This window comes from Streptomyces sp. NBC_01803, assembly GCF_035917415.1.
Taxonomy (GTDB): Bacteria; Actinomycetota; Actinomycetes; order Streptomycetales; family Streptomycetaceae; genus Streptomyces.
The window spans coordinates 2,922,608-3,035,345 of the sequence record NZ_CP109073.1 but is presented as its reverse complement, the minus strand read 5'-3'; the positions used below and the strand labels follow the sequence as shown (position 1 = coordinate 3,035,345).

The following is a 112,738-nucleotide window of genomic DNA, read 5'->3' as shown; positions in this document are numbered from 1 at the left end:
CTTACCGGCCATGATCGACTCATCGCGGAGGGTGGCGCCCGGCGGCAGGATGGCGCCAATAAATGCCACCGTGAGTTGCCAGGGGGCGGAGATGCCGCTCACCGTTCTGGCATGAGAAGGATCTATCGCAACTCTTACTTTTATCGATGATCGGACGGGAAGGGCGGGTACCTCCCTGGCTGTTGGACTGTCCGACGAGGACGGGTGCACCGCCTGTCCTGCGGAACATGCGTGGAGCGTTCGATGCCGTATTCATTGAAGGGCAAACGCGTTCTCATCGTGGGAGGCGGCTCTGACATCGCTGCTGCCCTGGCCACTGATCTCCTCCAGGAGGGCGCACGGGTCACGCTCGCGGGCCGGAACATCGAGAAGACGGCCGCCGCGGCGAAGGCCGTCGGGGACGCCGTCCGGCCCATCGCACTCGACCTCTCGAACGAGGAGTCGATCCGGGCGGCCGCGGATCAGGTCAGGGCCGCCGGCGGGCTGGATCATCTCGTCAGCGTCGCCACGGAGCGAGGCAATGGGCCGGTCGCCTCCCTTGAGCGCCGCGCGCTGCTCGCGGCCTTCGATGCCAAGGTCGTGGGCCCGATCCTGCTGGCCAAGCACTTCGCCCGGTTGATCGCCGAGGAGGGGTCGCTGCTGTTCTTCTCGGGCCTGGCCGCGTGGCGGCCGTCGCCGGGACTCGTCGCGATGGCAGCCACCAACGGCAGCGTGAGCACACTTGCGTCCGCTCTCGCGGTCGAATTGGCGCCCACGCGTGTCAACGCCATCTCGCCCGGCGTGATCGACACCAGCAACTGGGACGCCGTGGTGCCCGACAAGCAGGAGCTGTTCCGACACGTCGCAGCCTCCGCGCCGGCGCGCCGTGTGGGGGATCCCTCCGACGTCTCGGCTGCCGCCTGCGCGTTGTTGATCAATCCGTACATCACCGGCGAGACCCTCCACGTCGACGGTGGAGCGCGCTGGTCCTGACCCGGCAACGCGACACAAGTGAAGAGCAGCAACAAAAGAAGGAGCACTCACCATGAGCAACATCAGCATCATCGGTCTGGGGCAGATGGCCCGCGTTCTCGCTGCCCGCGCGCTCGACGGCGCCAACACCGTCGAGGTCATCGGCCGTGACGCGGCCAAGGCCGCGGACGTGGCCGGCGCGCTCGGCCGCGGCGCCACGGCGGGAACAGTAGGCGCAGTCCCGGCCGGAGACATCGTCATCCTCGCCGTGCCCCACGGCAGCGCCGTGCCGCTCGTCAGCCTGTACGGGGACGCACTGGCCGGCAAGGTCATCGTCGACATCACGAACCCCTTCAACCCCAGTGCCACTGGGGTTGTCACCCCCGACGGCACCTCCGTCGCGCAGGAGGTTGCCAAGGCCGCCCCAGCGAGCGCCCACGTCGTCAAGGCGTTCAACACCGTCTTCGGCGATGTCCTGGCCCAGGGGCGCCCGCTGGACGTGTTCATCGCCGGTGACGACGCGCAGGCCAAGGCGAGCACGTCAGCGTTCATCGAGAGCATCGGACTCCGCCCGATGGACACCGGCGACCTGAAGATGGCGCAGTGGCTGGAGGGAGCCGGCGTGCTGATGATGGGCCTGGGACGCCATGGCGTGGGGAACTACAACTTCTCCCTCGGCGTCAACATCGCCGACTGAGATGTGCGCATCGTGAAGTTGCTGGTCACGGGTGTGGTATGCGGGCTGGGAGAGGTGCTCGTGCCGGTCGGTGGCGGGTGTCCATGGTGAAGATCGTCTGACCGGTCGGTCGGAGCCGTTCTCGGGTTCTGCTGCGCCTGGCGTGGTGCCGCTCCTACGATCCGTGACCGGGCCGGTACGCCGGGAGCGCGGGAGGGTGCGGGGATGCGGGAGCTGGAGCAGATCACGGCCCGCCGGGGCGAACTGGACGCACTGACCGAGGAGCTGACCAAACAGCTGCAGGAGGTCCAGGCGGAGCGGGAGGAGCTGGTGATCGCCGAGCGGGTCCTTCACCGGCCGGCCGAGCAGAACCGGGCCGCGGACGATGACGCTGCGGCCGTCGCCCCGAGGCCGGCCCGGGTGGCAGGCCAGGCGGTGCTGCTGATCCCGCACCGCGGCGAGAGTGGTGACGAGGCCGCGCTGCCCGCTGACTACCGCAAGATCCTGCAGGTCGTGCGGGCCGTCGGCGGGCCGGTGCAGGCCAGGAGTGTCGGTGAGGAGCTGGGCCTTCAGGTGGCGGTGCGCGGCAAGCTGGAGCCGCTGCGGGCGAAGTTGACCAAGCTCGCCGACCGCGGCTGGCTGCACAAACGAGGCGACGGGAAGTTCACGCCCGCCCGTAGCCGCGCAGGAGGAAGGGGCGCGGCCGGGCGTAACCGGCAGGCTCCCGGCGGCAGTTGAGGTTGGTGTAAAGAACAACCAGCACACCACCGAGGGCCCTGATGGCCTTGTCTGCACCGCCCGCCTGCCACTGTCGAGCGCCACTTTGAACTATCTCGCCGATCTGATACGCGGCCACTGCAAGAAGATCGGGTCGCGGTGGCGGGCCCTGCCCCTGGGAAGGATCGCGGGCCTGGTGCCGGCGGTGCTGCGCTGTGACCAGCGGCCGGGCGGCCCACCCCGGACGGACCTCGGAGGTCACCGCCTGCCGTCACGCAAACTCACCAGCAAGTTACGGGCGGCCGGGCTCGGCGCGATCGCCGACCTGGGATTAATCGGGCTCGACGACAGCGATCCCCACGCCGACCCGACGGTGATCACCGGCTACAAGGCCTCCAGGAACCGGCCGCTGACGCGCGGGCAGAAGCTGTCCAACAAGGCATTGGCGGCAGTACGGGCACCGGTCGAGCACGGGTTCGCCCACCTGAAGAACTGGCGCGTCCTCGGCAAGGTCCGCACCGACCCCACGTGGGCGACCGCTCTGGTCAGGGCGCTACTGGTCCTGACGAACTGCGAAATCGCCCGGTGACCGACGATCTTCGCCAAAGTCATCCGCCCACGACCAGCGCGAGCATCCCGAACCCCGCGCACACCAGACCCGCGACCAGCAACTTCACGATGCACAGTGCTCACTGTGGACAGGAACGGCGATGGGCGGTCAGGCTCGGACAGCGCCCCGAGTGGTGCGCGAGTGGTGCGCCGCGCCTGACTCCCTCCGACACCCGTCTCTGGGGGGCCGACACACACCGTGTCGGCCCCCCAGAGACGGGCCTACGGCCATGAAGACGGCGCCTCCGGGACAGATGAGGAGCCACCTCTAGTCACTCAACTCCCAATGAGCACAAAGGATTTAGTGTGTGTGGCCGCAACCCCGGCTGCGCCGCCCGCCCGATGCGAGTGTGGCGCAGGTCACTTGAAATCAATCTCACTACTTGAGGCCCCTGTCGAACTCGCAAGCGATTGCATCCTCGGTGTGCCGCCCGGGGGGCTTCGAGGACTCAAGTGGTGCGCAAGTAATGCGAGGGGCCTGAAGAGGGCTGGACAACAAACAAGCTCCAGGCCGCTGACCTGGAGCTTTGTCGTGGAGCGGGCGACGAGAATCGAACTCGCGCTCTGAGCTTGGGAATCACAGGGGCATTCCGCCAAATACGTGCAGGTCAGGCGGTATCCGCGCCGAGTCGGCCAACAGGAGGGGCAATACCACTGCTGCCCGCTGTTCCCTGCGAGACACCACCCTGACTGGTGTGAAAGTGGCGTGGGGGTGGCCGACTTCCTCCACGGATCGCAGTCGGCGCCCATCCGGTCAGTGTGCCCATCGCGCGGTTGAGGAGCACGGGCAGCGGAGTCGTCCGGTGGTCGGCCGTGTCGGTGGCGGGTCGAGGCAGGCGAGCGCGGAGGCGACGAGGGACTGGGTCCGGGGGCATCGCCCAGGGGCCCGATCCGCTACGTGGGTAGGTCCCTGAACTGGTGCTCCTCTGCCGGGGTAGGGATTTGAACCCACGGCCTCTTCGTCCCGAATGAGACCGGGGGAGATCGCGACCAGCCCCGAAGACGCTTGTGCTGGTGAGGGTGTCGGCTTTGAATGGCGCGGCGTGGTCTCCCGAGTGCTCGGGGAGCAGGCCGGCTCCCAGAGGGCTCCGACACGGACCCGGGCGAGGGCGGTTCAGCTCCCGCTCGTGTGGCTCTGGCGCACCCGGGTGTCCCCGGTGAAGGGGTTCGGTAGAGACTGCAGTATGCGGGCCGGGGCGAGTGGCTCTTGGGCAAGTGGCCCTCGACTGGGTCGCCTTGTCCTGACGCGGCGTCAGGCCTTCACCGCAGGCGGCGCGGCTGCCCGTGCCCGCCGCGCCGGGCAAGTGTCCGACGCACAGCCATGTCCGACGCGCGCGGTGTCGTCTTCGAGGCGGAGGAGGACGGCGAGCACACAGCCGTCGACGACCTCGAGTTCGAGCGCGTGGCGGCGCAGGCTGGAAAGCTGGGCGCTGCTGGTGCTGCGGCGGACGACGAGCGGCGAGTGGTCGCCGAGCGTCGCGAATGTGCGGCTCATCGGGGCCCGGCGCAGCCCGAGCCGCCAGGTCAGCCAGGTGTGCACGTTGACGCCGCTGCCGCGCAGGATGTCCCGGGTGACAGGGATCCGCACGCCCAGGACGTCGCCCTCGATGACCATCGAGTCGGGCTGGAGCGGTTCCTCCTCCTCGATGGGGCGGGCGCCGCGGGAGACGAGATCGACGAGGCCGTCAGGAGTCTCGCCCAGTTGATCGCTGACCAGGCACTGCTTCAGGCGCCACGGGGTGACCGGGTGCAGTTCCATCACCCGGGCGAAGAGTTGCGCCCGGGAAAGGGGGCCCGACTCGGTGACCACCGCGACCATTGCCTCCACCGCCGTGGCGTACGGGGAAGCGCGCAGGTGCGTCCACTCAGTCAGGGCCCAGGTGCCCTCAGGGCGGATCTGCTGGAACCGGTCGTCACGGCGCAGTGCCTCCCGCACCGCCGCGACGGTCGTCGCGGCCATCGGGTCGAGCAGTTCGTCGGGTCGGCATGGACGCCCGGCCTCCAGCAGCCACAGGTACGCGGCGTCGCGTCCCCGCGCCTTACGGCGGACCCAGTGCCCGTCGGGGCTCAAGGCCAGCCGCGACTCGGAGTGCTTCAGAAGCCAGGTCAGGGGGAGGCCCGCCGGCAGTCCGGCTTCGGCAGCCACCCGGCCGAGCTCGTCACCGCGGAAGGGCGCGGCGTCGACGAGTCGACGCAGAGCGCCGCCCAGCGCCCTGGGATCGACACTCCACCACCCGCGCAAGGGCCCTGCCCACGTCCGCGGCGCGTCCAGTCCGGCTGCGGCCAACAGCTCTTCCAGCGCCACGTGGTCGACGACCCCAAGCGCGGCGGCGAAGGCCTCTCGCGGGGCGGCCGGGCCCGCGCCCGCGGCGCGGGCCGTCTCCCGCCAGCCGCTCTGGATGATGTCCGCCATCCCCGCGAGCCGCTTCCGCGCCCCGTTCTGGAGCTGGCGCGCGCGCTCGCGGCTCAGCCCGAGCACAGCCCCGACCTCGTCCAAAGTCCGGCCCTCGGCCCGACCCGCGACGACCGCCCGCTCACGCTCGTCGAAGGCCCCGGCCTCCCACGCCCTGACCAGCCACTCACCCATCGACCACTCCTCCCCCATCGAATCCCCCTACATCTCGTTGAAGTAGACAACCCGCACGCCGAGGAACTCGGCCACACGCCGGTGCTCGTCCTTCTCCTCGGGCGACACGGGGGAACGGAACGGATCGACGACGCAGATCATCCAGGGCCACGTCTCCCCGGTGGACCGGTCGAGAATGGCCGGCCACACGAGGTGCTTGAGGTTCGCCGACGTACCGGCCACGAAGTGCCGCTCCTCCTCCTCAGTCCCCACCTCGCGGATTCTCGCGCGCATCGGCTTCTGCCGGGTGGTCCCTGGGACGACCTTCCAGCCGGGACCGAGGGTCGCCGCGACCATCTGCTCGAGCGTCGCGGCTGGCCGTGTCACGTACTTGGCGTACTTGCCCTCCCCTCGCCGCGCCCGCTCGTACTCCTTCATGGGGCAATCCTTGAGCCACGGGCGGATGTTCGCCCGCTGCCCCACGAAGTCGAGGAGGCGGCCGCCGATTTCGGGGTCTTCCGTCCACTCCCTGTACAGGCGGGTGCGGTCCGCGTCCTGGAGGTGCGGCCACTGGGCCTCATCGGCCTGGGCGTAAATCCGCGTGACTACGGCCTTCTCGACGGCGGGCGGGATCTTGTAGTCGGTCACAGAATTCCTTTCGGCAGAGGGAACTGGAGGCGGACCTCGTCCGCCGCGGTCTCGAGGTCGGCGGCGTCCTGGATCCACATGTCCATCAGGGAGCCGACCGTCTCGTCCTGGAACTCGATTCGGGAGACGTGCGGGAGTTCCAAGTGCTCTGTCTCCTCAGCCTCCAGCGTCCGGCGCAGGTTCAGCACCGCCGCGGCGCGACGGATGTCGGTCACGAAGTCGAGGACCTTCAGGGTCTTCTTGCCGGGGCTCAGACGCAGCCCCCGGCCGAGTTGCTGCACGAAGATCCTGCGGCTATGGGTGACTCGAAGGAAGGCAATCAGATTCACGTCGGGCACGTCGACGCCTTCGTTGAACACGTCAACGCAGGTGATCACCGGGACGCGGCCGAGACGGAACTCGTTGAGCAGGACGTCGCGGTGACGCTTCGGCAGACCGCTGTGAAGGTGAGAGGCGTTGGCCCATGCCGGATCCGAGACGGCGAGAAGGCCCGCCATGTGCTCGGCATGCTCGATTGTCTGGCAGAACACGATGGCGCGGGGTTCGGCTGTCTCCCGCCAGGCCGTCCGCAGGTGCTCGATGATCTCCTCGTCCCGCTGGGGGAGGAACAGGCGCCGGTTCAGATCCTTGATGGAGTAACCGTGACGGCTGATCTCTTGGACGGTGTCCCAGTCGACGCCGTCCGCGTACAGCTTGTAGTCGACGGCCGACAGGTAGCCCGCCGCCATGCCTTCGGCGATGCCCATCTTGAAGCTGGGGCGGCCGAAGCGGGCCGTGATGTCGAATTTGTCGCCACGCCAGGGGGTAGCGGTGACTCCAAAACGCCCCGCAGCCCCACACAGATCAAGGAGTTCCGCAAACCTGCCGGTCTCGGCCACGTGATGGGTCTCGTCGATCATGACGAGGTCGGGTTCGTAGCCCGTGCGCACGGCGGACAGCGCCGACTCCACGGTCGCGACGACAACGCCGTCAAGGGCCCGGGGCGACTTGCTCTCGCCGGTGAGAAGGCGGGTGGGCACATTCTTCGGGAGATGCCGCCACAGCGCTTTCTCCAACTGGCCGACCAGGTCGCGCATGTGTGCGACTACCAGGACGCAGGCGTCCGGACGCGCGACGAGGAGGTTACCGATGACCTCGCCGCCGACGACCGTCTTGCCCAGCCCCGTCGCCAGGACCAGCAGTGCCGTCCCTTCGGCGTCGAGGTCCCGCTGGATAGCGGTCACGGCCCGCTCCTGGTACGGCCGCAGGGCGTAGGGAGCGGGCACGCGGTCGGGCATCCCCTGGCCGATGGCGTCCAGGGTGGCCCCGTGCCACAAGATGATGTCGACGCCGATCCCCGCCAACGCCCGGCGCCGCGCCTCGGCCGACGCGGTGATGTCCGTGTTGGTCACCAGAACGGCCTTGTCGGCGCGGTAGTGGGTGCGGGCGCGCTCGAGGTCGTCGACACCCGCGTGGTCGGCCGCGCCGTGCGCCTTCCACTTGCTCTGGAACACCCACTGCTCACGGTCGCGAACCGCGAGCAGGTCGGCGCCGTGGTCGTGGGCGCCGTCGATGACGCGGACGTCCTGGAAGCCCAGGTGCCACAGGGTCCGCTCGAGCGCCTTGGTCAGTCCCTCCGGGCCGCCGTCGCGCAGTTCGGCGGCCGTCAGGAACACGGCGCTCACTCCTCACCCGCCAATTCGTCGCGCAGGAGGGCGATGCTCAAGCGAGCCCGCCGCATCTGCTGGGCGGTTGCCCCACCCGCGAATGTGCCGAGCGTCGCCACGTCCGCGAGGCAACCCGTGACCCGGGCCAGGCTCAGCGCCTTCCCGGACGGCGACGACACCCCGGCGTACGGGCCACGGAAGACGGCACCGTCCATGAACGACTCCGGCATCGCTTGGACGAGCCGGACCAGGGCCAGAGCGGGCATGTGGTGGACGAAACCGGAGTTCCGGCCGAGATGGCCGACGAGGCTGACACGTCCGGCGGCGATCATCTCCTCCTCGGTCGCGAACTGCTCCTCAGGCGTGAGGTGATCGTAGGCCGTGGCGTAACCGTCACTATGGTCGAGAGCCTCGGCCACACGCGCACGGATCTCCGCGAGGAGGTCGCGGGCCTCCGCGCCGACAGTGGTGCCGTCGAGCGCGCTGTCCTGCAGGGACTCGGCGCGGATCGCGGCGACGAGCTGGGACGGGCTCCAGTCGGAGCGCGCCCGCACCTTCAGGACGGCGGCCAGGTCGACCAGGAGGAGATCGGCGTAGTCCGCGCCGAACCGCCGGAACGCGGCGTGCTCGGGGTCGATGAGGGCGGTGAGCTCGTTGCCGGACCTCTGGTCGAGGAGGACCGGAACGTGCAACCCGTTGTCGTCGAGAAGCCGCTCATCCGACTTCAGCAGCAGGGTCCGCACCTTCACGTAGCCGAGCTCGGGGTGGCCGAACGACCGGTGCAGGTACGCGTGGGGCGTCGCCACGCTCTCGTAGCGAGCCAGGCGCTCGCTACGAGTCTCCTTCTTCTCTTTCACGGACACGGGGGCCGCCGGAGCGGAGGCGGTGGCCGCGATCTCCGGTCGAGCCATGCCGGAGGTGGGCATGTCGGTCGGGAACCCGAGCGCTTCCGCGACGGCCTTCTCGTCGGGCTGGGTCGGCACGCTGGCCGCCGTCCTCGCCTCCTTGCCCCGGTTCTTGATCTCCTCATGTCGTAGAACTTGCTGCCACCAGTGCTCGTCGGTCTGGAACTCCGGGTCACCGGCCTGGAACTTCCGGCCCCAGTCGCGGGTGGCAGCGTGGACCGGCTTGTGGCCGTCGCCGGGGACGAGGTAGCGCAGGCCCGCGTCGTTGCGGCGGAAACCCTTGAAGAGCAGGGCCAGCGGACTATCGTTCTCCGGGTAGCCGAGTTTGTGGGCGCGCTGGGGCTGAAGCGGCGCCGCGCCACGCAGCAGCTCCACGGTGGTAAGCCAGCTGCGGTCCCCGTATTCGAAGGCGTCCTTCTGATAGGTGACAGGGACGTGGTCGAGGTGGATCTCGCCGATGAGGCGACCGCCCTGGTGGGCGAGTTCGACCGGGTACTCGGGCTCCTCGTTCCCCGCGATCCCGTCGGGGTTGTTCCAAGTGAAGAGCCGCTTGTCCCAGCGCAGGATCTTCCGGCCATTGCGCAGGAAGTCGATCCCGTACTCGGTCTTGTCGAGGTAACGCTGGACGCCGAGCCAGCCGTGGATCCGGCGCTCGCGCACAGTTAGATTCCCGCCACCGCAGACGGAGCAGACCTCCCCCGAGCCGATCTGCCACTCTCCGCAGTCCTGGCAGGCGATCCCGTCCTGGAGCTTTTGGTCGATCTGGATGTAGGCGGGGATCCGCTCCTTGCCGTTGTAGAGCACGTAGCGGTCGTCGCCCCAGCGACAGTGGCGGACCGGCTTGACCCGGGTCCCGCCGACGTAGAGGTCGAAGGGGTGCTCGGCGAGGATCCACGAGTACACCGAGCCGAGGGTGTTGCGGAGCGCCGAACCGTTGCGGCGCAGCCACTCGGCACGCGTCCGGTGCAGGCGGTCGACGATGATCCTCGTGCCGTGTTGGGACGGGTCGCTCTTCGGCTCGGTGATGTCCTCCGCCTCGAAATCGTCTTTGATTCGGTCGAGGTCGATCTCGACGCCGATCCACTCCGTGTCGCCCGCGCGGGTCGTCAGGACACGGGTGCGCCGGCCGAGGCGGGCGGTCGAGATGTTGAAGCCCATTCCGAACAGGCCGAGCTTGTCGTGCATGTCGTTCCCGGACCAACCGGCACGCACCGCGCGCGCCAGCTGGTCGTACGACATGCCCCGCCCGGTGTCGCGGACCTCCAGGACCCCCTTCGGGGAAGACGGCAGGGTCACGCTGACCGTGAAGCCGTCGGGCCACTCCGTCCCCGAGCGGAGGATGTCGAGGAAGTTGTCGAAGGGGTTGTCGACGAGTTCGGCCACGCATTGCCACTCGTCGAAGTCGATCTCGCCCAGCATGCTCAACACGCGGGCGGAAGGCGTGATCTTCACTCCTGCGGAACCTCCTGGCGGTTTGGGACGCTGTCACGGTGGCCACGGCGTGCGTGGGCACGGCGACGCCACCGACTCTCATGAGCCGAGCGTTCGATTCCGAGAATAGAGGGGACCACTGACGATCCGGCCGAAGTTTGCGAACCCCGGCGAATCGTGTGGCTACCGGGACGGGGACGAAGGTGTTGAACTCTTGTGAACAGGGATGATCCGGTCACGGCTGATGGGAGGAGCGGGTGGCCGCTGCGGCCGCGGTCTTCTCACGCACCAGTCCGCGACGCGTTCTGCGGTGGCCTCATGGGCTCGTGTGCCCTGAACCACGGGATGCCCCAACCCCCTTGGGTGAAAATCCGGTCCGTCTCGGCGTCCCGGATCCGGTTGGCGGCGATCTTGTCCCGCCAGAAGGCGCTGTTAGTCGTCGCCGACAGCGGATGCTCTGGACATCCGTGCCAGAACAACCATCCACGAAGACCGCGACGCGGGCCCTGGTGAAGACGAGGTCGGCCGTCTGGCGCAGTGCCGGCACGGGCCCGCGAAGACGCGGTAGCGCGGACGCCGCCCGTGCGACAGCGGCCGGAGAGCCCCGGACCACACGGTAAACCGCCTCACTCGTCGTTGCACCCTGTGACCTGATCAGTGGTCGTCCGCTCTAGCGACGAGGTGCGCTGAGCCACGCTTTCGCCGGACTGCGTTCTCGATTCGAGCCGCTGCCTGGACGAGGTCGTCGTGCTCCCATACGCGGATGACTGTCCAGCCGGCCGCCGTCAGAGTCTCGTTGGTCTCCGTGTCCCTTGCTCTGTTGCCGTTGATCTTCTCCCGCCAGAAGTCCGCGTTCTTCGTGGCAGGCCGGTAGTGGTCCGGGCAGCCATGCCAGAAACAGCCGTCCACGAAGACCGCGATGCGGTCGCCGGGGAAGACGAGGTCGGCTTTGCGTCGGACCTCGGCGATTGGCCGGGTGTCGACTCGATATCGCATGCCGCGGCGATGGAGCAGGCTGCGGAGCAGCAGTTCCGGCCTGGTGTTCTTACCGCGGTTGCCGCGCATAGAGGCCCGCACCTCGATCGACGACGCCTTCGACTCGGGCGGTAGTGCTTCTTCCGCCAGAAGTCCCTTCGCCCGTGCTTGTCGCCACGCCTCAGTCAGATTCTGTTTGCGTGAGTCGGACTCGACCTCGCAGACGTACCTCTCCTCGGTCTTGCCGTCCTGTGACCAACGTAGATAGGCGCGAACTCGTCGTGTGCTCCGGTACAAGCGAAGTGCGATCGAGGCACGTGCGAGGCGCCCGTCACCTAGGTCGACGTTGCGGCGGCCGCGGCCGCCGGCGGCGCGGTCTTGCTCAACTGCCGGCGCGGCCGCGCCGGCTCGACGCTTATACGCGCGCTCCGGGGGCAGCTTGTCCTTCCAGTGGCCCCCAGCCCCTGTCTGCGGCATAGATCTAGTGTCCCGCCGCAGCCAGGGCGTCGGCGACAGCCTTGGCGAAAAACTCACCAAGGACGACCGGAACAGCGTTGCCCAACTGCCGCATTTGCTCGCCACGGGGGCCTGAGCCGTGCCATTCATCCGGGAACGTCATCACTCGGGCGGTCTCGCGCACGGTCATGTAGCGATGCAAGTAGGTCCAACCGTCCGGCGATGAAGCGTCGCGGATCCGCTCGTCCAACAGCATCACGGACTCGCCACCCGGCACGCCGTGAACGCCGGCCTTGACCGTCTTCGCGGGACGGTCCAGTTCGTTCGGGGTGTGCCCCTTGTAGATGCGGGCTCCAGGCCAGCCGATGTGGCCGACGACGCCAATCTCCCGACCAAAGTCGAACTTCTCGGTAAGTCGCTCTACGTTGACTTGGGGCAGCGCCGGGAGCTTCACATCTGTTCCGTATCCCTGAATCGCGTCACGCAACGTGCGCCACGGCTGGCAGTCGTCTTCCTTGATCATTTTGGGAAGACGCGCTCGTACTCGGTCGCGAACGTGGTCCGGCACGTTCGGATGACGCTTCCAGTAGGGCCCGTCCTCGTCACGCATGGATCGATACAAGGCCCACTCGGAGAATTTCTCCGTCTTCACGTACTTTTCGAAGGCGTCGATGTCCACGCCGAGATCGGCCCGAAAGGCCACGATGACGACGCGGTTGCGTACCTGCGGGACGCCGTAATTGGCGGCGTTGACCGGCATCATCACGACTTTGTAGCGATCCCGGTCACTGTCCTCATCGGACAGTTTGTCGAGAATGCGCGTCAGGTGGGCATTGTGGTCCTGCCACTTATCCTTATCGTCGCGCTTCTCAAATGGGAGGCGCAGCTCATTCTGGATGTATTGGAAGTACTCGGCGAATGACGGTCGCAGTAGCCCGCGGACGTTCTCGCAGATAACCGCCTTGGGTCGCATCTCTCGCACGGCCTTGAACATAGCGGGGAACATGTTGCGCCTGTCCTCGTCACCCTTGGCGACCCCGCCCGCGCTGAACGGCTGGCATGGAGGACCTCCAGCGAGGACGTCGACCTTCCCTTGGAGGGCGCTCAGGTCCAGGTCGGACACGTCCCCCGGGTAGAGAGGAGCGGGCTGCCCCGACTGTGGCGGCTTGGGGTTCTTCTCCGCGGTGCGCTCCAAGCCGTCGACGCCAAGGGTCTTCCGCGCACTCGCGATGAGCGTCTCGCAGGCCCGGCTGTCGAACTCGTTGAACAGGAGTGGGCGGAAGCCCGCTTGGTGGACCGCCATGGCAAGGCCACCTCCACCTGCGAACAGTTCAACGCTGGTCCGCAGCCTCGTCGCATCTTCAGGCAGGTCAACCATGGGGAAACCATACCGCGGAGTTGGTGATCACGGCGGGTTTCCACCCGGACGGGTCGCCTATGAGTGAGCAAGACCATAGGGTTCGTGGTGGCAACGCGACAGAAGGAGTCCAAGAGAATGACGCAGGCGGCCAGGTCAGACGGCCGTGGCATCTACCACGATGACTTCCGGTTGAGCATCACCAAGGCGCTTGGCGATCAACTGGCCCACGCGCTGACGCGCCTCCGCCGCGCCCCGCTCGCCGAGCAGTGCCTAGCCAGTCTCGACGAGCGCCCCGGCGTCTACCAGCTCTACCTTCACGGTGAGTTCGTCTATGTGGGCAAGGCTGATAAGTCCCTGCCCAGTCGACTGGCCAACCATCTGCGGAAGCTCTCGGGCCGGCGCAACATCGACCTTCGCGACGTTACATTCTCCTGCCTGTACGTAGATGAGGACTTCTCCGCCCTAGCACCCGAGCAGCTGCTCATAAGCCACCACAAGGAAATGGGCAACATACCTTGGAACAACAACGGGTTCGGTAATAAGGACCCGGGGCGTCAGCGTGACAGCACGGTCCTTAAAATAAACCACTTCGACGTTATCTTCCCGATCGACCTTGATCGTCGTGTCGAGGGTCTGAAGCCCGGGCAGATCGCGCTGAGCACCTTCCTCAAGGCGCTCAAGAACGGACTGCCATACAACTTCCGGTACGTCGAGCCGCCGCGCTCGAAGTCGATCTTCCTGGCTGTGCCGCAGGTCGGCCTGTCCGCCAACGAGGCGTTCCAATCGGTATCCGAGGCGCTTTCAGATGCCTGGCAGATCGCCGCTCTCATGGGGTATGTGATCATGTACCCGGACTCCCCGAACGAGTACAAGAGTGCCTGGCGGTACTACCGTTCTGGCGAGGTGGTCGAGACCGAGCCGGAGGCATCACCCGAGGCGATCACTTCAGGCTGATCTCCTCGATGCCGACGAGTGATCAGGAAACGCAGTAGTCGAATTAACCCCGGCGGGACTTCCCGCAGACCAATGCCGCTGAGATGATGTCTCATGTGGCTGTGTCGTCAGGTGCGGCATATTGCTCTTTGTGGGTGCTGATCTTTCGCGGCGGCGGCTGGTTCCCGACGGGTTATGGGATCTGGTCGCGGCGTTTCTGCCGTCGTTCACGCCGCGTTGCCAGGGCAGCGGTACGTCGCCGCCGGACGAGCGGGCGGTGTTCACCGCTGTGGTGTACGTGCTGACCAGCGGGTGTGCGTGGCGGCATCTGCCGCCGACATTCGGTGTCTCGTCGGCCACCGCGCACCCCGCCGGTTCACCGCCTGGACGGAAGCGGGTCTGTGGCGTCGGCTGCACCGGGCGGTGCTGGACGAACTCGGTAGGCGCGGCAAGTTGGACTGGACGTCGGTGATCGTCGATGCCGCCTCGGGCGTTAAGCGATGACAGTCGGCATTCCGGCGGCGAGGGTGGCCAAGGGGTAACCGATGAGGCCGAAGATCAGGACGACCAGCGCGATGGTGAGCAGGGAGGCCGCGAGGTGGCGGCGTACCTCGCCGGCTCGGCGTGCGAGGAAGAGGCGGAGCGTACGGCGGGGGCTCATCGTTGGGCTCCGTCGCAGCTCGGGCGCGGCAGGAACTTGACCGTAGCGAAGGGCCAAGGGGTATGGACGGTGGCTTCGAAAGACGCGGGGCCCTGGGGAAGGCGGAGGAGGACGCCGAGGAGGAGCTTGTGGGAGATGGCGAGGACGGGGCCTTGGCGCTGTTCGGTGAGGCCGCGTAGATAGTGAGCGCAGTGGGTGGCTCGGGTGTGGAGGGTGGTGAGGGACTCGCCGTCTTCGTAGGCGAGGTCGGGGTAGGTGGTGCGGTGGGTTCGCCAAGTGCGGTAGGCGGGTGGGTAGGTGTCGGGGGTGTGGCCGTGGACGGCGGTGGGGGCGTGCCATTCGGCAAGGAGGTCGGTGGTGGCGACGATGGGGAGTCCGGTGAGGGAGCGAAGGGCTTCCGCCGTCTGGCGGGCTCGGAGGAGCGGGCTGGTGACGATGCCGGTGATGCCGTCGGGTAGGGGGAGGGCATGGCGGATCTGGTCGTGGCCCTCGGGGGTGAGGGCGGCGTTGGGTGGGGCGTGGTAGCCGGGGCGGTGGCCTTCGTAGGCGGCGTGGCGCATGAGCCAGATGTCAGCCAAGGATCCAGCCTCCGTCCACGCGCAGGGTCTGGCCGGTGATGAACCCGGCGTCGTCGGAGGCGAGGAAGGCGACGACGGCTGCGATGTCGTCGGGGATTCCTCGGCGCTGTATGCACTGGCGGGCCAGTTGGCGGGCGGTCATGGCGACGGAGTCGTCGACGACGGCGTTCTCGGCGGACACCTGGATGGAGCCGGGCGCGACGCAGTTGGCGGTGATGCCGGCGGGGCCGAGTTCTCGGGCCAGGGCACGGGTGAGTCCTTCGAGGCCAGCCTTGGCGCTGATGTATCCGGCGAGGTCGTGGCGGCCCGCGACGGCCAGGACGGAGCCGATGGTGATGACGCGGCCGTGGCCTCGGGCGGTCATGGCGGGGGTAAGGGCTCGGGCGAGGAGGTAGTGGCTGGTGAGGTTGATGTCGAGGGCTTCGTGCCAGTCGGTGGGGGTCATGGTCGGCCAGGGGACGCGTGGGTAGGCGCCAGCGTTGCTGATCAGGATGTCGATCGGGCCGATGCGCGACGTGGCGCGGCGGCACAGGACTTCGAGGGCGTCGGCGTCTCGCAGGTCTGCTTCGAGGGGGATGGCGGTTCCGCCGTGGGTGGTGATGTCGGTGGTGAGGGTTTCGGCGGCCCGGTGGTCGTTGAGGTGGGTGAGTGCGATGGCCGCGCCCTGGGCCGCGATGCGGCGGCTGAGGGCCGAGCCGATGCCGCCGGTCGCGCCGGTGATGAGGGCGGTCCGTCCTGTCAGGAGGCTGGACATGCTGGCTCCGGGGCAAGGAAGAAGGACTCCGCGGAGAAGTCGCCGCTCATGACTTCCGCGAGTCGGATGATGAGGACCAGCCGGTCTGCGGGGGCGAGGTCGTCGAGGTTGTAGACGGCGAGGATGCGCATGGCCACGTAGGGGCGCAGGATGTCGGCGAGGTTCGTGTCGGGCCAGAGTTCGGCGGCGACGGGCTGGACGAGCCGGTGCCAGTAGGTGGCTGCCGCGAGGCGGCGGGGTTGGGAGAGCCGCAGGGTGTAGGAGACGGTGATCACGCGGTTGCCGATGTCGATACGCGCCTTGTGCAGTTCGGGGGTGTTGGCGGGCAGGCGGGTGAGGGTGGCGGGGTGGTCGGCGAAGGCTGCGGGGTTGTAGGTGGGGACGAGCCAGCCGCCGAGGGCGGTGGTGTACCAGAGGTAGTTGGCGAACTCGCCCGCGATGCTGTTCAGGCCGCCGGTGTCGAGGTCCAGCCAGGCGAGCGGGTGAGCCAGGTTGACGTCGGTGGGGTCTCCCTGGGTGATGGCGGCCCAGACCGGTTCGTTGGAGTGGAAGTGCCGCTTCAGGTCGGTGAGCGTCGCGGTCCAGTCGAGGTGAAGCTCGTCGCCGTTGATGTGGAGGGTGTAGCCCGCGAGTTGGGACAGGGGCAGGTGGTCGGTCCCGACGGTGAGGAGGGGATCGGTGTCCGCGTAGTAGTGGTCGAGGCGTCCGCCGGGGGCGGCGCGGTCCCAGTAGAGCTTGCGGATGATGTCGGTCGGGTCCGCCAGGCGCGCGGTGCTGAGGATGACGTGTCGGTAGTGGCTGGTGAGGTCGTCGAGGTAGCGCGTGAGGTCGGGGGTGGGCTGCTCGGTGTTGAGGAGGTCGAGGAGGAGGCCCCGGTCGCGTCCTGCCGGGAGCCGTTCGTAGACCACGAGGTGTCCGCCGGGGACGCGCAAGTGGGCATGGAGCGTGGGGACTCGGTAGTTGGCAGAGACTTGGCGGTGGCCTCGGATCTCTTCGCGGGCCTCGGCGGGGTGGCGGGTGTACTTCAAGAGGAGCGGACTGCCTGCGGCGTTCACGGGGAGCAGCAGATTGCGCGTGAAGCGCCGCAGGGGCCCGATCGACCAACGACGCCCGGTGGATGGCGTCATCGGACGCCTCCCAGGAGGAGTTCGGCACAGATGCTGGCCAGCCAGGCTGGGGCGACGGCGTCGAGGTGGCAGTCATCATCGGTGGGGGTGAGAGCGTCGCGTACCGGGCAGAGGTCGCCTTGGTGCATCTGGTGGGCGAAGACGGTGCTCACGGCATGGTGGTGGGGCAGGCCGGTGTTCCATTTGCTGTGGCTGTGGCGGGCGTGCAGGCCGATGACGTGCGGTCCTTCGCCTGTCTCGCCACGGGACAGGGCGGCGAGGTGGGTGAGGCCGGTGTCGTTGCCGATGACGAGGGAGCAATGCGGGAGCAGGTCGGCGAGGTCATTGACCGGGAGGCCGTCCAGGCGGAGGGACTGGAGTTGCGCGTTTGCGTCGGCGGCCGTAATGCGGGACCCGCTCGCATGGTGTCCGCCGATGAGGAGGAGCCGGACCTGGGCGTTGAGAATCTGTGCGAGGAGTTGGGCCACCTCGATGTAGCGCTGTGCGGTGTAGTCCTTGAGGTCGGGTCGGCTGGTGGCCGTGATGGCGGCCAGGGTGATGCCCTCGAACCAGCCGGTCGCTCGGAGACGCCGCACCAGCCAGTTCGGCCGGGCCACCAACTGCGGAGTGAAGGGCGGGTCTGTCGGCAGACGGACGCCGAGGCGGCGTTCGAGCGCCAGGTAGTAGCGGTTGGGGAGCGAGGTGTGTGCGATGCCGTCCGCGGACCAACAGGGCGGTGCCGCTGGATCGCACACCAGGCTGGTCGCGGCTTCAGCGCCTCGGGCCGCGATGCCCGCCCGGTCGCCGATGAGAAGGCGAGATCCTTCGGGCGCCGTGGATGGCACGGCTTGGGCGAGGAGACTCGTGCGGCGCACGAGGTCGGCGTGGGGACCTGAGGCGCGGACATTGACGGGTACGGCGTCCATCCGCTGAGCGAGCCAGTCGAGGGCCGCTCGTGCAGCGGACAGGGCGAGGAGGCTGTCGCCGAGCTTGCCGTGGAAGGCCAGCTCCACAGTGGTGGCGTGGCTCACGCCCTCGACGAGCGCGTCGGATGCGGGGAGCGGCAGGAGGGCGCCAGCGGGGAGGGTCGCGCGGTCGTAGCCGAGTGGTGTGCTGTGCACCTCGTGCTCGCCCGTCACGTGGGTTCCGGGGCGGAAGTGGGCCGTTGGCGCTGTGGTGGTCACCGTGAGGCTCCCACGTGAGCGAGGGAGACGAGCGGGAGGTCGAGTTCGGCGAGGCGGGCCCGTCCGCCGCGTTCGGTGTCCTCGACGAGGCATGCGGCTCCTACGGGGATGGCTCCCGCTTCGCGAAGACGGGTGGTCAGGTTGGCGAGCGTCCAGCCGGTGGTGATTTCGTCGTCGACCAGCAGGATGCGCTGACCGGCGGCGATGCCGTACGCGAAGACGTCGGTGCGCGTGGCATGCGGTTCGGTGAAGCGCACCTCGCCGTCCAGGGGGAGGTGCAGCTTCCACGCGATCTTGTACGGCAGTTCAGCGGCCGTGGCCAGTGAGACGGTGGGCAGGATGCCGCCGGCGTCCAGGCCCAGGAGGAAGTCGATGCCGTCCCGGATTCCGGGGATATCGCTGCGAGCGCGCTGCCACAGCTCGGCGCCCGCGGCGGCGAGTGCCGCGGGGCGGACAGCCTCCTCCACGCCGTCGAGCGAGTGGATGACGCGTTCGGGACGGCTGGAGGGACCAATGCTGAGGCGTTCGATGATCCGGGCAGAGAACCGCGGTGGTATGGCCAGGGTTTCGGGCATGGCGAGGCTCCTGTCGGTGGTGCGGTGAAAGGTGAAAGAGGATGCGGTCGCGTGCGGCGGAACGCGGGTCAGGCGGCTACGTCGTGGGCGTACCAGGCGAGGAGTTGGTCGGCCGCCGCGGTGATCGAGGGGAGGGCCTCGTGCGCCTTGTCCTCGCGCCAGGCGGCGGCGACTTCCGCGAGCGGGGGCACGGCCAGCTTCGGGAAGCCGGGCAGTGTGGCGGAGGCGGCGAGGATCCGGTCGGCGCCCGCGAGCCAGTTGCCGTGCTCGCGCAGGAGGAGTCGGCAGGCCAGGACGATGTGCTTGTACAGCTGCCGGAGCTTGTCCGGCTGGGCGTCGGCGCGCAGGCGGCGCAGGGCCAGGATGACTTGCGGCAGCTCGTGGACCGCGGCGAGGGCCAAATCGTGCCGATTGATGAACGGCAGTTCCAGTCCGGGGGAGGCGTAGAGGACGGGACTTCCCTCTTGGAGCTGGTGCAGGGCAAAGGCGACGCGCGGTGTGACGCGCCGGGCGCTCAGTTCGGCTGCCGTGGCCAGGGTGAGCCCGACAGACGCCGCGTTATTCAAGGCCTCCCGGTAGTGGGCGACCGCGGCGGACACGTCGTCGGTCGCCTGGGGGTCGGCGACGACGAGCAGGTCGAGGTCGGACCAGCCGGCGATCCAGGCGTGTTCACCCGGACTGCCGGTGAGGGCGACAAGGCCCACCGCGGGGCTGCACGGTTGCAGGGCGTCGACGAGGTCGGCGGTCGCGCCGGCGGCGGCCGCCGACAGGCCCAGGCCGTAGGGCGTGGCGGTGCGCAGGCCCGCGATTCCACCGGGACTGGCGATGCGGCGGAGCTGGGCGCGCAGCGCGATGACGCTGCCGGAGTTGTCGATGACGTGGTCGGCGAAGGCGGCGACGCGGTGGGCTCCCCGACTGATCTTGATCTCGTCCTTGGCGGCCACGGCTTGTGCCGGCGTGCCGGAGCGTCGTACGCGCTCGGCGAAGTCGGCGTCCAGGTACACGATCCGGAGGCGGTCGCCCATGAGCTGCTTGAGCTCGGCGATGGAGGCGTCGTCGTGGACCGACTCGATGGTGAACAGCCGCTGGTCGGCGTGCCCTTCGGCGAAGCGGTTCAGCTCGTCGAGGAGCAGCTCGGCCTGACGGCGGGCGGAGAGAGCGTACGGGTCGGCCAGGCCATGACGCTGTGCGGCCTGGCGGAAGAGATAGCCCATCTTGAGCCGCTGCGCTCCACAGGTGTGTTGAACGAACGCCGCGCTCGTGCTCTTGCCGCACTCGCTCAACCCGCCGAAGGCGATGACCCGTTCAAGGCGAGGGCTCGGCGTGACCTCCGTGGTGCCGGCGTCGGGACGGCCGTACAGCTTGTGGCGGGCGGCTGAGGGCAGTCGTACGCGTCCCGCTCGCACGTCGTTGACCAGGGCGTCGACGGCCGCACACAGCTCAGTGCGCTGGCGCAGGAGCACGGGCGTACGTCGACGGGCCAGGTCGTCGCACCGCGCGGAGCGCTCGTTGTGCCAGATCCGCAGGGTCAGCACCGAGAGGCGGTCCACGGTCGAGGCCAGCGTCTCGGTATGCGGGGGCGCGTTGAGATGCGGTGTCGGCGCGAGAGCGACGAGGATGTCGTCGGCTCGTTCGGCCAAGGCGTTCCGCTCGGCGTTGAGCTGGTCGATCTCCCGCTTGAGATCCGCCACCCGCAGCGTGGAGATGCTGGTGTCGCGCACCTGGTCCTCGGCGTCCCACAGGCGACCGTTGACCGTGTGCAGTCTGGTAACGGCGTCGTCCAGACGTCGCTGATCCTTCGCGCTCAGCGAGTCCGTTGCTCGGACCAGGCCGGGCGGGAGCACCAGCGGAGGCGGGTGATCGGGGGGCTTCACGGGCTGTTCCTTTCCGCGCGCTGTGAGGTCGGAAGGTAGGAGGAGAGGTGGCCGGCCACCGCCGCGTGGATATCGGCTGCCGATCGGCCTTCGCACAGGACGACCACGGGGTACGTCCCGCGTTCGGCCTGGAGCAGGAGGACTTGGTGCAGGAGACGCTGGTAGGCGGGATACACGCCGGTCCAGGGGCGGTTCTCCCGCGCGCTGGTGATCGCGTAGCTGCGGTCAGGGTCGCGGGATGGCAGCAGGAGCACCGAGGTCTCGTCCGGAGACGGCTGCTCGGCGAGTACCGTCACGCGATCCAGCGCCGCCGGTACGGTCAGGCCGTCCTTCAGCGCACACGTCGCGGCGGCGACGGCCAACAGCATCGGTCTGCCGCGATCCAGCAAGCCTGCCCGGCCAACCGCCTTGGCGGTGGCACGCTTGGTGTGGCCGGAGATCAGCATGCGCGTCAGCTCGGCGGTCGTGGACGTCTCGAACCACCACCGCGCGTAGCCCTCGCCCGCCACCCGATGCCAGGTCTCCGAATCATGTTCGTGTACCGAGCCCAGCGGCTGGAAGCGCGGCGACATCTCGGCGAGCCGACGAAGCTGGGTGGTCTTGCCGACATTGTCCGGCCCGTTGAGGCTGATGTACTCCGGGAGTCCGTCCACGACATTCAGTCCTTGCGGATCGGGGTGTCCAGGACGGAGCGGATCGCCTCGGTGTTCTCCGCCGCGAAGTCCGCCAGAGCCGGGGGCATCAGCTCGATGCTCCGAATGGCCTCCGCGGTGAAGGGGATGCGCACCACCGCGTAGCTCCCGCGCTCCGGCTTGGAGAACTCCGTGCCCGTGCGCGCCGCCAGGTCCATGGATTCCAGGCGGGCGGCGAAGACGTGCTGGACGCCGAGCCCGCCTTCCAACCGGTCGGTCACGAGATGGACCAGCTCGGCCCTGCCCACCGTTCCGCCGAGCTCCTCGAAGACCTCCCGTCGCAGGGCGTCCTCGACGCTCACGTCGTCGTCCTCGATACCGCCACCGACGGTCACCCAGTACGGGTCACGTCCGGGGCGGGTGCGCTTGATGAGGACGAGTTCCTCCCCGTCGAGGAGGATCGCTCGGGCGCTGCGCTTGATGATGTCGGTCATTCTTGGCCTCCTTGCCGCCTCAGTAGGGCTCTCACTCCGGGTGAGGGTCCGCTTTCTCGCCGTGCTGATCCAGCATGGGTCATGCCGCGCGCCGGGAGGATGTCCGGCCGCCGCACCAACGCTGTACCCCCGCCGAACTGGCCCGGCTACGCTGGGTGGTTCGGCTCGCGATCGGGCAGGGGGACCGGTGATGGTGACGGTGCGGCGGTGGACGGGGCGCGAGGCGCGGCTGCTCCGCGAGGCGCTGCGGATGACCTTGCGGGACTTCGCGTCGTATCTGGGCGTCAGCGATCGCGCCGTGTCCAAGTGGGAGGCCGGTGCCGACGGTTACGTGCCCCGCTCGGAGTCTCAGGCACTGCTGGACACCGCCCTGGCCCGTTCGTCGGATGACGTGCAAGCTCGCTTCGCCGCCGCGTTCGAAGGCCCCGCGAATGCCCCTCGGCCGACGGCTTCTGACGAACTGATCCTGGACTCGCACAAGTTCATCCCAGCGTTCATCGGTGCCGACAGTGCACAGGCGGTTATGGCCGACCATGGGCCGGGGTCGGCCGATTCGTGGCCGGAGACGACGTCGCTGCGCGTCGAACATCCCGACGCCGGCTCCTGCACGCTGCATATCGCGGGTTGCGGCACGGCGCTCTTCCACATCGTGCAGGAGCGGCGCCCGGAGTCCCTTACGGAGCTGGCGGTTTGGCGTTACCGCAGCTATGCGTCGGACCTGCCCTGGGCCGCCCGGACGCTGTGCGAGCTTCTGGGGAACGACCTACGACGCCCGCCCCCCGAGTACGTGCTCTCTCTACTGGCTCCGCTCCATCCCCTGGGTGGACCGCGAACTGCACACCGCGCTGCGCCTGTTGTCGACACCGTCCGTCCTGGTGGACCGGGGAGCGCCGGGAGGGCCGACCGGCCTGGACGAGTCCATCGAAAAGACGTTGCTCACCTCGGGGTTCGACCATCCGGACGTGGTGCCCTTCGGCGTCCGGGGCGTCTCCACCGGGTACGCGGGCTGGTCCGGCGTGGCCTATGCGGCTCAGGCGCCGGAACGCGCTCTCACCATCGATGAACTCGTCTCCTGCGAGGTGACCGTGCAGACTCTGTGGTGCTACTCCCGCCACATCCAGAAGCTGATCGAAGACGGCCGGGACCCAGCCGTGCCGGACCGGTACGGCTGGCGGTTCCTACGTGCCGCGTACTCTCGGCTTACAGCGGCGCGTCCTCAAGAGACGGCGCAGCACTGTTTGATGCGGGAGGCGATCGTGAAGACCAGCGGGCTGGCCGAACGGCTGCGGGAAGCGCAGCATGCTCTGCGCGAGACCACTGTCTGAGCGGCGCGACAAGGTGCCCCGAATTCAGGCGGAGACCGCGGTCCTCGTCGTGGTCGATGTGCAGAACGGCTTCGTGAACGAACACAGCGGGCATGTCGTCCCGGCCGTCGTGAACCTTGCGCGCGAGTGGATCGCCCTGCGCCGACCCGTGGTCTTCACCTGCTACCACAACTACCCGGACAGCCCCTACGAGCGTTTCTTCTCCTGGACCCGCCTGCAGGGCTCACCGGACACCGACTTGGTCCCCGCGCTGGCCGAACTTGCCGAAGCCGCCCACCCGGTCATCGACAAGACGGGCTACTCCTTCCTCAACCCGCAGGGGGAAGAACTGGTCGCCAAAGAGGGCTGGACGGATCTGATCTTCTGCGGGATCGCGACCGAGAGCTGCGTGCTGAAGTCCGCCGCCGACACGTTCGAGCGAGGACTCGCGCCCTGGATCGTCACCGACGCCTGCGCCAGTGACGCCGGACCTGCTGTCCACGACGCCGGGCTGCTTGTCGCCCGCCGCCTCATCGGCCGTGGCCAGCTCATCACCACCGACGCCCTCCTCACCTCCGATCAGGAGAACCCGCGTTGACCCCGGACCTGCTGATCATCGGCGGCGGCCCGGCCGGCTGCGCCGCCGCCATCACCGCGGCGGGCGTCGGCATGCGTTCCGTCCTGATCGAGCGAAAGGCGGTCCTGTGCCGGAAGCTGTACAGCATCCCGGCCCTGAACAACGTGCTCGGCGGCTTCCAGACGGGTCCGGACCTCGCCGCCGCCATCACCGCTGACCTCGCCGTGAACGCTCTGTGCCAGATCCGCACGGGCCTTGACGTCACCGCGATCGCCCCGGGCGATGAGGAGGTCACCGTCACGCTGAATGACGGCACCCGGCTCACCGCTCCCTACGCCGTGCTGGCCACCGGGGTCGCCCCACTCCAGCCCGCTGATGCGGACTGGATCGAAGCACCGGCCGGTCTCCGGCTGCCCCCGCTGTGGGAAGCCGACCCCGCCGAGGTCAAGGGCCGCACCTGGCTCATCGTCGGCGCCGACCGCCCTTTGGGTACCTTCTTGCGGGCCCATCCCGACCTCGACGTCACCCTCCTGGTCCCTCACCCCGCCACCGACGCCTACAAGGCGGAGGAAGTCGCCGCTGACCCCCGCGTCACCCTGCTCCCCACACCACGCCTGACCCTGACCAGCGCCCTGACCGCCGAGCCCGGCGGACTGCGCGGCGACGCCGCCTTCACCAACATCGGCAGCGCCCCGGCCCCACCCCCTGGCGTTGTCCGGGACGTGGACGGCTACTGCCCGCCCGACCTCCAGCACCCGGGCCTCATCGTCGCCGGAGACCTGCGCTTCGCCCAGTACCAGCGGATCATGACGGCCAGCGGTTCCGGCGCCGAAGCTGCCCTGCGCGCCTACTACACCACCCGTGGCGTCTCAGGTGCCAACTCCAGGCCGAGCAGTCCCGCCAGGCGCCCGACGTAGCCGGGATCGCCGTCGGCATGCACGGTGGTGATGCCCAGCGCGGTGGCCGGCGGGAGGTTGACCGCCTGATCGTCCACGAAGACGCACTCCTCGCCGCTCAGGCCCATGCGCTCCAACGTCAGCCGGTAGATCTCCGGATCCGGCTTGGCGATCCCCTCCCGCTCGGATATCACCGCGACGTCGAACAGCTCCCACACACCGACGTATTCATACGGGTCGTACGGATCCAGCCCGAAGCTGTTGGACAGCATCGCCACCGTCATCCCCGCCTCACGAGCCGCCCTCGCCACAGCGATCACCTCCTCCGCGCGCCGCACGCCGGCCCACACCCGGCCCATGAGGTTCTCGGACTCCGCCAAGCCGAGCGCTCGCGCTGTGTGCCGGTTCCACTCGGCCTGCGTCAACCGCCCCGCCTCCAGAGCGAGATACCGCTCACGCCCCTCCGGGTCAACCGCCAAGGCCCGGAGCCACGCGTCCGGCGCCAGCCCCTCCCCGACGCACCACTGCCCGATCGCTTCCCCGATGCCCGTCGCCAGTACCCCGGCGAAGTCCAGAATCAGCCCGCGATAACTCACGCCCGCTCCCTTCGCAGATCCGCCCTTCAGCAAACTAGCTACCTGGTGAACGGCGACCCGAGCGCCGCCCTCCCGCTCAACGCGGAAGGCATCGCCGCATGCCACCGCCTCCACCACACCGGTTCCCTGAGCGACGCCCGAGTGTGGATCACCAGCGGCTTCCAACGAACCCAGCAGACCGCCCTCCTCCTCGCAGGCGCCACCCGGGCCGAATTCCGAAGCGACCCCCGCCTCAACGAACTCGGCTACGGCGACTTCGAAGGCGGCTCCTTCCTCGACTACGCCACCTGGCTCGGACGACACGGCCCCTGGGCCCGCCCGCCGGGCTCCGCCGAGTCGCAGGGCGAAGCCTTCGCGCGAATGCTCGCCGGAGTCCAGGGCACGCTGACACGCCCCGGTCCACGCGCGTGATTGTCGCCCATGGCCTGCTGCTGTCGTCGCTCACCTGGGCACTGGCCGAACCACCCGGCACGCCCATCCCCCTGTTCTTCCCGGAAGCCGCTTGCCTGGACCCGCTGATCACCTCGGACGCCCGGCTGCACGGCCTCACGGGACGGCTCATCGATGACCTCAACCGGAGCCGAGCGGGCGCAGAGCCGACAGGGGGTGAGCGTAGGGAATCGCGTCGGGGAGGGATGCCCATCCTTGCTAACTTCGGTCCCCTACGGACCCCGCCCGAGGAGAGACCCCCTCATGCATGACGCGCGCGCTCTGATCGACATGGGAGACGAGGCGGTCCGCCGCCTCGCCCGTCGCGGCTACACCCTGGACCTCTCCTCCCTGGAGTCCCTCCAGTCCCGCCGCAACCAGAGCATCCGCATCGCCGATGAACTGCGCTCCGAGTCCAAGAGCGTCGCGGCCGAGGTCCAGAAGACGGCGAGGTCGGGCGGCGACACCTCCGCCCTCAAGGACCAGGCCCGCAAGCTCAAAGAACAGATCCGCGAGGCTGAGGCAGAGCAGGACCGGGTCCAGGAGGAGCTGACCCAGCTCCTGCTCACTATCCCGAATCTGCCCGCTGACGAGGCACCCGACGGTGACTCCGAGGACTTCGCCGTCGAGCAACGCCGCGTCGGCAACGCGCCCGCCTTCTCCTTCGAACCGAAGGACCACGTCGACCTCGGCGAAGCCATGGGCATCCTCGACTTCGGCCGGGCCACCAAGCTCTCCGGCCCCCGCTTCAGCGTCCTCCGCGGTGTCGGCGCCGCCCTCGAACGCGCCCTCGTGACGCTCTTCCTCGACCTGCACACCCGCCGCCACGGCTACACCGAGCACTCCGTGCCGTTCCTGGTCACCCGCAAGACCATGACCGGCACCGGCCAACTCCCCAAGTTCGAAGAGGACTTGTTCGCCACCGGTGTGGCCGATCGCGAGCTGTTCCTGATCCCCACCGCCGAGGTCCCCCTCACCAACCTCTACGCCGACGAGATCATCCCGCCCGCCGGCCTGCCCCTGGCCCTGACCGCGCAGACTCCCTGCTTCCGGTCCGAGGCCGGTTCGTACGGGCGCGACACCCGCGGGCTGATCCGCCAGCACCAGTTCTCCAAAGTCGAGATGGTCCGCATCTGCGCCCCCGGCGACTCCCGCGCCGAGATGGAGAAGATGGTCGGCCACGCCGAGGCGTGCCTGAAGGAACTCGACCTCGCCTACCGCGTCGTCACCCTCGCCGCCGGCGACACCGGTTTCTCCGCCCAGCTCACCTACGACATCGAGGTCTGGCTGCCCAGCCAGAGCACGTACCGCGAGATCTCCTCGGTCTCCGACTTCGGCACCTTCCAGGGCCGCCGGGCCGGCATCCGCACCCGCGACGAGCACAACAAGTCCACCCCGGCCGCCACCGTCAACGGCTCCGGCCTGCCCGTCGGCCGCACCCTGGCAGCCGTCCTCGAACAGCACCAGCAGCAGGACGGCTCGGTCCTGCTCCCGCAATCCCTCGTCCCCTACCTCGGCTTCCGCCGGATCACGGCGGACGGAGCGCCCTCGGAGGCATAAATGTTGGTCGGCGTGTGCGACTTCCCCAGCAGCTACGCATTCCCCCCGACCGGATACGGTGGGATCGAACGCTGGTTATGGGCAGTAGCCGTAGGAGCGCAAGCTGCAGGCGCCGACGTACACCTCCTCGGGCCGGCCTGGCGCGACGACCTCGGAGCGGGCTGGACCCGCAAGCCAGTACGCCTTGAGGACACCTTGCCGGGGTCGGCCGCCACCCGCGACCTCGCCGCCACCGGCTACGACCTGCTGGTCGTCGGCCACGAGTACCCCACACTGCCCGCCTGGCGCCGGATACGGGACAGGCTCGGCTGCGACGTGGCCACCTTCCAGCACAACCCCGACTTCCAGCACGCGCCGGATGCCTTCGACGGCAAACGGGACCGCCTGTACTGCTACTCGCCCGAGATGATCGAACGGTACGCGGCCCACCAACCCCGCGCTGAGCTCGCCGTCCACCTCGGCCTCGGCGAAGCCGAACCGCCCGCGATCAAGGGCGACGACCTCGTGTGGGTCGGCCGTATCGACGAACAGAAGGCCCCGCACCTGGCCCTCCGCGCCGCCGAACTCCTCGGCCGCCGGCCCGCGACACGAGCAGACGAGGAACGGCTGACCGCCTGGCCGAGGAGGTCTGCTCGGTCGAATTGGTGGAAGACCGGCAGCGCGAAGGCCCCTGCTGATGCAGTGTCGGGTGGAGCGGATCGAGCCGCCCGGCCGGATGGACCGCAACGTGCCCGTACATGCGGGGCGTGGGCAGCAGTCAGCCCCACCGTCATCGGTTAATGACGGTGCCCGCGAACGTGCGGGACGTGTGGGTAGGCGGGTTGGGCCCATTCCTGGGGGTCCCTGTGCCCGCGCGCGGCGTGGTTTCGACCAAGTGGCAAGAAGCGTGGTTGCTTGGTGCGCTCCGCGGCGCGGGGCGTGGTTCACCGGGGCGTCGCGATGCGCAACACCCTTTTATGGATGCTTGGATGACTTTCGTCGTGTACGTGGAGGCGTGGGTTACATGAAAGTGGCAGAAGGTTATGGGTTTCGCGGTGCCCCCGGTGCCCCGGGACGCGGCGCTGAGTTTTCATTTGTGATGGGTCGGTGACTCTCAGGTCAATCCGACGCGGGCCACCGGGTAGGGCTAATCACGCCGGGCTCCGGGCGCGGAGGGCGGCGCGCATGGCCCGGTAGGTGGTAGTCCCGGGAAGGTCGGGAGGGTTGTCAGGGGCCCCCGGGGCCGGTTCGGCCGGGCGCGCGAGGCTGGCGGCAAGGAAGTCCGTCGCGCCCTCGGGGGTGTTCGCCCAGCAGGTGTGGCATTGGCTACTGGCGGGCGGGTCGCCGGTGCCGGGGGTACCGCAGGTGCCGCAGCGCCACGTCGCCACGGGCACGGACCCGGGGGCGGCCGGGGCGGGCGTGGGGCGCGTGCCTTCGGTGCGGCTGGTGCGGCGCCTGGTCAGTGCCTCGGCACAGGCGCGGCACTCCTGCCCGGTGGACCACAGATGGCCGTCTTCGCAGTCGGGGTTGTGGCAGCCCCGGCGGGGCAGGGCGCGGCGGGTCGCCCAGGCGTACGAGTCGCGGACGGTGGCCAGGTCGGCGGTGGCGACGCGGAAGCGGACGCGGAGCGCCAGGCGTTCGATGTCGCCTCCCTCGGTGTCCAGGGTTCGGCCGATGGCGCGGGCGGTCTCCCGTTGCTGCCAGCGGGTCATCCGGCCGACCAGCGGGCCGAGTTCGGCCAGGACGTGGTGGACGCGGGGGGTGACGGTGAGCGGCGGTAGGCATGCCCGGGTGGTGCTGGAGCCGGCGAGGGTGGTCGTGTTCGGTTCCGCGCGAGGCGCGCCATCACCGGGGCCACCACGCGGCGCAGGTGCGGCTGCGGCGTGATCGTCGGCCTCGCGTGCGCGTGCGCGCGGTACGGACCTTTCCCCTTCGGGGGAACTGCAACCACCCACCACCTCGGCCTGTTCAACAGAGCTTGTTAGAAAGAGCTTGTTCTGTGTGCGCTCAGTACCGGGTTTGATGTGCGCTGAGTACCGGGTTTCGTGTGCGCTCAGTACCGGGTTTCCGGCAGTGCCGACGGGGTCGGGGAGGGTGAGCTGACCGGGTATGGCGTCCATCTCGGGCGCTTGGACGGTGGCGTTTTCGGGGGGCGTCTGGGCGTAGGGCCGGGGGCGCTCGGTGACCAGGTCCAGCGGCGTTGCCCGCCCGCGCACCGGGGCGTCGTGGATCAGGTAGCGGGGTGCCTTGCCCCGGCCGCCGCCGGGCTCGGCATGGGTGATCCAGCCGCGCGCCTCCAACTCGGCCACCGCCCGGCGGGACATCCGTTCGCCGATGCCGCATGCCTCGGCCAGGTCGGTGCCGGAGACGCGGCAGCCCTGAGGGTCGTTCTGGACGTCGCGCTGGAAGGACAGTTCCGCGTAGACGGTGAACGGGGCGCCGAGGATGGCCAGGTCGTCGCGGGCTGCCGCCGGGATCGCCACGGCGTCCTCTTCCTCGGCGACGGGCCGGGCCCACCGGGTACGGCGTTGCCCGGAAGTGTCGGTGACGCGCACGTCGCCGCCGGCCGTCAGGGCGGCCGTGGCGCGGGAGATGGCGGAGCGGTCCACGCCCAACTGCGCGGCGAGGGTGGCGTCCCAGGCGTAGCAGCCCTTGCCACTGCGGCCGTAGTCGGTGATTAGGGAGCCGGTCGCGGTCTGGATGGGGGTGTAGCGCGATAGCCAGGCGCGCGGGAAGCGCGTGACTTTGCGGCGTTCATTGCTGATTGGGCATTTTCGTGGCGTCTGTGCTGTATCGGCGCTGGAGCCGGTGCGTCGGGCTGCACTAGGATGCCAAACGGGTCGGGCGTGCATGCTCGTCTCCGCCGAGGCAGCCCAGCAGCGACACCTGGCGGCAACCGGGTAGTCTGGGGCCTCAGCTTCTGGGTATGGAGACCGCGGTCAACTTTGGCGAGGAGACGCGGTCTTCTGCTTTTGTGTGGCCCGGCGGGTTCTCCTGTCGGGCCACACGCCTGTCCGGGCTGAACTACCTGACGTGTTGTGACCGATGACGTCCCGCCGTGTTCACCGCTCGACCGGGTGGGCTGTCGTGCGGGCGGCGTAACGCTCCAGCTCCGAGCGGCGCAGGAGCACGCGTCCGCGCACCCGCTCCACGTGCAGCTCGCGCGCGTATTGCAGGTTCCGTACCTGGCGTTCCTTGATGCTGAGGTACGTCGCCGCCTCGGGGATGGTCAGCAGCGGGTCCTCTGCGGTGTCGTCGGCACGCCGTTCGGTCGCGCCGGTGTATCGGTCGAGTTCGGAGCGCCGGAAGCGCGCCAGTCGTCCGATCTTGGTGGCCTTGATGTCCCCGTACTGCCGGAGCGTCCAGACCGTCCGCAACGACACGTTGAGGTACGCGGCGGCCTCCTTGGCCGTCAGGAACGGGTCCGGGTTGACGTGCCGGGGGTCCGGGGAAACAGCGGTCGTGGTCATGTCCACGGGCCGCAGCAGCCGATGTTCAGGGCTGCGGTGAGGGCGTGGGGCCGGAATGGCTGCGCGGCTGCGCGGCCCGACTCCTTACGGTGTGGTCGCTGCCACCTGGCCCGCCCCGGCCAGGGGCGGGGCGGCCGTCAGGACGCAGGTGGTCAGGGCGCGGAGTGTCGGCGGGGGAGGCGGCGGGGGCGGGTGCCGGAGCAGCGCGGCGTAAGCCGCTTCTCGCTGCTTCTGGTCGGCGGGCTCCAGGAGTTCCTGGAGTGGCGTCCGGTCCAGCGCCGCCGCGTACAGCGTTCGCAGCAGCCGGGCCAGCATCAGGACGCCCCTGTCGTGTTCGAAGAACGCGTGGCGCAGGCGGCCTTCCAGAGCGTTGAGATCGGCGTACCGCAGCAGGAAGGCCGCGCGCAGGGTCTCCGGTCGGCGGGCCAGCCGGTCCGCCGTGCGGTGCCGGCGGCGGGTGAGGGCGGCCTGGAGCCGGTCCGCCGCGTCCGCCACGGCGCCCCAGTCGTCTTCCTGTTCCGGCTGCGTCGAGAGCGGGACGACCAACACCGTACCGGGGGCTTCGGTGTTGCTGCTCATGGTCACGCCCCCTTCCGCAGCGGGAGAACGTTGACGGGCGCCGCGAGGTGGTCGTCCAGGCCGGAGGTCAGGCGGCGGCGCCGTTCCTCGGAGGTGCGCCGGTACCGGCGGGCGGCCCGGTCGGTCTTGTGGTTGAGCTGGACGCGCACGTCGGCGTCCGAGGCGCCGCTGTCGAGCATGAACATCGCGGTGGCGCTGCGGAGATCCTGCCAGCGGACGTCGGGGCGGCCCACGGCGAGGCGGGCGCGGTGGAACATCTTCGAGCGCTGGGAGGCGCGTACGGGCCTGCCGGTGCGGGTGCCGAAGACCAGCGCGTCGGGGCCCGGCGGGACGTACTCGTCCAGGTGCTTGGCCAGGATGGCGGCCATGGCGGGGGTGATGGTCGTCCAGCGCGCGGTGCCCTCGGTCTTGGGGTCGTCGAATGTGATGCCCTCCTTGGGCAGTTCGACCAGGCCGACCGCGACGCGGACGCGCAGGTTCTCCAGATCGACGTCCCGCCTGCGCAGTGCCCAGACCTGTCCGGCCCGCAGCGCGGTGTACACGGCGAACCACAGCGCCGCCCGGTACCGGTCGGTGAACGCCGCGACCATGCCGTGTACTTCGCGCGGCTCGACCGGGGCGCGGGCCCGCTGGCCCGGGTCCGAGGCTCCTGCCAGCCGGCACGGGTTCACGGTGATCAGACCGTCCTTGCGGGCGGACTCCAGCACCGCGTGCAGCAGCCGGTACAGGCGGGCCACGGTGTCACGTCCGGCGTCCGCCGGCGGTTCCCGGCGCGGCGGGGTGGGACTTCCGGCGGTTTCCCAGGCGGCCAGCAGTTCCCGGGGCAGGCGCCCGGTGCGCGGCACGTCGTAGCCGGAGCGTTCGGCCCACCAACGGGCGGGGTGGCCCCGGTAGGTGGGGCCGCTGGCCCGTTCGGTCGCGGCGGCCCGTACGCCCTCGCCCATGACCTGGTACCAGTCGCGTACGCCGGGCGGGTGGACGCGGTTGAGGGGCATGGCGCCCAGGTGCACGCGGGTGCCGTCGCTGCTGGTGAACTCGGGGAGCAGCCACCGGTCGGCGTCGCGCCGGTACAGGGACCGTGTGCCCCGCTTCTTGATCCTTAGGTTGGTGGCGAGCCACTTGTCGTAGTACGCGCCGAGGGTGATGGTTCCCGCCTGGGGGTGCCAGACGCCCCGGAGCATGTCCGCCTGGACGGTGGCGAGCCACTGGTTGGCCGCGGTCTTGGTCTCGAAGGTGGTGGGCGCGGGTCGGCGGCGGCCGTCAGGGGCCAGGTAGGACGCCTGGTAGCGCCCGGACGGTAGCCTGCGGACATGGTCGAAGGCCCGGCGGCGTGGCATGGATTCCGACTCCTCCTCCCGGTGGCGACCGTCAGGGTCGCACGATGTATCACGGAGGTCGGCCGGACAATGGGAAAGCCAGCCTCCGTGGGAGCGGAAACTGGCTGTGACCTGCTGTTTCTCTGGAGCGGGCGACGAGAATCGAACTCGCGCTCTGAGCTTGGGAATCAACGTACGAAACGGCCGCAATATGCTCTCTGACCTGCACGAACGTCGCAGCGGCGGGGCTCTTCACATGCTCCGCCATCGCCGCTGTTGACCGCTGGTTCCCGTCCGTTCTGGCACGCATCTGGCATGGCGACTGCTTCGTCCCCTCTCTGTCAGTGGCTTCGCGACTCAGACCGCCATGCTCACACGCTCGCCGGTGGCTTGGCTGGCGCCGTCATAGGTGTCACGCAGAACCACTGGTGGGGCCCGCGCTCGATGACCTTCACCTCTTCGAGTGGACATTTTAGGTCGTCTCGCCGCAAAGTCTGTCGTCCCTGCGGCGTTCCGTAGGGGATGTTGGGGCATTCTCTGTTCCTGAGCCCTCGTCATGGGTACGCTAAGCATCGGGGTGATCACATGAGCGACTCACTGCGCCTCACACGACCGCCTGTTCATGAGGTGAGGTTGGCTCTGATGTTCCAAGAGTTGCCGAAGTTGCGAACCTTGGACTTGGCGCCTTTACGAGTCGAGTGGCGCGATGAATATCCGGAGCTGCAGGAATCAACACCACTGCCGCCTTGGCAGGCTTCTGAGAGGGAAGCGGTCGAGTTTGTAGGGTCGGGAGTGTCATGGCCGATGGGCCTCTGCTCTCTATCTACCGACCTGGGCGATAGGCGCATCAAATTCCAACAAGACCGTTTCATCCTGCACTGGACTTTTGGTGAGGGTCAGCAGTATCCCGGCTATCAATCCCTGCGGGCGGAACTGCTTGAAAAGTTTGACCAATTCTCCAAGCTCTCCCATGACGCATCGGGAACTATTCCGGAAGTGAAAAGGGCAGACGCTCGATACGTCAACCGTCTGTCTGGGATTTCTTCCCATGAGGCCATGACTGGTGTTTTGACAGGGTGGTCTGCGTCTTCGGCCTTCCCTTTCCGGGAGCCTGATTACTCTGGCTTCAGGGTTCACTACTTCGAATCCGAGTTGGATTCACGGGTAGAGGTACTTATTGGCGTAGATTCAATAGTTGCTGAGGATGCGAGCGGCGAACTTGCTGACAGCTCCTCGCTGCTCCTGGAGGCGGAGGCGCGTGTCGACATGGAGGATAACTTCGCAAGTCGACTCGATGCAGCCCATGACGTAATCACCAAGGCCTTTCTGGAGATCACGAGCACTCAGATGCGACGGGAATGGGGGGAGCCAGAATGACTGCCTTTAATGTGCACCAAAGGGCAGCGTTCGACAGCACAGGGCACAGCGCCGAGCGACCTGCCTCAGGGTTATGGATGATCCGCCGTGCGCGAAAGGTGACGCGGGAACAGCGCATCGTCGCGGACATAGAGAGGCGGAGCAAGCTCGAGCTGCAACTTTACGTGACAAGCAGGCTCCGCGAGTTGCGGACGCTGCCCCCGGGCTGGGACGGGGGCAGCAGGGGGCCCATCTCTCAACGTGTCACGCATGATGCTTATCGCATGCTTGACCGGATCTCGGACTTCCGTACCGTTTACCCCTTCATTACTCCGGCGGAAGAGGGTGCTGTCCTCCTCGAATGGAGGGCGGGTGTCGAAAGGCTCGAGATCGAGTTCCATCCCACAGAAAAGCCCTACGTTCGGCATGTGAGTGTGCTGGGTGACGTCCAAATGGACGGAGTGATTGGGCACGACGGCGTGAGCTACGATGACGTGCGGCGTGCCCTGTCTGCTCTCTCATCAAGGATTTGGGTTGCGAATCCGAGCTGGAAAAGGCTGTTCACTTAGACAGGCGGACCGGAGCAGGGGGAAGGGGAGTAATTGTCCTGGATGGATACGCCGATCCCGGACGACGAGGACATGTATCGCCGCATCCCGGATAAGCCGGACTTCTTGGCGCCCGACCTTTTGACGGGAGAAAGGGTGCCTACGCGCACAGCCTTTCAGTGGGATGACGATGGTATATCTGTATATCGAAGCTCGGTTCTCAGGGAGAATAGCTTAGGGCCTGATGCAACAATAAAAAGAGAGGGGCAGTTGGTCTACGCCTTTCCTGCGAGAGCTCCGCGTTCGTGTAAGGCGATCGTGGTTGCCGATCCAATCGTCGATGACCCTCCAGCAGGAATCGCTCACGCATTGATTCAGTGTGAAGTGCCCAAGCCCGATAGAATCAGGCGTCGGGAAATATCTGAGGTACTTGCCCAGGCGTCTCGAAGATGTTACCCCACATAGTTAAGGGGGAGGCAGAGTCGGCGGTGTGGGATTGAGCGGTGTCCAGTCGGGGTTGCGGTTGGGCATGGTCAGGGTTATTCATGGGGTAGCAGGACATGCCGTCCCGGCGTCCACTTTCGGGCGGAAGTGGCGGCTCAGGCGAAAAGTCGGGTTGCCGGAGGACTTCCGGTTGTATGACCTGCGGCATACCGGTCACATGCTCTCGACGGAGAGCGGGGCGACCTGAAGGACATGACGGTCTGTGCGGGGCAGTTCTCGGAGAAGGCCCGGTAATCTACCATCACCCCCAATCGCGAGCGACAGCGGGAGCTGGGGGCCGACATTGAGCCCGGTGCGGGCGCAGTGAAAAGACGCCCACCCATCGGGCATGCAACAAGCATGCGCGGGCTGAGACGGGCTACAGACACAACGGCCCAGGTTCGGGATTATCTCCTTGGCCTGGGCTTCGACGCTTGGAGTGGGTGAGGAGAATAGAACTCGCGCTCTCAGCTCGGGAATCACTGTATGAAGTGGCCTATGAATGACAGCTGAGTTGTGCGAACGTCGCCATGATTGCGGCGCCGGCGCACTGCGTCGTCCCTGCCGTTGCGCGTGGTTCCCCGCCCGTCCTGGCACGCATCACCGTACACGGGGGCGCGTCAGACACCGCTGCGACCTGTCACAGGAACCGTGGACGGGCCTCTCATGGCCCCGTGCCCTACGTGAGCGAACTACGGTTGCGGGATTGAGCGGTGGATCCTTGATCAGGCCTATACCGCCATGTCACCTATGACATGATGCACGGGTGGACTGGCGGCTACTCCTTGAGTACATCCGAGCTCTCATATGGCCAAGCATCGTGTTGGTGCTGGGCATCGTTTTCCGGAAGCAGCTTGCGGCATTAACGGGAAGGGTTGAATCCGTCGAAACTCCCTTGGGTGGCCTCACTTTCCAAAAACAGGCAGACGCTATCGCCGGAGAAGCGGCGGAAATTGAAGGCGAGATCGCCGCTGACATCGAGAGGGGCGCCGGGGAGCCGGTAATTTCCGAAGACGTTCAATCTGAAGGAAATGCCCCGGATGCTTCTCGGGATTCAGGCCGAGCAAGTAGAGAATTTGACGAGCTGCTCCCAATCGCTCAATCCGCCCCCATTGTTGCTGTTATGGGTGCATGGCGGGAGTTGGAGAACGCTCTTTCGGCGGCGCTGCCGATCTCCTCTATGCGCGCTCACCATGCCGACTCTATGCTTCTAGAGGCGGCGCGTACGGGCCTACTTCCGGACGACCTTGTGCGTAATGCTCACGACCTCAGGGAGTTGCGTAATCACGTTGCTCACGGCAGAGATGTGTACCTTACTGCAGAGGCGGCGATTTCCTATATTTTGGCTGCCCGTCGGGTTACGGAGGCGCTCGCTTTGGCCGGCTCTCCCCAGGCTAATGCGGCTCGATATGAGAAAGCGATCCACCGTTCACTTCTCCAGTGGGACTTTCCAGTGGCCCGAGAAGATGGTGATCGTGGATATGATTTTCGTGTTGGCGGCGAGAAGGGACTCGTTGGGGTCGAGGTGAAGTATCGTCGCCATAGGCAGTTCGGGCAAGCTGATCTTGAAATGGTGAGGGCCCGGTTTGAATCGTCAGTACTTCCCGTCGTGCTCGTCACCAATGCATCGCTCTCTCAGGCGGTGCTTTCCTTCAATTCGTCACCCTCTGAGCGGGGAAACACTTCTCTTTGCGAGATCGTTCAATGGCAGAATGCTGAACATGACGATGTATTGGTTCGTGCGCTACTGCGAGCGGGCGTTGAAATGTAGAGTTTAGGTCGGTGTTGAACCGTCATTTTTCTGATATGCCGTCTTCTGGATTTTAGGGTGATGGTTATCCAAGGTGCGGCTGGTCACCGTTCTCCAGGTAGTGTTCCAGCCTGAGTCGCTGCGTGTGGTGCATAGGGAGGTCGGTCAGCTCGTTCGGGGTGACGAAGCGGAGTTCGGTGGACTCCTCGGAGATCGCCAGTTCGCCGCCGATGATGCGGCCTGTGAAGCAGACGTTGAACTGGCGGCGGACCTCGCCGTCTGAGTACTCGATGATGTGGCGAGGGTCGGTGTAGGTGCCGACGAGTCCTGTGATCTCGATGTCCAGGCCCGTTTCTTCCTTTACCTCGCGGATGGCCGTGCCTGGAAGCGAGTCGGTCAGCTCCATGCCTCCGCCGGGCAGGGCCCACAGGTCGTTGTCCCGGCGGCGCTGAAGCAGGATGTGGCCCTGGTCGTTGGTGACGACGGCTGAGGCGGCGACGACCATGCTGTTGGGCTCGGGGGCATTGGGGTCGTCGTAGTACTCGGTTCGTGCCATGGGTTCAGTGTTCCTCGACGGGGGATGCGGTGGCCCAGACGGCGTTGAAGCTTTCGGCATAGGTGTCGAATATCCCGCCTGCGTCGCTGCGGCGGAGGTGCCACACCGGGGCGGCGTAGGCGTTCACGCCCCAGACGTGGGCGTTGACAAGCATCTGGTCGTCGCCGCGATAGAGGGAGTTGTAGAGCGTGGTGCCGTGGGTGCGGACTTCGATGCCCGGGATGCCGATGAGCGGGCGGTAGTGCATCAGGGCCAGTTGGCACCGGGACTCGATGCCGTGGCCGAAGCGCTCCTCTTCGCCGCGCTGCCGGACGTTCGGGCTGTCGGCGTCGCCGATGGCGATGCGGATCGTCGCGCCTGCGGCGGCGCGTTCACGGAGGAGGGCGTTGAGGCGGGGGTACGCCTCGTGCAGGAACACAGCCGCGTACACCAGTACGTCGATGTGTTCCCCGGCCTGGGCCAGCAGATCCACGAACGCCGTCGCGGGGATGTCGGCGCGCTGGTCGTAGAGCGCCACCAGCTCGGGGCTGACCGCTCGGGCGGGGCGCGCCTGGCGGAGGGCCGGCCATAGTGCGTGCACGTCTTCTCCTAGCGTCTCTGCTGCCAGCAGGGCCGTGGAACGGCGTGGAACACGGCCGAGGTTCACCCATCGTTCGACGGACTTGGGATCGACCTCGACCTTTGCCGCAAGCGTGGCGTGGGTCCAGCCGCCGGCTGCCATGACAGCTCGTAGCCTCTCGTTGGGCGTCACAGTCTCTCTCCGCATCTCAGGACGGCACTAGGGACGTTTTACCCGACGCGGGACGTCCCCAAGTGGTATTTGGCCGTAGTTCCAACGTCCCGTTCGGTGACGCCAGGATCACGCAGCGAAGTACCCCCGCGACCGCGGCGACGGTCCGGGGGCGTGGTCAACGCTGCGAAGGAGCGTCAACGTGAGGCAATGTATCGCCCGTGGCGTTGGTCCGGCCGTACATGCTGACCCCGGAGGAACGTCAGCAGCGGCGCGACGCGGAGCGGGCCGAACGTCTGCGGCGGGAACGGCGTCGGACGCTGTGGCTGGCCACTCACGGGATCGACATGGGGCCGCGCTGGATTCATGGCGTGGAGGTGCTGTCGTGACTGACAAGCAGACCCCAGAGATTGGCTCGCTGGCTCGTGATCTGTCGCGGGGTGCGGTCGGCCGTGTCGTGGGACGGCAGTTGAGCCGGGTTTGGCTGCGTCCGCTCGGTGGCGGCCCTGAATGGGACGTACCGGCGGACAAAGTGGTGAGCGTCCCGGACGGTCCGGTAGGTGAGGCGCGATGAGCCCCCGAGCGATCGTCCGTCATGCCGAATGGACCCTCACGGAGGAAATCGCGGACGGTACGCCCAGGCCGGTGTTCCGCGTCGCGTGCCTGGAGTGCGGCGCCCAGTTCGAGGCGGTGGACAACCAGCCGGAGCCCGTTGAGCTTTGGGCCCTGAAGCACACGGGCATGAACCCGGCTCACCGGCAGTTCAAGGTCGTCACCGAGTGGCGGTGGCGCGTCGTTCCGGCTCCGGACAACCCGCGCTTCGTGCTGGAACAGGCGGAGGAGAGCCCCGGCCAGTAGCCGACTTGAACAACAACCCCAGACGAAACCGGACCACCCCTTGGCCTGGCAGCTCGCGAGGTGGTCCGGAAGGGATTCCGCAGAACCCCGGTACCGATGGTATCGGGGCTGCGGTCGCGTGCTCGTGTCGCTCCCGGTGCCCGAGATCAATCGCCCCGGACCGAACAGAGGATGAGTGATGCGGCAGGAAACCCTTGTCCCCTCGAAACAGCAACCCCGGCAGGTGCGCGCCAGCGATGCGCTTCACCGCCTGGAGCGGCGTGCAGGGTCACCTGTACACCCCCCGGCGGTCACCCCTCAGCCCTGGCCTTTTTCGTCACGGCCCGCTGCTGGGATCGCGTCGCGCCGTTGGTGTTGTCCACCGGCCGGCCGTTGCGGACGGCGCCGCACGCGAAGCGCGCTCAGCCTCGGGGCATCGGACGGCGCGTGGTACGTCGGTGTCGTGTCACCGCTGGTAGATCCTGGCGCGTCTGGCTTGTCCGCTGCCGCGAGCGGCGCGAGCGGCCCGGTCGGCGCAAAGCGGGGCGGCAGACAGGAGCGAGCGGCGGCCGGGCCGCCGAGCCGCGCGGCCCGCTTTGCGGGCCGCCTTGATCAAGTAAGGAAACTCTGAACAGCGGCAGCACGGGCACACGGGTGCGTGGCTGTGTCGGGGACCGAGTGCTGAGCCGGGGCGGCGGCTGGCCGGGACCTGGCGAAAAAGTCGCCGAGCGCGGTCACAAACAGCCGCTGGACCGTCCTTGGTCTAGGTGCAGGCGCCCGAGCGGGAGCGAGAGGTGTGATGTGGACCATAGGCGGCCTTTCGGCTCCTGCGTCAGGCGAAATGGGGGAGTCAGCCGACCACATACCAGAAATCTCCGGGCGTACCAAACCGGAGGCGACGTGGTGAGGTGGCTCCGCGCCGAGCGTGGAAGGAAGCAGGATGACGGACGAGGCGAGCGTCACGGCGGATGGCATGAACGTGGAGGAGAGGGAGCTGATCGCCGCACGGGTCGAGGAGTTGGCGGCGAAGGTGGAGCGGCTGGAACGGCTGATCGCCGGACTGGTACTCCCGGGCGCTATTTCTTGCTCGACGGCCGAGGACGTTTCTCGTTGAGGCGCTCAAGTAGGGACATCATGTGGTCCACCCGTTCGGAGAGCTCGTCCAGGCGGGCCGACAACTGTTCGTACTCGGTGCTGCCCAACCGCCCTTCCCCGCTTGCGTTCCGGTCGGCGCCAAGGGGCCGGGCTTCCGAGGGGAGTGGGTCGGCCACGAAGTTCCCCCGGCCGGGCACTGAGTAGATCAGCCCTTCGTCGCGGAGCAGGCGAAGCGAGCTGCGGGCCGTCATGTTGGCGATCTCGTACTCGGCTTCCAGCTCTCGCGACGACGGAACCTTGTCCCCCGGTGCGAGCCGACCGCTGCGGATCATCTTCCGGATGGCATCCGCGACGAGCCGGTAGGGCGGCGCGCCCGAGTCCTGGGGAAGCTTCATGGCCGAAGGGTAGCCCGCCTAGCTGGCTCAGCGCAGCTAGGCGGGCGAGATCGCGCCGCCACTGAGCTAGGCCACACATCAGAGTTGACGAGCTAGCGCACCTAGTGCACTATCGGTCTTGAGGTGCGGCGACGTACCCCCCTGACTCAAGGAGAGAAGAACCATGGCTATGCACCCGATTCAGAAGGACATCTCCCAGTCCACGTTCCTGCTGGTCACCCCCGCTGCGCCGAAGATCAAGGACCCTCAGACCGGCGAGGTCGCGACCCACCGGGACACGGGAGAGACGCTCTACACGGTGGGCGTCGTCGAAATGCTGGACGGCCGGGCGGACGTCCTGAAGATCACCATTCCTCAGTCCGGCCTGGCTGAGGGGCTGGCGCAGAGCGCGGCCGTCCGGCCCGTGCGTCTGGTCGCGTTGCCATGGGCCCGGATCTTCAACGGCCAGCTCAGCGACGGCGTTGCCTACCGGGCCGATGCCTTGGAGGCGGCGCTGTGACCGGGTCGCAGACCGAACGCGCCTACCCAGTACGGCCGTTGGAGGGCGACGACGATTCGCGCTTCACGGTCGGGCTGCTGTTCGACGTGTGCCGTGTGATCGAGCGGCACGGCTACCCCTCGGTGGCACGCGGCGCCGACCTGGTCGAGCTGCAACTCGCCCTGTTCCGCTTCCTCTACGGCCCCAGCGAAAGGCAGACACAGGCATGACCGTCGCAGAGATCGCCGCATCCCTACCTGCGGTGCTGTGGGTGGGCATCGCCGTTCTGGCGGTAGTGTTCACCGCTCAGGCGGTGCGCTACGTGCGCGCCGACCCGATGACGCGCGTCAGCATCCGCCAGGCAGCTCGCATCCGGCGTGGCTGGGTCCGGCTGGCCCGAGCGCAGGGGCTTTCGGTGACGGACCGGGTGCCAACCGCCTGGTCTCAGATATCCGCAGGAGTGAACGGCGGGCAGGGCAGGACACCGGAACCGCGCGTGCTGGTGCCCAAGATCCGCGTCCGGCCCGACCGGTTCGGGGTGGAGGTGCGTGCCAAGACCCTTCCTCGGGTCGGGCTCGCCGACTTCCAGAAAGCGGCGCCCTACCTCGCGGACGCCTGGCGGTGCACCCGGGTGTCGGTCCTGCCGGACGGCCCGGGGGCGGTGCGCATCCGTGGTGTGCGGCATGATCCGCTCGCGACTCGCACCGAGCATGTGCCCTCGGGAGAGTCGCCTGCGGTGGTCAGCCGGTGGGCGCTGGGCCTGGACGAGTACGCCTCCGAGGTGGTGGTGAGCCTCGCCGAGGTTCCCGGTGTGACGGTGGCGGGTCTGCCTGGCTTCGGCAAGACGTCGTTGATCAACAAGCTGATCTGCGACCTGGCGCCGTCGCCTGCCGTGCAGTTCGCCGTCGCGGACGGCAAGGCATCGACGGCGGAGGAGGGCGACTACGCCGACGTGGCCGACCGGTTGTTCGCCTTCGTCGGCGACGACTTGGCGGCGGGCAACGAGCTGTTCAAGCGGCTCGTCGCGCTGCGTCGCTCCCGCTCGGCCGCGATCCGTTCGGCCCTCGGAGTGCGCAACATGTGGCACTGCGGACCGTGCCCTGCCTGGCCGTTGACGGTGCTGATCATCGATGAGGCACACACCTTCTTCCGCGAGCACAAGGGCAATGACCCCGCGACGAAGAAGCTGGCCGCGCTCGCCTCGGAGAACGCCCGGCTGGTCGAGGATCTGGTGAAGAAGGGCCGGTCCGTGGGCATCCTCGTCATCCTCGCCACGCAGAAGGCGACGGGAGACGCGATCCCCACGTTCATCCGCGACGTCTGCCCGGTCGGCCTGAGCTTCGCGCAGAAGACGATCGAAGCGGCCGTCGCGGCGCTGGGCGAGGACATCCGGAATTGGCCGGAAGCCAACCCCGTGACGTTGCAGGACCCGACGTATGTCGGCGTCGCCGTGATGACCGTGCAGGGCCGCGAGGGCTTCACCCGGGTCCGCACGCCGTACGTGGACGACACACACGCTGCTCGGATCGCCGCCGACACGGCGCACCTGACCCGCGATCCGGCCGAACTCCTCGCGGGCGCCGAGCCGCTCTCACCGACCGAGCCCGAAGACTGGGGCGGCCGTGGCACGGAAGCCGCCTGAGCACCCCGGCGCCGAGGCACCTGAGAAAGGAGGTGATGCCGGCATGGCCGAAGACCGCATGACGCGCCGGGTCGTGACCGTCGTGATGGCGCTGATCGCTGCCCTGGCGTTCGTCTTCTCCTTCGGCAACGTCTGGTCTCTGGCCCTGCGCCTCGGCGTTCCCCGGCCGGTTGCTCCGCTGATCGCCCCCATGGTGGACCTGTCCGTTCTCGGGCTCCTGGTCGCCCTGCGTCACCTGTCCCTGCACGGCGTCCCTGCGGCGCAACTGAGAGGCGCCCTCCGGCTGATGCACCTGTCCGGCCTGCTGACCCTGGCCCTGAACGTGGCCGAGCCCATCATCACCGGCCACTACGGGCGCGCCGCCCTGGACGCCGTGGCCCCGGTTCTCCTGCTGGGCTGGGCCCAGGTCGGGCCCCAACTGCTCCGCAGCTTCCGCGACATCAGCTCACCGGCTCCGGTGCCCGCACCACCGGTCGCCCCGCTTGCCGCCGCTGCCCCGGCGCCATCCTCCACAGCGGTGCCCGGCCCGCTGCTCGAAGCCGCCCGCCGCATCGCGGATAACCACCGTGCCGAGCACGGTGAACCCATCGCTCCCGCACAACTGCGTGCCCGGCTCGGCGTCTCGATGCCGCTGGCCGCCGCCGCACACGCTCAGCTCTCTGCCTGAGCCTCTTCCCACCACCTTGCCCCGGCCGGGGGCGGGCTCTCGCCTGCCAGCTTGACCGCCCCCGGCCGGGCGTCACACCGATCACTCGGAGGACACCTCAGCATGACACCCGCTGCCCCGAACCGGCCGCTGAGTCCCGCCGTGCGGGACCTGCTCGAACTGGCCGGACACAACGACTTCGACCGCGTGCGCGGCCGGATCGAGAACGTCTCCGGCTGCGCCCGGCCCGTCCAACTCGTCGGCCAAAGCCTCACCGTGGACGGCGCGACCGGCGAGGTTCTGCACGCCTTCAACACCGCCGAGGAACCGACCGGCCGACTCCTCGTCCCGTGCGGCAACCGTCGCGCCTCGCGCTGCCCCGCCTGCTCGCGCGTGTACGCGGCGGACACGTTCCACCTGATCCGCGCGGGACTTGTCGGCGGCAAGGCCGTTCCGGAGGCGGTGCGCACGCACCCGCGCGTGTTCGCCACGCTCACCGCCCCCTCGTTCGGCGCGGTCCACTCCCGGCCGACGACACCGACCGGCCGCCGACTGCCGTGCCGCTGCGGCGAATGGCACGCCTCGGACGATGCGGCGCTCGGCACACCGGTCCGGCCTGACAGCTACGACTACCCCGGGGCCGTGCTCTGGAACGCGCACGCCTCCGCACTGTGGGCGCGGTTCACGACCTACCTGCGTCGCGAAGTGGCCGCCCTGCTCGGCATGACGCAGAAGGCGCTCACGGCTGTGCTCCGGGTGTCCTTCGCCAAGGTCGCCGAGTACCAGCGGCGCGGCCTGGTCCACTTCCACGCGGTGATCCGTTTCGACGGACCGGAGGGTTCCGCCACACCTCCGCCACGGGACGCGACAGCCGACGTGCTGATCGTCGCCGTCCGCAACGCCGCACGCCGAGTGGAACTCACCCTCGACTCGGACGCGGTGGGGGAACGGGTGCTGCGGTGGGGCAAGCAGCTCGACGTACGCGAGATCGCGGGCTTCGGCGCCGGGGCCGAACTCACCGACAAGGCCGTTGCCGCCTACATCGCCAAGTACGCCACGAAGGGCGCGGAGTCCTCGGGAACCGTTGATCAACCGCTGTACTGCCGGGCCTGCGACGGACGGGGCCGTGTGGCCGACCTGGACTGCCGGCCGTGCGGCGGCACCGGTCAGCGGGAGCCCGTCGCCTTGCTCCCCGCGGAGCGGCATGCCCGGCAGATGATCCGGACCTGCTGGGAGCTGGGGCAGCTTCCGGAGTTCGCCGAACTCAAGCTCTGGAAGTGGGCGCACATGCTCGGGTTCCGTGGCCACTTCTCCACCAAGTCACGCCGCTACTCGACCACCCTCGGCGCACTCCGCGACGTTCGCCGTGCCTGGCGCCGCGATCAGGCTGCCGCTCGCCTCGGCCTGGTGGAGCGCGACGGCGGGAGCACGCTCGTCGTCGAGTCGTCGCTGTCCTACGCCGGGTCGGGCTACCGAGCGGGCGAGGAACTGCTCGCGGCCACGGTCCGCTACGAACGTGCCCTGGCGCGACAACTCGCTTGTGAGGGAGAACTCGGGTTCTCGACCGGGGGTGCGGCCCGATGAAGGACCGATACCTGAGCGTGGCCGAGGTGGCCGAGGTGCTGGGGACCACCGTGCGTTTCCCGCGTCGGCTGATCGCTGAACGCCGGATCACCTTCGTCAAGGTCGGGCGGCACGTCCGCATACCCGAGAGCGCGCTTGCCGCCTACGTCGACGCGAACACCGTCCGACCGGCCCAGCGGCGGCGGAACCGGTACGGAAGGGCTGCCTGACATGGCCAATGGGAAGGGGAAGCGCCGCCGTTTCGGAGCGATCCGGAAGTTGCCGTCCGGACGCTGGCAGGCGCGGTACCCGGGACCCGATGGCGTCATGCGTCCCGCTGATCGCACCTTCGAGACCTCGGGGGACGCGGATGACTGGCTGGCGGAGAAGCGAACCGAGCTGCGGCGTGGGGAGTGGCACGACCCCGACGCCGGGGCGGTCAACTTCGCCGAGTATGCCGTTCAGTGGGTCGATGAGCGGGACTTGGCCGCGACCACGGAGGAGCTGTACCGGCGGCTTCTGCGGCTGCATGTCCTGCCGACGTTCGGCGGGCTCGACCTGGACGAGATCACGCCGCCACGTGTCCGGACCTGGCGGGCCGAGCTGCTGAAAGCGACCGGGGCGACCACGGTCGCGAAGTGCTATCGGTTGCTGAAGGCCATCATGGAGACGGCCGTCGATGACGAGTTGATCCGCCGGAATCCCTGCCGCATCAAGGGGGCCGGAAAGGAGTCCGCTCCGGAACGGCCCGTCGCCACGGTGGCCCAGGTGGACGCGCTGGCTGATGCCATGGGGCCGCGCTGGCGGCTGATGGTCTATCTCGCCGCGTACGGTCCGGCCCGGCCGGAGGAACAGGCCGAGATGCGGCGGCCGGATGTCGATTTGGACGTGCCGGGCGTGTGGGTGCGGCGGGCCGCTCCCGAGCTGACGACCGGACGCAGGGTCGTGGGTGATACCAAATCGGCCGCCGGAAAGCGGCTCATCGCGCTTCCGGCCTTCATGGCGAAAGACCTGCGCCGGCATCTCGACTGGTACGCCGAAAAGGCACCGGACGGGTTGCTGTTCGTGGGGGAGAAGGGCAAGCCGTTCCGGCGGTCCACCTTCGGGCGGAAGTGGCGCAAGGCTCGGGTCAAGGTCGGACTGCCGGAAGACTTCCGTTTCTACGACCTGCGGCACACCGGACACACGCTCTCGACGCAGAGCGGGGCGACGCTGAAGGACACGATGGTCCGTGCGGGCCAGTCCTCGGAGAAGGCCGCGATGATCTACCAGCACTCGAACCACGAACGTCAGCGGGAGGTCGCGGCCGGGATCAACGCCCGGGTCGAGGCGCAGCGGGCAGCGGCCGGTGAATCTGGCACGGATCTGGCACGCGGGGGGTAAATCGGTCTAGACAACACAACGGCCCAGGTTCGGGATCATGTCCCTGACCTGGGCCTTAACCGTTGGAGCGGGCGACGAGAATCGAACTCGCGCTCTGAGCTTGGGAAGCTCATGTTCTACCATTAAACTACGCCCGCGAAGATCGACTGAGAGCCGACCGTCAGCCTCAGCTTACCGCATCTCCCATGTCCCCCGGTACGGCGGAGTGCCGGTGCCGGGGTGTGTCGGGTTCATCCCCTGATGTTGGCTTTCTTCATCAAGTCGCAGGGGAGAGGGAAGTGTTGGAGACCGCCACCGTCGTCCGCTGTGTCGAGGGGCACGTCTTTCGTGCCGGGCGGTTTCCCCTGGCGCGGCTCGGGGCGAGCGGATCGGGCGCTCGCGGTTGTTGCGGTGTCCGGGGTGTGGTCGGTTGCGGAGTGCCGTGCCGGTGTCAGACGCGGGTGCGGTGGAAGTTCAGGTAGGAGCGGGAGGCGGTCGGGCCGCGTTGGTCCTGGTAGCGGGAGCCGACTCCACTTGAGCCGTAGGGGCGTTCGGCCGGGGAGGTCAGGCGGAAGAGGCAGAGCTGGCCGATCTTCATGCCGGGCCAGAGCTTCATCGGGAGCGTCGCCACGTTGGACAGCTCCAGGGTGACGTGGCCGGTGAAGCCGGGGTCGATGAAGCCGGCCGTCGAGTGGGTGAGGAGGCCGAGGCGGCCCAGGGAGCTCTTGCCCTCCAGACGCGAGGCGATGTCGTCCGGGAGGCTGATCACCTCGTAGGTGGAGGCCAGCACGAACTCGCCCGGGTGGAGAATGAACGGCTCCTCGCCCGGCGGTTCGATCGTCCGAGTGAGGTCGGGCTGTTCGACCGAGGGGTCGATGTGAGGGTAGCGATGGTTCTCGAAGACCCGGAAGTAGCGGTCGAGCCGGACGTCGATGCTGGAGGGCTGCACCATCGTCGGGTCGTAGGGGTCGACCCGGATCCGCCCCGCGTCGATTTCGGTACGGATGTCCTTGTCTGACAGAAGCACGTCCTGAGGTTACCGGAGGTGGTTGTGTTCCTGAGGGTCGGTACGGCGCTGCTCACTGGACTGCTCGTCGGTGGGGGCGGGTCCGTCGCCTATGCGGAGTTGGCGGAGGCACAAGGGGAAAGGGAAGAGGCAGAGGAAAGGGAAGGGGCGGCCTACGCCGAGACGCGGCTCTTCTTCGGGACCGCGCGGCCGGGGGGCGGGGCCGAGGTCACCGAGGAGGAGTTCCGCGCGTTCGTCGCCGAGGTGATCACGCCACTCTTCCCGGACGGGCTCACCGTCCAGGAGGGGGACGGGCAGTGGCGCGACGAGCACGGGGTCATCGAACGGGAGCGGTCGTACGAGGTCGTGCTGTTCTACCCGGCCGGGGAGGCCCGGGAGCGGGGGGAGGGGGTGGAGGAGATCAGGGGGGAGTACGAGAAGAGGTTCGACCAGGGGTCCGTCGCCCGCGTCGACGACCGGGTCCGGGTCGACTTCTAGATCTTTCTGGATCTTTCTGGATCCTCCTGGATCCCTTCTAGATCGTGCCGAGCTTGACCAGCATCAGCAGGCCCAGGAGCTGGATGACCGAGGCGGCCAGGGCCCTGGGCCACGGGATCTCGTGGGAGCGGCTGACCATCATCGTGAACAGCACGCCCGCGAAGAGCCACGTGGCCCAGCCCAGCACCTGGACGACCGGGGCGGCGCCGCCCAGGAAGAGGGCCAGGGCCAGGCGTGGCACGTCCGTCAGCACCATGATCAGCATGGCCAGGCCGGCGGTCGGCGCCCACAGGCCGTTCCCGCCGAACTGGCGGGCCAGGTTGTGCGTCACCGTGCTCAGCACCAGCGCGCCCAGCACCATCGCCACGCCCGTGAACAGCAGGTACGGCGCCACCGTGGACGCCGTCGTGTCCAGGATCGACTCGCGGGCCTCGTCCAGGCCGAAGACCGCGACCATGCCGTAGAGGAACGTGACGATCAGCGCCGGCGCCCATATGGGGTAGTCGCGCATCCGCCAGAACGTCGGGCTCGGTCGGAACACGATCCCGGTCAGCAGCTCCTGCCACCGCAGCGGCGGGAGCTGCGGTGGCGCCGCGGCCTCGGGCTCCGGGGCTCCGCCGCCGCGGTAGTCCCCGGGGTGGGGATACGGCGGCGGAGCCTGATACGGCGGAGGGGCCTGGTAATACGGCGGCTGCTGGTCGCGCTTCCTTCTGAATCCGGCCACGCCTATGAACGTACCGTGTCCGGCTCTTCGACAGCAGCTTCGGGCGCCCGCTGTACAGAGTCGAGAAGAAGCTGTGCCACATCCACGACCCTCAGCTCCTCCTTGGCCTTGCCGTCGTTCTTCTTGCCGTTGACGGAGTCGGAGAGCATGACGAGGCAGAAGGGGCAGGCGGTGGAGACGATGTCGGGGTTGAGGGCGAGGGCCTCGTCCACGCGCTCCTCGTTGATGCGCTTGCCGATGCGCTCCTCCATCCACATCCGCGCGCCGCCGGCGCCGCAGCAGAAGCCGCGCTCCTTGTGGCGGTGCATCTCCTCGTTCCGCAGGCCGGGGACGCGGCCGATGATCTCGCGGGGCGGGGTGTAGACCTTGTTGTGGCGGCCCAGGTAGCACGGGTCGTGGTAGGTGATCAGGCCCTCGACCGGGGTGACGGGGATGAGCTTGCCGTCGTCGATCAGGGTCTGGAGCAGCTGCGTGTGGTGGATGACCTCGTAGTGGCCGCCGAGCTGCGGGTACTCCTTGGCGATGGTGTTGAAGCAGTGCGGGCAGGTCGCGACGATCCTCTTCTTGGACTTCTCGACCACCTTGCCCTCCTCCGCGTCCTCGCCGAAGGCCATGTTGAGCATCTCGACATTCTGCTGGCCGAGCTGCTGGAAGAGGAACTCGTTGCCCAGCCGCCGCGCCGAGTCACCGGTGCAGGACTCGTCGCCGCCCATGATCGCGAACTTCACGCCGGCGATGTGGAGCAGCTCCGCGAACGCCTTGGTGGTCTTCTTGGCACGGTCCTCCAGGGCGCCGGCGCAGCCGACCCAGTAGAGGTAGTCGACCTCGGTGAGGTCCTCGATGTCCTGGCCGACGATCGGCACGTCGAACTCGACCTCTTTGACCCACTCCAGGCGCTTCTTCTTCGCCAGGCCCCACGGGTTGCCCTTGCGCTCCAGGTTCTTGAGCATCGTGCCCGCCTCGCTCGGGAAGGCCGACTCGATCATCACCTGGTAGCGGCGCATGTCCACGATGTGGTCGACGTGCTCGATGTCCACCGGGCACTGCTCGACGCAGGCGCCGCAGGTGGTGCAGGACCACAGCACGTCCGGGTCGATGACGCCCTGCTCCTCGGCGGTGCCGATCAGCGGGCGCTCGGCCTCGGCCACCGCGGCGGCGGGCACGCCCTCCTTGTTCTCGCCGGCCAGCAGGTAGGGCGCCTTGGCGTGGGCGTGGTCGCGCAGCGACATGATCAGCAGCTTCGGCGACAGCGGCTTGCCGGTGTTCCAGGCGGGGCACTGCGACTGGCAGCGACCGCACTCGGTGCAGGTCGAGAAGTCCAGCAGGCCCTTCCAGGAGAAGTGCTCCACCTGGGAGACGCCGAACTGGTCGTCCTCGCCCGGATCCTCGAAGTCGATCGGCTTGCCGCCCGACGTCATCGGCAGCAGCGCGCCCAGCGAAGTGGCGCCGTCGGCGTTCCGCTTCAGCCAGATGTTGGGGAACGCCAGGAAGCGGTGCCAGGCGACACCCATGTCCGTGTTGAGCGCGACCGTGATGGCCCAGATCATCGTCGTGCCGAGCTTGATCATGGCGACGAGGTAGACCAGGGTCTGGAGGGTGTCGTGGCTCAGGCCGTCGAGCGCGGCGACCAGGGGGTAGGAGAGGAAGTATCCCGCCTCGTAGCCCTCCACGTGGTGGAGGGCGCCCTCCAGGCCGCGCAGCATTATGATCGCGGCGCCGATGGTCAGGATGACGTACTCGACGAAGTACGCCTGCCAGGTGGTCGAGCCCGCGAAGCGGGACTTGCGGCCGAGCCGGCGCGGGACGCTGAGCTGCCTGATCGTGATCAACGTCACGATGCCCAGGACGGTCATCGCGGCGATGAACTCGATGTACATCTCGTAGGGCACGAAGCCGCCGAGCACGGGCAGCGTCCAGTCGGCCTCGAAGAGCTGGCCGTACGCCTGGACGATCGTCAGGCCCAGGGTGAGGAAGCCGATGGCGACGAACCAGTGCGCTACGCCGATGATCCCCCACCTGTTCATGCGCGTGTGACCCAGGAATTCCTTGGTCAGTGTGACGCTGCGGGCGGTGGGATCGTCGGTTCGGGCACCCGCGGGCAATGACTGGCCGATGCGCAAGAAACGGACGATCTCCCCAACAGCCCTGCTGAACAGGGCGATGGCGATCGCGGTGAGCACCAGCGAGACGATGATCGCGGCGAGTTGCATGTCGGCTCCTCGGACCTGCGGGCGGGGGCAAGCAGGGCTAGCAACATAGCCCAGAGCCATCTTACTAGGCAGTAACTTGCCGGGTCGCCTTGGTCACGTCGGTTCGGTCACGTCGACTGGGTCACGTCGGTTCGGTCACGTCGAGGGTGCGCGGCCCGCCGCTTGACTTCAAGGCCCCTTGAAGTATGACGCTTCTTCCCAGTTGGCCGGTCCGTCACCGGCCACCCGAAGGATGAGGGGATCCGCCATGTCCGGTACCCGTACCAGCACCACTACCAGTCCCGTGCCCATGCCCGTGCCCACCACCGCGCTCGCCCGCACCGCCGCCCCGCTGCGGTTGGCCGTGATCGTCGGCAGCGTTCGCGCCGGCCGGTTCGGGCCGACCGTGGCCCGCTGGTTCGCGGAGCGGGCCGCCGGCCGCGGCGACATGACCGTGGACACCGTGGACCTCGCCGACGCCGGAACGCTGCCGCTGGAGATGTCGGCCCCGCCAGGCGGGGCCGACGAGGGGCCGGGGCTGACCGCGCGGCTGGCCGCGGCCGACGCCTTCGCCGTCGTCACCCCCGAGTACAACCACAGCTACCCGGCCGCGCTGAAGAACGTCATCGACTGGCACCACAAGGAGTGGCACGCCAAGCCGGTCGGGTTCGTCTCCTACGGCGGCGTCTCCGGCGGGCTGCGCGCGGTCGAGCACCTGCGCGGCGTCTTCGCGGAGCTGCACGCCGTCACCGTGCGGGACACGGTCAGCTTCCACTCGGCCTGGAGCGGGTTCGACGACGCGGGCCGGCCGCTCGACGCGGAGGGCAGCGGCGGCGCGGCCACGACGATGCTCGACCAGCTCGCCTGGTGGGGCGACGTATTGCGCGAGGCCCGCGCCGCCCGCCCCTACACGGCCTGAGGGTCCGGGGCCGGACGCGGGAGCCGGAGGCCGGACGCGGGGGCCGGCCGGACGCGCCGACCGGCGGGCCGACCGGCCCACGGCCGCGCGTCCGATCGGTGGAAGCCGTCGAACAATAAGCCCACATGCCTTATAACACCCGTTCCGGACCGCAGGATGGACCCCCACGAGCGAGCCGGAAAGGTGGGCTGCCATGGCTGTCCATATGACGCGCGGTCAGCGGGTGTGGTGGTGGCTGCTGCTGGCCTTCGGAGTGCTGCTGGCGATCACGGCGGGCACCGCCTTGTGGGCCTACCAGAGGCTGGACGGGAACATCGCGACCGACCGCGCCGCCGCCGAGGCGCTGGACGAGCACGCCGGCGAACGGCCGGCCGCCGTCGGCGAGGCGCGGGACATCCTGCTGATCGGCGACGACTGGGGCTCGGGCACGGGCAACGCCCGCTCCGACACCGTTCTGCTGCCGCACCTGTCCGGCGACGGCGAACGGGCCGAGGCGGTGAACGTGCCGCGCGACATCGTGGTGGACCTCCCCGCCTGCCGGACCGAGGACGGCGGCCGGAGCGAGGCCCGCACCGCCCAGTTCGACGGGGCCTACCAGTACGGCGGCGCGGCCTGCGCCATCCGCGCGTTCGAGCGGCTGACCGACATCCGGATCGACCACCACCTGGTGCTCGGCTTCGAGGGCTTCGCCGACATCATCGACGCGGTGGGCGGCGTCGAGGTCGAGCTGGCCCAGGACGAGCACGACCCCAACGTGGGCCACCACCTGTCCGCCGGGCGGCACGTCCTCGACGGCGAACAGGCCCTCGCCTACGTCCGCGCCCGGGTGTACGTCGGCGACGACAGCGATCTGCACCGGATCGTCCGGCAGCAGGAGTTCCTCGGGCTCCTTCACGACGAGCTGACGGACGGCGGGACCCTCGCCAACCCGGCCCGCCTCTACCCGGTGCTGGAGGCCGTGACCTCCGCGATCACCGGCGACTCCGGGCTCGACTCGCTCGACGAGCTGCGCCGTCTCGTCCAGGATGTCCAGGATGTCCAGGCGGTCCCGGACGGCGGACTGACGTTCCGCACCGTGCCCACGCTCCCGCACCCCACCCAGGACGACCGCCTCACCCTGGACCCCTCCGCCGCCGGCCGCCTCTTCGCCGCTCTGCGCCAGGACCGGCCGCTGCCGCCCCCGGACGAGCCGGAGCGGTAGGGCCGGAGCGGTAGGGCCGGAGTGGTGGGGCCGGAGTGGTGGGGCCTGAGCGGTCGAGGGTGGCATGAGGGCGGGGTGAGGGCGGCGGTCGTCGTCCCGGATGCGGGCCGCCTGGGGGCGTGCTGGCATGGAGAGATGAAGGTGACGATCGTGGGCGCGGGCGCCATGGCCCGTGGCATAGCGACCAGAGCGCTGGTCGGCGGGCACGGCGTCCGGCTGCTGGACCGGTCGGCCAAGAAGGCGGCCGACCTCGCCGACGAGCTGCGCCGGGCCGCCCCCGGCGGGGACGTCGAGCGGTCCGACGCGATAGCCGTGGAGGACGCCGACCTGGTGGTGCTCGCCGTGCCGTACCCGGCCGGCCGCGCGGTGGCGGCCGAGTACGGCACGGCGCTGGTCGGCTCGGTGCTGGTCGACATCTCCAACCCCGTCGACTTCGCCACCCTCGACTCCCTCACCGTGCCCGCGGGCACCTCGGCCGCCGAGCAGATCGCCGCCGAGGCGGCGCCCGGCGTCCCGGTGGTGAAGGCGTTCAACACCACTTTCGCCGCCACCCTGGTCGACGGACAGGTGGCGGGCCGGCCGCTGGACGTGCTGATCGCCGGCGACGACGAGGACGGCAAGCGCGCCGTCGCCGGGCTGGCGTCCTCGGGCGGGCTGCGCCCCCTTGACATCGGGCCCCTGCGCCGGGCCCGCGAGCTGGAGGGACTCCAGCTCCTGCACATGGCCGCCCAGGAGCGGCTCGGCCTGAACTGGTCGAGCGCCGTCGCGATCCTCCCCTGAGGCCGGGAGAGCGCCGTGTGGTCCCGCCGGACAGCCGTATGGGTGACCCTCGCGCCGCTCGCCGCCGTGCTGACCTGGAGCGCCCCGCCGCTGTCCGCGCCGCCCGTCACCGGGACGCCGCCCGCCGCCGGGCCCCGCCACCCCGCCGTCGAACGGACGGCCCCCGCACCCCGGATCATCAGCCGCGAGGTGTGGGGCGCGGACGAGAGCCTGCGCCGGGAGGCGGTGACCTACACGGGCGCGGCCCGCGCGGTCTTCGTGCACCACACCAACCACCCCGACGACTACGACTGCGCCGACGTCCCCGAGATGCTGCGCGCGATGCAGGCCGACCACGTGCTGGGCAAGGGCTGGGACGACCTGGGCTACAACTTCGTGGTCGACAAGTGTGGCCGGATCTATGAAGGCCGGGCCGGCGGCATGGACCGTTTCGTGATGGGCGCGCACACCAGCGGCTTCAACGCGGACAGCGTGGGCGTCGCGGCGCTCGGCGACTTCCCCGCGGGCACCGAGGTGCCGAGCCCGCTGGTGTCCGCCATCGCCGAGATCGCCGCCTGGAAGCTGCGCACCGGCACGGACCCGCGCGACCAGGTGCGGATGGTGTCCACCAACGACGCCGCCCGGGTACCGGAGGGCGAGCCGGCCGAGCTGGAGGTCATCTCCGGCCACCGCGACATCGTGCACACCCACTGTCCGGGGGACGCGCTCCACGACGAGCTGCCCACCATCCGCGCCGAGGCCGCCCGGCTGCGGATCGCCGGCCGGCACTGACCGGTGTCACCCCCTGCCGCCCTGGGCTGATGCCGCGATGGCCGCGCACGCTGCCGCTGCCGCTGCCGCTGCCGCTGCCGCTGCCGCTGCCGCTGCCGCTGCCGCCGTTGCTGCTGGTGACGGTGGCGCTGGCCGCGGAGCCGGTGTCGCCGCTGGGCCTGGGCCTGGGCCTGGGCGTCGGCGCTCCGCAGCCGCGTCCGGAGACCGTGGCGCCGCGGATGGGCGATCCGCTGCTCGGGAACACGGATGGCGTGATCCAGGCCCGGGACGGCGCGGGGGCGTTCCATCCGCTCGCCGACCGGGTGACGGGGCGGCTGGGCGCGGGGTGGCCAGGGGGGCCGCCGACGCCGGAGGGGCTGGTGGAGTATGGGTGGTGGGACGTGCGTGAGTTCGCCGCCGGGATCGGCGACGACGTGGCGCTGCTCGGCTTGAGCCTGGAGGGCGGATAAGAGTTGAGCCACACCCGCTCAGGACATTTGACGGAGGTCCACAGCTGCGGCACTCTTGAGTCAGTCGCACTCAAGCTAGTAGTTGGAGGATATCGAAATGGCACGTGCGGTCGGCATCGACCTGGGCACGACGAACTCCGTCGTCAGTGTTCTCGAAGGCGGTGAGCCCACCGTCATCACCAACGCCGAGGGCGCCAGGACCACGCCGTCCGTTGTGGCCTTCGCGAAGAACGGCGAGGTGCTGGTCGGCGAGGTGGCCAAGCGCCAGGCCGTCACCAACGTGGACCGGACGATCCGCTCGGTCAAGCGCCACATGGGCACCGACTGGAAGATCGGGCTGGACGGCAAGGACTTCAACCCCCAGCAGATCAGCGCCTTCATCCTGCAGAAGCTGAAGCGGGACGCCGAGGCGTATCTGGGCGAGAAGGTCACGGACGCGGTCATCACCGTCCCGGCGTACTTCAACGACCACGAGCGGCAGGCCACCAAGGAGGCCGGTGAGATCGCGGGGCTGAACGTGCTCCGCATCGTCAACGAGCCCACCGCCGCCGCCCTCGCCTACGGCCTGGAGAAGGACGACCAGACCATCCTGGTCTTCGACCTCGGTGGCGGCACCTTCGACGTCTCGTTGCTGGAGATCGGCGACGGCGTGGTCGAGGTCAAGGCGACCAACGGTGACAACCACCTCGGTGGTGACGACTGGGACCAGCGCGTCGTGGACCACCTGGTCCGCCAGTTCCAGAACGCGCACGGTGTGGACCTGGCCAAGGACAAGATGGCCCTCCAGCGGCTGCGCGAGTCCGCCGAGAAGGCGAAGATCGAGCTGTCCTCGTCCACCGAGACCACGATCAACCTGCCCTACATCACGGCGTCGGCCGAGGGCCCGCTGCACATGGACGAGAAGCTCACCCGGGCGCAGTTCCAGCAGCTCACCGCCGACCTGCTGGAGCGCTGCAAGACCCCGTTCCACAACGTGATCAAGGACGCCGGGATCCACCTGTCCGAGATCGACCACGTGGTCCTGGTCGGCGGCTCGACCCGGATGCCCGCCGTCGCGGAGCTGGTGCGCGAGCTGACCGGCGGCAAGGACGCCAACAAGGGCGTGAACCCGGACGAGGTCGTCGCCATCGGCGCCAGCCTCCAGGCCGGCGTGCTCAAGGGCGAGGTCAAGGACGTCCTGCTGCTCGACGTCACCCCGCTGTCCCTCGGCATCGAGACCAAGGGCGGCATCATGACCAAGCTGATCGAGCGCAACACCACGATCCCCACCAAGCGCTCCGAGATCTTCACCACGGCCGAGGACAACCAGCCGTCGGTGCAGATCCAGGTCTACCAGGGCGAGCGCGAGATCGCGGCGTACAACAAGAAGCTCGGGATGTTCGAGCTGACCGGCCTGCCCCCGGCGCCGCGCGGCGTCCCGCAGATCGAGGTCACCTTCGACATCGACGCCAACGGCATCATGCACGTCTCCGCCAAGGACCTCGGTACCGGCAAGGAGCAGCGGATGACCGTCACCGGCGGCTCCGCGCTGCCGAAGGACGACATCGAGCGGATGATGCGCGACGCCGAGCAGTACGCGGACGAGGACGCCCGTCGCCGGGAGGCCGCCGAGACGCGCAACCAGGCCGAGCAGCTCGTCTACTCCACGGAGAACTTCATCAAGGAGAACTCCGAGAAGGTCCCCAGCGAGGTGAAGACCGAGGTCGAGGCCGCCATCGCCGACCTGAAGGAGAAGCTGAAGGGCGAGGACACCGCGGCGATCCGCGAGGCGTCCGAGAAGGTCGCGGCCACCAGCCAGAAGCTGGGACAGGCGATGTACGCCGACGCCCAGGCGGCCCAGGCGGCCGGCGACTCCGCACCCGGCGGTACCGAGAGCGCCGCCCCCGGCGCCGATGAGGACGTCGTGGACGCCGAGATCGTGGACGACGACAAGCCGAAGGGCGGTGCGGCGTGACTCAGGACCCGCAGGGCTTCGACAAGGAGCCCGAGGTCCCCGACGCCGAGGCGACGACCCCCGAAGTGCCCGCCGAGTCTTCCGTCTCCGACGAGCTCGGCGGGGGCGCCGCCCCCTCCGGGGACGGCGCCGCCGAGTCGACGGCGTCGCAGGACCCCAAGGACGCGAAGGACCGCCAGGACATCGCTCTGACGGCCCAGCTCGACCAGGCCCGCTCGGCGCTGAGCGAGCGCACCCAGGATCTCCAGCGGCTCCAGGCGGAGTTCCAGAACTACCGCCGCCGGGTCGAGCGGGACCGGATCGCGGTCAAGGAGATGGCCGTGGCCAATCTCCTGACCGAGCTGCTGCCGGTGCTCGACGACATCGGCCGCGCCCGGGACCACGGGGAGTTGGTCGGCGGCTTCAAACAGGTCGCCGAGTCGCTGGAGACGGTCGCCGCGAAGATGGGGCTGATGCAGTTCGGCAAGGAGGGCGAGCCTTTTGACCCGATGGTGCACGAGGCCCTGATGCACAGCTACTCGCCGGATGTCACCGAGACGACGTGCGTGCAGATCCTCCAGCCTGGGTACCGCATCGGCGAGCGCACGATCCGGCCCGCCCGGGTCGGCGTCGCCGAGCCGCAGCCGGGCAAGCCGGCCGACCAGCAGGACGAGAGCGCATCCGAGAAGGACGACGGCGGTGGCCCGGACGAGGGCTGACGTGACGGGAGACCCGAGTCAGCGGAAGGAGGGGCGCCGGGGATGAGCACCAAGGACTTCATCGAGAAGGACTACTACAAGGTCCTCGGCGTTCCGAAGGACGCGACCGAGGCGGAGATCAAGAAGGCGTACCGCAAGCTCGCCCGGGAGAACCACCCGGACGCGAACAAGGGGGACGCCAGGGCCGAGGACCGCTTCAAGAGCGTCTCCGAGGCATATGACGTGCTCGGCGACGCCCGGCGGCGCAAGGAGTACGACGAGGCCCGCGCCCTCTTCGGGAACGGCGGTTTCCGGCCGGGGCCCGGCGCGGGCGGGCAGTTCAACTTCGACTTGGGTGATCTCTTCGGCGGCGGTGCGCAGCCCGGGGGGCCCGGCGGGCCCTCCGGGCCCGGCGCCCCCGGGGCCGGCGGCTTCGGTGGCGGTCTGGGGGACGTCTTCGGCGGCCTGTTCAACCGGCCGGGCCCGGGTGCGCGCACGCAGCCCCGGCGCGGCCAGGACATCGAGTCCGAGGTGACGCTCAGCTTCACCGAGGCGGTGGCCGGGGCGACCGTTCCGCTGCGGATGTCGTCCAGCGCGGCCTGCAAGGCGTGCTCCGGGACCGGCGACAAGAACGGCACGCCGCGGGTGTGCCCGACCTGCGTCGGCACCGGGCAGGTCAGCCGGGGCGGCGGGGGCGGCTTCTCGCTCACCGACCCCTGTGTGGACTGCCGGGGCCGGGGGCTGATCGCGCAGGACCCCTGCCCCGTGTGCCGGGGCAGCGGCCGGGCGACCAGCTCGCGCACCATGCAGGTCCGCATCCCGGCCGGCGTGGACGACGGGCAGCGCATCCGGCTGCGCGGCAAGGGCGCGCCGGGCGAGCGCGGCGGGCCCAACGGCGACCTGTACGTCGTGGTGCACGTCGACGAGCACCCGGTCTTCGGCCGTCGTGGCGACAATCTGACCATCGCCGTGCCGGTGACCTTTCCGGAGGCCGCGCTCGGTGCTGAGATCAGGGTGCCGACGCTGAGCGGCCCGCCCGTCACGCTCAAGCTGCCGCCGGGCACGCCCGGCGGACGCACGATGCGCGCGCGCGGCAAGGGCGCGGTCCGCAAGGACGGCACCCGGGGCGATCTGCTGGTCACCATCGAGGTGGCCGTGCCGCGCGAGCTGGGCGACGAGGCGCGGAAGGCCCTTGAGGAATACCGCGCCGCGGTGGAGGGCGAGGATCCTCGGGCAGGGCTGTTCGAGGCCGCGAAGGGAGAGTAACGAGAGATGGACGGCCGGAACGGACACAGCAACCCCTATGAACTGACCGACGAGTCTCCGGTGTACGTCATCTCGGTAGCGGCACAGCTCTCCGGACTGCACCCGCAGACGCTGCGCCAGTACGACCGGCTGGGCCTGGTCTCCCCGGACCGTACCGCCGGCCGCGGCCGGCGGTACTCGGCGCGGGACATCCGGCTGCTGCGCGAGGTGCAGCGGCTGTCCCAGGTCGAGGGCATCAACCTGGCCGGCATCAAGCGGATCATCGAGCTGGAGAAGCAGGTCGCAGCCCTCCAGGCCGCGGTGGCCGACCTCCAGCAGGCGGTGGAGGGCGCCGCCAGCGCGATGCGCCAGCGCGAGGCCCAGGTGCACGCCTCCTACCGCCGCGATCTGGTCCCGTACCAGGACGTCCGCCACTCGGCGGCGATCGTCGTCTGGCGTCCGGACCGCCGGGGCTGACCCCCGCGCGGGCCCGCGTTCACTCCCGGGTCCGGCCCAGGGCGCGGGCCAGCGGAGGCAGGAACGCGCAGCACAGGGCGGTGGCGAACAGCCAGCCACCCACGATGTCGGTCGGCCAGTGCACCCCCAGATAGACGCGGCTGACGCCGACCGCCACCGCCCACACGGCGGGAACGCCGATCGCCAGCGCGCGGGTGACGGTGCGGTGGCAGTAGGGCAGCAGCGCGGCGGCCAGGCCGATCGCGGTGAGCGCCGAGGTGGTGGCGTGGCCCGACGGCAGCGCGTCACCGTTGACGTGCCGCGTCCAGTCCTCGGCCGGCGGCCTGGCCCGGTCCACGGCGGTGACCAGGGCGTAGCGCAGCCACTGGGCCAGCACCAGCGCCCCCAGGCCCGCGAGCGCGCCCAGCCACCACCGGCGTGGTGCCGCCAGGGCGCCCGCGAGGGCGGCCAGCAGGTGCGGCAGGCCCCGGCTCCCGCTGTCGGTGATGACCGTGAAGACATCGACCCAGCCCGGTGTGCGGTGCTCCAGCGCCCAGTCGTGCGCGGCGGTGTCCACCCCGAACGGGCTGTCGCCCCGGAGAGTGACCACCGCGACCAGCACGGCCAGCAGGATGGCGGCGGCCGAGGCGGCGAGGTAGCGGCGCGGCGGCATGCTGAGCAACTCTAGCCGCAGCCCCCGCCGTCCCGGCGTCCCGGCCGCGCCGGGGTGGCGGTTACGCGGCGGACCACCTCAGCTCGACATCGCTCGCTCTCACATAGCCGACACGGTGGCCGAGCTGGATCTGGTGAAACGTCTCGCCGCGCACCACGGTGTGCGGAGCCGGGTCGAAGGTGACGGCCCGGTAGTACGCGCTGTCCGTGCGCGGGCCGACCACGTACTCCTGGTCCGCCGGGAGGTGGAGGACAGCGGCGAGACGGCGGCCCGGACCGGGATGTCCGCCTGATCGGCGGCGGCCTCGGCCAGGGTGCGCGAAGAGGCGGGCGACGCGGGCGCCGCCCGGCCGGGCCGGGGTTCGCCGCGCCGCGCCGGGCTGCCTGCCGTGCGGCACAGGTCCACACCGATGGCGAACTCCCTTGCTTCGCCGGATCTTTACCACCCTCATGGCCCTCGTCAACGCGGGCGCGCGCCACACTCGTTCGGCGGACGGTGACTGGACATGCCCGATCGGTGATCACAGGGTTGTCCCTATGCGAATCGCCCGACTGCCGATACCCGCCGCCGTCGCCGCCGTGCTGCTGGTGGTCGCCGCGCCGCCCGCCGTGGCCGCCGAGCCGTGGCGGGACGGCGCCATCCCTACCGTGGGCAAGCTGATCTGGGACGCGGGCGGCGGTCGGCTCGGGCTCTGTTCGGGGGCCGTCGTGGACGCCCCGAACGGCAGCGTGGTCGCCACCGCCGCGCACTGCGCGCGCACCCGCGAGCAGCCGGAGCCGCCGCCGGAGGTGTGGTTCGTGCCCGGCTACGACCATGCCCGGGACACCTGGCGCGAGGACGGCTGGCGGGTCGCGTCGTTCCACACGCCGGAGGGCTGGGACGTCGCCCGCGACACGGCCGAGATCCTGCCGCACGACTACGCCTTCCTCACCCTCGCCGAGAAGGACGGGCGCACGGTCCAGGAGGCGCACGGCGCCAACCGGCTCGCGTTCGAGCCCCTGAAGGAGGGGGAGTGGGTCGCCGCGCTGGGGTACCCGGCGGCGGCGCCGTACGACGGCGAGTCGCTGCGGTACTGCGCGGGCGGGACCGATGTGCTGACCGAGGGCGAGGCGCAGGAGCCGAACCTCGGTGGGCTGCTGCTGGACGACTGCGACATGACCGCCGGATCGAGCGGCGGGCCCTGGCTGCGGGACTACGACCGGGCCACCGAGTCGGGCACGCTGGTGGCCGTGATGTCGGTGGGCAGCGGCGAGGGACAGGTGGTCGGCCGGCCGTTCCCGGAGGCCGCGCGGGAGCTGCTCGCCGCGGCGGGGGCGTAGTCGGCCGGCGGATCGTCAGCGCGGTCACGAGCGGCGATATCAGGGCCGGAGAGCTCCACCGAAAGCGGCTTGAGTGGAATAGACTCAACTTATCGTACGTTGGATCTAGCAGGCTTAGCTTTTCAAGATCATATGCTCATGGAGGAGACGGCCCAGTGAACGCCGAGCTGACCAACAGGAGCCGGGACGCGATCAGCGCGGCCAACGACCGCGCCCTGACCGGCGGCCACCCCGACATCACCCCCGCGCACCTGCTGCTGGCCCTGCTCTCCGGCCAGGACAACGAGAACGTGCGGGACCTGCTCGCGGCCGTCGGCGCCGACCAGGCCGCGCTGCGCTCCGGCGCCGAGCGGCTGCTCGCGGCGCTGCCCAGCGTGCAGGGCGCGTCCGTCGCCAAGCCGCAGCCCGACCGCGAGCTGCTGGCCGTGCTCGCCGACGCCGCCCGGCGCGCCAAGGAGCTGGGCGACGCCTATGTCTCCACCGAGCACCTGCTGATCGGGCTGGCCGCCAAGGGCGGGCGGGCCGGCGATCTGCTCACCGGCCAGGGCGCCGCCGACCGCAAGCTGCTGGACGCCTTCCAGGCGAGCCGCGGCGAGCAGCGCGTCACCACGGCCGACCCCGAGGGCGTCTACAAGGCGCTGGAGAAGTTCGGCACGGACTTCACGGCGGCGGCCCGCGAGGGTCGGCTCGACCCGGTGATCGGCCGGGACCACGAGATCCGGCGCGTGGTGCAGGTGCTCTCCCGCCGCACCAAGAACAACCCCGTTCTCATCGGCGAGCCCGGCGTCGGCAAGACCGCCGTGGTGGAGGGCCTGGCCCAGCGCATCGTCAAGGGCGACGTTCCCGAGTCGCTGAAGAACAAGCGGCTCGTCTCGCTGGACCTCGGCGCCATGGTCGCCGGGGCGAAGTACCGGGGCGAGTTCGAGGAGCGGCTGAAGGCCGTGCTGGGCGAGATCAAGGACAGCGGCGGCCAGATCATCACGTTCATCGACGAGCTGCACACGGTCGTCGGCGCGGGCGCCGGCGGCGACTCGGCCATGGACGCGGGGAACATGCTCAAGCCCATGCTGGCCCGCGGCGAGCTGCGCATGGTCGGCGCGACGACGCTGGACGAGTACCGCGAGCGGATCGAGAAGGACGCCGCCCTGGAGCGCCGCTTCCAGCAGGTGCTGGTCGCCGAGCCCAGCGTCGAGGACACCATCGCGATCCTGCGCGGCCTCAAGGGCCGGTACGAGGCGCACCACAAGGTGCAGATCGCCGACGCCTCCCTGGTGGCCGCCGCGGCGCTCTCCGACCGGTACATCACCTCCCGCTTCCTGCCGGACAAGGCCATCGACCTGGTGGACGAGGCCGCCTCGCGGCTGCGGATGGAGATCGACTCCTCGCCCGTGGAGATCGACGAGCTCCAGCGCTCCGTCGACCGGCTGAAGATGGAGGAGATGGCGCTCGTCAACGAGTCCGACGCCTCCTCCCAGGAGCGGCTGGCCCGGCTGCGGCGCGAGCTGGCCGACCGTGAGGAGGAGCTGCGGGGCCTCACCGCCCGCTGGGAGAAGGAGAAGCAGAGCCTGAACCGGGTCGGTGAGCTGAAGGAGCGGCTGGACGAGCAGCGCGGCCTGGCCGAACGCGCCCAGCGCGACGGCGACTTCGAGACCGCCTCCAAGCTGCTCTACGGCGAGATCCCGGCCCTGGAGCGGGAGCTGGCCGCCGCCTCCGAGGCCGAGCAGGAGGCCGCGGCCACCACCATGGTCAAGGAGGAGGTCGGCCCGGACGACATCGCGGACGTGGTGTCCTCCTGGACCGGCATCCCGGCCGGGCGGCTGCTGGAGGGCGAGACCGAGAAGCTGCTGCGCATGGAGGAGGGGCTCGGCAAGCGGCTGATCGGCCAGACCGAGGCCGTGCGGGCCGTCTCGGACGCGGTGCGCCGCAGCCGGGCCGGCGTCGCGGACCCGGACCGGCCCACCGGCTCCTTCCTCTTCCTGGGCCCGACCGGCGTGGGCAAGACGGAGCTGGCCAAGGCGCTGGCGGACTTCCTCTTCGACGACGAGCGGGCCATGGTCCGCATCGACATGAGCGAGTATGGCGAGAAGCACTCGGTGGCCCGGCTCGTCGGCGCGCCCCCCGGCTATGTGGGGTACGAGGAGGGCGGCCAGCTCACCGAGGCGGTGCGGCGGCGCCCGTACACGGTGGTCCTGCTGGACGAGGTGGAGAAGGCGCACCACGAGGTCTTCGACATCCTGCTCCAGGTGCTGGACGACGGACGGCTGACGGACGGCCAGGGCCGGACGGTCGACTTCCGCAACACCATCCTCATCCTCACCTCCAACCTCGGCAGCCAGCACCTGGTTGACGCTCTCTCCTCGCCCGGCCTCGGGCAGGAGGGGCTCATGAAGGCCGCCGACCGGCGCGAGGAGGTGCTGGCGGCGGTGCGGGCCGCGTTCCGGCCCGAGTTCCTCAACCGGCTGGACGACATCGTGATCTTCGGCGCGCTCGGCGGCGAGGAGCTGGGCCGCATCGCGCGGCTCCAGATCGACTCGCTCCAACGGCGGCTGGCCGACCGGCGGCTCACCCTCGACGTCACCCAGCTCGCCCTCGGCTGGCTGGCCGACGAGGGGAACGACCCGGCGTACGGCGCCCGCCCGCTGCGGCGGCTGGTGCAGACCGCGATCGGGGACCCGCTGGCCCGGAAGATCCTCGGCGGCGAGGTGCGGGACGGCGACACCGTCCGGGTGGACGTGGCGCTGGACGGCGGGCTGACGATCGAGGCCGTGCGCCCGGCCTGACCCTGCCCCCCGGCTGTCCCGATCCCGATCCGATCCCATACCGGCTGCGGTCCGATGATGTGCCCGGAGCCGGTATGGGGGAGGATGGGGAAAGCCCGCAGTCGTAGGAAGGGACTCATCCCGTGTCTGTCGATCCGTCCGCGATCCCGAGCTTCGGAGGTCCGCCGGACAAGCAGAAGAGCGCGCCGCAGGCCAAGAAGCCCACCGGGCCCATCATGCCGAACCCGGACCTGATCAAGCAGCTCCTGGACCGGATGAAGGTGAAGTACGTCCTGGACAAGGAGGGCGACGTCGTCGCCCCCTGGAAGAACTTCCGGGTCTACTTCATGTTCCGCGGCGAGGAACGGCAGCGGATGCTGATCGTGCGGACGTTCTACAGCCACCCGCACAGCATCGACGACAAGCCGCGGCTGCTGGAGAGCGTCGACGAGTGGAACCACTCGTCCTTGTGGCCCAAGGTCTACACCCACACCCAGGACGACGGTGTCGTCCGGATGGTCGGGGACTTCCACTTGCTGCTCGGGGCCGGGGTCGCGTTCGACCACTTCGTGGCGAGCCTGGTGAGCTGGGTGCGCGCGGCCGGCGAGTTCGACAAGTGGATCGTGGAGCGCCTCGGCCTGGCCAAGGACGTCGAGGAGTCCGCGGACGCCGACGCGGACGGTGACAGCGGCGGGAGCGGGAACGCCGGGGCCCCGGGTGCCCCCGGGGAGGACGGCGCGTGATCATCGCGTTCTCCGTGACGCCCATCGGCACCGGCGAGGATGTGGGCGAGGAGGTCGCCGAGGCCGTGCGCGTGGTCCGCGCCAGCGGCCTGCCGCACCGCACCGACGCCATGTTCACCAGCCTTGAGGGCGAGTGGGACGAGGTCATGGACGTCGTCAAACGGGCGGTCGAGGCCGTGCGCGCCCGCTCCGGGCGGGTCAGCCTCGTCCTCAAGGCCGACCTGCGCGACGGTGTCACGGACGGCCTGACCGCCAAGGTCGAGCGGGTCGAGCGGCTGCTCGCAGCGTCTCCGGAAGCCGCCGCGCCGACCGGGCGAACCCACGAACCCGGTCCATCCGGTCCATCCGGTCCATCCGGTCCTTCCTGACCTTCTCCCCGCGTGGTCCTCTTGACCTCCTCCCAGCGCTCCTCCTGCCGGTCGGCCATCCGCCGCAGCATGTCCTCCCAGGGCGGCGTGCGGTTCCGTTGAGACAGCGGGAGACGGAGCCGGGGTCCCGATGCCGGCGGGCCGCGTAGCGGCGGACGCTGGCGCCCAGGCCCGTGACAGCTCGCGTAGGTTCGCGGCCAGGAGCCTTCTCGCCGGTGGCAGTGAGCTCTTCGGCGGAGCGAGAGGTCCCGGGATTCCCTCGTGAGCCGTGCCCTCCCCTTGGCGTCGGTGTGACGGAGCCGGGACCCATGAGTAGCACCGAAGGCCGGAGCGGGGGCGTGAAACGACCGATGCCGGGGAGACTGGCAACAAGGCAGTTGCCGTTGGCAGTTGCCGAGATGTCGCTCCGGGCCCCGCCCACCGTCGCGGGGCGGGCGGGACCCGGGGGGCGTCAGATGACGTCGGCCTCCTCCGCGAAGTGGCAGGCGACCGGGTGGTCCGAGCCACGGTTGATCAGGGCCGGCTCCTCGGTGGCGCAGATGTCCTGGGCCTTCCAGCAGCGGGTCCTGAAGCGGCAGCCGCTGGGCGGATCGAGGGGGCTGGGCACGTCGCCCGTGAGCACCGTCCGCCGCCGCCTGCGCTCCTTCCTCGGGTCGGCCAGCGGCGCCGCCGACAACAGCGCCTGGGTGTATGGGTGCTGCGGCCGTTCGTACACGTCCCGGCGGGTGCCGGTCTCCACCACCTTGCCGAGGTACATCACGGCGACCCGGTCGGAGATGTGCCGCACCACGGACAGATCGTGGGCGATGAACACGTAGGCGACGCCCAGCCGGTCCTGGAGGTCCTCCAGCAGGTTCACCACACCGGCCTGCACCGACACGTCGAGCGCGGAGACCGGCTCGTCCAGCACCAGCAGCTTGGGCTGGAGGGCCAGCGCACGGGCGATGCCGATGCGCTGGCGCTGGCCGCCGGAGAACTCGTGCGGGTAGCGGTTGCCGTGCTCCGGGCTCAGGCCGACCAGTTCGAGCAGCTCGGCCACCCGCGCCCTGCCGCCGTCACGCCAGACGCCCTGCACCTTCAGCGGCTCGGCGACGATGTCGTTCACCGGCAGCCGGGGGTTGAGCGAGGCGTACGGGTCCTGGAAGACCATGCCCGCCTTGCGCTGCACGGCCCGCAGCTGGGACGTGGACAGACCGGTGATCTCCTGGCTGTCGAAGGTGACCGAGCCCGAGGTGGGTGTGATGAGCTGGAGCACGGCCCGGCCGGTGGTGGACTTGCCGCAGCCCGACTCCCCGACCACGCCCAGCGTTTCGCCCTCGGCGACGGTGAACGAGACGCCGCTGACGGCCTGTACCTGGCCGACGACGCGCCGGATCAGGCCGCCGCCGCGCACGGGGAAGTTCACCACCAGATCGGTGACCCGCAGCAGCTCCTTCGACGTCGTCATGGTGGTCATCGGCCCTCCTCGGACTCGGTCGGCGCGGGTTCGGTCGGCGCGGGTTCGGCGGACGAGGACGCGCGGAAGAACGCGGTGGGGTCCTCGGCCGCCGCCAGCTCGTCGCTGTGGTGGCAGGCGGCCCGGTGACTCTCCGCCGCCTCGGTCAGCTCCGGCTCGGTCTCCCGGCACACACCGGTGGCCAGCGGGCAGCGCGGGGAGAACGGGCAGCCGGCCGGCAGGCTGATCAGCGACGGCGGGGTGCCGGCGATGGGCCGCAGGCGGGCGTCGCGCTCGCCCTCCAGGGACGGGATGGAGCCGAGCAGCCCGGCGGTGTACGGCATGCGCGGCTCGTAGAAGACCTGGTCGGTCTCGCCGATCTCCACCGGCTTGCCCGCGTACATCACGAGCGTGCGGTGGGCCATGCCCGCGATCACGCCGAGGTCGTGCGTGATCATCAGGATCGCCGCGTTGACCGCGTCCTTGACCTCCAGGAGCTTCTCCAGGATCTGCGCCTGAACGGTCACGTCCAGCGCGGTCGTCGGCTCGTCCGCGATGATCACGTCCGGGTCGTTGATGATGGCCATGGCGATCATCACGCGCTGCCGCATGCCGCCGGAGAATTCGTGCGGGTACGCCTTCAGCCGCCGGTCGGCCTGCGGGATGCCGACCAGGTCGAGCATCTCCCGGGCCCGCGCCAGCGCTTGCTTGCGCGGCACCAGATGGTGGGCGAGCACCGCCTCCGCCAGCTGGTCGCCGATCGTGCGCACCGGGTTCAGGGAGGTCATCGGGTCCTGGAAGATCATGGCGATCTTCCGGCCGCGCAGGTCGCGTTGCTCCTTGGGGCGCAGCGTCAGCAGGTCCTGGCCCCGGTAGCGGATGCTGCCCCGGATGCGGGCGTTCTTCGGCAGCAGGCCCATGACGGCCATGGAGGAGACCGACTTGCCGGAGCCCGACTCGCCGACGATGCCCAGCACTTCGCGGGCGTGGAGGGTGTAGTCGACGCCGCGCACGGCCTTGACGACGCCGTCGTCGGTGGGGAACTCGACGGTCAGATTCTCGACGGCGAGGATCTCCTCGTCCGACGGTGGCCGCGCGTCGGCCAGTGTCCTGGCCTCGTGGACCTCGTCGGCGGCCTCGGTCACCGCCGCCTCGACGGCCGGGACGGCGGGCGCGGTCGGGGGGTTCACAGGTGGGGTAAGGGAAGACATCAGTCACGCACCCGGGTCTGTCGGGGGTCGAAGGCGTCGCGCAGGCCGTCGCCGATGAAGTTCACCGAGAGGGCGATGACGATGATGAACGCGCCGGGCCAGTAGAACAGCCAGGGCCGGACGGTCAGCGCCGTGCGGTAGTCGGTGATGAGCCTGCCCAGCGAGGTGTCCGGCGGCTGCACCCCGAGGTTGAGGAAGGACAGTGAGGACTCCAGCAGCACCGCGCTGGCGATCATCAGCGTCGCGGAGACGATGATGATGCCCACGGTGTTGGGCAGGATGTGCTTGAAGATGATCCGGGCCGACGGGGTGCCGACCGAGCGGGCCGCCTCCACGAACTCCTTCTCCCGCAGCGCGAGCACCTCGCCGCGCACCAGCCGGGCGATCTGCGTCCACAGGCACAGGCCGAGGAAGAGGGCGAAGAGGAAGATGCCCTTGTCGGCGATGATCACGCCGATCAGCCCGGCCAGCAGCAGCGTCGGGACCGCGATCACCACGTCGGTGGTGCGCATCAGGACGGACTCGGTCCGGCCGCGGAAGTAGCCCGCGGTGGCGCCGATCACGGTGCCGACGAAGGTGGCGACCAGACCGACGATGATGGCGATCACCAGGGATATCTGGGTGCCGCGCATGGTGAGGGCGAAGTAGTCGCGGCCGATGTTGTCCTGGCCGAAGGGGTGTTCACCCAGGTGGACACCGCCGCCGCCGAGGAAGCCGGGCAGCACCGAGAGGGTGGGGTCGCCGCCGCCGGTGACGGCGCCGGTCGAGGTGGGGTCCTTGTCCCACCAGCCGGGGACCGGGCCGGCGCCGATGGAGCTGACCGCCAGCCCGACCACCAGGACGAGCAGGATCATGCCGGCCAGGGCGCCCCGGTGCCGGAAGAACCGGCGGCGGACGAGCTGTCCCTGGGAGCGGGCGACGATGGTGAGTCCCTGCGCGGCGTCGGATGTCGCGCCGGAGACGGCCGCCGGTGCCTTCCCGGCTCCGGCCGGTTGCGCGTTCTGCGTCATGGCCAAGTCTCCTTTACGACAGCCGGATGCGCGGGTCGAGGAAGGCGTAGGTGATGTCGGCGATCATGTTGAAGACGACGATCGCGCCGCCGGACACCAGGAAGAACGCCATGATCGGCATGGGGTCGCCCTGCTCGATGCCCGTGAACAGCAGGCGGCCCATGGCTGACCAGCCGAACACCTGCTCCGTCACCACGGCGCCGCCGACGATCGTGCCGATGTCGTAGGCCACCAGGGTCGTGATCGGGATCAGTCCGTTGCGCAGGACGTGCCGGGTGACGACCGCCCGTTCGCTGAGCCCTTTGGCCCGGCCGGTGCGCACGAAGTCCTGGTTCATCACTTCGAGCATGCTCGCGCGGGTGTAACGGGTGTAGGTGGCCAGGGAGATGAGCACCAGGGCCAGCGTCGGTAGCGCGAGGTGGCCGAACGAGTCCAGGCCGGTCTCCCAGAACGTCCCCTCGTAGTTGGGGGTCTTCGCGCCGATGGTGGAGACGGGTCGGCCGCCCACCGACTCGCTGTAGTCGTCGAAGGACTGGAGCATCCGGTCGGTGAAGATGACCGCGCCGCCGAACAGGCCGGTGAGGACGGCCGCCGGGATGGCGGAGCGGCGGTAGAGGTCACCGCCGAGATACCAGCCGAGCCCGAAGCAGATGGCGGCGGTCAGCGCCGCGAGTCCGAGCAGCGTGATCAGGTCGGGGTCGTCCAGCACCGGATCGAGGGCGAGCGAGGCGACGATGCCGAGCGCGGCGGCGATCAGCGCCGCCTGGAGCGGCGGTTTCCACGCCACGCCGCTGACCAGGGCGGTGAAGCCGACGGCGGCGGCGACGGCGGTGAGGCCGACGACGATCGGTCCGAGGCCCGGGTCGGCGAACCACTCGGTGGCCGACAGCGCGGCGAGCAGCACGGCCATGGCCGTGGCGGCGGAGGCGAACGCGGTGATCCGCGACCGCCGGTCGCCGACGACGAGCGAGCCGCAGAACAGACCGGCGAGCAGCGAGATCGCGCCGATGAACAGCGGGCTGATCTCGGGGTCGGTCAGCCAGTCGTTGAAGTCGATGGCGAGGAACTGCTTGAGCAGGGTGCCGACCCAGAACAGCGGCAGCGAGAAGCAGATGAAGGCGACGAAGGTGACGGTCTGGTCCAGCGCGGTGTACTGGCGCAGGGCCGATATCACTCCGATGGTGATGCCGACGACGACGGCGAGCACGGTGGCGCCGGTGATGAGCTGGATGGTGGCCGAGAAGGCGCTCTCCAGCATGGAGTTGACGTCCTGCCCCTGACGGTTGACGCCGAGGTCGCCCGAGAAGACGCCTCCGAGCCACCGGAAGTAGCGGACGATGAGCGGGTCGTCGAGGTGCATCCGCTCGGTGATGACGGCGATGGCGCTGTCGCGCGAGGTGTCGGGGAGCTGTCGCGCCTCGGCCAGGGGGTCTTTGACGTTCGTCGCCAGGAAGAAGACCACGACCGAGGAGGCGAGGAAGACCCAGACCGAGACGAAGAGCCGCCGCGCGATGAAGACGAGCATGCGCTGACTCCTGGAGTTCAGGGGATCGGGGGGCAGGGGCAGGGGCAGGGGCGGGGAACGGGGCGAGGTGGTGAGGGGCCGCGGCACATACGCGGCGGGGCCGGAGGGTCAGACCCCCCGGCCCCTTGAGATGTGGAGCGGTGGCGCGAGCCGGTCAGGGACCGGGCTGTCGCGTCAGCTCTTGCTCCACATGTCCGCGTTCCACACGATGCCGTTCTGCGAGGGGTTGGGGACGACGTTCTCCACCGTCTGACCCCAGGCGGTGATGCCCGGGTGCTGGTAGAGCGGGATCGTCACCATGTCCTCCCAGAGCAGCGCCTCGATCTGCGCGGTCAGCTCGACGGCCTCCGCCTGGTCCGAGGTGCGCAGGACCTGGTCGAGCAGATCGTCCATCTCCGGGTTGGAGTAGCAGCCGTTGTTGTTGCCCTTGCCCTCGGGGGTGCAGTCGGTCACGGTGCGGTAGGTGGAGTTCCAGCCGGACCGGTCCGGGGAGCCGGACCACGCGAACATGGCCACGTCGAAACGGTTCTGGGCGAGGGCGCCGTTGGTGTCGAAGAAGTCCATGGCGGGCTCGAACTCGACATCGAACCCGGCCTCTTCGCAGTTCGCCTCGATCAGCGCGCCGGCGTCCAGACGGCGTTGGTTCTCCAGCGTGCCGATGTGGATCGTGGTGCCGACCGCGTCCTCCTCCTCCAGGATCTCGCGGGCGCGGTCGATGTCCTGGACGCCGTACTCGGCGACGGTGTCGGCCGAGGCGTCCACGGCTTCCTGGAAGCCAGGGTCCCACGGGGCGACGTTGCGGACTTCCTTGACCGTCGCGTCCGGTACGACCGGCTGGATCAGGTTCTCCACGAGCTGCTCGCGCGGCACGCAGAGGGAGAACGCCTGCCGCAGCGCGAGCGAGTCGGCGAACGGACCGTCGTTGAAGTTGAAGTCGAGGTGCTCGTAGGTGTATTCCTCGCCCACCTCGGACTGGATGCCGGACGCCGAGGTGATCTGGTTGGCGAGGTCCACCGTGGGCTGCGGCTCGATGATGTCGACTTCGCCGTTCTGGAGGGCCTGGACCTGCTCCTCCTCCGCGACGGTGCGGATGACGAGGGTCTCGGCCGCCGGCGGTTCGCCCCACCACTTGTCGTTGTAGGACAGGGTGACGGACTGCTCCGGCTCGTAGCCGGTGATGACGTACGGGCCCGAGGACGGGATCAGCGACGGGTCGGGCAGCGATCCGGTGATCAGCCAGCCCTCGTTGTAGAAGGTCGCGGCCTCCTCCAGCGGCGCCGCGTCGTCGCCCTGGAGCGCGGTGAGGAACTCCTCGGGCGTCGCGAAGCCGCCCTGCTCGGCGACGACGTGCGCGGGGAGCATGGCGTTGTTGCCGTGGCCGGGGCCGGCCGTCACCCAGTCCGCGAAGGGCTTGTCGTAGACCAGGGTGAACGACTTGTCGCCGGGGGCGCACTCCGGCATGGCGGTGTCCTCGACGCCCTGCGTGCCGACGGCGGAGAAGATGCCGTCGAACGCGCCGCTCTGCACCGTCCACCAGAGCAGGACGTCGTCGCAGTCGATGGCGGTGCCGTCGGACCACACGGCCGCGTCGTCGATGGTGTACTCGACGGTCAGCGGGTCTTCGGACGTCTGCTCGAAGGTGCCGAAGTCCTCATTCGGTATGGGCTGCCCGTCCGAGTCGCCGAAGCTCCAGAAGCCGGAGATCACCTGCTCCATGACCTGCCCGTTCGCCACGGAGTTGGCGCCCGCCGTGGCGTTGTTGTAGCTCTGGAACGGCTGGGCCATGGCGTAGGTCACGGTGCCGGTGGGGCCGCCGCCGCCCTCGTTCGTCTCCTCGTCGCCGTCGTCGTCGCTGCTGCATGCCGAGAGCACGAGGGCTCCTCCCAGCACGACCGCGACGAGTTTCGACGTTCTGCCGAATCGGGTCATCAATGGGCCTTCCGCGGTTGGTGACTTGAGGTGTGAAGTTGCGGAGAGCTTCCTCACCATCACGCTCGCTAACAAGTGCGCAAGAGTGGCCGTTGTGCAGTCGAGATGTGAAGAACGCTGAGTCGTTATCGGGAGTTGGGTGGTTTTCAGGACCAATCGGGGTGAATTGAAAGGGTCTTCGCGCGTTGAACGGGCATAAGTGTTCGTAATGCGGTCGAGCGATTGGTGAACAAGTGACCCACACTGTCCCCGATGGGATGGATATCCGGCGAAGATAGGTAAAACCGCTGTGGGGGAGGCGTGTTACATGGTTCGGTATTCCCGTTGTCTCCGGAGGGGCGGTCCGCGCCACCCTCAACTGCGCGCACGCGGGAGCCGACCCATGCTCACCACTATCCACACCGCCTACACCGACACCCGGGCGAACGACCTCGCCTGGGCCCTGGGCCGGGAGCCGATGCCTTCGCTGGCCACCCTCGATCTCGAACTGGCGGATGCCCGTGTGCAGTTGCGGGTGCTGGGGGCTTCGCACCAGGTGTTGCTCGACTCCCGGGAGGGCAGCTGCTCCGAGACGGTCGCCTGCATGGCCGGCGGCAACACCCCGCTGCCGCTGGGGGTGTCGAAGCGGCTGGGGAACTTCGAGTACGAATTCGCCGCCCGGGTCGAGAGTCTGAGTGCCGGATCCTTCGCCGGCCGCGCGCAGGAGCTGCTCGCGCTGGTCGCCGACCATCCGCACGGCCTGGCCGGCCTCTTCCCGGGCGACCCCAACGCGTTCACCGCGCTGCTCGCCCAGCGCCGGGGCGGCCAGGTCCACTGGCGCACCTGGCACGCCTATCCGCGGGAACGGCGCCTCGTCGCGACGCGCACCAGGGTCAGCGGCACGCGGGAGCCCGAGAAGTCCACTCCTGTGGGTGACAGGGCGAACGCGAAGTGTGACGTAACGTTCGGTTCATGATCGAGACGCCGGAAGCCGAGCGCTCAGCGGTCGCGCACTCACCGGTCGTCGCGCTGCCCGTATCGGCCGGGATCGGCCGGTTCCTCGTGCTGGTCGCGGTCTTCGTCTGCGCCGCCTGCGGTCTGGTGTATGAGCTGGAGCTGATCGCCCTCGCCGACTATCTCGTCGGCGACACCGTCACGCACACCTCGATCGTGCTGTCCACGATGGTCTTCGCCATGGGCATCGGCTCGCTGGGCGCCAAGCGGCTGCGCCGCCGCGCCTCGGTCAACTTCGGGTTGCTGGAGGCCCTGCTGGCACTGATCGGCGGCTGCTCCGCGACCGTTCTCCACCTCAGCCTGCTGTGGTTCGGCGAGGCCCGGCCGATGCTGGTCGCCTTCTCGCTCGCCATGGGGGTGCTCATCGGCGCCGAGATGCCGCTGCTGATGACGCTCATCCAGCGCATCCGCGAGCAGGACGCGGGTCGGGCCGTGGCCGACCTCTCCGCGGCGGACTATGTGGGCGCCCTGCTCGGCGGGCTCGCCTTCCCCTTCCTCCTGCTGCCATTGCTCGGCCGGCTCAACGCGGCCCTGTGCACCGGCGTGGTCAACGCGCTGGCGGGCGCGGTGGTGGTGCTGTGGCTCTTCCGGGGGGACCTGTCCCCGCGCGCCAGGCGGCGCATCCTCCTGCTGAACGTGTGCGTGACCGCCGTGCTTCTGGCCTGCGTTCCCGCGGTGGGCCCGCTGGAGCGGGCCGCCGAGCGGGCCCTGATCCGGCCGGCGCCCGCCGAGGCGGTCGCCGCGGTGGCCGGGGGCGCGGGGACCGGCGGCGCGCCGGACAGGGGGGTGGCGCCGCGATTGGCGTTGACGGTCACACCAGTGCTATATGCGTCGCCGAGTGGGTAGGCTCCGCGCCATGGAGCACGAGGTCTTCCTGCCGTACGCCGTCACCACCGTGCGGAGCGCGCTCGCCGAGCCGGGGCTGGTGACTCGCTGCGTGCCCGGATTCCTGCCCGGCCCCGACGCCGACCCGGCCCGGCCGGAGGGCCGGCTGCGGGTGCGTATCGGCTCCTCCACCATCACGTACCGCGGCACGCTGACCCTCAGCGGGCGCGGCGAGGGCGTCACGGCGGAGGCCGAGGGCACCGAGGCGAGGGGCTCCGGCATGGTGAGCCTCATCCTCACCGCCGTGCCGCGCGCGGTCGAGGACGGCTCGGGCACCACGGTCGCGTTCAGCGCGGTGGTCGAGGGCAAGGGCCGCATCGGTGACTTCACGGCGGCGCAGCGGGAGGCGGCGGGCCGGCGTCTGCTGGACCGATTCGCCGAGGCGCTGGCCGAGGAGCTGACAAGCGCGCAGGCACCGCCCGCCGCCGTCGGCGGCATCGGCGAGCCCGACGACAACGAGCGGGTCATTCCCGGCATCCCCGCCGCGCCCGAGCCGGAGCCCGAGCCGGAGGCCGGCTTCCGCACCGCGCTGCCGGACATCGACATCCCGCCGCCCGCGCTCGACCCCGAGGAGGACGAGGAGCCGGCCGTGGCCGCCGCCGCGGGGCCCGAGCCGGAGGCGGACTTCGCGCGGCGCACGATGATCGGGCGCAGCGCGGAAGAGGTGGACCACGCGCCGCCGCGCGGCCGGTATGCCCCCGAGCCCGCCCCGGGCAGTGCCCCGGGTACGGCGGTCAGGCTCCGCTGGGCCGCGCCCGCCGCGGCCGTCGCCCTGGCCTCGGCCGTGCTGGCCGGCCGGGCCCTGCGCCGTCGCCGCTAGCGCGCACGTCCTGGGCTTTTCCGTTCATCCGCCTTTCCTCTCATTGGGCTTCCCGCTGATCGGATCGTTATCGTCGTGGGGTGACCACCCATGACACCGAGCGCGGCATCCGCCTGAGCGCGGCCGACACCGAGCTGGTCCTGCTTCCCGATCAGGGCGGCCGGATCGCGTCCCTGCGCGTCGCCGGCACCGAGCTGCTGCGCCAGGGCGAGGGGTTCGGCTCCTTCGTGATGGCTCCCTGGTGCGGGCGCACCGCGGCCGGCCGGTTCCGCAACGGCGGCATCTCCCACCAGCTCCCCGTCGACGCCGCCCCGCACGCCATCCACGGCACGGTGCGCCACCGGCGGTGGCGCACCGCGCGCGCCGACGCCCGCTCCGCCGCCCTGGTCTGCGACCTCACCGACCCCTGGCCCTACCCCGGCCGCGTCACCCAGACAGTGGAGCTGGCCGAGGACGGCACCGGCCTCACCCTCACGCTCGGCGTGGAGACCCACAGCTCCTCATTCCCCGCGCAGGCCGGCTGGCACCCCTGGTTCCGGCGCACCCTGAGTCCCGGCGGCCGGGGCGCCGCGCTCGCCTTCACCGCCGACTGGCAGGAGGAGCGGGGCGAGGACCACCTGCCCACCGGCCGCCGGATCACGCCCGTGCCGGGGCCCTGGGACGACTGCTTCGGCATGTCCGACGGCGTCGCCGTCACGCTCACCTGGCCGGACGAGCTGGAGGTGACGGTCAACAGCCGCAGTCCCTGGGTGGTGATCTACGACGAGATGGCCGAAGCCGTGTGTGTCGAGCCCCAGTCCGGCCCCCCCAACGGCCTCAACACCCATCCCCGCATGGTCACCCCGCTGGAGCCGCTGGAGATATCCACCACCTGGACCTGGCGCGGGCTGTCATAGGGTCGTGAGCCATGAGCGTGCGTGACGAACTGCTCCGGCAGATCAAGGACAAGGCCGTCGTCCACGGCAAGGTGACCCTCTCCTCCGGGCGCGAGGCCGACCGGTATGTGGACCTGCGCCGCATCACCCTCGACGGCGGCGCGGCGCCGCTGGTCGGCCAGGTGATGCTGGACCTGACGGCGGACCTCGACTACGAGGCCGTCGGCGGTCTCACTTTGGGGGCCGACCCGGTCGCCACCGCCATGCTGCACGCCGCCGCGGCGCGCGGCCGGACCCTCGACGCCTTCGTGGTGCGGAAGGCCGGCAAGGCCCACGGCCTTCAGCGGCGGATCGAGGGCCCGGATGTCGCCGGCCGCCGCGTCCTGGCGCTGGAGGACACCTCCACCACCGGCGGCTCGGTGCTGACGGCCGTCGAGGCGCTGCGCGAGGCGGGCGCCGAGGTGGTCGCCGTCGCCGTCATCGTGGAACGCGGCGCCGCCCCCGCCATCGAGAAGGCCGGACTGCCGTACTACCAGGCGTACACCCTGGACGACCTGACCTGACCGGCCGAGCTGCGCCCATCACGGTGGGTAGTTGTTTCACGTGAAACTGTCGCGCGCTGTCCCGGCCGTGACGGCCGTCTGGGAGGATATTCGAGCAGTCGAACGCAGTCCTCACCCCGAAGGAGCGGACAGATGCCCATCGCGACCCCCGAGGTCTACACCGAGATGCTCGACCGGGCCAAGGCAGGCAAGTTCGCCTACCCGGCCATCAACGTCACCTCGACGCAGACCCTGCACGCCGCACTGCGCGGCTTCGCCGAGGCGGAGAGCGACGGTATCGTGCAGATTTCCACCGGCGGCGCCGAGTTCCTCGGCGGCCAGTACAGCAAGGACATGGTCTCCGGCGCGACGGCGCTGGCCGAGTTCGCCCATGTGGTGGCCCAGAAGTACCCGGTCAACATCGCGCTGCACACCGACCACTGTCCCAAGGACAAGCTGGACGGCTATGTCCGCCCGCTGATCGCCCTCTCCCAGGAGCGCGTCGCCCGGGGTGAGAACCCGCTCTTCCAGTCGCACATGTGGGACGGCTCCGCCGAGACGCTGAAGCACAACCTGGAGATCGCGGAGGAGCTGCTCGCCCAGGCCGCCGCCGCCAAGATCATCCTGGAGGTCGAGATCACCCCGACCGGCGGCGAGGAGGACGGCGTCAGCCACGAGATCAACGACGAGCTGTACACCACCGTCGACGACGCCCTGCGCACCGCCGAGGCGCTGGGTCTGGGCGAGAAGGGCCGGTACCTGCTGGCCGCCTCCTTCGGCAACGTGCATGGCGTCTACAAGCCGGGCAACGTCGTCCTCCGCCCCGAGCTGCTGAAGGACCTGCAGGAGGGCGTCGCCGCCAAGTACGGCCGGTCGGCCCCGTTCGACTTCGTTTTCCACGGCGGCTCCGGCTCCAGCCGGGAGGAGATCGCCACCGCGCTCGGCAACGGCGTGGTGAAGATGAACCTGGACACCGACACCCAGTACGCCTTCACCCGGCCCATCGCGGACCACATGTTCCGCAACTACGACGGCGTGCTGAAGGTGGACGGCGAGGTCGGCAGCAAGAAGACCTACGACCCCCGGAGCTGGGGCAAGCTCGCCGAGACCGGCATGGCGGAGCGCGTCACCAGGGCGTGCGCCGACCTGCGCTCCACCGGCACCAAGCTGAAGTAACCCACCCGCCCGGGAGGACCGGGCCGCAGCGCGGGGGAGAGACGGCAGACTGGACACCATGGCCATTCACGAGAACCTCCTCGGGGGTCCGCCCCCGACCCACCTGCCCGACGACCCGGAGCCCCGCGAGCTGCTCGCGGCCGGCACCGCCCCCGGCGAGGTCGCGGCGAAGTACCCGGGGTCAAGCCTGGCCTGGGCGCAGCTCGCGGACGACGCCTTCGCGGAGGGCCGGACCGTCGAGTCCTACGCCTTCGCCCGCACGGGCTACCACCGCGGTCTGGACGCGCTGCGCCGCAGCGGCTGGCGCGGGCAGGGCCCGATCCCGTTCGAGCACGAGCCCAACCGCGGCTTCCTGCGCGCCCTGCACGCCCTGGCCCGGGCCGCTCAGGCCATCGGCGAGCAGGCGGAGTACGAGCGCTGCGCCCAGTTCCTGCGCGACAGCTCGCCCACCGCCGCCGACACGCTGTCCTAGAGCCGAGCCGCCGGACCACCGGACGACGGAAGGCGCCCCGCCGGTGCGGGGCGCCTTTCGCGTGCCCGGCCCTCCCCTGACGGGCGGAGCCGATCCGGGAGGAGACGACGATGGCACGACCGGTGCACGAGCCGCGCGACCGGGCCGGGGCGCTGGACGCCGCGGACGCGCCCGCCTCCTCGCTCGCGGCCTGGTCGTCGACTCCCGCCCCCGCCCCGCAGCCGCTCGGCGTCCTCCGGGGGGAAGAGCGCGTTGTCGTAGGGGGCGTCTCCGGTGCCCTCGTCCGCCGTCAGCCCGCCGGGCGGGACCGGCCCGAGCCCCGGCTCGGCCGCGGACCTGCCGCGCTTTCGGCTTCACGCGCTCCACACGTCGTTCGCCGACGCCGAGCGCGCCGCACGGGAGCTGGACGGCGCGCTCGCGGTCGACGAGCCGGGCGGGCGATGACGACGGCGTCCCGCCCGGGGCCGGGCGGGACGCCGTGGAGAGGGTCGGCCGTGACGCGGGCCGGACGCTACGGGCCGATCATCCCGGCCTCGGTGCCCTGCGACTGGCCGCTGGTGGAGGAGGTGAGCCGGGCGTAGGCGACGATGTTGGAGTCATAGCCGCCGTCCTGCGTCCACCGGCCGCCGCAGGTGATCAGCCGCAGTTGCGGGGTGTCCACCGAGCCGTAGACCCGCTCGTCGGGGAAGGCGGTCTTCGGGTACTGCTCCACCGAGTCGACGGTGAAGACGGCGGTCGAGCCGTCCGCCCGGTCGATCTCGATGTTCTCGCCGGGGCGCAGCGAGCCGAGGCCCGCGAAGGCGGCCGGTCCGTCGTAGGTGTCCAGGTGGCCGACGAGGATGGCGGCGCCGCGTTCGCCGGGGGCCACGCCGCCGGCGTACCAGGCGGCGCGTAGCGCGTCCTCCACGGAGGGCGAGGGCGGGCCGCCGTCGGGGGAGAGGTCGGCGCCGAAGACCTCGACATCGGTGGCCAGTTGCGGGATGCGGACCCGGGTCGGGGCGGACCTCGGCAGCGGTGCGGCCACCACGGAGGAAGGCTCGCCGGTCAGCGACTGGTCCAGGTCGGCCGTGGATCCCGCGTCGGGCGCGGACCCGGGCGCGTCAACCGCGCCGGGCCGGGAGACGCCTTCCGCGATGCTGCTGGACGCCTGGGCCTCGCTGACGCCGTCGGCGGGGTCCGGCCCGAAGATCCCGGCGAGCAGTCCCACGGTGACGGCGCTGGTCGCGGCCAGTGTCTCCAGCCGTCGGCAGCGGACCGACAGGCGCTGCTGCCGGGTCTGCGCGGCCGGGCGCACGACGGGCCGGGGCGGCCTGGCGGGCTTGGGACGGCGGCGCCGGACGAGTCGGTCGAGTCCGGCACGCCTGAGGAGCCGTGCCACGAGCAGGCCGACCTTGCCGACCTTGCCGACCTTGCCGACCTTGCCGGGCTTGCCGGGCCGGGTGGCCCGGTCCGGTGCGGCGGGATCACCGGGCTCGGCTGTCGCGGTCGTGGTCGCGGTGGCCGCCTCGGCGGTGGCGGTGCCCGTCGCCGGGCCCCGCGACGGGCCGAGCCGCACGGCGGCGCGGAGCGCGGCGACGACCCGCGCGCCGCGGGCCCGGCCCCTGGCCGCCAGCCGGGGCGCGGTACGCCGGTACCACTCGCCGAGGCGGTGCAGGGGCTGGACCAGGACCCGCAGGCGCTTGGCCTGCCCCCGCAGAAACGGTTTCAGCCGGGCGCGTCGCTTGACCGGCTTGGGCTGGCGCAGCCGCTCCTGCCGCCCGGACCGCCGCGGCCACTTCCGCCGCCCGGCCCGTTCCGGCTGCTTGACCCGCTCGGCACGCCTGGATCCCTTCGGCAGCCCGAGCCGGCCGGCGCCCGGAATCCGCCCGGCGCGGCCGAGCGGCCCGGACCGTTCGCCCGCCCCGGACTTCGGCGTCGGCGTCCGGTCGGCCGTCCGGCCCGGCCTGAGCGGCGCGGACCGCTTGCGCGGCCCCGGCCGCTCAGGCCGCAGGGGCCCCTTGGCCCGGGGCACCTTGGGCATCTTCGGCGTCTTGGGCGCCTTCGGAGCCCTCGGCGTCTTCGGTGCTTTCGGTGCTTTCGGTGCCTTGGGCGTCTTGGACCGCGCCGGCCGGTCGGCCCCCTTGGACCGCTTCAGCCGCCGGAGCCACGGGATCTTGGGCACGCCCGCCTCTCTCAGTAGTGGCCGCCGACGCGGCGGCGCCGGCTGAGGAAGGCGTAGCCGACCGTTCCGGCGATCGCGAGCCCGCCGCCGACGGCCAGCACCGTCGCCGCCGTGCTCCCGCCGCCCGCCCCGCCGACCGCGCCGCCGAAGCCGGCCGAGGCGCCACCGGTGGGTGTCGCGGTGTAGGTGAACGACGTGCTCAGCGTCACGCCGTCGGTGCACCGGACGGTGACCGTGTAGGTCCGGCCGACCGTGAGGCCGCTGGACCTGATCCGCCCGGTGCCGACCCACTGGTTGCCGCTCTGCTGGAGGGTGATGCTCTGTTGGAACGCGTCCGAGGTCGCCGGCCCGCTCGGTGAGCAGCTGGATCTGACGGTGACCGAGGTGTTGGCGCCGCCCGAGGTGGGCGAGATGGTCAGCGGGGCGGTGGCGGTCGGGGTGGAGGTGGCGGTGCTCTGGGCGGGATTGGCGCCGTCGTCGGCGAGAGTGACGCCGTCGCCGAGGCCGACGGCCACGGGGGCGCCGATGCCAAGGGCGAGCACGGCGGTGGCAGCGGCTGCGGTCAGCCGGCTGGCGCGGGGGTGCAAGGACTTCATGGACGGGTGACCTCCGGTCGTTCGCCGCACGCGAGGTGGCGTGACGGGTTGTCACCTATGCGAACAGTGGGTCATGGGAACCGCATCCGGAGTGCGTCCCAGCGGGTGGCTCGCTGCTCCATCGGGGCAGCGGAACGGCTCGGCCGCCCGCGGAAAGGCGGGCGGCCGGGCCGCTGCCCGCGCGCGGCTCGGCTCGGCGCGTGGCCTCCAGGTCGCGGCGCCGGAAGCCTGCCAGGCCGAGCCCCGATCGGCGCGGCGGCCGGCGCGGTCAGCACCAGCAGCGGCGTCCACTCCGGATCGGCGGCGGGCACCTGCGGCACATGGCCGATGAGGGAGACGCCACTGAGCGCCTCCGGCATGTCGGTCAGCTCGCCCAGGGAGACCACGACGAACGAGTACGCCGGAACGCCCCGGGCCGCCGCCGCGCGCGGGAACCAGCCGGAGATCGCCGCCCGCGACCCCGGCCGTGACCCACAGCGCGGGCGCGTGGGCGAGCGAGGCGCCGGCCGGCTTCGACACCGGGGCGCCGTCGTCGGCGGAGGCGGCGCCGGTAAGCCCGAAGCCGTGTCCGGCGGCCAGCATGATGAGCGTGCCGCCGGTCAGCGCGATCACCGGATGGCGCCGAGCCACCGGACGCGGGAGAGCTCCGGTGGCGAGCGGCGGCTCGGCCCGCGCGGCCGGCTGGCGGATGGCGGAGACCGAGGAGTTCACGCTGTCTCCGCTGACCGAGCTCCAGGGTGTCCTGGAGCGCTGGCGCGCTCACCGCGCCGTCGTCGGCGGAGGCGGCGCCGGTAAGCCCGAAGCGGAGTCCGGCGGCCAGCATGATGAGCGTGCCGCCGGTCAGCGCGATTACCGGATGGCGCTGAGCCACCGGACGCGGGAGAGCTCCGGTGGCGAGCGGCGGCTCGGCCCGCGCGGCCGGCTGGCGGATGGCGGAGACCGAGGAGTTCACGCTGTCTCCGCTGACCGAGCTCCAGGGCGTCCTGGAGCGCTGGCGCGCTCACCGCGCCGTCGTCGGCGGAGGCCCCACCGCGACCTGACGGCCGAGGACCGGCCTGATCACCGGGACCGATCAGCGCACTGGCACCGTCAGCCGCAGCGCGCCCGGCCGCACGGTCCAGGTCCGCGCCCGCGTCGGTCCCGAGTCCACCGCGTCCGCCCGGTAGCTGAACGCGGGCCCCGAGACCGTCACCGACAGCGCCCGCGCCCGCACGTCGCCCTGCCCGGTCGGCCCGGCGCTGACCACCACCTCGGCCAGTCCGTCGGTCGCCCGCACCGAGATCCCCGCCACCGGCCGGTCGCCGTCCGCCAGCACCCGCCCGTCCGCCTCCACCCGCAGCCGCTGCCGGGGCCGGTGCACGGTCCGCCACCACAGCGCCGTCGGCCCCGAGACGCGGGCGCGCGGCGCGGGGATGCCGAGCGCCCCCAGCACCACGCCGCCCGCGTCGTCCGTCAGCACGTCCACCCGCCGGACCGCGCCGCCGAGGATCGCGCGGGAGGCCATCACCGCGTCGGTCGGTACCCCCAGCGCCCGCGCCACCACCAGTGTCGGTCCCGGGCCGACCGGCACCAGGCCCAGCGGGCTGGTGCCCAACTCACCGCTGCGGAGCAGCAGCCCCACCGCGCGCAGCAGCGCCCCGTCGTCCCCGACGATCACCACCCGACGGCCGCCCTTGCGGGCCAACACCCGCTTCATCGCCTGTGGTTGGTCCAGCACGCACACCTTGACGTCACCCGCGGCCGACCCCGCGCACAGGACATCTCTGGCGATCCGCACCGATTCCCCGTCCGTCTGCCGAGCCGTCGGGTCGATGACGATGAGCACCTGATTGTTCGCCTCCCGGCTGCGTCTCCCGTAAGCTCTCTGTGCAAGAGCCCCTGTCGCGATTGCGCCAGGGGTTTTCGTCGATCCGGGGCAGCCCTTGCGTAGATGCCCCGCTCGAAAGGGGTGTACGCCTGTGCCCGCACTTGTGCTGCTCGGCGCTCAGTGGGGTGATGAAGGCAAAGGCAAGGCCACCGACCTGCTCGGTGGTTCGGTGGATTACGTGGTGCGCTACCAGGGCGGGAACAACGCCGGCCACACGGTGGTCGTCGGTGACCAGAAGTACGCGCTGCATCTGCTGCCCTCCGGAATCCTCTCCCCTGGCTGCGTCCCCGTGATCGGCAACGGCGTCGTCGTCGACCCCAAGGTGCTGCTCGCCGAGCTGAAGGGGCTCCAGGACCGGGGCGTGGACACCTCGCGGCTGCTGCTCAGCGGCAACGCGCACCTGATCACGTCGTACCACCAGACGCTGGACAAGGTGTCCGAGCGCTTCCTCGGCAAGCGGAAGATCGGCACCACCGGCCGCGGTATCGGCCCCACCTACGCCGATAAGATCAACCGGCAGGGCATCCGCGTGCAGGACCTGTTCGACGAATCGATCCTGCGGCAGAAGGTCGACGCCGCGCTCGACCACAAGAACCAGGTCCTCGCCAAGCTCTACAACCGCCGGGCGATCGCCCCCGAGCAGGTCGTGGACGAGCTGCTCGGGTACGCCGAGCAGCTGAAGGACCTGGTCCGCGACACCACGCTCGTGCTCAACCAGGCCTTGGACGAGGGCAAGGTCGTGCTGCTGGAGGGCGGGCAGGGCACCCTGCTCGATGTCGACCACGGCACCTATCCGTTCGTCACCTCCTCCAACCCGACCGCGGGCGGCGCCTGCACGGGCTCCGGCATCGGACCGACCCGGATCAACCGTGTGATCGGCATCCTGAAGGCGTACACCACGCGCGTCGGCGCCGGCCCGTTCCCCACCGAGCTGCACGACGCGGACGGCGAGGCGCTGCGCACCATCGGCGGCGAGTTCGGCGTGACCACCGGGCGCGACCGGCGCTGCGGCTGGTTCGACGCGGTGATCGCCCGCTACGCGACCCGGGTCAACGGGCTGACCGACTTCTTCCTCACCAAGCTCGACGTGCTCACCGGCTGGGAGCGCATCCCGGTCTGCGTCGCGTACGAGATCGACGGCCGGCGGGTGGAGGAGCTGCCCTACAGCCAGACGGACTTCCACCACGCCACACCTGTCTACGAGTACCTGCCGGGGTGGACGGAGAGCCTGGCCGGGGCCAGGTCCTTCGAGGACCTGCCGAAGAACGCGCAGGCGTACGTCCTCACCCTCCAGGACCTCTCCGGCGCGCCGATCTCCGCGATCGGCGTCGGCCCGGGGCGTGACGAGACGATCGAGATCACTCCGTTCGTGTAGCGGCGCCCCGCGAGCGAGCGCGCGCGTACGGAACGGGGAAGGGCGGGCCCGAGGTACCGGGCCCGCCCTCCGTGTTCCCTCGGTCAGTAGGCCTCGCGGTTCACCGTGAAGGAGTCACCGCCGTCCGTGGCGTACGGCGTGAAGGTGATGACCTCGGCCTTGTCGTCGGCCGGCTCCCACTCCAGGAGGTAGGAGGGCAGCGGGTCGCAGCTCCCCGACGTCACGCGGCCGGGGCCGACGAGGATGGACGCGGCATCCAGGCCGCCCGAGATCATCACGGACTCCCAGGTGCAGGAGCCGTCGGACCAGGTCAGGGCGAGCGAACCGGCGTAGCTGGTGGTCTCGGTCTCGATCGAGAAGCCCGAGCCGGTGTACGTCTGGCTGTGGATGTCGTACGGCATGCCGTCCGAGTCGCTCTGCATTCCGGCCGGCGCCAGCTCCGCGTGCCACTGGCCGGAGGTCCACACCAGCGTGCCGCCGTTCATCTCCAGCGTCTGGGCGGTGTACGGGTTGCACGTCGCGCCGTCGGGCGAGGTGGCGGTGATGCCGGTGCCGTTGATGGTCAGGCCGCCGTTGGAGGAGACGAGCTGCGCCTGCTCCTCGCACAGGACGTTGTCGAGCACGGTCCACTGGGTGGCCACCGTGTCGCCGCCGTATCCGCTGTCGAGCTCGATGCGCTGGAAGAAGCCGACCTCGTTGCCGTCCTCGTTCAGGACCGGGCCCTCCCAGGCGCCGATGTACTCGCTGCCGACCGTGGCGCTCGGGTCGATCTGCGGGTCACCGGTCGGCTGGTCGGTGGGCTGATCGGTCGGCTCGTCCGTGGGCTCGTCCGTCGGGCTGTCGGTCGGCTCGTCCGTCGGTTCGCCGGTGCGGTCGTCGGTGGGCTGGCCCGTCTCGGTGCCGTCGTCCCCCGCCTCGTCGTCCGAGTCGCCGCCGAAGGCGAAGACGGCGGCGCCCGCGGCGATCGCGAAGACCGCGACCGCGGCGACGATGATCAGGGCCAGGTTCTTCTTCTTGGGGGGACCGCCCGGGCCGCCGGGACCACCGGGGCCGCCAGGGCCACCCGGGTAGCCCGGCCCGTAGGGCCCGGACACCTCCGGCGACCCGACCTGCGGGTAGCCGTACCCCGGAGTGCCGGGCGCCTGCTGCGGATATCCGTAGCCGCCCGCTCCGGGGGGCGGGGGGGTGCCGTAGCCACCCGCGCCGGGCGGCGGCGGTGTGCCGTAGCCGGGCGGGGGAGCGGCGGAGGTCATCGTCGCCATCGCGTCCACGCCCGCGTTCGGCTGCGGGCTCGGCGGCGGGGTGCCCGGCACGCTGAACTGCGTCGGCGTCGGCGGCGCCATCGGCACCCCGGCCTGCGGCGGCGGAGGAGTGGGTATGGAGGTCGGGGGCAGCGGCGTCGGCGGCATGTGCGGCATGGCCGGGTGCGGCTTGGTCATCGGGATCGGCGGCGCCTGGAGCGGGTCCTCGGAGTCGAGCAGCTCGACGGCGTGCCGGCCCAGCTTCGCCACCAGCGCGCCGGGCAGCCACGGCTCGTCCTCGTCGTCGGCGGCCCGCGTCGCCGCCAGCAGCTCGTCCAGGCTGGGGCGGTCCGCCGGGTGCTGGGACAGGCAGCGCTCGATCAGCGGGCGGATGCCGTCCGGCACTTCGGTCAGGTCCTGCTGGCCCTGCACGATCCGCAGCATCAGGGCGGTCATCGCCGTGTTGGCGTCCCCGAACGGCGTCCGGCCGGTGGCCGCGAAGGTCAGCACCGAGCCGAGGCAGAAGATGTCGCTGGCGGCCGTCAGGACCTCGCCGCGGCACTGCTCGGGCGACATGAATCCGGGCGAGCCCACGGCCGCGCCGGTCCTCGTCAGGCCATCGCCGTTGCCCTCCAGGGCGCGGGCGATGCCGAAGTCGATGACGCGCGGCCCATCGATGGTGATCATCACATTGGATGGCTTCAGGTCCCGGTGCACCAGACCGGCCGCGTGAATGTCCTGCAACGCCCGGACCAGGCCGTTCGCCAGGATGCTCAGCGTGCGCTCCGGAAGGCGGCCGTACGTCTGGGCGATGACCTCGTGCAGCGAGGGACCCGCCACATAGCCGGTCGCCACCCAGGGTGTCTCGGCCTCGGTGTCACACCCGAGAACGGGGGCGGTCCAGTCGCCGCCGACCGCGCGGGCGGCCTCGACCTCCTGCTGGAAGCGCCGACGGAACTCGGGCTGCGCCGCGAGCTCTGGTTGGACCAGTTTGACGGCCACTGTGCGCCCGCGGTCGGAGCGGGCGAGATACACACTGCCCATTCCGCCGGCGCCCAATTTCCCCAGCAGCCTGTACTGGCCCACGCGTTGAGGATCTGTCGGCCCGAGCGGTTTCATGCTGTCTTACTCCTCTTCGCTCCGGTAAGCCCCATGAGAATACGGGCGCCCGTACACAATGAGGGGGACAGAGGCCGAACCGTAATCGGTTCCCGGTCTCGTCGTGAGGTTGGGGCCCGTGCTGTTTTGTGACCGGGGGCTTACCTAGTCGTTGCGATCGACCTCGGCCGGATCGGCTTCCAGGTCATCGAGCCACAGCAAGCGGATCGTGTCATCGTCGCCCTCCTCGCTCCACAGCCGGAAGCTCGCGTAGGCGCGGCATGGCTCATCCCCCGGGTTCTCGACGACGACATCGGGACCGAGGGTGATCTCCCGACCCTCGACCTTGACGAGGCGATTCTCCCAGACGCAGGTGGGCTCGCCGTCCACGGATCTCTCGTAGCGCAGGACGGAGTCGCCGATCGAGCCCTGGCTGATGGTGATGAGGTCCTCGATCTCCTCGTCATCGTCGTTCGTGCCCTCGTCGCGCCACTGGCCGACCAGCGTCTCCGGCACGTCGGTCGCGTCGCTGCGCTCGGCCGAGGCGAGCGTCGTGCTCTGGGAGCTGTACCGCCACTCCATCTCCTCGCCATCCTCGGACAGGCGCAGCGTCTGGACCGTGTCGTTGTCGCGGCAGGACTCGTCGGCCTGCTCCTCCGGGACCGCCCAGTCGGCCTGCTCGGTGAACGCCAGCTCGCCGCCGAACGATCCCAGCACCATGCGGTAGGCGCACAGCGTGGTCTCGGTGAGGGTCAGGGCGGTGCCGATGACGTCGCCCTCGTCGCCCTGGTGGATCTCGAAGCGCAGCTCCTTCACCTCGTCGTTCTCGTTGGTGTACTCGCCCTGCCAGGCGCCGAGATACGCCTCGTCGATGGTGGGGTCGTCCGAGCCGCCGCTCAGCTGCTGGGCGACGATCACACCGAGGACCGCCATCACCACCAGCAGGGCGACCGCCCCGAGCACGGCCGGTGCCCGGCGCGAGCGTCGCTGCGGCGGGAGTGGACCCGACGGGTAGGGCGAGGGGCCGTAACCGCCGAGGGAGTTCGGCATCGAGGGGGCCGGCGGCTGGTACGAGCCGTTCGGCTGCGAGTACGGCGAGGGTACGGGCGTGGGCCTCGGCTGCCGCGTGGCGTGCGGCGAGGGCCACGAGGCCGGCCCGGGGGGCGATGGCGCCGGCCGCGGGAGCGGGGTCGACGCGGTCGGCGGGAGCTGGGTGGCGGTCGCCTGGGGCGGGGGCGCCTTGACGGCCGGGGTGTCGGTGCGGCTCTCGGGGTTCTCCGAGTCGAGCAACTCGACGGCGTGCCGCCCGAGCTGGGCGATGAGCTCGCCGGGCAGCCAGGGCTCGCGCGAGCCGTCGTGCGTGGTGGCGCTCAGCAGCTCCTCCACCGAGGGGCGGCGCTCCGGCTCCTTGGCGAGGCAGTCGGCTATGAGCTGGCGCAGGCCCTCCGGGATGTCCGTGAGGTCCGGCGTCTCCTCGGCGATGCGGAACATGAGGATGTGGACGCCCGAGTCGAGCGTGCCGAACGGGGTGCGGCCGGTGGCGGTGTAGGCGAGCAGCGAGCCGAGGCAGAACACGTCGCTGGCGGGGGTCAGTCGCTGGCCGCGCACCTGCTCGGGGGACATGAAGCCGGGCGAGCCGACCGTGGCGCCGGTCCGGGTCAGCGCCTCGCCGGTCTGCTCCAGGGCACGCGCGATGCCGAAGTCGATGACGCGCGGTCCGTCGATGGTGACCAGCACGTTGGACGGCTTCAGGTCCCGGTGCACGAGGCCGGCGCCGTGGATGTCGCTCAGGGCGTGGGCCAGGCCGTTGGCCAGCAGGCGCACGCTGCGCTCGGGCAGCGGGCCGAAGTCGCGGCCGACCACCTCGTGCAGCGAGGGGCCGGCGATGTACCCGGTGGCGACCCAGGGCGTGGCGGCCTCGGTGTCGGCGTCGAGAACGGGCGCGGTCCACCGGCCCCCGACCTGGCGCGCCGCGGTGATCTCCAGCGCGAAACGGCGCCGGAAGTCCCGTTCCTGGGCCAGCTCGGACCTGATCGTCTTCACCGCCACGGTGCGACCGCGCTCGGAGCGGGCCAGGAAGACCTGTCCCATTCCCCCTTCCCCGAGCCTGGCGAGCAGCCGGTACTGTCCGATCCGGTGCGGGTCGTTTGGCATCAGCCGGTCCATATGGAGCAGCTCCCCCGATGTGTCGTTGGTTGCCTCACCGAGGATAGAGGTGAACGCCTCGGCAGCCTATGCGGGTCACCCGGCGCTCTCCCCGGTGGCCCCGGGCGCCGTCGCCCGCGGCGATCCGCGCGTGCCGCTCGACGGTGATCCGCCGGACCAGGAGAAACGCGGCCGGGGCCGCGGCCACGCTCAGCCCTCTCCGGTGATGGTCGGCACACCGGGGCTTGCGGTAGAGCGAGGCGGGCAGAGGAGCGCCCGCCACCCGTGGACCGGGGCCGCGGCCGGGGACGTGGGCGGGGACGTGGGCGGGGCCGTGGGCGGGGACGGCGAACGGCGCGAGACGCGCCCGACGTCGAGGGCGGGTGGGCGGGAGAGAAACGGGAGGCGACGGCGCGCCCGACTGTCAGGCGCCGTCCACCCCCGTGCCCGCGCCCCCCGCGCTCCGCTCACCGTCGAGCCGGTCCAGCGCCTCGGACAGCCGGGTCAGCGCGCCCAGCGTCTCGGCGAACTCCCGCTCCCCGCCCAGCGCTCGCGCCAGCCGGGTGGCGAACTCCGCGTGTCCCGGCCCGATCCGCCCGATCGCCGCGCGGCCCTCGGCGGTCGGGGTGAGCAGCTTGGCCCGGCGGTGGGCCGGGTTGGGCTCGTACGCCGCCAGACCGCGCTCCACCAGCAGGTCCGCGACGCGCTGCACGCTCTGCCGGGTGATGCCCATGACCCGCGCGATGCCCGCGACCGGCAGCGGCTCGGGCAGCACCGCGCCCAGCACCTGCCACCACGCGGCCGTCAGCCCGGCGGGCCGCGCCAGCCGCTCGGCCACGGACAGGAACTGCCCGTTGAGCCGGAAGACGGCGAGCGCGGTCCCGGACAGCAGGTCCTGGCGCGCGGCCGTGTCGTCGCTCATCCGGCCGCCACCACGATCTCGTACGCCGCCGCGTCCGAGTGCGCGAAGAGCCGGAACCAGGCGTCCAGCACCTCGGGCTCGAAGACGCCGAGCCGCGCGAAGATCTCCCGGGCGAACGCCTCCGGGTCGGTCGGCCCGGCCGTGATGACGTCGCGGTCGGTGACCGCGTCGGCCTCCTGGTAGCGCGCGCCGCCGGCGTACTCGCTGAGCGCCAACACCCGCGCCGCCGCGCCCGTGTGCGCGCGATCGTCCAACAGGCCCTCGCGCGCCAGCCCGACCGTCGCCCCGCAGATCGCGGCCACCGGCACCCCGGCGTTCACGAAATCGCGTGCGGCGCGGGCGAACGGCGCCAGCGCCGTCGCGTCCATCCACAGGTCCGCGCCCGGCAGGATCAGCAGCGCGCTGTCCTCGGGCCGCAGCTCGTCGATCGCGCGGTCCGGCAGCCAGCGCACGCCGCCGATGGTCGTGACCGGCTCGGTGCTCGGTCCCACGGTCACCACGCGGTACCCGCGCCTGGCCAGCTCGGCGACGGCGTGGCCGGTCTCCCAGTCGGCGAGCGTGTCGTAGACGGCGAGATGGACGGTGGTCTGCTGGGTGGTGCTCACGGTGGCCTCCCGGCGCCGATGACGATGACAGCATCCTGTCGTTAGGACAGCCTTCTGTCAATTTCGGAAAACGTAGGTAGGCTGTGCTGCCGTGATTCAACGCAGCACCTTGCGCGAGCAACTCGCCGACGCCCTGCGGGAAGAAATCCTGGCCGGGCGGCTCGCCCCCGGCGGGGAGTTCACCGTCCGGGAGATCGCCGAGCAGTACGGCGTCTCCGCGACGCCGGTGCGCGAAGCCCTGGTGGACCTGTCGGCGCAGGGGCTGCTTGAGGTGGAACAGCACCGCGGCTTCCGGATCAAACGGTTCTCGCTGGCCGACTTCCGCTACATGATCGAGGCCCAGACCCTCGTCAGCGACGGGATACTCCACCACAACCCGGCGTTAAGCCTGCGCGAGGCGGTCCCGGAGGCGTTCACATCCATCCGCCGCCGCGCCGCCGCCGCTCGCCAGGCCGCCCTCGCCGGCGACCTCGACATCCTCATCGCCTACGACCTCCGCTTCTGGCGCGAGCTCGACGGGCTGCTCGGCAACCCCCACATCGGCGAGTTCCTCGACCGACTGCGCGTCGCCTGCTGGGCGTTCACCGTGCCGCACCTGCGCCGCCAGACCGGGCTCGCCGGCCGGCTGTGGGCGGGCCACCTCGAACTGGCCGACGCCGTCGAGCGCCAGGACGCCGCCGAGACCGACCGCCTGCTGCGCGCCCACCGTTCCCACGCGCTGGCCCTGGCGACGCAACTGGCCGACTAGGCTGGCAATTGCCGAACGTCCGAGAGAGCGCGAGAGAGAGCCGCTTCGTGGCATGTGACCTGTGGCTGGTCCCCCTCGTCGATGTGCTGTGCCACAGCCCCGACAACCCCTTCGCGGAAGAGCTCGCCGAGTACGACCGGGCCCTGGCCGAGGCCGGACTGCCGCCGGTGCCGGTCCACGGCTATGTCCCCGGCACGTCGGGCGCCGTCGCCCCGGTCGCCGGCTTCGATTACGCCGCGCTGCACCTGCTCCGCCGGGCGTATCTCCTCCAATTGAGCGGACTGCCCGTGACGCCCGCCGATGAGCTGGACGGCGACTACCAGCAGTTGCTGGAGATGTTCGAGACGAGCGCCCAGCAGGCGCATCTGGTCTGGCACTTCGACCACGCGGGCGCCTATGTCCCGGTGGACTTCCCGCACCCGCTGGTCAACGAATCACTGCTGGCCGGCGGCGGCCCGCTGGGCTCCAGCCACGGGTTGCTGCGCGAACTGGAGCTGGTCGCCCCGGTGCTGGACATCGATCCCCGCAACCCCCCGCCGCCCCCGGCCCCGCCCACCCGCCCCACCCGCCTGGAAGAGCCGGCGGCCCAACCAGGCTACGGCGACGGCCCGTTCGCCCAGGAGCGCCATGTATGGCTCGGCCTGCACGCGGCGGCGACCCGCAGCCTGGCCCAGAGCTCGATGATCGTCTTCAGCTAGCGGCTCCCCGCCGGGCCCTCGCGCGGCCACGAGAGGCGGCGCGGCGCCCCCGGACTTGGTCCGGGCGGCGCCCCCGGCCGACCGACCAGGGGGCACGGGCGCGGGTCACGGCCCGGTGTCACGGGCGGGGCGGCTCGCCGGGGCGCTGGCGGGGCATGCTCGGACGCCTGGCGGGCTCGCCCGGGAAACGGTGCCGGCGCGGGTGGTCGCCCTCGGCGCCCTCCGCCGCGGCCGGCGCCCGTTCCGCCACCGGGACCGCGCCCGCGCGGAATTCCCGCATCCAGTCCGCCGTCTCCGCCCGCACCAGCTCGGTGACGTCCTCCGAGAACCGGCGCAGCACCGCCAGCCGGCGCTCGGCCGCCTCACCCGGCGGGCCGTCCGGCTCCCGTACGTCCTCCGCCACCCAGTCGTAGCGCAGTGCCGCCAGCCGCCGCCGCAGCGCCTGCGCGGTCGCCATGTCCCGCATCCACCCCGACGTCAGCCCGAGATAGCGGTCACCCGCCAGGCACACCGCCGCGCCCAGCAGCGCCAGCAGGCCCCAGCGCTCCAGCCCGGCCCCCAGCAGCGGCAGCGCCACGCCGCCCGCCGCGCCCGCCAGCGTTCCGCCGCGCAGCAGCCGGGCCGCACGCCGTTTCCACAGCCGGTCCGCGAGGTACCACTCGACGGTCCGCAGCGCCTCCGCCTCCGCGCAGGCGTAGAGCTGCGCCAGCCGCGCGCCGCCGCCGTCCACCGGCCCGGCGCCGCCGCCTCCTTCGGACTCCTCGTACCGCTCGAACCGATCAGGGTGCATAACGGTATTTCTTACCGTTTCCACCGCCACCGACGGTCGGCCCGTCCGCGCCCGTTGTCCCGCGCGGGCGCGGAAACCGGCGGGAACCGGCGGCCGGTCGGTCGTTCCGCGCCCCGCCTCCTCACCCAAAAGAGTGGGCCGCCGAGCGCCGCCGTTAGGCTGCCCCGCGTGAGGATTCTTGTCATCGGCGGCGGCGCCCGCGAACACGCCCTGTGCCACGCACTCTCCCGCGACCCGGCCGTCACGGAGCTGCACTGCGCCCCCGGCAACGCCGGGACCGCCGAGGTGGCGACCCGGCACGAGGTCGACGCGCTCGACGGCGCCGCCGTCGCCGGGCTGGCCGGCCGGCTCGGCGCCGACCTCGTCGTCGTCGGCCCGGAGGCCCCCCTGGTGGCGGGCGTCGCGGACGCGGTCCGCGCCGCCGGGATTCCGGTCTTCGGCCCGTCCGGCGAGGCCGCCCGCCTGGAGGGCAGCAAGGCGTTCGCCAAGGAGGTCATGGCCGCCGCGGGCGTGCCGACCGCCCGCTCGTACGTCTGCGTCACCCCCGAGGAGGCCGACGAGGCGCTGGACGCCTTCGGCCCGCCGTACGTGGTGAAGGACGACGGCCTCGCGGCGGGCAAGGGCGTCGTGGTGACCGACGACCTGGAGCACGCCCGCGCGCACGCCCGCGCGTGTGACCGGGTCGTCATCGAGGAATTCCTCGACGGGCCCGAGGTCTCCCTCTTCGCGGTCACCGACGGCGAGGCCGTCGTGCCGCTGACGCCCGCCCAGGACTTCAAGCGCGCCCACGACGCCGACGCCGGCCCCAACACCGGCGGCATGGGCGCGTACTCGCCGCTGCCCTGGGCCGACCCGAAGCTCACCGACGAGGTGATGGAGACCGTCCTGCGGCCCACCGTCGATGAGATGCGCCGGCGCGGCACGCCGTTCTCCGGGCTGCTCTACGCCGGGCTCGCGCTCACCTCGCGCGGCGTGCGGGTCGTGGAGTTCAACGCGAGGTTCGGCGACCCGGAGACCCAGGTCGTGCTGGCCCGGCTGCGCACGCCGCTGGCCGGTCTGCTGCGCGCGGCGGCCACCGGCGAGCTGGCGGCGTTCCCGCCGCTGCGCTGGAGCGACGGCGCGGCCGTCACGGTGGTGATCGCGGCCGAGGGGTACCCGCAGGCGCCGCGCGCCGGTGACCCGATCGAGGGGCTGGCGGAGGTCGCCGAACACGACGGCCCCGAGGCGTACGTGCTGCACGCCGGGACGGCGCTCGACGCCGGGGGCCGCGTCGTCAGCGCGGGCGGGCGGGTGCTGTCCGTGACCGCGACGGGACCCGACCTCGCGCAGGCCAGGGCGCTGGCCTACCGTTCCGTGGCGCGCCTGAGGCTGGCCGGCTCGCACCACCGCACGGACATCGCCGCCCAGGCGGCCGGCGCGGTTCCCTCCTCTGCCCAAAGCCCCACCATCGAGTGAGCGTGGGGCCGAGCGGCTGACGTGTCGGCCCCGCCCAACTATGGTGCGGCGAAGCGACTTCCGCCGCGTCACCCGGCCCGCCGCCCCGCCCTACGGCGTTCGGCTCATCGCGCATTGCGATGTCGGCGGCCGGTGCCACAGTGGGAGAGCCGCCGGTCTTCGGACCGCGCGGAGTGGGCACTCGTGGGGTTCGGCGAAGCGGAGGGCAGGGCATGGTGCAGCACGAAGCGTCGCGCGACCGCAGACACTCCGCGCAGGATCACGCGCTCGCGGTGCTCCGCGTGCGGAACAACGCGCTGGCCCTCGGCCTGCTGCCCACGGCCCTCGCCGTGGTGCTGTTCGCCGGCAGCGGCGGCCCGGCCGCCGTGCTGCGCTGGCCCGCGGCGGCCGTCGCGGTTCTCTGCGGCGCCGTCGCCACCGCGGCCGGACTGACGATCGCCCGCGCCCGGCCCGTCGTCACCCCGACGATCGAGCTCACCGAGCGCTCGGCGCCCGCCCTGCACGGACTGATACGAGAGCTGGCGGAGCGGCTCGACGTGCCGCCGCCGAGCGCCATCGCCCTCACCCCCGACTGCGACAGCTGGCTGGAGGAGCCCCCGGGCCCGCCGCCGCCGCGCCGCCCGGCCGGGGCGGTGGCCCCGGTGCTGGTCATCGGCTCGCCGTTCCTGTGGTGGATGCGCGTCGCGGAGCTGCGCGCCCTGCTCGCGCCCGTCGTCGCGGGCACCGGGCCCTCCGCGCACCCCGACATCGCCTCCGCCCGCCGCTGCCTGCGCGCCTGGGACGCCTGCATAGGTCTGGCCGCCGACGTCTCGCCGGTCCGCCATCCGCTGCTGGCCCTCTCCGGCCGCGTCGCCCGGGTGATGCTGCGTGCCGCGGCCGGGCACAGCGCCGAGATGGAGCGCGGCGTCGCCGCCGCCGCGTCCGTTCGCGCCCAGATCGTCGACCCCGGGCTGCGGATCGTCGCGCAGGAGCAGGTCGGCCTGGCGTACGCGGGCTGGGACCGGCTGCTGACCCGCGTGGCGCTCCCGGCCTGGCGTATCGGCCGCTGGCCCAGGCGGCTGGACGCGGGCGCCGTCGCCGCGCTCACCGAGCTGTCCCGCCGCGACCGGCTCGCCGAGGGGTACGCCGCGCGGCTCGCCGAGCGCCCCGCTTGCGACCTGCTGGAGGAGCCGGGCACCGTGGACGAGGCGATCTCCCTGCTCGCCGCGCGCCTCTTCCACGGTGTCCCGTCCGGGCCGGGCGCCGAGTGGGCCCCCATCGACTGGGCGGAGTATCCGGAGGAGGTCGTGGACCGGAAGTGGCGCGACCGCGCGGCCCGCCTGTTCGCCGTGCTGGATGTCGCCGAGACCCCCACGCTGGACCGTGCCCTGAAGGGCCTGGTGGACGCCGCGGCGGCCGTGGACGGCACGGACGCGCTGGCCGCCCGCCTCGGCGCCGACGCCGCCCGCGCCGAGGCCCCGCCCGCCCCGCAGCCGGCGAGCCCACCCGGCGATCTTGCCCCGATGCCGTTCCCGCTCCAGGCGCCGCGCAGCGACCGGGACCTGCTGGTGGAGCACGTGGCCGCCGCCGTCTGCTGCGCCGCCGCCGACATGTCGAACGCCGCCCCCGGGCTGGACTGGCTGGACGGCCCGGTCCTCCTCCTCGGCGGCCGGCGGCGCGAGGACCTGTCGGCGCCGGTGCACAGCCTGGTGGACGACGGCGACCCGGCGCCGCTGCTGGACTGGCTCTCGGACGCCGGGGTCCGCCCCGACAAGCCGGTGCGCCTGGTCTGACGGGCGAGGAGGCGCGCGCCGGGCACCGGCCCAACAGCCAAGACAGGCGAGACATTTCCCCTTCGAGGGGGCTCGACACGCTGCGCCCCCGGCGCCACTATCAGGCAATCACCTCCGGCTGATTCCTGCGACGAGCGGTGACTGTTCGCTTGCTATATGTGATGTGCTGGGTTCCGGCATTCACCGTCCGGAGGCGCAGGGATCCGGAGGCGCAGGGAGGGGAGCTTGAGAGAGAGCACGGAACGCGTCCGGCGTTGGGAGTCGGGCGGCGCGTTCACCCACACGGTCGCCGATCCGTTCGGGCAGGGGCCGCTGCCCTGGCTCCGGGCCGGCGAGGGCCACCTGTCCGGCAGCGGCCACGCCGTCCTGCCCGCCCAGGTCGCCCGGCACTCCGCCCACCGGCCGTCGGGGCCCCGCACCGCCGACGACGTCCAGTGCCAGATCAAGGGCTTCACGACGGACGGCGCCGTCGCCCCCGGCCGGCCGCTGGACTTCCGGGTGACAGCCGACCCGCCCGGCGAGTTCACCATCGACATCTACCGAATCGGCCATTTCGACAACGACGGCGCCCAGTTGCTCCTGCGCAGCCCCAAGCTGATGGGCATCCGCCAGCCGCCCCCGCTGATCGCCGGCCGCGCCGTCTCCTGCCACAACTGGTGGCTGTCCTGGCGCCTCCAGGTCCCCGTGGACTGGCGGCCGGGCGCCCATGTCGCCGTCCTCACCACGGCGGACGGCGAATTCCGTTCGCACATCCCGTTCACCGTCCGGGACGACCGCCCCGCGGACCTCCTGTTGGTGCTCCCCGACATCACCTGGCAGGCGTACAACCTCTTCCCCGAGGACGGCCGCGGCGGCGCCAGCCTCTACCACGCCTGGGACGGCGCCGGCCGGCTGCTCGGCGAGCGGGACGCCGCCGTCACCGTCTCGTTCGACCGCCCTTACGCCGGCTCCGGCCTGCCCCTGCACGCCGGGCACGCCTACGACTTCATCCGCTGGGCCGAGCGCTACGGATACGACCTCGCGTACACCACGGCCCGCGACCTGCACGCCGGGCGCGTCACCCCCTCCCGGTACCGGGGCCTGATCTTCTGCGGCCACGACGAGTACTGGTCGGCCCCCATGCGCCAGGCCGTCGAGGACGCCCGCGACGGCGGCACCTCCCTGGTCTTCCTCTCCGCCAACACCATGTACTGGCAGGTGTCGCTGGGCCCGCTGCCCTCCGGTGACGAGGACCGGCTGCTGAGCTGCCGCAAGCGCCAGGGCCCCGGCCGCGCCGTGCTCTGGCGCGAGCAGGGCCGCGCGGAGCAGCTCCTGCTCGGCATCCAGTACGCCGGCCAGGTCCCGCGCCCGCATCCGCTGATCGTGCGCAACGCCGGACACTGGCTGTGGGAGGCCACCGGCGCCCGGGAGGGCGACGAACTGCCGGGCCTCGTCGCGGGCGAGGCGGACCGTTACTTCCCGCGCACCCCGTTGCCCGACGCGCTCAGCCGCGTTCTGCTCGCCCACTCCCCGTACCGCGACGGGTCGGGCGCCCGCCGCCATCAGGAGACGTCGCTGTACCGGGCGCCGAGCGGAGCCTGGGTGTTCGCGTCGGGAACCTTCGCGTGGTCGCCCGCGCTGAGCCGCCCCGGGCACACGGACGCGCGTATCCAGCGCGCCACCGCGAACCTCCTGGACCGCATCTGCAAACGGGACTGACCGCGCCGCTCGCCCCCGCGACGAATCGGACACGGGCCTGCGTGACAATGGATCCGCGCGGCTCATCAACCCCAAGCTAGCCAGGAGGCGCTGTGCCAGGATTCGTTGAGAAGCCCGAGCCGGTGCTGGTGCCAGGACTTGTGCACCTGCACACCGGGAAGGTGCGCGATCTCTACCGGAACGAGGCGGGCGATCTCGTCATGGTCGCCAGCGACCGCGTGTCGGCCTACGACTGGGTGCTCGGCAGCGAGATCCCGGACAAGGGCCGGATCCTGACGAAACTCTCCCTGTGGTGGTTCGACCAGCTCGCCGATCTCGTGCCGAACCACCTGATCTCCGCCACCCCGCCCCCCGGGGCCCCCGCCGAGTGGGCGGGCCGCACCATGATCTGCCGCTCGCTGCGGATGATCCCGGTCGAGGCCGTCGCCCGCGGCTACCTGACCGGCTCGGGCCTTGAAGAGTACAACCGGGACCGCACGGTCTGCGGTCTCGCCCTCCCCGCGGGCCTGTCCGACGGCTCCGAGCTGCCCGGCCCGATCTTCACCCCCGCCACCAAGGCCGCCGTCGGCGCCCACGACGAGAACGTGAGCTATGAGGAGGTCGCCCGCCAGGTCGGCGCGGACATCGCCGCGAAGCTGCGCCAGACCACCATCGCCCTCTACGGCCGCGCCCGGACCATCGCCAGGGACCGCGGGCTCATCCTGGCCGACACCAAGTTCGAGTTCGGCCAGGCGGATGGCGCCGGTCCGGACGACCCGCTGGTCCTCGCCGACGAGGTGCTGACCCCGGACTCGTCCCGGTTCTGGCGCAAGGACGAATGGCAGCCGGGCAAGCAGCAGAAGCCCTACGACAAGCAGTACATCCGCGACTGGCTGACCTCCCCCGAAGCCACCTGGGACCGCACCGGCGACACCCCGCCCCCCGCCCTCCCCCAGGAAGTGGTGGACCAGACCCGGGCCCGCTACACGGAGGCGTACCACTTCCTGACCGGCCAGTCCTGGGACTGACCAGCCCCCCGCCGCGCCGAGCCCCACCCGCTTGGCGCGGCGTCCATCCACTGGCCCGGCGTTCCTTCGCCCGCCAGGAGAACGCCCCGCGGGACACCCTGACGGTGATCGCGGGCTCACGCGCGTTCGGCCCGGCCAGGGCCTCCTCCGACACCGACCGCCGCGGCGTCCTCGTCGCCCCGACCGAGGACCTTCGGGCGGCTTGGCCAAGCCGCCGCGGCATCCGGAGGACGCCGTCGAGACGGACCTCGTCACCCACGACCTGGCCGCCTTCGGCCGCCTCCCGCGGCGTCCGAACGGCTGTGTGCCGGAGCGGCTCCCGTCCCACCTGATGGTCGCGCCCCACCCGTGCACGCCGATCCGATCCCGTCGGCCCTTCTGACCGGCGATCCCGCCGTGCACAGCGACGACCTTGAGCGCCCGCGCGTACCCCAACGGGGCCTGCTCGCGCGGCTTCAGCCAGATCCGGGCGAGGAGGCGCCATGCTCGTCGAGCCACGGGCGTCGAAGGCGTCGGCGCTGTCGGGAAAGAGGATTCCCCCGTTCTTCGGACACGCCCGCGGTCCATCCCGCCCCACCCGTCGTTCGACAATGTGGTCGGATATCTCCCATGACCCCGGACCGCCCCCGCGCCAACATCGACCCGGTCTCCCACGAGCCGCTCATCCCCGATCCCGAGCTCGTGATCCGCGACCAGGACTGGTACGGCCACGACCTCTCCGGCCGCCGCTACGCGCACCACTCCTTCATCGACACCGACTGGACCGAGGTCACCGACGAGGGCGCGGTCTTCGAGCACTGCGCCTTCTCCGGCGTCCGCTTCAACGCCTCCCGCCACACCGCCGCGGCGTTCACCAACTGCACCTTCAAGCGCTGCGTCTTCTTCGACACCCACTTCACCGACTGCAAGCTGGTCGGCAGCCTCTTCCAGCAGTGCGCGTTCACCCTCTTCCGCGTCTCCCGGGGCGACTGGTCCTTCGTCGGCCTGCCCGGCGCCGACCTGCGCGAGGCGGTCTTCGACGGCGTGCGCATGCGCGAGGCGGACCTCACGGCCGCCCGCCTGGAGAAGGCCACGGTCACCGGCACGGACCTGTCCGGGGCGATGCTGCACAGCTCCAAGCTCACCGGTGCCGACCTGCGCGGCAGCGACCTGTCCAGCCTCGACCCGCTGACCGTCGAGTTGGCCGGCGCGAAGATCGGGCTGGACCAGGCGGTCGTCATCGCCACCGCCCTCGGCCTCGACGTCACGTAGCCGTGAACGCGGCCGAAGCGCGGCCGAAGCGCGAAGCGCGAACCGCACACGCCGAAGGGCCCGGTCCACAGGACCGGGCCCTTCGCACGGAGCGGACGACGAGATTCGAACTCGCGACCCTCACCTTGGCAAGGTGATGCTCTACCAACTGAGCCACGTCCGCATACGCGCCACCCGAAACCGGATGAGGCGATATCCACTCTACCCGATCCCCAAGTGTCCTCGGGACCTCAGGGACGAGCCAGTGGATGGAGCGGGTGACAGGAATCGCACACTGCGCCTCCCTCTTGGAAAGAGGGTGTTCTGCTACTGAACTACACCCGCGCGGCTCCCGGGACTTCGGCCTTTCGGCCCTGCCCCGCGGCGCGCTTCAGACTCTAGCCGATCACCGGGGGTTGATGGCAAGTCGGCTCAATGTGCGGGTGCGTGGGCCTCGTTGAAGGCGTCATAGACCTTCTTCGGGATGCGCCCGCGGGCCGGCACGCCCATGCCGTGCGAGCCCGCCCAGGCGCGGACGGTCCTGGGGTCGGGGGCCACCTCGGTGTGGTGGAAGGTCTTGCCGGACCGGGCGCGCTTGCGTCCGGCCTCCACGAAGGGGGCGAGAGCGGTCCGCAGTTTCTCCGCGTTGCGCGGACTGAGATCGATCTCGTATGTCTTTCCGTCGAGTCCGAAGGCAACCGTTTCCGATGCTTCACCGCCGTCGATGTCGTCGGCGAGGCTGACCACTACACGCTGTGCCACGGGTATCGGTCCTTCCTGGAGGCTCGCAACCGTGCGACGGCGCCGGGCACTGTCACCGGCGATTCGCCTGCCGCGATGCTGACGCTCCCACTAGTTCGCGACTATGGTTCTTTTATTCGTACGCGCTCAGGCAGGTTAATGCCAAGTGGAGAATTCCCCACCCGCGCGTCGTTCCCCCACTGCGGACCTTACTTTTTCTTGACGGTTTCTTGGAGGCGTTTTCTGCCCTCGATACCTTAACGTGACCGAATCCGGTCTTTCTACTCGCGTAGATTTCCGGGCCGGGTACGCTGAGGTCGTGCAGCGTCTCGCACAACACCACCGCACCACCACCGGGAGTACCAGTGGCTCGCGTCGTAGTCGACGTCATGCTCAAGCCGGAGATCCTCGACCCCCAGGGCCAGGCGGTGCAGCGCGCACTGCCCCGGCTCGGCTTTGACGGCGTCCGTGACGTCCGTCAGGGCAAACGGTTCGAGCTCGAGTTGGAGGGCCCGGTCGACGACGCCGTTCTCGACCGCGTCCGGGAGATGGCGAGGACCTTTCTCGCGAACACCGTGATCGAGGACTTCGATGTGCGGGTCGAGGTCATGGAGGGGGAGTCCCGGTGACTACTCGTGTGGGAGTCGTCACATTTCCCGGCTCGCTCGATGACCGCGACGCGCAACGCGCCGTAAAGCTCGCCGGAGCCGAACCCGTCGCGCTCTGGCATGGCGACAAATCGCTGCGACGAGTCGATGCCGTGATCTTGCCCGGCGGATTCTCCTATGGCGACTATCTCCGCTGCGGAGCCATCGCCCGTTTCTCTCCCGTGATGGAGACGATCATTGAAGAGGCACGGGCCGGGTTGCCCGTCCTTGGCATCTGCAATGGCTTCCAGGTCCTGTGTGAATCGCACCTTCTGCCGGGCGCGCTCTCCCGTAATGACCATCTGCACTTCATCTGTCGCGATCAGCGCCTGCGCGTCGAGAACGCCGACACCGCCTGGACGGGCGACTACGCGGTGGGCGACGAGATCACCATCCCGCTGAAGAACGGCGAGGGCGGCTACGTCGCGGACGAGCGCACCCTGGACGAGCTGGAGGCCGAAGGCCGCGTCGTCTTCCGCTACCTCGACGTCAACCCCAACGGCTCCCGCCGGGACATCGCCGGCATCACCAACGCCGCCGGGAACGTCGTCGGCCTCATGCCGCACCCCGAGCACGCCGTCGAGGCGCTGACCGGTCCGACGACCGACGGCCTCGGCTTCTTCACCTCCGTCACCACCTCGGTTCTCAGGAAGCTGGTCGCCTGATGTCCGATTCGTCCTCCGTCCTCGATACCGTCAAGCACGCCGCCGGCACCCCGCACTCCGCCCAGCCCTGGGCCGAGCTCGGCCTGAAGCCGGACGAGTACGAACGGGTCCGGGAGATCCTGGGCCGCCGCCCCACCGGAGCCGAGCTCGCCATGTACTCGGTGATGTGGTCCGAGCACTGCTCCTACAAGTCCAGCAAGGTCCACCTCGGCCAGTTCGGCGAGAAGGCCCCGGCCAGTGACGCGCTCCTCGTCGGCATCGGCGAGAACGCCGGCGTGGTCGATGTCGGCCAGGGCTACGCGGTGACGTTCAAGGTCGAGTCGCACAACCACCCCTCGTACATCGAGCCCTACCAGGGCGCGGCCACCGGCATCGGCGGCATCGTCCGCGACATCCTCGCCATGGGCGCCCGCCCGGTCGCCGTGATGGACCCGCTGCGCTTCGGCGCCGCCGACCACCCCGACACCCGCCGCGTCCTGCCCGGCGTGGTCGCCGGCATCGGCGGCTACGGGAACTGCCTGGGTCTGCCCAACATCGGCGGCGAGGTCGTCTTCGACGCCTGCTACCAGGGGAACCCGCTGGTCAACGCCCTGTGCGTGGGCGTCATGCGGCACGAGGACATCCACCTCGCCAAGGCGTCCGGCCCCGGGAACAAGGTCATCCTCTACGGCGCCCGCACCGGCGGCGACGGCATCGGCGGCGTTTCCGTCCTCGCCTCCGAGACCTTCGACGGGAGCGGCAAGCCCGCCAAGCGCCCGGCGGTCCAGGTCGGCGACCCCTTCCAGGAGAAGCTGCTCATCGAGTGCACCCTGGAGGTCTTCGCCGAGAAGCTGGTCGCCGGCATCCAGGACCTCGGCGGCGCGGGCCTGTCCTGCGCCACCTCCGAGCTGGCCTCGGCCGGCTCCGGCGGCATGCGCGTGGACCTCGACGCCGTCCCGCTGCGTGACTCCTCGCTCTCCCCCGAGGAGATCCTGATGAGCGAGTCGCAGGAGCGGATGTGCGCCATCGTGGAGCCGGACAAGGTGGACCGGTTCCTGGAGATCTGCGCCAAGTGGGACGTCCTCGCCACCGTGATCGGTGAGGTCACCGAGGGCGACCGGCTGGAGATCTTCTGGCACGGCGAGCAGATCGTGGACGTGCCGCCGCGCACCGTCGCTCACGAGGGTCCGGTCTACCACCGGCCCTACGCCCGGCCCGACTGGCAGGACGCCCTCCAGGCCGACGACCCGGCCCGGCTGCCGCGTCCGGCGGGCGGCGCCGAGTTGCGCGAGCAGGTGCTCCGGCTCGTCTCCTCGCCCAACCAGGCCGCCAAGACGTGGATCACCGCGCAGTACGACCGGTATGTACTGGGCAACACCGTGCTCGCACAGCCCGAGGACGGCGGCATGATCCGGGTGGACGAGGAGACGAACCTCGGCGTCGCCATCGCCACGGACGGCAACGGCCGGTACGCCAAGCTGGACCCGTACACCGGCGCCCAGCTCGCGCTGGCCGAGTCGTACCGCAACGTGGCCGCCACCGGCGCCCGCCCGCTCGCCGTCACCGACTGCCTGAACTTCGGCTCGCCCGAGGACCCGGCCGTCATGTGGCAGTTCGCCGAGACCACCCGGGGCCTGGCCGACGCCTGCCGGACGCTCGGCACCCCGGTCACCGGCGGAAACGTCTCTCTCTACAACCAGACGGGCGACACCGCCATCCACCCCACGCCCGTGGTCGGCGTGCTCGGCGTCATCGACGACGTCACGCGCCGCACCCCGATGGCGTTCGGGGAGGAGGGCCGGCTCATCTACCTGCTGGGTGACACGGCCGAGGAGTTCGGCGGCTCCGCGTGGTCGCAGGTGATCCACGACCACCTCGGCGGTCTGCCGCCGCGCGTCGACCTGGAACGGGAGCGGCTGCTGGCCGACATCCTGATCGCCGCCTCGCGCGACGGCATGATCGACGCCGCCCACGATCTGTCGGACGGCGGCCTGATCCAGGCGGTCGTGGAGTCCTGCCTGCGTGGCGGGAAGGGCGCCCGGCTCGTGGTGCCGGACGGCCTGGACGTGTTCACGTTCCTCTTCTCCGAGTCGGCCGGCCGCGCCGTGGTGGCCGTCCCGCGCGGCGAGGAGGTCCGTTTCACGGACATGTGCCGCGTCCGCGCCCTGCCGGCGGCCCGCGTCGGGGTGATCGACGGGGACGCCGTCATCGTGCAGGACGCTTTCACCATCGCTCTGGAAGAGCTGCGCGAAGCGCACGAGTGGGCGCTCCCGGAGCTCTTCGGCTGACCGCCCGCCCGATCAGCGCGCCCGCCCGATCAGCGGCGGCGGCTCACCGGGGCAACGGCTCACCGGCCCGGCTTGGTCTCGTAACGGGGACCGAGGTCGGGCTGGTCCGTCCGCTGGAGCTCGGTCGCGAGCCGGTGCACCGACACCAGGTCGTGCAGCAGCACCCGCGTCCGCTCCTCGGGCATCCCGGCCGTGCGGGCGATCTCCTGCGCGTACACGGCCTCGCCGCCGTGCCGCCGCTCCGCGTCGCCGAGGGCCTGGAAGACCTTCTCGTGCTCCGGGCCGTACTCGGGCCTGCCCCGGCCGGTGAACGTGCGCCCCACCGGGGGCTCGGGCCGGTCGGCCTCGCGGGCCGCCGCGACCTCCCGCTGCTCGCTGCGCTGCTTGCCGCGCTCCAGCGGCTCGGTCTTCTCGTCGTGCGTGAGCGAGGAGCGGTGCGAAACGTGGGTCCGCTGCTTCGACGCGCCGGTGGTCGTGCCCCGGCCGCTGGGCAGCTCGCCCACCCGCTCGGCCTCGCGCGCCCAGGCACGCCGCTGGTTCTCGTCGCCCTCGACCTTCTTGCGCACCATGTCACGCCCTCCTGTCGCGGTCGAGCTCTTCCTGAATCGGTGGCTTGGGCACGTCCCGCAGCTGCTCGGACTGCCCGTGCTTGCCGCCCTCGCGCGCCTGCTCGGCCCGCTGCGCCGGGCTGTGGCCCAGGTCGGAGTCGGCGGGCAGCCGCACGGAACGGGCCACCTCGGCCCGGTTCCCGTACTGCTCCGGCGGGATGCCGCGCAACGCCTTGACGGCGGGCTCGGAGGCGCCGGCCCGTTTCGCCTCCTGGATCAGCTCGTCCTTGCCGGCCGGGAAGTCGACGTTCTTCACGACGCGCAGGATCTCGCCGACGTCGGTGGAAGTCATGGGGATGTCCTCCTCATCGTCCTCATCGCTGATGTAGGCCCAGCAGCGTGCCGCTGGCCAGGGACCGGCCGTCCAGCCTCCGGTGCACCTCCGCCGCCGAGGCGCGCTCCGGGAGCTCGACGTGCTCGGGAAGCGCGTAGAGGCGGAAGAAGTAGCGGTGCGCGGGGTCGCCGACCGGGGGCCTGGGACCGTCCCAGCCCCGGCCGCCGAAGCCGTTGGTGTGGGGGATACCGCCCTGGGGCAGCTCGCCGCCGCGCACGCCCCCGCCGACCGGGTCGATACCGGTGACCAGCCAGTGCACGAAGGTGCCGGAGGGCGCGTCCGGGTCCTCGCAGAGCAGGACCAGCTCCTCGGTGCCGGGCGGGGGCCGCGACCAGTCCAGGGGTGGCGACAGGTTGCCGCCGTCCTTGGCGTAACGGTCGGGGATCGGTGCCTGATCGTTGAAAGCGCTACTGCGTAGGTTGATTCCAGCCATGTGGACGGAGTACCCACCGGGGCGGAGCCGATTCAGCTCCGGCGCGGCTCTCGGGCCAGGGGCCCCGGTCAGTGGCCGTGCTCGTCGCTCTCCAGCTCGTCGACGGCCTGGTAGATCCGGTTCTTCAGTGCCTCGGGCTCCGGCACCGCCCGCAGCGTCAGCAGCCCGTGCTCGGACGCCGACTGGACGCGCAGCGTGCCGTAGCCCATGATCCGCTGCCACAGGGTGGCCGTGAACGTCACGTCGTTCACCCGGCTCAGCGGGATGCTGGTGCCGGTCTTGGTCAGGAATCCCGAGCGCTTGTGCAGCCGCTTGGTGGTCAGGAAGTAGACCGTGGCCCGCCACTGGAGCAGTGGCACCAGCCACCGCCAGACCGCGACGACCAGCGCCGCCCCCAGCACCACCCACACGGCCGTCCCACCCCACGCCTCGTCGTCCGGCAGGGCCCGGATCAGGAGGGCGGCCGCGGCGACGGTCAGGCAGAGCTGGAGGAACTCGCCGACCATCGTGGTCCAGTGCTGCCGCGTCTCGTAGATCAGCTCTTCGTCCTCGGCCAGATGGTGGTCCGATATAGCCATGCGCGCATGGTGGCACAGCGCCCCGGGGCGGGTCGTCCGGACGATCCACTTGGTATGACCTTGTCACCTTCCGGGCGGGAAGGTTCGTCGTAAGCTCCCTCGTATGTCCGCAGTCCGAGGCAAACCCCGTGCCTACCATCCCGATCGGGTCCGCGACGCGCTGCTCGCCCAGGTCGAATTCGTACGGCTGGCCGCGCATGGGCTGACCCCCCAGCAGCGGGCGAAGCCGTCGGGGCTGCCGGGCTGGAATGTGTGTGCCCTGCTGGCCCACATCGCCGGCCAGATCGACGCCCTGCCCCGCCTCCTCGCCCAGCCCGCGCCGCCCGTCACCCGGCCGGAGACCGATCTCAACCGCTGGGCCGTCTCCACCGCCGTGATCGCGGACGACCTCGACAAGCGGACGCGGCAGGACGCCGAGGCCACGCCGGACCAGGTGGCCGCGATCGACGCCGCGGCGGAGGAGATGGAAGCCGTGCTGGAGACGGCCGTCCGGGACGACGTGCTGATCCCGCACCGCTTCGGCGCGATGCGCGCCCTGGACTTCACCGTCACCCGGATCGTGGAGCTGGTGGTGCACAGCGACGACCTGACGCGGGCCACCGCCGTCCCGGTCCGGCTCGACCGGCAGGCGCTCGCGATCACGGTCCGGGTGCTGGCCGACGCCCTGGCCGCCAAGGCGCCGGGTGCCTCGACCGAGGTGCGCGTCCCGCCGTTCGCCGCCGTCCAGTGCATGCCCGGCCCCCGGCACACCAGGGGAACGCCGCCGAACGTCGTGGAGACCGATCCCGTCACCTGGGTGCGGCTGGCCACCGGCCGGACCACCTGGAGCGCGGCCACCGCCGCCGGCCGGCTGCGGGCCGGCGGCGAGCGGGCCGCGGCCCTCGCGGCGGAGCTGCCCGTGCTCGGCTGACCGCACACCGTGGCTATGGGGCATCTCTCACCATCGCTGGTTCTCCGTGCCCCCCGGACCTGGCCTAGACTCGTGCACGTGCCACGTGGTGACGGTCTTCTCAGCCACGACCTCGACCCCGGCGAGAAGGGCCCGAGGGACGCGTGCGGCGTCTTCGGAGTCTGGGCTCCGGGCGAAGAGGTCGCCAAGCTCTCCTTCTTCGGACTCTACGCACTCCAACACCGGGGACAGGAGTCCGCGGGCATCGCTGTCAGCGACGGCTCCAAGATCCTGGTCTTCAAGGACATGGGCCTGGTGTCCCAGGTCTTCGACGAGACATCCCTCGGCGCTCTCCAGGGGCACATCGCCGTGGGCCATGCCCGCTATTCGACGACGGGCGCCTCCACCTGGGAGAACGCCCAGCCCACCTTCCGGGCCACCGGCCACGGCTCCATCGCCTTGGCCCACAACGGGAACCTGGTGAACACGGCCGAGCTCGCCGACTTCGTCGCCGCCTTGCCCGGCGGCCGGGGTCCGCGGCACCGTACCGCCGCCACCAACGACACCGACCTCGTCACCGCGCTGCTCGCCGGGCAGACGGACGAGAACGGCGCGCCGCTGACCGTCGAGGAGGCCGCGCCGAAGGTGCTGCCGCGCGTGCGCGGGGCCTTCAGCTTCGTCTTCATGGACGAGGACACGCTCTACGCCGCCCGCGACCCGCAGGGCATCCGCCCGCTGGTCCTCGGCCGACTGGAGCGCGGCTGGGTGGTCGCCTCCGAGACCGCCGCGCTCGACATCGTCGGCGCCTCCACGGTCCGCGAGATCGAGCCCGGCGAGATGATCGCGGTGGACGAGCGGGGACTGCGGTCCACACGGTTCGCGGAAGCGAAGCCGCGCGGCTGTGTCTTCGAGTATGTCTACCTGGCCCGGCCCGACACGGACATCGCCGGCCGCAACGTCTACCTCTCCCGCGCGGAGATGGGCCGCCGGCTCGCGGCCGAGGCGCCGGCCGACGCCGACCTGGTCATAGCGACCCCGGAGTCGGGCACCCCGGCCGCCATCGGATACGCGGAGGCCAGCGGCATCCCCTATGGCTCCGGCCTGGTGAAGAACGCCTACGTGGGCCGGACGTTCATCCAGCCCAGCCAGACCATCAGGCAGCTCGGCATCCGCCTCAAGCTGAACCCCCTGAAAGAGGTCATCCGCGGCAAGCGGCTGGTCGTCGTGGACGACTCGATCGTCCGGGGAAACACCCAGCGGGCCCTGGTCCGCATGCTGCGCGAGGCCGGCGCGGCCGAGGTGCACGTCCGGATCAGCTCGCCGCCGATCAAGTGGCCGTGCTTCTTCGGCATCGACTTCGCCACCCGCGCGGAGCTGATCGCCAACGGCCTGTCGGTCGAAGAGATCGGCACCTCGCTGGGCGCCGACTCGCTGGCCTACATCTCCCTGGACGCGATGGTCGAGGCCACCACGATCGCCAAGCCCAACCTGTGCCGGGCCTGCTTCGACGGCTCGTATCCGATGGAGCTGCCCGACCCGGCGGTGCTCGGCAAGGACGTGCTGGAGCAGCCGCGGGGCGGAGGCGAGCCCCGCGAGCCGCTGCCCCTGCTGTCCGGCCACCCCGGCGGCGCCGACGCGCTGCGCCGTCCGTAGAGCGCGCACGCGCGTTCACGAGCACGAGGAAGACCCGATGACCAAGAACGTGCCCGGAGCCAGCTACGCGGCGGCGGGCGTCGACATCGAGGCGGGCGACACCGCCGTCGAGCTGATGAAGGAGTGGGTCGGCAAGGCCCAGCGACCGGAGAGCGTGGGCGCCCTCGGCGGCTTCGCGGGCCTCTTCGACGCCTCGGCCCTGAAGGGGTACCGCCGCCCGCTGCTCGCCTCGGCCACCGACGGCGTCGGCACCAAGGTCGCGATCGCCCAGCGCATGGGCGTGCACGACACGATCGGCCACGACCTCGTCGCGATGGTCGTGGACGACCTGGTGGTCTGCGGGGCCGAGCCGCTGTTCATGACCGACTACATCTGCGTCGGCAAGGTTCACCCCGAGCGGGTCTCCGCGATCGTCAAGGGCATCGCGGAAGGCTGCGTGCTGGCGGGCTGTGCCCTGGTGGGCGGCGAGACCGCCGAGCACCCGGGACTGCTGGGCCCCGACGAGTACGACGTGGCGGGCGCCGGCACGGGCGTGGTCGAGGCGGACGAGCTGCTGGGCGCGGACCGCGTCCGGGCGGGCGACGCGGTGATCGCGATGGCCTCCTCCGGGCTTCACTCCAACGGGTACTCACTGGTCCGGCACGTCTTCTTCGACCGGGCCGGCTGGGCGCTGGACCGGGAGGTCCCGGAGCTGGGCGGGACGCTGGGCGAGGAGCTGCTGCGGCCCACCCGGATCTACTCCCTGGACTGCCTCGCGCTGGCCCGCGCGGTGGAGGTACACGCGTTCGCGCATGTGACGGGCGGCGGCCTGGCGGCCAACCTCGCCCGGGTGATCCCGGACGGCCTGCACGCGCGGATCGATCGCGCGACGTGGACCCCGCCGCCGGTCTTCGGCCTGGTCGGCGAGCTCGGCGGGGTGGCGCGCGAGGAGCTGGAGAAGACGCTGAACATGGGCGTCGGTATGGTCGCCGTGGTGCCCCGGCGGGCGGTCGACGCCACGCTGTCCACCTTGTCGGCCCGCGGGGTCCCCGCCTGGGTGGTGGGCGATATCACTCCGGCGGCCGACACCCTCGCCCCGGCGGCGGCCACCGTGACCGGAGACCACCCGCGCTGACGCGCGCGCCCGCCGGGCCGCACCGGTGATCCCGGCGCGGCCCGGTGGGCCGGGTCGGCGGGGCGGCCCGGCGGGCGCCTACGGGGCCCGTCCGGGCAGGTCAACGCACTGAACCCGGTCCGGCGGTCGCCGGACCGGGTCGGGTGCGACTGGTCGTCTCGCGCGCTCGGAGATGTGTATCAGGCACCACGCCGTTTCGAGGAAGCGTCGGGCGAGGACTCGTCCTCGTCGTCATCCTCCTCGTTGTACATCTCCGCGTACCGTGCGTACAGGTCGTCGTCCAGCTCATCGTCTTCCTCGAACCGCTCGCCGTTCGGCGGCGGCTCAGGTGTTGACGATGCACCCAGCTCTTCGGCCAGGCGAGAAAGGTCCGTCCCGCCGCTGTTGTACTTCAGCTGGCGGGCGACCTTAGTCTGCTTGGCCTTGGCCCGGCCGCGCCCCATTGGCTCGACCCCCTCAACGACGGGGCACGACGGCCCCGGAGTGTTGACATCCGTTCATGATCGAGAGCGAGCCCTCGATGAGAGCCCGATCCATCGGCCTTCAACCGTACCTGCTTATCCGGGCCTACGGTACGCCGTCCGCAGGACCGGGCCGCGCGCACGATGCCCGATGGACCTCTCTTTGCTGGTCAGCCGCGATTTTACCTTCTTTCGCGGCGCGACTCGCCCGCGGGGGGTGACATGTCTTACGTAAACGCGCGTTCAGCGGCCCCCCGCTTGGGCCATCCGGTGCTCGGCGATCCGGTCGGCGGCGACCGCCGGCGGCACGCCCTCGGTGTCGGCGCGCTCGAAGATCTCCAGCGTCGTGTCGTGGATCAGCGCGGCCTTTGCTTTCGCACGAGCGAAGTCGAAGCCGTGGAGCTCGTCGGCGACCTGGATCACGCCGCCCGAGTTCACCACGTAGTCCGGGGCGTAGAGGATGCCCCGGTCGGCGAGGTCCTTCTCGACGCCCGGGTGGTCGAGCTGGTTGTTGGCGGCGCCACAGACCACGCTCGCGGTCAGCAGCGGCACGGTGCGGTCGTTGAGTGCCCCGCCCAGCGCGCAGGGGGCGTAGAGGTCCAGCCCCTCGGTGGTGATCAGCTCCTCGATGCCGGCCGCGGCGGCGACGCCGGGGTGCACGGCCAGGACGCGGTCGACGGCCTCCCGGCTGACATCGGTGATCACCACCCGGGCGCCCGCCTCGATCAGGTGGTCGACCAGCAGGTGGCCGACCTTGCCGACGCCCGCCACCCCGACCGTCCGGCCGGCCAGGTCGGGTGAGCCCCAGCGGTGCGCGGCCGAGGCGCGCATGCCCTGGAAGACGCCGAAGGCGGTCAGCACGGAGGAGTCGCCCGCGCCGCCCTGCTCGGGCGAGCGGCCGGTGGTCCACCGGCACTCGCGGGCGACGACGTCCATATCCCGCACATACGTCCCGACGTCGCACGCGGTGACGTAGCGCCCGTCGAGCGCGGCCACGCAGCGCCCGTAGGCGAGCAGCAGCTCCTCGGTCTTGATCCGCTCGGGGTCCCCGATGATCACGGCCTTGCCGCCGCCGTGCGCGAGGCCGGCGAGGGCGTTCTTGTAGCTCATGCCCCGGGCGAGGTTGAGCGCGTCGCGCAGGGCCGCCTCCTCGGGCCTGGCGGCCCCGGCGTAGGCGTGGAATCGGGTGCCGCCGAGGGCCGGGCCCAGGGCGGTGGAGTGGATGGCGATCACTGCCTTCAGGCCCGTCGGCCGGTCCTGGAACAGCACGACCTGTTCGTGACCCCTCTGGTCCGAGTGGAACAGGGTGTCGAACAGGTCGGCCTCGGCAGGGCTGTCGACGCCGACAGCGGGACGTACGTCAGTCACGGTGGTGACTCCTGTATGTCGCGGCGGATGCCCTCGGCTGGTTGGGAGGGCATTGATGAGATGAGACTACGGCGATCACGGCCTGTGGGGTGCCGCGGGTCGGGGGGACTGACACGATCGGGAAGCCGGCGACGGTCGTCGGTGAGCAAGGGAGGGTGGCGTGGCGAAGGTTCCGTACGCGGCGTATCTCAGGGTCTACGAGCCGCTGGCGGCCTTTCCCGAGCCGGAGCGCTCGTACTGGGCGGAGTACGCCCGGCGTGACCGGCTGCCCACCGCGCAGGACGAGGTGCGTCACGCGATGGGCGGGCTGCTGGCCATGCCGCCGCGGGTCGCCCCGGCTCGGGAGAGCGCGGACGCCTTCGTGGCCGCGGTGGACGGTGTGGTGTGCGTGTGCCCGTGGCGGACGCGGCTGCGTTCCTGGCAGGCCCTGGGCGAGGTGGGGCACTGGCTGATGCCGGACTCGGTGCTGGACGCCGCGCTGCCGCCGGGCGTGCGGCGGCGGGCGGCGGCCGACTACGCCAGCTGGCGGGAGCGGAACCCGGACGCCAGGCCGTGGATCCGTTCGGCGCTGTGGCACGTGCCCGTGCGGTGGTTCGCGCTCTTCACGGACGAGGAGCGGATCTTCCGCAAGGCGGGGGAGGCGGCGGCGGAGGGTGGCCCGGTGGACGAGACGGCGGCCGGGCTGCTCTACCGGACGCCGATGGTGCAGGCGCGGCGGCGGGTGGCGCGCGGGCTGCGCACGGTCCGAGAGGCGATGCCGCAGGGGCCGTTGGTCGAGGCGCTCACCGATGTGGGGCGGTGGCTGGAGGAGTTCCACCCTCGGTCACTGGTCGAACTGGACTACGGGGGGCTGATCTATACGATTTCCCCGGACCAGCTCGCGGCCGATCACTCGGCGGCCGAGGTGACCGAGGGGCTCGCGGCGCTCGCGGCGGGCGACCTGGAGCGCGCGAGCAGGGTCTACGAGGAGCTCACCGATCGCTGGATGACGATCAGGGAGCGGCAGTTCGCCAACTGATCCGGGACTAATGCCCTAAGCGTGATGGAAGGCACTGTAAGGAACTCTTGCCTTCAAGTAGTCTCCTCGTGTCAAAATAGGACAAGGAGTCCGGAGGGGTTCCATTCTCGGCAGGGTCGATGGCGAGTCATCACGCGGTGACAGTCCGTTACGGGCGAGTGACTGTCCGTTCTGGCATAGTCCAGTGGGCTTCCGCCGAGGTTGAACACCTGAGAGGGCAATTCCATCGGTTTGGCCGACCCGGCTGGACGGATGGTGTAGTTGTAGTGCCGAGGACAAGCCGTTCGTCCTATAACCGACTCGACTCGCGCCTGCCATTTCGGGCAACGCGGGTCAAGGTGCAGAATTTAGAGGAAAGAACCGTGATGGTTCGGTTCTCCCGAGGAGGCCGCTCATGACCGCTCGCACCCCTGATGCCGAGCCGCTGCTGACCCCGGCTGAGGTTGCCACGATGTTCCGCGTAGACCCGAAAACGGTCACACGCTGGGCAAAGGCGGGCAAGCTCACGTCTATCCGCACGCTCGGCGGGCATCGCCGCTACCGCGAAGCGGAGGTGCGCGCGCTGCTCGCGGGCATCCCGCAGCAGCGCGGCGAGGCCTGAGCAGGACAGCACGACCCAGCAGCAGGACAGCACGACTCAGCACGACTCAGCATGACTCAGTACGAACCGGGCGTCCGGAGCCCCCACTCCGGGTCGCTTGGCTGTAGATCGCGTCGGACTCCGCCGGGTCCGACGCGATCTTTTTATGTGTCCGTGACGTTACGTACACCCAGTGCAATTGCACATATAAAATTGGCGGGTGTCTCTACGGGGTCGAACGAGCTCAGCGCGCAACGGAGTTAGGTGACACCCGTCACACTCTACTTGCCTTGATGGTAGTAATGATCTTGCGGTAGTAAGCCTCCCGGTGGGCCCTCCTCCGCCGTCTCCGCCGCTCTTACCCCTCACGCCTACCCAAACAGAAAGCCCGGACCCCTCATGGGGGATCCGGGCTGACGTACTTCTCCTGGGACGAGCGGTCCTGACGGGATTTGAACCCGCGGCCTCCACCTTGACAGGGTGGCGAGCACT

110 protein-coding genes, 4 tRNA genes and 4 pseudogenes (1 of these 118 only partly in view) are annotated in these 112,738 nt (G+C 70.5%); 66 read left to right on the top strand and 52 right to left on the bottom strand.

What is annotated here, in order from left to right; genetic code table 11:
• Positions 1-243: 243 nt before the first annotated feature.
• The 4 genes and pseudogenes from OIE51_RS13535 (at position 244) to OIE51_RS13515 (ending at position 2,933) form a co-directional block, all read left to right on the top strand.
• Positions 244-972, top strand: a complete 729-nt coding sequence (locus OIE51_RS13535) for an SDR family oxidoreductase (protein ID WP_326597903.1) — start codon at positions 244-246, stop codon at positions 970-972.
• Between the two features lie 40 nt (positions 973-1,012).
• Positions 1,013-1,648: pseudogene (locus OIE51_RS13530) on the top strand (NADPH-dependent F420 reductase); the annotation flags it as partial.
• A gap of 204 nt (positions 1,649-1,852) precedes the next feature.
• On the top strand, positions 1,853-2,365 hold the full coding sequence (locus OIE51_RS13525; protein ID WP_326597902.1) for a hypothetical protein: 513 nt from the start codon (positions 1,853-1,855) through the stop codon (positions 2,363-2,365).
• Between the two features lie 85 nt (positions 2,366-2,450).
• Positions 2,451-2,933 carry a transposase family protein gene (locus OIE51_RS13515; protein ID WP_442811918.1) on the top strand — a complete coding sequence of 161 codons (483 nt, stop codon included), beginning with the start codon at positions 2,451-2,453 and terminating at the stop codon, positions 2,931-2,933.
• 1,272 nt (positions 2,934-4,205) lie between these two features.
• Here the strand turns inward: OIE51_RS13515 and OIE51_RS13510 are convergent.
• The 6 genes from OIE51_RS13510 to OIE51_RS13485 form a co-directional block, all read right to left on the bottom strand.
• Positions 4,206-5,540: a sigma factor-like helix-turn-helix DNA-binding protein gene (locus OIE51_RS13510; RefSeq protein ID WP_326597901.1), complete on the bottom strand. Its 1,335-nt coding sequence runs from the start codon at positions 5,538-5,540 to the stop codon at positions 4,206-4,208.
• Positions 5,541-5,567: 27 nt separating this feature from the next.
• Positions 5,568-6,167: a hypothetical protein gene (locus OIE51_RS13505; RefSeq protein WP_326597900.1), complete on the bottom strand. Its 600-nt coding sequence runs from the start codon at positions 6,165-6,167 to the stop codon at positions 5,568-5,570.
• The gene (locus OIE51_RS13500) at positions 6,164-7,822 is read right to left on the bottom strand and encodes a DEAD/DEAH box helicase family protein (protein WP_326597899.1); all 1,659 of its coding nucleotides are present in this window, start codon (positions 7,820-7,822) and stop codon (positions 6,164-6,166) included. Before OIE51_RS13500 ends, OIE51_RS13505 begins: the two co-directional genes overlap by 4 nt.
• A gap of 5 nt (positions 7,823-7,827) precedes the next feature.
• Complete coding sequence (locus OIE51_RS13495; RefSeq protein WP_326597898.1) at positions 7,828-10,170, bottom strand: ATP-binding protein; 2,343 nt, start codon at positions 10,168-10,170, stop codon at positions 7,828-7,830.
• A gap of 633 nt (positions 10,171-10,803) precedes the next feature.
• Positions 10,804-11,601: a very short patch repair endonuclease gene (locus OIE51_RS13490; RefSeq protein ID WP_326597897.1), complete on the bottom strand. Its 798-nt coding sequence runs from the start codon at positions 11,599-11,601 to the stop codon at positions 10,804-10,806.
• Between the two features lie 4 nt (positions 11,602-11,605).
• Complete coding sequence (locus OIE51_RS13485) at positions 11,606-12,958, bottom strand: DNA cytosine methyltransferase (protein WP_326597896.1); 1,353 nt, start codon at positions 12,956-12,958, stop codon at positions 11,606-11,608.
• Between the two features lie 117 nt (positions 12,959-13,075).
• Here OIE51_RS13485 and OIE51_RS13480 point away from each other — a divergent pair, with 117 nt between their 5' ends.
• The gene (locus OIE51_RS13480) at positions 13,076-13,894 is read left to right on the top strand and encodes an Eco29kI family restriction endonuclease (RefSeq protein ID WP_326597895.1); all 819 of its coding nucleotides are present in this window, start codon (positions 13,076-13,078) and stop codon (positions 13,892-13,894) included.
• 130 nt (positions 13,895-14,024) lie between these two features.
• Positions 14,025-14,345: a transposase gene (locus OIE51_RS26955; RefSeq protein ID WP_442811917.1), complete on the top strand. Its 321-nt coding sequence runs from the start codon at positions 14,025-14,027 to the stop codon at positions 14,343-14,345.
• A 21-nt stretch (positions 14,346-14,366) separates the two neighbouring features.
• On the opposite strand, the gene OIE51_RS13475 is transcribed toward OIE51_RS26955, so the two are convergent.
• The 9 genes from OIE51_RS13475 to OIE51_RS13435 form a co-directional block, all read right to left on the bottom strand.
• On the bottom strand, positions 14,367-14,534 hold the full coding sequence (locus OIE51_RS13475) for a hypothetical protein (protein ID WP_326597894.1): 168 nt from the start codon (positions 14,532-14,534) through the stop codon (positions 14,367-14,369).
• Positions 14,531-15,112 carry a histidine phosphatase family protein gene (locus tag OIE51_RS13470; protein WP_326597893.1) on the bottom strand — a complete coding sequence of 194 codons (582 nt, stop codon included), beginning with the start codon at positions 15,110-15,112 and terminating at the stop codon, positions 14,531-14,533. The genes OIE51_RS13475 and OIE51_RS13470 overlap by 4 nt, the downstream gene beginning before the upstream one ends.
• Positions 15,105-15,866 (bottom strand): SDR family NAD(P)-dependent oxidoreductase, encoded by a 762-nt coding sequence (locus OIE51_RS13465; protein ID WP_326597892.1) that lies wholly within the window; start codon positions 15,864-15,866, stop codon positions 15,105-15,107. Before OIE51_RS13465 ends, OIE51_RS13470 begins: the two co-directional genes overlap by 8 nt.
• A complete protein-coding gene (locus tag OIE51_RS13460; RefSeq protein ID WP_326597891.1) occupies positions 15,851-16,993 on the bottom strand; it encodes a hypothetical protein in 1,143 nt (380 codons plus the stop codon). The genes OIE51_RS13465 and OIE51_RS13460 overlap by 16 nt, the downstream gene beginning before the upstream one ends.
• A complete protein-coding gene (locus OIE51_RS13455) occupies positions 16,990-18,156 on the bottom strand; it encodes a glycosyltransferase family 9 protein (protein WP_326597890.1) in 1,167 nt (388 codons plus the stop codon). Before OIE51_RS13455 ends, OIE51_RS13460 begins: the two co-directional genes overlap by 4 nt.
• On the bottom strand, positions 18,153-18,731 hold the full coding sequence (locus tag OIE51_RS13450) for a phosphoribosyltransferase (protein ID WP_326597889.1): 579 nt from the start codon (positions 18,729-18,731) through the stop codon (positions 18,153-18,155). Before OIE51_RS13450 ends, OIE51_RS13455 begins: the two co-directional genes overlap by 4 nt.
• Positions 18,732-18,799: 68 nt before the next feature.
• Entirely contained in the window at positions 18,800-20,605 is a 1,806-nt protein-coding gene (locus OIE51_RS13445; RefSeq protein ID WP_326597888.1) for a DUF4254 domain-containing protein, read from the bottom strand.
• Positions 20,602-21,258 carry a hypothetical protein gene (locus OIE51_RS13440; RefSeq protein WP_326597887.1) on the bottom strand — a complete coding sequence of 219 codons (657 nt, stop codon included), beginning with the start codon at positions 21,256-21,258 and terminating at the stop codon, positions 20,602-20,604. The genes OIE51_RS13445 and OIE51_RS13440 overlap by 4 nt, the downstream gene beginning before the upstream one ends.
• Positions 21,259-21,263: 5 nt before the next feature.
• Complete coding sequence (locus OIE51_RS13435) at positions 21,264-21,731, bottom strand: NUDIX hydrolase (RefSeq protein WP_326597886.1); 468 nt, start codon at positions 21,729-21,731, stop codon at positions 21,264-21,266.
• On the opposite strand from OIE51_RS13435, the pseudogene OIE51_RS26950 reads away from it, so the two are divergent.
• The 4 genes and pseudogenes from OIE51_RS26950 to OIE51_RS13420 form a co-directional block, all read left to right on the top strand.
• Positions 21,667-22,008, top strand: a pseudogene (locus tag OIE51_RS26950) (hypothetical protein); the annotation flags it as partial. The gene OIE51_RS13435 and the pseudogene OIE51_RS26950 overlap by 65 nt on opposite strands.
• Positions 22,009-22,552: 544 nt before the next feature.
• The gene (locus OIE51_RS13430) at positions 22,553-23,056 is read left to right on the top strand and encodes a hypothetical protein (RefSeq protein WP_326597885.1); all 504 of its coding nucleotides are present in this window, start codon (positions 22,553-22,555) and stop codon (positions 23,054-23,056) included.
• A 13-nt stretch (positions 23,057-23,069) separates the two neighbouring features.
• Complete coding sequence (locus OIE51_RS13425) at positions 23,070-23,633, top strand: isochorismatase family cysteine hydrolase (protein WP_326597884.1); 564 nt, start codon at positions 23,070-23,072, stop codon at positions 23,631-23,633.
• A complete protein-coding gene (locus OIE51_RS13420) occupies positions 23,630-24,529 on the top strand; it encodes an FAD-dependent oxidoreductase (RefSeq protein WP_326597883.1) in 900 nt (299 codons plus the stop codon). The genes OIE51_RS13425 and OIE51_RS13420 overlap by 4 nt, the downstream gene beginning before the upstream one ends.
• Here the strand turns inward: OIE51_RS13420 and OIE51_RS13415 are convergent.
• The gene (locus tag OIE51_RS13415; RefSeq protein WP_326597882.1) at positions 24,463-25,104 is read right to left on the bottom strand and encodes an HAD family hydrolase; all 642 of its coding nucleotides are present in this window, start codon (positions 25,102-25,104) and stop codon (positions 24,463-24,465) included. The genes OIE51_RS13420 and OIE51_RS13415 overlap by 67 nt on opposite strands.
• A 45-nt stretch (positions 25,105-25,149) precedes the next feature.
• On the opposite strand from OIE51_RS13415, the gene OIE51_RS13410 reads away from it, so the two are divergent.
• From OIE51_RS13410 to OIE51_RS13400, 3 genes are all read left to right on the top strand, one after another.
• Positions 25,150-25,515 carry a histidine phosphatase family protein gene (locus OIE51_RS13410; RefSeq protein ID WP_326597881.1) on the top strand — a complete coding sequence of 122 codons (366 nt, stop codon included), beginning with the start codon at positions 25,150-25,152 and terminating at the stop codon, positions 25,513-25,515.
• Positions 25,516-25,797: 282 nt separating this feature from the next.
• Positions 25,798-27,093 carry a serine--tRNA ligase gene (gene serS, locus OIE51_RS13405; protein WP_326597880.1) on the top strand — a complete coding sequence of 432 codons (1,296 nt, stop codon included), beginning with the start codon at positions 25,798-25,800 and terminating at the stop codon, positions 27,091-27,093.
• Between the two features lie 195 nt (positions 27,094-27,288).
• Entirely contained in the window at positions 27,289-27,873 is a 585-nt protein-coding gene (locus OIE51_RS13400) for a hypothetical protein (RefSeq protein ID WP_326597879.1), read from the top strand.
• 350 nt (positions 27,874-28,223) lie between these two features.
• Here the strand turns inward: OIE51_RS13400 and OIE51_RS13395 are convergent, their stop codons facing one another.
• From OIE51_RS13395 to OIE51_RS13380, 4 genes are all read right to left on the bottom strand, one after another.
• A complete protein-coding gene (locus OIE51_RS13395; protein WP_326597878.1) occupies positions 28,224-29,924 on the bottom strand; it encodes a hypothetical protein in 1,701 nt (566 codons plus the stop codon).
• Positions 29,925-30,134: 210 nt separating this feature from the next.
• The gene (locus OIE51_RS13390; protein ID WP_326600618.1) at positions 30,135-30,542 is read right to left on the bottom strand and encodes a helix-turn-helix domain-containing protein; all 408 of its coding nucleotides are present in this window, start codon (positions 30,540-30,542) and stop codon (positions 30,135-30,137) included.
• Positions 30,543-30,626: 84 nt separating this feature from the next.
• Positions 30,627-31,121 (bottom strand): hypothetical protein, encoded by a 495-nt coding sequence (locus OIE51_RS13385; RefSeq protein ID WP_326597877.1) that lies wholly within the window; start codon positions 31,119-31,121, stop codon positions 30,627-30,629.
• 2 nt (positions 31,122-31,123) lie between these two features.
• Positions 31,124-32,458 (bottom strand): tyrosine-type recombinase/integrase, encoded by a 1,335-nt coding sequence (locus OIE51_RS13380; protein WP_326597876.1) that lies wholly within the window; start codon positions 32,456-32,458, stop codon positions 31,124-31,126.
• 564 nt (positions 32,459-33,022) lie between these two features.
• Between OIE51_RS13380 and OIE51_RS13375 the strand changes: the two genes are divergently transcribed.
• From OIE51_RS13375 to OIE51_RS13360, 3 genes are all read left to right on the top strand, one after another.
• Positions 33,023-33,814: a TIGR04255 family protein gene (locus tag OIE51_RS13375; RefSeq protein ID WP_326597875.1), complete on the top strand. Its 792-nt coding sequence runs from the start codon at positions 33,023-33,025 to the stop codon at positions 33,812-33,814.
• A 77-nt stretch (positions 33,815-33,891) separates the two neighbouring features.
• On the top strand, positions 33,892-34,362 hold the full coding sequence (locus OIE51_RS13370) for a hypothetical protein (protein ID WP_326597874.1): 471 nt from the start codon (positions 33,892-33,894) through the stop codon (positions 34,360-34,362).
• 1,288 nt (positions 34,363-35,650) lie between these two features.
• Positions 35,651-36,595: a hypothetical protein gene (locus OIE51_RS13360; protein ID WP_326597873.1), complete on the top strand. Its 945-nt coding sequence runs from the start codon at positions 35,651-35,653 to the stop codon at positions 36,593-36,595.
• A 64-nt stretch (positions 36,596-36,659) separates the two neighbouring features.
• On the opposite strand, the gene OIE51_RS13355 is transcribed toward OIE51_RS13360, so the two are convergent.
• The gene (locus tag OIE51_RS13355) at positions 36,660-37,130 is read right to left on the bottom strand and encodes an NUDIX hydrolase (protein ID WP_326597872.1); all 471 of its coding nucleotides are present in this window, start codon (positions 37,128-37,130) and stop codon (positions 36,660-36,662) included.
• A gap of 4 nt (positions 37,131-37,134) precedes the next feature.
• Positions 37,135-37,851: an XRE family transcriptional regulator gene (locus OIE51_RS13350; RefSeq protein ID WP_326600616.1), complete on the bottom strand. Its 717-nt coding sequence runs from the start codon at positions 37,849-37,851 to the stop codon at positions 37,135-37,137.
• A 230-nt stretch (positions 37,852-38,081) separates the two neighbouring features.
• On the opposite strand from OIE51_RS13350, the gene OIE51_RS13345 reads away from it, so the two are divergent.
• From OIE51_RS13345 to OIE51_RS13335, 3 genes are all read left to right on the top strand, one after another.
• Positions 38,082-38,249: a hypothetical protein gene (locus tag OIE51_RS13345; RefSeq protein WP_326597871.1), complete on the top strand. Its 168-nt coding sequence runs from the start codon at positions 38,082-38,084 to the stop codon at positions 38,247-38,249.
• 181 nt (positions 38,250-38,430) lie between these two features.
• Entirely contained in the window at positions 38,431-38,718 is a 288-nt protein-coding gene (locus OIE51_RS13340) for a DUF7848 domain-containing protein (protein WP_326597870.1), read from the top strand.
• 919 nt (positions 38,719-39,637) lie between these two features.
• Positions 39,638-39,811 carry a hypothetical protein gene (locus tag OIE51_RS13335; protein WP_326597869.1) on the top strand — a complete coding sequence of 58 codons (174 nt, stop codon included), beginning with the start codon at positions 39,638-39,640 and terminating at the stop codon, positions 39,809-39,811.
• Here OIE51_RS13335 and OIE51_RS13330 read toward each other — a convergent pair.
• Positions 39,774-40,187, bottom strand: coding sequence for a GntR family transcriptional regulator (locus OIE51_RS13330; protein WP_326597868.1), 414 nt, complete (start codon positions 40,185-40,187; stop codon positions 39,774-39,776). The genes OIE51_RS13335 and OIE51_RS13330 overlap by 38 nt on opposite strands.
• Positions 40,188-40,350: 163 nt before the next feature.
• Between OIE51_RS13330 and OIE51_RS13325 the strand changes: the two genes are divergently transcribed.
• The 7 genes from OIE51_RS13325 (at position 40,351) to OIE51_RS13295 (ending at position 45,899) form a co-directional block, all read left to right on the top strand.
• Complete coding sequence (locus OIE51_RS13325) at positions 40,351-40,686, top strand: SCO3933 family regulatory protein (RefSeq protein WP_326597867.1); 336 nt, start codon at positions 40,351-40,353, stop codon at positions 40,684-40,686.
• The gene (locus OIE51_RS13320; protein WP_326597866.1) at positions 40,683-40,895 is read left to right on the top strand and encodes a hypothetical protein; all 213 of its coding nucleotides are present in this window, start codon (positions 40,683-40,685) and stop codon (positions 40,893-40,895) included. The genes OIE51_RS13325 and OIE51_RS13320 overlap by 4 nt, the downstream gene beginning before the upstream one ends.
• Positions 40,892-42,307, top strand: coding sequence for an FtsK/SpoIIIE domain-containing protein (locus OIE51_RS13315; protein WP_326597865.1), 1,416 nt, complete (start codon positions 40,892-40,894; stop codon positions 42,305-42,307). Before OIE51_RS13320 ends, OIE51_RS13315 begins: the two co-directional genes overlap by 4 nt.
• 43 nt (positions 42,308-42,350) lie before the next feature.
• Positions 42,351-42,974, top strand: coding sequence for a DUF2637 domain-containing protein (locus OIE51_RS13310; RefSeq protein WP_326597864.1), 624 nt, complete (start codon positions 42,351-42,353; stop codon positions 42,972-42,974).
• A 102-nt stretch (positions 42,975-43,076) separates the two neighbouring features.
• Complete coding sequence (locus OIE51_RS13305; RefSeq protein ID WP_326597863.1) at positions 43,077-44,537, top strand: replication initiator; 1,461 nt, start codon at positions 43,077-43,079, stop codon at positions 44,535-44,537.
• Entirely contained in the window at positions 44,534-44,746 is a 213-nt protein-coding gene (locus OIE51_RS13300; protein WP_326597862.1) for an excisionase family DNA-binding protein, read from the top strand. Before OIE51_RS13305 ends, OIE51_RS13300 begins: the two co-directional genes overlap by 4 nt.
• Position 44,747: 1 nt before the next feature.
• Positions 44,748-45,899, top strand: a complete 1,152-nt coding sequence (locus tag OIE51_RS13295) for a tyrosine-type recombinase/integrase (protein ID WP_326597861.1) — start codon at positions 44,748-44,750, stop codon at positions 45,897-45,899.
• A gap of 63 nt (positions 45,900-45,962) precedes the next feature.
• Here the strand turns inward: OIE51_RS13295 and OIE51_RS13290 are convergent.
• Both OIE51_RS13290 and dcd read right to left on the bottom strand, forming a co-directional pair.
• Positions 45,963-46,036 (bottom strand) — tRNA-Gly (locus OIE51_RS13290).
• 293 nt (positions 46,037-46,329) lie between these two features.
• A complete protein-coding gene (dcd, locus tag OIE51_RS13285; RefSeq protein WP_326597860.1) occupies positions 46,330-46,905 on the bottom strand; it encodes a dCTP deaminase in 576 nt (191 codons plus the stop codon).
• Between the two features lie 24 nt (positions 46,906-46,929).
• On the opposite strand from dcd, the gene OIE51_RS13280 reads away from it, so the two are divergent.
• Positions 46,930-47,382, top strand: coding sequence for a DUF3574 domain-containing protein (locus OIE51_RS13280; protein ID WP_442811916.1), 453 nt, complete (start codon positions 46,930-46,932; stop codon positions 47,380-47,382).
• 37 nt (positions 47,383-47,419) lie between these two features.
• Here the strand turns inward: OIE51_RS13280 and OIE51_RS13275 are convergent, their stop codons facing one another.
• Positions 47,420-48,106, bottom strand: coding sequence for a Yip1 family protein (locus OIE51_RS13275; protein ID WP_442811915.1), 687 nt, complete (start codon positions 48,104-48,106; stop codon positions 47,420-47,422).
• A gap of 2 nt (positions 48,107-48,108) precedes the next feature.
• Positions 48,109-50,316 (bottom strand): (Fe-S)-binding protein, encoded by a 2,208-nt coding sequence (locus OIE51_RS13270; RefSeq protein WP_326597859.1) that lies wholly within the window; start codon positions 50,314-50,316, stop codon positions 48,109-48,111.
• A 289-nt stretch (positions 50,317-50,605) separates the two neighbouring features.
• Here OIE51_RS13270 and OIE51_RS13265 point away from each other — a divergent pair, with 289 nt between their 5' ends.
• The 9 genes from OIE51_RS13265 to OIE51_RS13225 all read left to right on the top strand — a co-directional run bounded on the left by OIE51_RS13265 (position 50,606) and on the right by OIE51_RS13225 (position 58,768).
• A complete protein-coding gene (locus tag OIE51_RS13265) occupies positions 50,606-51,214 on the top strand; it encodes an NADPH-dependent FMN reductase (protein WP_326600614.1) in 609 nt (202 codons plus the stop codon).
• A gap of 193 nt (positions 51,215-51,407) precedes the next feature.
• On the top strand, positions 51,408-52,415 hold the full coding sequence (locus tag OIE51_RS13260) for an LCP family protein (protein WP_326597858.1): 1,008 nt from the start codon (positions 51,408-51,410) through the stop codon (positions 52,413-52,415).
• A 135-nt stretch (positions 52,416-52,550) separates the two neighbouring features.
• Entirely contained in the window at positions 52,551-53,195 is a 645-nt protein-coding gene (locus tag OIE51_RS13255) for an NADPH-dependent F420 reductase (protein WP_326597857.1), read from the top strand.
• A gap of 15 nt (positions 53,196-53,210) precedes the next feature.
• Positions 53,211-53,966 (top strand): peptidoglycan recognition protein family protein, encoded by a 756-nt coding sequence (locus OIE51_RS13250; RefSeq protein WP_442811914.1) that lies wholly within the window; start codon positions 53,211-53,213, stop codon positions 53,964-53,966.
• 29 nt (positions 53,967-53,995) lie between these two features.
• On the top strand, positions 53,996-54,415 hold the full coding sequence (locus OIE51_RS13245) for a hypothetical protein (RefSeq protein WP_326597855.1): 420 nt from the start codon (positions 53,996-53,998) through the stop codon (positions 54,413-54,415).
• 97 nt (positions 54,416-54,512) lie between these two features.
• Positions 54,513-56,369: a molecular chaperone DnaK gene (gene dnaK, locus OIE51_RS13240; protein ID WP_326597854.1), complete on the top strand. Its 1,857-nt coding sequence runs from the start codon at positions 54,513-54,515 to the stop codon at positions 56,367-56,369.
• Entirely contained in the window at positions 56,366-57,067 is a 702-nt protein-coding gene (gene grpE / locus OIE51_RS13235) for a nucleotide exchange factor GrpE (RefSeq protein ID WP_326597853.1), read from the top strand. Before dnaK ends, grpE begins: the two co-directional genes overlap by 4 nt.
• A 42-nt stretch (positions 57,068-57,109) precedes the next feature.
• Positions 57,110-58,312 carry a molecular chaperone DnaJ gene (dnaJ, locus tag OIE51_RS13230; protein WP_326597852.1) on the top strand — a complete coding sequence of 401 codons (1,203 nt, stop codon included), beginning with the start codon at positions 57,110-57,112 and terminating at the stop codon, positions 58,310-58,312.
• A gap of 6 nt (positions 58,313-58,318) precedes the next feature.
• Complete coding sequence (locus OIE51_RS13225) at positions 58,319-58,768, top strand: heat shock protein transcriptional repressor HspR (protein ID WP_326597851.1); 450 nt, start codon at positions 58,319-58,321, stop codon at positions 58,766-58,768.
• A 19-nt stretch (positions 58,769-58,787) separates the two neighbouring features.
• Here the strand turns inward: OIE51_RS13225 and OIE51_RS13220 are convergent, their stop codons facing one another.
• Both OIE51_RS13220 and OIE51_RS13215 read right to left on the bottom strand, forming a co-directional pair.
• Positions 58,788-59,420, bottom strand: a complete 633-nt coding sequence (locus OIE51_RS13220) for a phosphatase PAP2 family protein (protein WP_326597850.1) — start codon at positions 59,418-59,420, stop codon at positions 58,788-58,790.
• 61 nt (positions 59,421-59,481) lie between these two features.
• The gene (locus OIE51_RS13215) at positions 59,482-59,643 is read right to left on the bottom strand and encodes a hypothetical protein (protein ID WP_326597849.1); all 162 of its coding nucleotides are present in this window, start codon (positions 59,641-59,643) and stop codon (positions 59,482-59,484) included.
• Positions 59,644-59,956: 313 nt separating this feature from the next.
• Here OIE51_RS13215 and OIE51_RS13210 point away from each other — a divergent pair, with 313 nt between their 5' ends.
• The 4 genes and pseudogenes from OIE51_RS13210 to OIE51_RS13195 form a co-directional block, all read left to right on the top strand.
• Entirely contained in the window at positions 59,957-60,739 is a 783-nt protein-coding gene (locus OIE51_RS13210) for a trypsin-like serine peptidase (protein WP_326597848.1), read from the top strand.
• Between the two features lie 155 nt (positions 60,740-60,894).
• Entirely contained in the window at positions 60,895-63,519 is a 2,625-nt protein-coding gene (gene clpB / locus OIE51_RS13205; RefSeq protein ID WP_326597847.1) for an ATP-dependent chaperone ClpB, read from the top strand.
• 122 nt (positions 63,520-63,641) lie between these two features.
• Positions 63,642-64,241, top strand: coding sequence for a YbjN domain-containing protein (locus tag OIE51_RS13200; RefSeq protein ID WP_326597846.1), 600 nt, complete (start codon positions 63,642-63,644; stop codon positions 64,239-64,241).
• Positions 64,238-64,525, top strand: a pseudogene (locus tag OIE51_RS13195) (MTH1187 family thiamine-binding protein); the annotation flags it as partial. The gene OIE51_RS13200 and the pseudogene OIE51_RS13195, both read left to right, overlap by 4 nt.
• Before the next feature lie 535 nt (positions 64,526-65,060).
• Here OIE51_RS13195 and OIE51_RS13190 read toward each other — a convergent pair.
• The 5 genes from OIE51_RS13190 to OIE51_RS13170 all read right to left on the bottom strand — a co-directional run bounded on the left by OIE51_RS13190 (position 65,061) and on the right by OIE51_RS13170 (position 71,719).
• A complete protein-coding gene (locus OIE51_RS13190; protein WP_326597845.1) occupies positions 65,061-66,065 on the bottom strand; it encodes an ABC transporter ATP-binding protein in 1,005 nt (334 codons plus the stop codon).
• Positions 66,062-67,255, bottom strand: coding sequence for an ABC transporter ATP-binding protein (locus tag OIE51_RS13185; protein ID WP_442811913.1), 1,194 nt, complete (start codon positions 67,253-67,255; stop codon positions 66,062-66,064). The genes OIE51_RS13190 and OIE51_RS13185 overlap by 4 nt, the downstream gene beginning before the upstream one ends.
• On the bottom strand, positions 67,255-68,265 hold the full coding sequence (locus tag OIE51_RS13180; RefSeq protein ID WP_326597843.1) for an ABC transporter permease: 1,011 nt from the start codon (positions 68,263-68,265) through the stop codon (positions 67,255-67,257). The genes OIE51_RS13185 and OIE51_RS13180 overlap by 1 nt, the downstream gene beginning before the upstream one ends.
• 13 nt (positions 68,266-68,278) lie before the next feature.
• A complete protein-coding gene (locus tag OIE51_RS13175) occupies positions 68,279-69,790 on the bottom strand; it encodes an ABC transporter permease (protein WP_326597842.1) in 1,512 nt (503 codons plus the stop codon).
• Between the two features lie 174 nt (positions 69,791-69,964).
• Positions 69,965-71,719 (bottom strand): ABC transporter family substrate-binding protein, encoded by a 1,755-nt coding sequence (locus OIE51_RS13170; protein WP_326597841.1) that lies wholly within the window; start codon positions 71,717-71,719, stop codon positions 69,965-69,967.
• 382 nt (positions 71,720-72,101) lie between these two features.
• Between OIE51_RS13170 and OIE51_RS13165 the strand changes: the two genes are divergently transcribed.
• The 8 genes and pseudogenes from OIE51_RS13165 (at position 72,102) to OIE51_RS13130 (ending at position 77,926) form a co-directional block, all read left to right on the top strand.
• A complete protein-coding gene (locus OIE51_RS13165) occupies positions 72,102-72,674 on the top strand; it encodes a DUF2617 family protein (protein WP_326597840.1) in 573 nt (190 codons plus the stop codon).
• Positions 72,671-73,489: pseudogene (locus OIE51_RS13160) on the top strand (spermidine synthase); the annotation flags it as partial. The gene OIE51_RS13165 and the pseudogene OIE51_RS13160, both read left to right, overlap by 4 nt.
• 79 nt (positions 73,490-73,568) lie before the next feature.
• Complete coding sequence (locus OIE51_RS13155) at positions 73,569-74,417, top strand: carbon monoxide dehydrogenase subunit G (protein WP_326597839.1); 849 nt, start codon at positions 73,569-73,571, stop codon at positions 74,415-74,417.
• A gap of 80 nt (positions 74,418-74,497) precedes the next feature.
• Entirely contained in the window at positions 74,498-75,313 is an 816-nt protein-coding gene (locus OIE51_RS13150; protein WP_326597838.1) for an aldose epimerase family protein, read from the top strand.
• Positions 75,314-75,324: 11 nt separating this feature from the next.
• On the top strand, positions 75,325-75,855 hold the full coding sequence (pyrE, locus tag OIE51_RS13145; protein ID WP_326597837.1) for an orotate phosphoribosyltransferase: 531 nt from the start codon (positions 75,325-75,327) through the stop codon (positions 75,853-75,855).
• Positions 75,856-75,987: 132 nt separating this feature from the next.
• On the top strand, positions 75,988-77,010 hold the full coding sequence (gene fbaA / locus OIE51_RS13140; RefSeq protein ID WP_326597836.1) for a class II fructose-bisphosphate aldolase: 1,023 nt from the start codon (positions 75,988-75,990) through the stop codon (positions 77,008-77,010).
• Positions 77,011-77,068: 58 nt separating this feature from the next.
• A complete protein-coding gene (locus tag OIE51_RS13135) occupies positions 77,069-77,482 on the top strand; it encodes a DUF3151 domain-containing protein (protein WP_326597835.1) in 414 nt (137 codons plus the stop codon).
• Positions 77,483-77,755: 273 nt separating this feature from the next.
• The gene (locus OIE51_RS13130) at positions 77,756-77,926 is read left to right on the top strand and encodes a hypothetical protein (protein ID WP_326597834.1); all 171 of its coding nucleotides are present in this window, start codon (positions 77,756-77,758) and stop codon (positions 77,924-77,926) included.
• A gap of 67 nt (positions 77,927-77,993) precedes the next feature.
• On the opposite strand, the gene OIE51_RS13125 is transcribed toward OIE51_RS13130, so the two are convergent.
• Positions 77,994-79,502: a class F sortase gene (locus OIE51_RS13125; RefSeq protein WP_326597833.1), complete on the bottom strand. Its 1,509-nt coding sequence runs from the start codon at positions 79,500-79,502 to the stop codon at positions 77,994-77,996.
• Between the two features lie 152 nt (positions 79,503-79,654).
• Positions 79,655-80,239 carry a hypothetical protein gene (locus OIE51_RS13120; RefSeq protein WP_326597832.1) on the bottom strand — a complete coding sequence of 195 codons (585 nt, stop codon included), beginning with the start codon at positions 80,237-80,239 and terminating at the stop codon, positions 79,655-79,657.
• Between the two features lie 890 nt (positions 80,240-81,129).
• Here OIE51_RS13120 and OIE51_RS13115 point away from each other — a divergent pair.
• Positions 81,130-81,279, top strand: coding sequence for a hypothetical protein (locus tag OIE51_RS13115; RefSeq protein WP_326597831.1), 150 nt, complete (start codon positions 81,130-81,132; stop codon positions 81,277-81,279).
• A gap of 32 nt (positions 81,280-81,311) precedes the next feature.
• Here OIE51_RS13115 and OIE51_RS13110 read toward each other — a convergent pair whose 3' ends face one another.
• Positions 81,312-82,064 carry a diacylglycerol kinase family protein gene (locus OIE51_RS13110; RefSeq protein ID WP_326597830.1) on the bottom strand — a complete coding sequence of 251 codons (753 nt, stop codon included), beginning with the start codon at positions 82,062-82,064 and terminating at the stop codon, positions 81,312-81,314.
• Positions 82,065-82,197: 133 nt separating this feature from the next.
• On the opposite strand from OIE51_RS13110, the gene OIE51_RS13105 reads away from it, so the two are divergent.
• Positions 82,198-83,481 carry an adenylosuccinate synthase gene (locus tag OIE51_RS13105; protein ID WP_326597829.1) on the top strand — a complete coding sequence of 428 codons (1,284 nt, stop codon included), beginning with the start codon at positions 82,198-82,200 and terminating at the stop codon, positions 83,479-83,481.
• Between the two features lie 83 nt (positions 83,482-83,564).
• Here OIE51_RS13105 and OIE51_RS13100 read toward each other — a convergent pair whose 3' ends face one another.
• The 4 genes from OIE51_RS13100 to OIE51_RS13085 form a co-directional block, all read right to left on the bottom strand.
• A complete protein-coding gene (locus OIE51_RS13100) occupies positions 83,565-85,808 on the bottom strand; it encodes a protein kinase domain-containing protein (RefSeq protein WP_326597828.1) in 2,244 nt (747 codons plus the stop codon).
• A 177-nt stretch (positions 85,809-85,985) separates the two neighbouring features.
• The gene (locus tag OIE51_RS13095) at positions 85,986-87,986 is read right to left on the bottom strand and encodes a serine/threonine protein kinase (RefSeq protein WP_326597827.1); all 2,001 of its coding nucleotides are present in this window, start codon (positions 87,984-87,986) and stop codon (positions 85,986-85,988) included.
• 403 nt (positions 87,987-88,389) lie between these two features.
• Positions 88,390-88,887 carry a MarR family winged helix-turn-helix transcriptional regulator gene (locus OIE51_RS13090; RefSeq protein ID WP_326597826.1) on the bottom strand — a complete coding sequence of 166 codons (498 nt, stop codon included), beginning with the start codon at positions 88,885-88,887 and terminating at the stop codon, positions 88,390-88,392.
• On the bottom strand, positions 88,884-89,492 hold the full coding sequence (locus tag OIE51_RS13085; RefSeq protein ID WP_326597825.1) for a DJ-1/PfpI family protein: 609 nt from the start codon (positions 89,490-89,492) through the stop codon (positions 88,884-88,886). The genes OIE51_RS13090 and OIE51_RS13085 overlap by 4 nt, the downstream gene beginning before the upstream one ends.
• A 94-nt stretch (positions 89,493-89,586) precedes the next feature.
• Here OIE51_RS13085 and OIE51_RS13080 point away from each other — a divergent pair, with 94 nt between their 5' ends.
• Together OIE51_RS13080 and OIE51_RS13075 are read left to right on the top strand one after the other, a co-directional pair.
• Positions 89,587-90,240 (top strand): GntR family transcriptional regulator, encoded by a 654-nt coding sequence (locus OIE51_RS13080; RefSeq protein ID WP_326600613.1) that lies wholly within the window; start codon positions 89,587-89,589, stop codon positions 90,238-90,240.
• 47 nt (positions 90,241-90,287) lie between these two features.
• Positions 90,288-90,938 carry a hypothetical protein gene (locus tag OIE51_RS13075; RefSeq protein ID WP_326597824.1) on the top strand — a complete coding sequence of 217 codons (651 nt, stop codon included), beginning with the start codon at positions 90,288-90,290 and terminating at the stop codon, positions 90,936-90,938.
• Between the two features lie 118 nt (positions 90,939-91,056).
• On the opposite strand, the gene OIE51_RS13070 is transcribed toward OIE51_RS13075, so the two are convergent.
• Positions 91,057-91,728, bottom strand: coding sequence for an SLATT domain-containing protein (locus OIE51_RS13070; protein ID WP_326597823.1), 672 nt, complete (start codon positions 91,726-91,728; stop codon positions 91,057-91,059).
• 168 nt (positions 91,729-91,896) lie between these two features.
• On the opposite strand from OIE51_RS13070, the gene purD reads away from it, so the two are divergent.
• From purD to OIE51_RS13040, 6 genes are all read left to right on the top strand, one after another.
• Positions 91,897-93,183, top strand: coding sequence for a phosphoribosylamine--glycine ligase (gene purD / locus OIE51_RS13065; protein WP_326597822.1), 1,287 nt, complete (start codon positions 91,897-91,899; stop codon positions 93,181-93,183).
• Between the two features lie 212 nt (positions 93,184-93,395).
• The gene (locus OIE51_RS13060; protein ID WP_326597821.1) at positions 93,396-94,955 is read left to right on the top strand and encodes a hypothetical protein; all 1,560 of its coding nucleotides are present in this window, start codon (positions 93,396-93,398) and stop codon (positions 94,953-94,955) included.
• Positions 94,956-95,180: 225 nt separating this feature from the next.
• Positions 95,181-96,653: a N,N-dimethylformamidase beta subunit family domain-containing protein gene (locus OIE51_RS13055; protein WP_326597820.1), complete on the top strand. Its 1,473-nt coding sequence runs from the start codon at positions 95,181-95,183 to the stop codon at positions 96,651-96,653.
• A gap of 92 nt (positions 96,654-96,745) precedes the next feature.
• Positions 96,746-97,660, top strand: coding sequence for a phosphoribosylaminoimidazolesuccinocarboxamide synthase (locus OIE51_RS13050; RefSeq protein WP_326597819.1), 915 nt, complete (start codon positions 96,746-96,748; stop codon positions 97,658-97,660).
• A 202-nt stretch (positions 97,661-97,862) separates the two neighbouring features.
• Positions 97,863-98,042 carry a hypothetical protein gene (locus OIE51_RS13045; RefSeq protein WP_326597818.1) on the top strand — a complete coding sequence of 60 codons (180 nt, stop codon included), beginning with the start codon at positions 97,863-97,865 and terminating at the stop codon, positions 98,040-98,042.
• 227 nt (positions 98,043-98,269) lie between these two features.
• Positions 98,270-98,911, top strand: a complete 642-nt coding sequence (locus OIE51_RS13040) for a pentapeptide repeat-containing protein (protein WP_326597817.1) — start codon at positions 98,270-98,272, stop codon at positions 98,909-98,911.
• Between the two features lie 90 nt (positions 98,912-99,001).
• On the opposite strand, the gene OIE51_RS13035 is transcribed toward OIE51_RS13040, so the two are convergent.
• The 3 genes from OIE51_RS13035 to OIE51_RS13025 all read right to left on the bottom strand — a co-directional run bounded on the left by OIE51_RS13035 (position 99,002) and on the right by OIE51_RS13025 (position 99,652).
• A tRNA-Gly gene (locus OIE51_RS13035) sits at positions 99,002-99,074 on the bottom strand.
• Between the two features lie 86 nt (positions 99,075-99,160).
• Positions 99,161-99,235 (bottom strand) — tRNA-Gly (locus OIE51_RS13030).
• Between the two features lie 87 nt (positions 99,236-99,322).
• Entirely contained in the window at positions 99,323-99,652 is a 330-nt protein-coding gene (locus tag OIE51_RS13025; protein ID WP_326597816.1) for a histone-like nucleoid-structuring protein Lsr2, read from the bottom strand.
• A 344-nt stretch (positions 99,653-99,996) separates the two neighbouring features.
• Between OIE51_RS13025 and purS the strand changes: the two genes are divergently transcribed.
• From purS to purL, 3 genes are read left to right on the top strand one after another with little or no spacing between them, the layout of a single operon-like run.
• Positions 99,997-100,260 carry a phosphoribosylformylglycinamidine synthase subunit PurS gene (purS, locus tag OIE51_RS13020; protein ID WP_326597815.1) on the top strand — a complete coding sequence of 88 codons (264 nt, stop codon included), beginning with the start codon at positions 99,997-99,999 and terminating at the stop codon, positions 100,258-100,260.
• Positions 100,257-100,943: a phosphoribosylformylglycinamidine synthase subunit PurQ gene (purQ, locus tag OIE51_RS13015; protein ID WP_326597814.1), complete on the top strand. Its 687-nt coding sequence runs from the start codon at positions 100,257-100,259 to the stop codon at positions 100,941-100,943. The genes purS and purQ overlap by 4 nt, the downstream gene beginning before the upstream one ends.
• The gene (gene purL / locus OIE51_RS13010) at positions 100,943-103,210 is read left to right on the top strand and encodes a phosphoribosylformylglycinamidine synthase subunit PurL (protein WP_326597813.1); all 2,268 of its coding nucleotides are present in this window, start codon (positions 100,943-100,945) and stop codon (positions 103,208-103,210) included. The genes purQ and purL overlap by 1 nt, the downstream gene beginning before the upstream one ends.
• Positions 103,211-103,269: 59 nt before the next feature.
• Here purL and OIE51_RS13005 read toward each other — a convergent pair whose 3' ends face one another.
• The 4 genes from OIE51_RS13005 to OIE51_RS12990 form a co-directional block, all read right to left on the bottom strand.
• Positions 103,270-103,779: a hypothetical protein gene (locus OIE51_RS13005; protein WP_326597812.1), complete on the bottom strand. Its 510-nt coding sequence runs from the start codon at positions 103,777-103,779 to the stop codon at positions 103,270-103,272.
• A gap of 1 nt (position 103,780) precedes the next feature.
• The gene (locus tag OIE51_RS13000; RefSeq protein WP_326597811.1) at positions 103,781-104,110 is read right to left on the bottom strand and encodes a DUF2795 domain-containing protein; all 330 of its coding nucleotides are present in this window, start codon (positions 104,108-104,110) and stop codon (positions 103,781-103,783) included.
• Between the two features lie 22 nt (positions 104,111-104,132).
• Entirely contained in the window at positions 104,133-104,585 is a 453-nt protein-coding gene (locus OIE51_RS12995; RefSeq protein ID WP_326597810.1) for a YbhB/YbcL family Raf kinase inhibitor-like protein, read from the bottom strand.
• Between the two features lie 68 nt (positions 104,586-104,653).
• Positions 104,654-105,163, bottom strand: a complete 510-nt coding sequence (locus OIE51_RS12990) for a PH domain-containing protein (protein WP_326597809.1) — start codon at positions 105,161-105,163, stop codon at positions 104,654-104,656.
• A gap of 103 nt (positions 105,164-105,266) precedes the next feature.
• Between OIE51_RS12990 and OIE51_RS12985 the strand changes: the two genes are divergently transcribed.
• The 3 genes from OIE51_RS12985 (at position 105,267) to purM (ending at position 108,819) form a co-directional block, all read left to right on the top strand.
• Positions 105,267-106,073: a maleylpyruvate isomerase family mycothiol-dependent enzyme gene (locus OIE51_RS12985; RefSeq protein WP_326597808.1), complete on the top strand. Its 807-nt coding sequence runs from the start codon at positions 105,267-105,269 to the stop codon at positions 106,071-106,073.
• A 78-nt stretch (positions 106,074-106,151) separates the two neighbouring features.
• Positions 106,152-107,705, top strand: a complete 1,554-nt coding sequence (gene purF / locus OIE51_RS12980) for an amidophosphoribosyltransferase (protein WP_326597807.1) — start codon at positions 106,152-106,154, stop codon at positions 107,703-107,705.
• Between the two features lie 37 nt (positions 107,706-107,742).
• Positions 107,743-108,819 carry a phosphoribosylformylglycinamidine cyclo-ligase gene (gene purM / locus OIE51_RS12975; protein ID WP_326597806.1) on the top strand — a complete coding sequence of 359 codons (1,077 nt, stop codon included), beginning with the start codon at positions 107,743-107,745 and terminating at the stop codon, positions 108,817-108,819.
• 179 nt (positions 108,820-108,998) lie between these two features.
• Here the strand turns inward: purM and OIE51_RS12970 are convergent, their stop codons facing one another.
• Positions 108,999-109,262 (bottom strand): DUF3073 domain-containing protein, encoded by a 264-nt coding sequence (locus tag OIE51_RS12970; RefSeq protein WP_326597805.1) that lies wholly within the window; start codon positions 109,260-109,262, stop codon positions 108,999-109,001.
• Between the two features lie 261 nt (positions 109,263-109,523).
• Positions 109,524-110,648 (bottom strand): Leu/Phe/Val dehydrogenase, encoded by a 1,125-nt coding sequence (locus tag OIE51_RS12965; protein ID WP_326597804.1) that lies wholly within the window; start codon positions 110,646-110,648, stop codon positions 109,524-109,526.
• 160 nt (positions 110,649-110,808) lie between these two features.
• On the opposite strand from OIE51_RS12965, the gene OIE51_RS12960 reads away from it, so the two are divergent.
• Complete coding sequence (locus OIE51_RS12960) at positions 110,809-111,666, top strand: hypothetical protein (RefSeq protein ID WP_326597803.1); 858 nt, start codon at positions 110,809-110,811, stop codon at positions 111,664-111,666.
• Between the two features lie 394 nt (positions 111,667-112,060).
• Positions 112,061-112,267 carry a developmental transcriptional regulator BldC gene (bldC, locus tag OIE51_RS12955; RefSeq protein WP_019431930.1) on the top strand — a complete coding sequence of 69 codons (207 nt, stop codon included), beginning with the start codon at positions 112,061-112,063 and terminating at the stop codon, positions 112,265-112,267.
• Between the two features lie 416 nt (positions 112,268-112,683).
• Here bldC and OIE51_RS12950 read toward each other — a convergent pair.
• Positions 112,684-112,738 (bottom strand) — tRNA-Asp (locus tag OIE51_RS12950); it runs 20 nt beyond the window's last position.

Coding starts and splice junctions, on each gene's coding strand:
- OIE51_RS13450 (WP_326597889.1), bottom strand. CDS start 18,731: ATGCCCGAAACCCTGGCCATACCACCGCGGTTCTCTGCCCGGATCATC.
- OIE51_RS13270 (WP_326597859.1), bottom strand. CDS start 50,316: ATGCAACTCGCCGCGATCATCGTCTCGCTGGTGCTCACCGCGATCGCC.
- OIE51_RS13460 (WP_326597891.1), bottom strand. CDS start 16,993: ATGACGCCATCCACCGGGCGTCGTTGGTCGATCGGGCCCCTGCGGCGC.
- OIE51_RS13475 (WP_326597894.1), bottom strand. CDS start 14,534: ATGAGCCCCCGCCGTACGCTCCGCCTCTTCCTCGCACGCCGAGCCGGC.
- OIE51_RS13265 (WP_326600614.1), top strand. CDS start 50,606: ATGCCCGTGCCCACCACCGCGCTCGCCCGCACCGCCGCCCCGCTGCGG.
- OIE51_RS13210 (WP_326597848.1), top strand. CDS start 59,957: ATGCGAATCGCCCGACTGCCGATACCCGCCGCCGTCGCCGCCGTGCTG.
- OIE51_RS13000 (WP_326597811.1), bottom strand. CDS start 104,110: ATGACTTCCACCGACGTCGGCGAGATCCTGCGCGTCGTGAAGAACGTC.
- OIE51_RS13535 (WP_326597903.1), top strand. CDS start 244: ATGCCGTATTCATTGAAGGGCAAACGCGTTCTCATCGTGGGAGGCGGC.
- fbaA (WP_326597836.1), top strand. CDS start 75,988: ATGCCCATCGCGACCCCCGAGGTCTACACCGAGATGCTCGACCGGGCC.
- OIE51_RS13330 (WP_326597868.1), bottom strand. CDS start 40,187: ATGAAGCTTCCCCAGGACTCGGGCGCGCCGCCCTACCGGCTCGTCGCG.
- OIE51_RS13325 (WP_326597867.1), top strand. CDS start 40,351: ATGGCTATGCACCCGATTCAGAAGGACATCTCCCAGTCCACGTTCCTG.
- OIE51_RS13245 (WP_326597855.1), top strand. CDS start 53,996: ATGCCGCGATGGCCGCGCACGCTGCCGCTGCCGCTGCCGCTGCCGCTG.
- OIE51_RS13260 (WP_326597858.1), top strand. CDS start 51,408: ATGGCTGTCCATATGACGCGCGGTCAGCGGGTGTGGTGGTGGCTGCTG.
- OIE51_RS13370 (WP_326597874.1), top strand. CDS start 33,892: ATGATCCGCCGTGCGCGAAAGGTGACGCGGGAACAGCGCATCGTCGCG.
- serS (WP_326597880.1), top strand. CDS start 25,798: ATGCATGACGCGCGCGCTCTGATCGACATGGGAGACGAGGCGGTCCGC.
- OIE51_RS13525 (WP_326597902.1), top strand. CDS start 1,853: ATGCGGGAGCTGGAGCAGATCACGGCCCGCCGGGGCGAACTGGACGCA.
- OIE51_RS13040 (WP_326597817.1), top strand. CDS start 98,270: ATGACCCCGGACCGCCCCCGCGCCAACATCGACCCGGTCTCCCACGAG.
- dnaK (WP_326597854.1), top strand. CDS start 54,513: ATGGCACGTGCGGTCGGCATCGACCTGGGCACGACGAACTCCGTCGTC.
- OIE51_RS12990 (WP_326597809.1), bottom strand. CDS start 105,163: ATGGCTATATCGGACCACCATCTGGCCGAGGACGAAGAGCTGATCTAC.
- OIE51_RS13180 (WP_326597843.1), bottom strand. CDS start 68,265: ATGACGCAGAACGCGCAACCGGCCGGAGCCGGGAAGGCACCGGCGGCC.
- OIE51_RS13125 (WP_326597833.1), bottom strand. CDS start 79,502: ATGCCCAAGGTGCCCCGGGCCAAGGGGCCCCTGCGGCCTGAGCGGCCG.
- OIE51_RS13095 (WP_326597827.1), bottom strand. CDS start 87,986: ATGGACCGGCTGATGCCAAACGACCCGCACCGGATCGGACAGTACCGG.
- OIE51_RS13480 (WP_326597895.1), top strand. CDS start 13,076: ATGACGCAGGCGGCCAGGTCAGACGGCCGTGGCATCTACCACGATGAC.
- OIE51_RS13255 (WP_326597857.1), top strand. CDS start 52,551: ATGAAGGTGACGATCGTGGGCGCGGGCGCCATGGCCCGTGGCATAGCG.
- OIE51_RS13135 (WP_326597835.1), top strand. CDS start 77,069: ATGGCCATTCACGAGAACCTCCTCGGGGGTCCGCCCCCGACCCACCTG.
- OIE51_RS13380 (WP_326597876.1), bottom strand. CDS start 32,458: ATGCCACGCCGCCGGGCCTTCGACCATGTCCGCAGGCTACCGTCCGGG.
- OIE51_RS13120 (WP_326597832.1), bottom strand. CDS start 80,239: ATGAAGTCCTTGCACCCCCGCGCCAGCCGGCTGACCGCAGCCGCTGCC.
- dnaJ (WP_326597852.1), top strand. CDS start 57,110: ATGAGCACCAAGGACTTCATCGAGAAGGACTACTACAAGGTCCTCGGC.
- OIE51_RS13485 (WP_326597896.1), bottom strand. CDS start 12,958: ATGGTTGACCTGCCTGAAGATGCGACGAGGCTGCGGACCAGCGTTGAA.
- OIE51_RS13225 (WP_326597851.1), top strand. CDS start 58,319: ATGGACGGCCGGAACGGACACAGCAACCCCTATGAACTGACCGACGAG.
- OIE51_RS13220 (WP_326597850.1), bottom strand. CDS start 59,420: ATGCCGCCGCGCCGCTACCTCGCCGCCTCGGCCGCCGCCATCCTGCTG.
- OIE51_RS13295 (WP_326597861.1), top strand. CDS start 44,748: ATGGCCAATGGGAAGGGGAAGCGCCGCCGTTTCGGAGCGATCCGGAAG.
- OIE51_RS13465 (WP_326597892.1), bottom strand. CDS start 15,866: ATGTCCAGCCTCCTGACAGGACGGACCGCCCTCATCACCGGCGCGACC.
- OIE51_RS13165 (WP_326597840.1), top strand. CDS start 72,102: ATGCTCACCACTATCCACACCGCCTACACCGACACCCGGGCGAACGAC.
- OIE51_RS12995 (WP_326597810.1), bottom strand. CDS start 104,585: ATGGCTGGAATCAACCTACGCAGTAGCGCTTTCAACGATCAGGCACCG.
- OIE51_RS13175 (WP_326597842.1), bottom strand. CDS start 69,790: ATGCTCGTCTTCATCGCGCGGCGGCTCTTCGTCTCGGTCTGGGTCTTC.
- OIE51_RS13510 (WP_326597901.1), bottom strand. CDS start 5,540: ATGGGTGAGTGGCTGGTCAGGGCGTGGGAGGCCGGGGCCTTCGACGAG.
- OIE51_RS13060 (WP_326597821.1), top strand. CDS start 93,396: ATGGTGCAGCACGAAGCGTCGCGCGACCGCAGACACTCCGCGCAGGAT.
- OIE51_RS13170 (WP_326597841.1), bottom strand. CDS start 71,719: ATGACCCGATTCGGCAGAACGTCGAAACTCGTCGCGGTCGTGCTGGGA.
- OIE51_RS13335 (WP_326597869.1), top strand. CDS start 39,638: ATGACGGACGAGGCGAGCGTCACGGCGGATGGCATGAACGTGGAGGAG.
- purL (WP_326597813.1), top strand. CDS start 100,943: ATGTCCGATTCGTCCTCCGTCCTCGATACCGTCAAGCACGCCGCCGGC.
- bldC (WP_019431930.1), top strand. CDS start 112,061: ATGACCGCTCGCACCCCTGATGCCGAGCCGCTGCTGACCCCGGCTGAG.
- OIE51_RS13185 (WP_442811913.1), bottom strand. CDS start 67,255: ATGTCTTCCCTTACCCCACCTGTGAACCCCCCGACCGCGCCCGCCGTC.
- OIE51_RS13385 (WP_326597877.1), bottom strand. CDS start 31,121: ATGAGCAGCAACACCGAAGCCCCCGGTACGGTGTTGGTCGTCCCGCTC.
- OIE51_RS13005 (WP_326597812.1), bottom strand. CDS start 103,779: ATGGTGCGCAAGAAGGTCGAGGGCGACGAGAACCAGCGGCGTGCCTGG.
- OIE51_RS13350 (WP_326600616.1), bottom strand. CDS start 37,851: ATGGCAGCCGGCGGCTGGACCCACGCCACGCTTGCGGCAAAGGTCGAG.
- OIE51_RS13395 (WP_326597878.1), bottom strand. CDS start 29,924: ATGCACGCCCGACCCGTTTGGCATCCTAGTGCAGCCCGACGCACCGGC.
- OIE51_RS13300 (WP_326597862.1), top strand. CDS start 44,534: ATGAAGGACCGATACCTGAGCGTGGCCGAGGTGGCCGAGGTGCTGGGG.
- OIE51_RS13305 (WP_326597863.1), top strand. CDS start 43,077: ATGACACCCGCTGCCCCGAACCGGCCGCTGAGTCCCGCCGTGCGGGAC.
- OIE51_RS13390 (WP_326600618.1), bottom strand. CDS start 30,542: ATGACCACGACCGCTGTTTCCCCGGACCCCCGGCACGTCAACCCGGAC.
- OIE51_RS12985 (WP_326597808.1), top strand. CDS start 105,267: ATGTCCGCAGTCCGAGGCAAACCCCGTGCCTACCATCCCGATCGGGTC.
- OIE51_RS13070 (WP_326597823.1), bottom strand. CDS start 91,728: ATGCACCCTGATCGGTTCGAGCGGTACGAGGAGTCCGAAGGAGGCGGC.
- OIE51_RS13190 (WP_326597845.1), bottom strand. CDS start 66,065: ATGACCACCATGACGACGTCGAAGGAGCTGCTGCGGGTCACCGATCTG.
- OIE51_RS13355 (WP_326597872.1), bottom strand. CDS start 37,130: ATGGCACGAACCGAGTACTACGACGACCCCAATGCCCCCGAGCCCAAC.
- OIE51_RS13435 (WP_326597886.1), bottom strand. CDS start 21,731: ATGACCGACATCATCAAGCGCAGCGCCCGAGCGATCCTCCTCGACGGG.
- OIE51_RS13315 (WP_326597865.1), top strand. CDS start 40,892: ATGACCGTCGCAGAGATCGCCGCATCCCTACCTGCGGTGCTGTGGGTG.
- OIE51_RS13090 (WP_326597826.1), bottom strand. CDS start 88,887: ATGAGCGACGACACGGCCGCGCGCCAGGACCTGCTGTCCGGGACCGCG.
- OIE51_RS13155 (WP_326597839.1), top strand. CDS start 73,569: ATGGAGCACGAGGTCTTCCTGCCGTACGCCGTCACCACCGTGCGGAGC.
- pyrE (WP_326597837.1), top strand. CDS start 75,325: ATGAGCGTGCGTGACGAACTGCTCCGGCAGATCAAGGACAAGGCCGTC.
- OIE51_RS13340 (WP_326597870.1), top strand. CDS start 38,431: ATGAGCCCCCGAGCGATCGTCCGTCATGCCGAATGGACCCTCACGGAG.
- OIE51_RS13490 (WP_326597897.1), bottom strand. CDS start 11,601: ATGCCGCAGACAGGGGCTGGGGGCCACTGGAAGGACAAGCTGCCCCCG.
- OIE51_RS13375 (WP_326597875.1), top strand. CDS start 33,023: ATGAGCGACTCACTGCGCCTCACACGACCGCCTGTTCATGAGGTGAGG.
- OIE51_RS12970 (WP_326597805.1), bottom strand. CDS start 109,262: ATGGGGCGCGGCCGGGCCAAGGCCAAGCAGACTAAGGTCGCCCGCCAG.
- OIE51_RS13310 (WP_326597864.1), top strand. CDS start 42,351: ATGGCCGAAGACCGCATGACGCGCCGGGTCGTGACCGTCGTGATGGCG.
- purM (WP_326597806.1), top strand. CDS start 107,743: ATGACCAAGAACGTGCCCGGAGCCAGCTACGCGGCGGCGGGCGTCGAC.